The organism is Brucella grignonensis (assembly GCF_002252505.1).
GTDB lineage: Bacteria > Pseudomonadota > Alphaproteobacteria > Rhizobiales > Rhizobiaceae > Brucella > Brucella grignonensis.
In genome coordinates this window covers 1-114416 of record NZ_NNRL01000143.1, presented here as the reverse complement: position 1 = coordinate 114416, position 114416 = coordinate 1, and the positions used below count along the sequence as shown (strand labels likewise).

The window sequence follows — 114416 nt, the reverse complement described above, 5'->3', positions numbered from 1 at the left end:
GGCGTGCGCAACGGCATGTTCACGGTTCCCGGTGACGGTGTCGTCGACTTCGATCCCATCATCCAGTTTGTCAAGGACAGCGGTTACGTCGGATGGCTCGTCGTCGAGGCGGAGCAGGATCCCGCAGTAGCTGCGCCGAAGGAATTCACGGCTAAAGCCTTCGAATTCATCCAGGCAAAATTCCGCGCCTAGATTCAAACTTCCAGGACCGGGGAACTGCAAAAGGAACGCAACATGATTGGAAAATACTGCAAACCCTAATGCTGTCAGTGAATTAAAGCAGTTCATCGTCGTAACGCGGCTTCGGTGTGCCGTTTGTAGACGATTGCTGATCTTCAGCGCGGTATCCACGGATTCGGATCCGGAACCTGTGACTTAAATCGGTCAAGTCTGGCCGAGGGGACGACCGGCGCAATCGTTGCGAGCTTGGAAGCAAATTCGAATGCGACGGGATAGCCCGTCCGGAATGTGGGTACGAAGTCCTACCTCACATCGAACCGCATCGGCGAGCTAGCGCGCGCCGAAATGGGGCATAGTTTTTCATCGCCTTCATCTCAGCCGCCGTTTCCAAGACGTCTGAGATGCGCTTGGCGCATTCACCTTACCGCACCAACCAACACAAGGCTCGATCAGTATCTTGCATCCTTCGGCTTCTTGACGCCTTTCCAGTCGTTTGCCTTGCCGGCAAAGTCTGGCCGGGGCATGTGGGTGAAGAACTCCGCCACGTCAACGGCGTCCTGATCGGACAGGACGCCTCCGGCTCCAAGCGGCGGCTCCAGATGCATGGCAGGCGGCATCGCGTATTTAACGAACTGGGCCGCCTTGTAGGTACGTGCGAGACCCGCGCCGATATTGAACGATTCATCGCCCCATAGCGGCGGGAAAATGTAGTCGCCGGCCTGGTCCTTCATGCCTTGCCCGTTTACACCGTGACAGGACGCGCACTGGGCCGCGTAGATCGTGCTGCCCCGTACAGGGTCAGGTACAAGCGTTTCGTCGATCGGGCCTGCGTTGCGCACGGCAGCTCTGTTGTCCTTGACTACACCTTGGCGCAGCCAGTCCATATAGGCGAGCATGGCATGCATTTCGGTGCTTTCGATACCTAACGGCTTGCCGTTCATCGACCGCTGGAAACAGCCGTTGATGCGCATGCTCAGATCAACCTCCCGATTGGCGCGGGGGTTAAACGAGGGATAGCTATTGGTCGTGTTGATGTACGGATTGGCGTCCGACATCTTGCCTTGCGCCATGTGGCACGAGTTGCAGTTTAGACCGTTTCCGACATTGTCCGGCAGCAGGCGTGCGGTTTCATTGAGAAGCCGCTGGCCGAGCAAGACGGCTTCCGCGTTCGGCTGCTCTGCAATCGTCTTGTCTGCTGGAATGCGATAGTCGCCGATCCGCTTGTTATTGGCATCCAGCACCGCGATCGCGTTCACAGCCGGCGCGTCCAAAACAGGCTCGTGCATCACTGCAAATGCCCCGGCTGTCGCGGCGACGGCCACGATTGCGACGCCGGTCAGGATAAGGGAGCGCTTCTTCATTTTTGTTCTCCCGGCACGTAATGCTTCGGCTTGCGTGCAATCTCGTGGCGCATGCGCGAGATGTCCGCTTCCGTGATCTCACTGCCATGGTTGCCCCAGCCGTTGCGGATGAAATTGAGAACCTCTGCAACCTCCCGGTTGGTCAGGTTTGCAAAAGCCGGCATCGTGAAGGCCATCGTATCGTGCGGCGTCTTGGGCATACGCCCGCCGGCCAGCGTCACCTGAATAAGTGAGCTTGGGTCGTCGGCGAACACCATCGAGTTCCCTGCGAGCGCCGGATAGACGCGTGGTGCGCCCTTGCCGTCCATCCGATGACAGATGGCGCAATGCTCGGCATAGGAGGAGGCCCCGGGTGCGCTTAAATCGCCGGCTTTCAGCGCCGCGGTGGTGAGATCGTCCTTCGGTTGCCAGGTTGGGCTGCGGCCGTCGCGAGGCTTCAGGGATTTCAGGTAAGTCGCAATCGCCGTCAGGTCGTCGTTTGACAGGTGCTGAGTCGAGTGCTCGACGACATCGGCCATTGAGCCGAACGCAGCCGTCTTGTCGTTACGCCCTGTTTTCAGGAAGTCGACGATCTCGGCCGTTGTCCATGTCGACAGACCCGTATCCTCGCCGCGTAGGTTCTTGGCGTACCAGCCTTCAAGGACTGACCCTGAGAGGAATCCACTGTTGTTGCCGTCAGCCATCGCTGTTTCCTGAAACGCGATTCCGCGCGGGGTATGGCAGGCACCGCAATGAGCAAGCCCCTCGACGAGATAGGCGCCACGCTCAAGCTGCGGATCGGTGGTAACTGAAGCGAACTCGCGAGGCTGAGCAAAAGCAAGCTGCCACCAGGCAAGCGGCCAGCGCATGCTGAGGGGCCACGGCATAGTCGTTGGCTGGTTATTCTGGCGCACCGCTTCGACGCTCGACATGAAGTAGGCGTAAAGCGCCTTGATGTCGTCGTCGCGGACGACGGCATAGGACACATAGGGCATCGCGGGGTAGAGATGCGTTCCATCCGGCCGGATGCCCTTACGCACCGCTCGCTCGAAATCTCCGTAGCTGTAGGCGCCAATACCCGTCGTGCTTTCCGGCGTGATGTTGGTTGAATAGATCGTGCCCATCGGTGTCTGCATTCCGAGACCCCCGGCGAAAGGCTTGCCGCCTGGGGCTGTGTGGCAGGCGATACAGTCACCTGCATGCGCAAGATATTCGCCTTTCCCCATGAGGCCCGGGTCTTTTATATCGACCTGCGCCTCTTTCTTGGGTTTGAACCAGTAAGGGGTTGAGAGAGCGGTTGCGTAGGCGAACGCCAAACCGGCAACGCCAACCAATGCGAGTTTAACCAATAGTTTCACGACACATTCCAACAGATTCTTTAACTATGTAATTATCCTAATTGAGCTCTGTGACACATTGATTTCAATCAATGGCCGACCGAAGACCTTGGCACCTTACTCAAGCGAATGGGCGCAGTCGCCTTACGAGGTCGCCTGCTCTAAAGGCTCCGACCGATCTGGTGCCCGAAAATTCTCGCCCACTCGCGGTCTGGATGATAAAAAGCGTTGGAGGGCCATCCGCGCGCAGGTATCGCAGAAGATCGCGGCTCGCCTGGTCCATCTTCGTGACATCGACTTTGATCAGCGCGACAGCTGCCATTGCACGGCGGACATTCGGGTCGGGCAAGATCTGTTGGTCGATCGTCTTGCAGAAGGCGCACCATTCCGCCCCAATGTCGATGAGGGCTGCCTTATACGTCGGTGCGATCTGGGACAGCGCGCTGCGGAAGTCGTCGAGGTTCGTGACGGTCAATTGCGCAGCCTGCGCATGGGCGGGCCAGCCTACGGTGGCTGAAACCGCGAAGCCCGTCATCAGGAACTGTCGCCTTGTCGGCAGTTGAGCCCCGCAGCTGTGAGCAAGGTCGAGAAACTCAGAATCTCGATCGCCATGCGTACCGGCGGGGGACGTCGTGCTGGTAGAAAGTGCCATGCTTTGCTCTCCGTTGCGACGCCGCAACGTGAGGTCCGGCCTTAAGGCAGGCTTAAGGGTCGAAAACTATCGACCCGCGATCGCGTGCAAAGCTAGTGCCTGCGTCAAAGCCCAGGCAAAGCCTGGACGCACCGAGCTGCGATGATCCGTTCCCGCGATGACGGAGGAACGCAGCTGCAAGCCGCTATAGCCATGCGCAGACAGCCGCGACACGAACGCCTGAACGCCTGCAACCATATCGCGCGTGTTGCCTTTCCGGGAAGGATCGTAGCGGGAGATTTCTAATCCGCCTACGTAGAGAATCACGGTCGCATCCAGCTGTTTGTTTCGTTTCGCGTATGCCTCATCGAAACCGTAAATGGCGTGATTGGCAAACCAGAGCGAAGGGCTTCCGATAAGGTAGGTCTGGAATAGACCGGGTTCCGTGAGGAGGATATGTGCGCCGAGCAGTCCACCATAGGAATGGCCCCAGAACACGCGGCGCGCGGGATCAGTCCGGTAGTGACGCCCGACATGGGGAAGGACGACGTTGCGCAGATAGGTTTGGTAAGCTGCCGCGCCGCCATAGACCCTGCTTGTCGGACCATCCGCGACAGGTGTGTAGTCCCGTCGCCGGCTGTCCTCCAAATCCTCGCCGATCGCGTAGGAAAGCCCGACGACGACCGGCTCCTCGCCGATAGCGCCGCTTTTGGCAAGGGCGCGGACATCGCAACTGAGCTTGGGAAAGGCGCGGCCACCATCTGCCAGAATGAGCAGCGGATAGCTTTTGCTCGGATTAGCGGCGTAGCCGTCCGGAAGACTGACGTAGATCTCATATCGACGGCCGGAAGCGGGATCGGGCAGGGGTACCGTGAGGGGATTGACGGTGTTGCACGCGGCATTCGCGCCAATGGTAGAAACAGCGACAAATAGAAGCGCCGCAAAGCTTTTTGACAGCGATCGTAAAACGAAACGACGAGCATGAGCGTCTTCGCTAGAACAGGCGATATCTCGCCAAATGCCTCGTGTACTCAAGCTCAACCCCATTCCTCTCAGTTCTCCGTGATGCGGCGATCGATCCTTTTTGCCTTAAGGTGGGCTTAAGGTTGACCCGGTGTCCTGCGAATATTCAACGGGAAAATACGAGGACATGTTTTGAGTTCGCAGAGTCGGCCCTCCGGCGCCATTGCCCGGCGCACTTTTCTTGCTGGGGCTGGAGCATTCGCCCTGGCTGGCTGTACCACCACAGCGAGACAGCCGCAGCCCGTTGCGCAGGTTGAAACTCCACGCCTGGCAACGCCCCCCATGTACTACGCCATGCCCAACGAGCAGTTTCCCATCCCGGAAGTCGATGTTTCCAAGGTCGATCCTAAGTGGTGGCGCACTGAGGTAGACTATCCGACCGATGAAAAGGTCGGCACCGTGGTTGTCGATACACCCAACCGATATCTTTACCACATCCAGCCCTACGGTCGTGCGACCCGATACGGCGTCGGTGTCGGTAGGGACGGCTTTTCCTGGGCCGGCCGAGGCCGCCACATCGCCTACAAGCGAGCATGGCCGCGATGGAATCCGCCCGACGAGATGGTTGCCCGCCAGCCGGAGCTCGAACCGGTCAGCATCGCGAACGGCGGCATGGCCCCGGGGCTGAACAATCCTCTGGGGGCACGCGCGCTCTACATCCATGAGGGCAACCGGGATACGATCTACCGCATTCATGGCAACCCGGAGTTCTGGACCATCGGCCGGGCTGTGTCGTCCGGATGTATCCGCATGATAAATCAGGATGTGATCCACCTTGCCGAGAATGTGCGCGAAGGAAGCGGGATCGTCGTCATCGCGGATCCGTCCATGAGCCACCTCATGGTGGGGTGATCGTCCATAGCCGATCCGGGGAGAGCTAAACGATATGCCGGATGCGACCACCTTCGTGACTTTTATCTTCGCCGCACTCGTATTAAGCGTCACGCCCGGTCCAGACATGGCCCTGCTGGTCAGCAGGGGCTTGAGCCAAGGTTGGAAGTCGGCATGGTTGACCGCCTTCGGCTTCACCTTGGCCGGCGTCGTTCAGGTGCCGCTTCTTGCCCTCGGCGTTGCCTCGTTGGTTCGCTCATTCCCCTTGGCATTCGACGTTCTGCGCTACGCTGGAGCGGCCTATCTGATCTGGCGGGGCATCAAGCTGATCAGAATGGCAGCGGGATATTCCGCAAGGCACTCCTCTGGCGCGGCGCGCAGCTGCCTGGCTTCGCTTGGCGACGGTTTTGTCGCAAGCCTGACAAACCCAAAGGTAGTCGTATTCCTGCTGGCGTTTCTTCCGCAATTCGTCGATCACCAACGCGGTTCCGTGACGCTGCAACTGATCGTACTTGGCATCACGCTCAAGCTCGTCGCGCTTGCCGTCGAGACGATCATTGCTCTCTCGGCCGCAGCTCTAGGCCAGGCGCTTGAACGATGGCGGCGGTTGACGCTTTGGCAAGAGCGCCTGACTGGCGCGGTCCTGATCGGGCTCGGCCTGCGATTGCTGACGATGGAAATTCGGACAAAATAGATAGCGATCGGGCAGGTCAACGATGGCCGGGCTCAAACTGCCGCCAGAATCCCTATCATTACGGTCTTGTGGGAGACTTGTAGGCGTTAAACGGAGCTGCATTGGTCCCGTCGACAACCAGCTTAAGGTTGCCGTGCTGATCGACGATTTCGCGGGGCCGCAACTTATCTACCCAGAAGGAGTGCATGCCACCATCGCGACCGCTCTTGATGGGAGCTGTCTCTGCACCCTGTGCGACGAGCCGCTCGAACTCCTGATCATCGGAACGCTGCTTTTTCCGCACTTCTTGAGCGATAGCCTGCGGCACTTCATAGGCCGGGCATGAATCAAGCGGATCGAAGTTCATCGGTGTAGTCCCATCTCCAGGTCCGATCGCGTTGAACACATAGCGCTTGTCGCAAACATCGACCTTGGGCTGGCGGCGCGTGACCTCGAAATGGTCGTTGCCTTCCTTCAGCATGCGCCAGAAAGGCAGGTGCGGACTGTTGCGATGCCGGGCCAGGTTCGTAGGCGTCATACGGAATGGATAAGCCTGCACCTGAAACGACCTCTGTCCACCGGAAAACGATTCCCGGCCGAGCGCGAAGATTTCGAGGATTTGCGCGTCGGTCATCGCGTAGCAGCCCTGGGACGAACAATCACCATGCACCATGAGATGCGTGCCGGTGCGCCCATGGGCACGATCAAAGGCATTCGGGAAGCCGAGATTGAAGGAAAGGTAGTATTCCGAGTCCGGGTTCATCTGACCGGGCCTAATGTCGTAGAAGCCCTCAGGTGTCTGCCGGTCGCCTTCGGCGATCTTCGGGCCGAGATCGCCCGACCATTTGCAGATTGGATAAGTTTTCAAAAGAGCGAAACGGCCCTTGCGATCCTGTTTCCAGACCTCCAGCTCTGCTTCGACCTTGAACACGCGCAACAGGATCGGCGAGCCGACGGACATGTTCTTCTTCCGGATGTCGGCAAGCAGCTTCGGGGGAATTGGAGCATTTGCCTTGGTAGTGACATCGGGCAGGAAGCCGGTCTGGCATCCTGACAGCGCCGCGGCTCCTAACAGGGTCACCGAGCCCATCAAAGTCCGAAGTAAGGCGCGACGCTCTATAAGTTTCAAATCCAAATCAGCCAGCCTCCAAACGGCGTCAAGACCGCTCTTTTCCAACCGACTCTCAGGCCGTCGCAGGACCGCGTGGGGTTCGCTGAAATGCACAGAAGTGGTCATCGCTTCAAAGTTTCCCAGTGCTATTCTGGACGCGGCTTAAGGCAGCCTTAAGAATCACCGGCAATGCGCATCCCTGTTGAACATCGTCATCGGGGGTTCCTTGCCTATATTGAAATTCAAGCACGCGACTTCGCTTGCGCTCGCATCGTCCGTCGCACTTGCGGTTTGCTGGCAAGCACCGGGTGCGGCCGTCGCCGCGCCGCTCGAAAACACGCAGTCGGAAGCCGCATCAGCTATCTGGCCTGTGGGAGGTAACCCGACGGAAATGTATGCCGCGAGAAAAGATGGCGGCCATACCATTTCGGCCGTGGATGCGACCCGCATGAAGCTGGAGCATGTACGGCAGGTCGTCCACTATCGGACAGACGAGGCACCCGGAACTATCGTGGTCGATCAGACGGCGCGTTATCTCTATTTCGTGCTGCCCGATGACAAGGCTATCCGCTATGCAGTCGGCGTCGGCCCTGTGGCGCGCGCGTTTCCGGGCGGTGAGGCCGAGGTTGCATGGAAAGCAAAATGGCCGCGCTGGACCCCGACACAGAACATGATCAAGCGCAATCCGAAGCAATACGCGCGTAACGCTGGCGGCGTTGCCGGAGGTCCCCACAATCCGATGGGCGCGCGTGCGCTCTACATGCACCAGAATGGGGTCGACACCTATTACCGTATCCATGGTACTAACGACCCGTCTTCGATCGGTAAGTCCGTCTCCGCCGGCTGTATCCGCCTTCTCAATCAGGACATCATAGACCTTCACGCTCGCGTAAAGCCCGGCGCGAAGATCGTCGTGCGCTGACCTCGGTCAGGCAAGCCGCCCGCTCTGCTGAAGGCGACCGTCTGGGACATGAACCTTCGCGCACGCCACTCGACGAGACCCGACCGTCGCGTGAGGACAATCGCCTTTATGCTTTTCCCAAGCCCGGATCTCAGCGCAATCTGAGGTCAGCCTGAGCGCGTGTCGAGATCGGGCAACTGTGCTACGGCGGAGGTAATTCGGGCGACCGCATCTATCACGGTCGAACGAGGGCAGCCTAGATTGACGCGCATGAAGCCATGCCCCTCGGCGCCGAATTTCTGCCCTTTGTCGAGCCAGACACGCGCCTTCGTCAGCATGAACCTGTTCAGGTCTTCCGGCCCCATGCCGAGCCCTCGGCAATCCATCCAGGCGAGGTAGAGCGACTCCGCCGGTAACACCTTGATGCGGGAATCTGCCTGGATGATGGCTTTGGCAAAACAGGCGTGGTTGGCTCTGAGGTAGACGAGCATCTCTTCGAGCCATTCCTCTCCATGGGTGTAAGCCGCTTCGGCCGCGACCATGCCGAGGACGTTGACCAGGTCGAAGACGTTTCGCTCGTATTGACGACGCAGTTCATCGCGGAGACGAGCGTCAGGAACAATAACGTTTGCACTCTGCAGCCCAGGCAGATTGAACGTCTTGCTCGGCGCGGTGCAGGTGATGCTGTTCGCAGCAAATGCTTTGCCCAGAGAGGCAAATGGAATGTGCCGTTTGCCCGTATTGAGGATCAGGTCCTCGTGAATCTCGTCGGAAATGACCAGCACGCCATTACGCATGCAGATCTCACCCATGGTGCGTAGTTCTTCCTCTGACCAAACATTACCGGTCGGATTGTGTGGATGGCTCAAGATGAACAGCTTGGTGTTCGGTCGGATCGCTGCCTCGAAAATCGCCGGGTCGAAGCGATAGCCGTCACCGATGTATTCGAGCGGTGCATATGCCAGATGACGCCCGTTCAATAGAACGTCATTATGAAAATGTCCGTATACCGGCGGCTGGACGAGCACCGTGTCGCCTGGCGCTGAAAATGCCTGCACCGCAGTCTTGATCGTCGTGATGATGCCGGATGTCTGGATGATCCAGTTCTTGTCGACGTTCCAGCCGAAGCGTTTGCCCTGCCAGCCGATGACCGCTTTCAGATACGATTCCGTCGCGCCACCCGGATAGCCGAATACGCCATGATCGACAGCCTCATGAAGGGCGTCGATGACCGCTTGCGGTGCCTTGAAGTCGGTGTCGGCAACCCACATCGGCAAAGGTTCGGCGGCAGCCTCGTCAGGCGCCAACATCTTTTGCGCGTAGGCCCATTTCATCGAGTTCGAGCTCGTCCGATCGATGATCTCATCGAAGATCGAGGGCTGCGATGCGATATCAGTATTGTCGTTCAGCATAGCCCACGGCCTCCTTCATGGCATTTGGCAAACATCCGGATGCATTAAAGCTGCATCCTTTATCCAGATCAGCACACCGTGCGGCCCTACCTTGGCCGTTAGCGCCATGCCGGCTGGAAGTCGACCCCAACTCTGGGGCTCAAGCGTTTCGTCTCCAATGATCATGCCTCCGGCGACAACGAGAAATTCCAACCCGCGTCGATTATCGACCGTAATAGTCGAACCTGAAGCCCAGTCTTCAAGGAACACTTTCTCGTGGCCATCGTCGAACAATACTGTCTTGGCCAATACGCCTGGCGCGGCATCGGCTCTTTCACCTTCGCCCGGCTGCCGAACGATCTGGGTCTTGTCGCCTTCGCGGAACTGCCAGAGACGAACAAAAATCGTGCAGCCTTCCCGAGAGGCAGGTACATGCGAGGTCCCGGGCGGATTGCGAAAATAGCTGCCGGCGGGATAGTCGCCATGCTCGTCCTGAAACGTGCCTTCGAGCACGACGATCTCTTCGCCGCCGCTATGGGTATGACGAGGGAAGGCGCTGCCTGGCGCATAGCGTACGATCGAGGTGGCCCGAGCGACCTCATCACCGATGCGAAACAGCATGCGCCGGTCGACGCCGGCCGCAGGGCTTGCGATCCAGTTCATTTTCGCAGCATGGACAATGACGGGTTGCGACAGATCGTCATGAATGCGCATAGCGGTTATTCTCCATGGTCAGCACCATCCGGAACTTTACGTCGCCGGACTTCATCTTCGTGTAGGCTTCGAACGCCTTTTCGAGCGGCATGGTCTCGATCATGGGACGGACGTCGGTCAGCACGCTGAAATCCAGCGTTCGTTCGTTCTCATACGGCGAACCGGTGATAGAGCCGATCACCCCGCGCTCGCCTCCAATCAATGGGCCCATCGCAACTGGCAAGGGTTCCTTTCCGACGCCCAGAAGGACAAGGCGTCCCTCCGGTGCAAGGCCAGGCATGAGAGCTGCGACCGGCGCTGCATGGACCGGCGTCGACACGATCGCCTTCGCGCCGCCGAGCGTCTTCAGGGCTTCTGCCGCGTCCTCCTTCTCGGTATCGATATAGCGGTGTGCGCCAAGCTCCATCGCATCAGCCGCGATGTGCTGGCCCCGGCCGATCGCGATGACGCGGAATCCCATCTTGCGTGCATATTGTACGGCCATGTGGCCAAGGCCGCCCAAGCCGAAGATGGCGACGGTATCGCCGGCCTCGGCGCCGGATTTCTTAAGTGCATTGAAGGTGGCGATACCAGCACACAGGATGGGTGCAGCTTCTTCCGAGGTGAGTTCTTCGGGAATGGCGACCAGTCCGGTTGCGCGGGCAATCATCATCTCGGCGTAGCCACCGTCGCAACTCGCGCCAACGATCGGCTGGTTGGGACAAAGATGGAACCGCCCGCTCCGGCATGCCTGGCATTCAAGGCAGTGCCCGCCCTTCCGTCCGACACCGACACGTTGGCCGACGCGCCAGATCGACGGCACGCCGGGACCCAGATTGACAATACGCCCGACGACTTCATGTCCAGGAACCCTGGACGGTTGCAGCGTAGGGTCCGCATTCTCGATGTCGCTCACATCCGCGCCACAGATCCCGCAGGCTTCGACTGCGATCAGCACGTAACCTGAACCGGGCGTCGGCACCTCTCGCTCCGCAAGTTCCAGAGCGCCGGGCGTCTTCACCTGTATGACTCGATAAGTCTCATTCATTGCATCGCCTTCCTTCTCGTCAGTCCAGCCGACCATGGGTTTCGGTCAGGCTGCCAATCAGTTCACCGACCACCCGACCTGCCGCTTCGACGGCCCCCGCCAGATAGCCAGGCTCGGTCGTGCTGGTCTCGCTGCCGGCAAGCAGAACGTGCTTGCTCCAGCGACCATCTACCCATGAGCGCCTGTCAGGAAGCGGGTGCCCGCTTGCGACCCGATCGGCGGTCGTTGCCGTCAGCGGATCCGCCGCCCAGTCCTTCAAAAGCGTGGCGATCGGAGTATCCGCTTCGGCCCCAAACAATGTCGTCAGTTGCCGAACGGATGCTGCGATGATCGCATCACGGCCAGCCGCGATGCGATGCTCAGCCGGTACGCCGATAAATCCGAACAAGGCGGCGGCGCCGTCACCGGTGGTGGCGTCATGGATTTCGACGAGCGGCCCAACCAGGCTTTGCGCCGCGCCGGAAAGACCGGTCTCCCGCCAGAAAGGCCGCTTGTAGAGTGCGAAAAACTTGGCTTGCGGAGCCATCCATGTCGGTGTGCTGCGCCAACGTTCGGTCGTTTGCGCGTCGAGCGCCGGCGTAAAGGCGATCGTCGCCTCGAGCAGACGCGGCGGCAGTGCGAAAATGACGTGGGAGCCGCGCAAGCTCCTTTCGGCCCCTGCTGGGCCAACGATGCGAAGTTCGACGATTTCATCGGCAAGCCTGACATCGGTCACGCGAGATCCGAGATGAAGGCAGCCGGCGGGCAGGCGCGACGCGAGCGCTGTGACCAGCGCGCCTGTTCCCCCGGCGATCCGCATCGATGGCGGTTCCTGGCGCATGCCGGGATAACGCTGCGGCTTTTCATGAACAGTCCGTTGGAAGACGATGTCGCCTTCGCTGTTTTGTGCGAAGATTGAAAGTCCGAGCTCGGCGACGAGCTTCGCCAATTCAGGCTGCATGGCGGGCCAGAACCAGGACGGGCCGAGATCGAATCCATTCGCCGACGGCTCGCCGGTCGCGTCCGCAGAAAGGATGCGTCCGCCGAGGCGATTTCTCGCCTCCAGAAGCTCGAAGTTAATTCCGGCGTGATGGAGAAGCCTCGCTGCAGTCAATCCCGCAAGGCCTCCTCCAATAATAATGATCGAGGGTCGCATCATTTCTTCTTTTCAGGGGGTGAGGCCGACTATTCGGCCCCACCCGATCCGTCAGGCCGACGGAAGGTTATCAATCGCATCAAAGACGCGTGCGGTGTAGGTCAGTGCCGCGCCGGCATTCAGAAGGATCGCGACGCTGTCCGTCGTCGAATGATTTGAGACTATTTGTGTTTTTGAAGATTGGAGTTTCCGGCTCGGTTTGGGGTTTGATTTAAGCGGCTTTGGCCTGGTGGTTCAAGCGGCGTTTTCTGATGGTGTCTCGTTTGATCCTTTCGCGTTCGAGCAGGATGGTCTGTGCGCGTCCGAAGTAGACGTCGGCGGGAGTGAGATTGTCGAGGCTCTCATGGTAACGGCGATGATTGTAATGCTCGACGAAGGCTGCAATCTGGGCTTCGAGGTCCTCCTTGAAGAAGTAGTTTTCAAGCAGGATGCGGTTCTTCAGCGTCTGGTGCCAGCGTTCGATTTTCCCTTGCGTCTGCGGGTGGCCGGGAGCGCCGTGAACCTGGTCGATCTTGTATTTCTCCAGCCATTCGCCGAGATCGGAGGCGACGTAACACGAACCGTTGTCCGACAGCAGACGCGGCCGGTGCTCAACCTTGACCTTGTCACAGCCTGAGGCGGCCAATGCAAGATCGAGTGTATCGGTGACGTCATCCACCTTCATGCTGGTGCACAGCTTCCAGGCGATGATGTAACGGGAATAATCGTCGAGGATGGTCGATAGGTAAAACCATCCCCAGCCGATGACCTTCAGGTAGGTGAAGTCGGTTTGCCACATCTCGTTCGGCCTCGTGGTCTTGTCCTTGAACTCGTCATTGGCCTTGATGACAATATAGGCTGGCGACGTGATCAGGTCGTGAGCCTTGAGTAAGCGATAGACCGAAGCCTCTGATACAAAATAACTTTCCGTATCAGTGAACTTCACCGCCAGTTCACGCGGTGACAGGTCGGCATGATCGAGCGCCAGTGCGATGATGCGATCCCGGATATCGTCAGGGATACGATTCCACACCCGCGAAGCTGCGGACGTCCGCTCTTCCAGTCCTTCGACACCGTGGGCAAGGAACCGACTATACCATCGATAGAAGGTCGGCCTTGGAATGCCCAGCTTGTCGAGAGTTTGCCTGGCTGACAAATGCGACTGCTCCACAAGCCGGATGATCTCAAGCTTTTCGGTGGCGGGATATCTCATTCGTCGTCGCCCCCATCCCCGATCATGCTTTTTTTGAGCAGGCGGTTTTCCAGGGTGACGTCGGCTAATGCCTCCTTCAGGTCACGGCTTTCACGACGCAGCGCTTTTACTTCGTCGCTGGTGGCAGAACGGGCGGTGTCGCCTGCAAGGCGCTTCTTGCCAGCTTCAAGGAATTCCTTCGACCAGCTATAATACAGGCTCTCTGCAATCCCTTCGCGGCGGCAGATCGCAGCAATGCTGTCTTCCCCGCGCAGACCTTCCAGAACAATACGGATTTTATCCTCGGCCGAATAATGTTTACGCGTGGCACGACGGATATCTTTGATCGTCTTCTCCGCAGAAGACGTTTGGGGAACGGGTTTCTGTCTCATCTTTGCGTCCTTTGATAAAGCTATGATGAGCCGAAAACCCTCTCTTCTCAATTAATACAATTTGGTCTCATGGGCGTTGATGTCGGACAGTCCATCATTGCTTTGGCCGCAGCCTGCGCCGTGAAAAACTTGCCCTTGAGGATCGTGTCCAGATACCAGTCGTAGTCTGCTTCGGTGAGTTCCAAGAACGGCTTCGGATTGAAGACGCCGGCATTGTTTACGAGAACATCGAGTTTGCCGAAGCTGGAAATGGCGGTATTGACGAGAACGGCTCCGGTCTCAGGCCTGGCAATATCGCCTGCGGAAACAACAACGTTTTTGCCGCTTGGGTCGATTTCTTTCGCAGCGACTTCAAGCTTCGCCAGATTCCTGCCGTTGATGGCGACTTTCGCACCTTCGGCGATGAACCGCGCTGCAGTTTCTTTACCGATGCCAGACCCGCCGCCAGTGATTGCTACAACCTTACCTTCAAATCTCATGACTTTCTCCTTTTCTCTATCTATCGATAGATAGATGGTGTCTACATAGAGCTTGCTTTCCGGATTTGCAAGCCCTATCTATCGCTAGATAGATGGGAATCTGAAATGAACGATACAGCAGGCGCAATTATGGATGCGGCCGAGGAGAGGATTCGGCAGGCTGGCTACAGCGGATTCAGCTTCCGCGAGGTAGCCGCCGATATTGGCGTGAAGAGCTCCAGCGTCCATTATCACTTCCCCACCAAGGAGAAACTCGCTGCGGCAGTTGCACGGCGTTATACGGACCGCTTCGTGGAAGCGGTGGATCGCCAATTGGATGCCGGTGACGACATTGTCAAAGCGTGGCGGAAGGTCTTCCGTGACGCGTTGTACCGCGATGGACGGATGTGTCTTTGCGGCGCTCTGGGAGCGACGTCTCACGACCTTGCCACAGAAGTCCGAGACGAAGTGAAGCGGTTTTTCCTTCTCGGGATTGAACGGTTGATGCAGGGCGGCTTGACCAAAGATGCTGCGGTACAAGTCCTCGCCACGCTTGAAGGTGCGATGCTTGCTGCAAACGTACTGGAAGATCGCACTATGTTCGAAGCTGGCACGGCGGCGATGGCGTAACAATTCGCGGCCGCAGGCGCTTCAGATTTGTGCCGCTTCATCAAACAGCCAACGACGAAATGCCTCGGACTTGGAAAGCGATGAGCATTCCGGACGATAGACGACGTAATAAGCTAGTGCAGAATTGACGCTGACGTCCGGGAAAAGGCGTAGCAGCCGGCCCGCGGCAACGTCGTCGCGCGCCATGATGCTGCGAGCAAGCGCAATGCCTTGTCCATCGATCGCTGCCTGAAGCACCGCGGCCGAGTTGTTGATCCTCATTCCGCGTTGGGTCGCGACTTCGGATCCAGCGTTTCGCAACCACATATCCCATGTCATGAAGCCCGTGCTTGCCTCGACGGACAGGTCATGGATCAAATTATGATGGGTCAGCTCAGCGGGTGCTGTGAGAGCGAGTTTCGCGTGCAGTGCAGGCGAGCAAACCGGAAAGATCTCTTCATCCATAAGCTTTTCAGCCGTAAGGCCTGGCCAGTTTCCCGTCCCGTAGCGTACGCCGACATCAATGCCATTTGCCACATAGTCGACGAGCTTGAGGCTGGTTTCCAGGCGTAGATCGACATCCGGGCATTCGGCTTGAAAGCGATCGATGCGGGGAAGCAGCCACTTAGCCGCGAACGCCGGACTCACGGTCACCGTCAGCACGCCGCTCGTCGTCGTCTCCTTCAGCCTTTCAAGTCCAAGTGTCAGACGGTCAAGCCCCGCACGGATGTCCGGAAGTGCTCGATCGGCCGCTTCTGTGGGAATGAGCCGCGACTTTCCCGAAAGGCTGCGATGGAAGAGCGGTACGCCGAGCCACTCCTCGAGTCCGCGAACGAGCTGGCCGACAGCTGCGGCGGACACATTCAGCTCGCCGGCCGCTTCCGAGAAGCTGCCGTGCCGGGCGCTCGCTTCAAAAGCCCGCAGCGCATTGAGATGGGTCGGCGCCTTCATTGTCTTTAAGATATTCCTCTTGGCCTTGTACAGGTGGCTTCCTTCTTAACCGCAAGCCGAGCGGCCTTCCACTCGGGATAGCCGCCCTCCAGCCCCGGGCCTTCAATCTTCTTGCGCGAAGCGCCGCCACAGTATCGAACGCGAACACGCTGTAACGGCGTGGCGGGACCGTCGCTAAGCGTTCTCGTCTGCGCGCTGTTGGCTAGCGTCGAGGCGCGGCGTTTTCAGCGCTCCCGTCAAGGCTATCATTGCCATCGCGAGCGGAACGAAGGACAACCAGAGAACCGCGCTCCATCCATATGAAGTGAGGAGACCGCCCGAAAGGAAGGAGCCGAAGGCCATCGTTCCAAAAACGACGAAATCGTTCAGCGACTGCACGCGCGCCTTTTCCTCAGGTCGATGGCATTCCAGCACCATTGCTGATGCGCCGACGAACCCGAAGTTCCAGCCGATGCCAAGCAGGATCAGCGTGAGCCAGAAATGCGCTACATCGACCCCAAGCAGGCCGACCGCTGCGGATGCGCCCGTGAGCGCCAGGCCGACCATCACGACGGAGTTCGCTCCGAACCGCGTGATTAACCGCCCTGTGAAAAAGCTTGGGGCGTACATGGCGATCACGTGCCACTGTAGACCAAGATTGGACGATTCCTGCGACAGGCCGCACATCTGCATTGCCAGCGGCGCGGCTGTCATCAGGAAATTCATAAGCAAATATGAGACGACGCCGCAGATCACGGCGATAATGAAGCGCGGCTGTCGAGCGATGACACCAAGGGGCCGCCCGCCGGCAACCTCCGTTGCAGTCGGTGTCGGAAGGCGCACACCAAGCAAGACGAGGGCCGATAGGGCGGCGACCGCGGCTTGCGCAACGAATGTTGCCGCGAACATGTGAGGCATCCAGATGTACATTGTGTAGGTGACAAGCTGCGGGCCGATCACGCCCGCGAAAACACCACCCGCCATCACAAAAGAAAGCGCTCGGGGACGCTTCTGCGCCGGCACGCAGTCAGCGGCCGCGAAGCGGAATGACAGTACGACGGCGGCATAGGCGCCGCCGAAAAAGGTGGCCACACTGAAAAGCCAGAACGAAGCCAATACGATGGCCAAAGCCGCGATCAATCCTGACAGGATCCCGGATGCCGTCCCGATCAGAAAAGCGGCTCGGCGTCCATATCGTTGCGCGATCATCCCGGACGGCAAAGTGCAAGCCGCCATACCGACGACGAAGATCGAAATAGGCAGTGTCGCTAACGCCGGACTGGGGGCGAGCATGTTCCCAACGATTGCGCCGGTCGCATACAGGACGGTTGAATTTGCCCCAGCAAGCGCCTGTGCGATGGTCAACCGCGCGACGTTTCCGCGAGCATAATCGTATTGCGATGGAGATGATGGCTCGAGCGATGCGCCCGCAGTACTTTGCGACATTGAACTTCAACCATATGCGGAGAGGTTAGGCGCGCGAGCGCGGTTGGTCATAGAAGGAGCCGAACACGGAGACTTGACGATCAGTGACAATCGGTCACGAAACGAGCCGCACCCTAATTCCTGATCGACGCTGGTTCAGACCTGGGCGGCCAAAGTCAGCGCCCATCGATTGATGTCCGCATCGGACAGATTCCTTCATTCCGGAATTTACCTCTTTTTCTTTTGGCTGTATCTCTACAATCAGACAATCAATGTCGAATATCTGCCAAAGGACATTGAGCATGAATTGGACATCGATAGCCACCCCGCAAAACCTCGCGCCGCCAGAGCCGGTTACCGTGCGTGCGCAGACGATCCCGCCGCGTCATTACTTCCCGCGGCACTCCCATCCTTGGAACCAGTTGGTTTACGCGATCTCGGGCGTGCTGACGGTCGTCACCGACGCGGAATCTTTCGCTATCACCCCTGACCACGCCGTGTGGCTGCCCACCGGCCTCGCGCACCACGTCGGATCCGTTCTGGGAGCCGAATTTCGTAGCCTATGGATCGCGGAAGAGGCTGCCGAAATCCTGCCACGAACGTTTTCCGTTTTCAGCGTGTCCCCTCTACTGAAGGCGCTGATCGTTGAAGCCGCCGCGATCGAGGGGAAAGCTGATCAAGATGGCTATGCCGACCGTGTCACCTCTCTGATCCTTGACCAGCTACAGCGGGCTCGCAGCGTAGCCGCGGCGCTGCCCTGGCCTCCGGATCCCGTCCTGATGAAACTATGCGAAGAGCTTTACCTCAACCCATCCGATCGGCGCGGCCCGGAAGAACTAGCGGACACCATCAAGGTGTCACCCAGAACGCTCGCGCGACGCTTTGAAGCGAACCTAGGCATGAGCCTGCGCTCGTGGCGACGGCGTTTACGGCTGTTCCGGTCGATCGAATTGCTTGGCGGAGGCCTTGGCGTGACGCAGGTGGCGATGGAACTTGGCTACAGCTCGACCTCTGCCTTTGTCTATGCGTTTCGAACCCAGATGGGTTGCAGCCCGCAGGCTTACATGCGCAGGCGGAAACCTGAGTAGATGGGGGAATCCCGTCCACTCTAATCCGCGCCGCTTCCCGTCAAAGCTCTGCCTGAGCGACCACGCGCTGCGAATGGTGGCGCGACGTCTTGCTGGGTGCCGATCGCGTGAGCTGCCGGTATCGGCAAGGAATCGTGCATTGCTTTTTCAGCGACCAAATCGATCAGCGCGGACATGCCGGCATGGCCCGCGCCTTCCTCGATCAGACTGTCGTGCTCCTGAAGATAGCGAATTTCCCAATGCGCGAAGGAGCGGATCAGCAGGTCGGCGGTGTAGAGGTGATCGGCGTTCGGCGGACCTCCTGTTCTGTATTGGAGCTGCTCAGTCCGGTATCCCTGCATGATTAGCAGCCCGCCAGGCTTCAGGCAGGTATGAAACCCTGCGAACATCTTCTTCCGCAGCTCCGGCGGGGCGAATTGCACGAAGATCGCGACGACGACGTCGAAGGTTTCGGGTTCCCACTCCCATTCGGCAAGATCGGCATGAACCGTCTCCAAGTTGACGCCGCGGTCATGCGCAAGCGCGCGCGCCTTTGCCAGCCCAACCGTTGAGGAATCGACCGAAACGACGTTAAGTCCGCGTTCGGCCAGCCAGACACCGTTTCGGCCCTCACCGTCGGCGACGGCCAGCGCCTTCATTCCGATCTTTAACCTGAAGGCTTGCGAAGCAAGAAAGGCATTCGGCTCCGTGCCGAATAAATAGTCTTCCCGATCAAACCTGTTGTCCCAGCTATTCTCCATGATGCGGCGTTCCATCGCTTCGGCGGGCCTGCGGGTCATTGCGTTTCAAACCACAATTTAACTTCGCAAGCATGTTTATATGACGACGACTTTCGATCCCGCCGGCACCCGACGATAGAGATCGATGACGTCCTGGTTCATCATCCGGATGCAGCCGGAGGAGACGGCGTGCCCAATGCTCTGTGGCTCGTTGGTGCCGTGGATGCGGAACAATGTGTCCTTGCCGTCCTTAAAAAGATAGAGCGCGCGCGCGCCGAGCGGATTCTGTGGGCCGCCATCCATCCCCTTGGCCCATTTTGCATAATGTTCTGGCTGTCGCTTGATCATGTCGGGGGTAGGGGTCCAGCGAGGCCATTCCTGCTTCCAGGCCACATTCGCCGTGCCAGCAAACTCGAGGCCCTCCCGGCCTACCCCAACACCATATCGGATAGCTTTGCCTCCGCCCTGCACCAGATAGATGAAGCGGTTCTTGGTATCGACAACGATCGTGCCCGCGGGTTGGGACGTGCGATACTCAACCTGTTGTCGCAGGTTTTTCGGATCGACCTTAGAGACATCGACGGCTGCGACGGGGAATTTTTCGTCCGGTTGAGCAACGTAGCTTGCGGTTTCCACAGCGCGGGACTGTTCAAGCGGCTTGGTGACGGCGGTGGTTGCTGTCGTTGTCGCGGTACAGCCGGCAACTGCCATACTGAGCAAGAGAGAAAGGAGTATTGGGCTTCTATTCTTTGTAGGCATTACGTACTCGTTGTTGGCTCAGGCTGGCAGTCCAGCAAATTGATCGAACGTTGATGGAAGGATGACTGGCAAGGTGCCGAGGACCCAAGTCAGGACGGGCCGGCGAGTTTTTCGATATTGGCGGTGAGAGCTTCGCGCGAGATTTCACCCATATGCAGGGATGCGAGCGTTCCATCGGCTCTGAGGAAGAGGGTGATAGGAAGTCCCATCGCGCCGTAATGTCGGGTGATCTGCATCGATTGGTCGAGTAGGACGCGATCAAGTTTCAGACCTTCGGACGTCAGATAGGACCGGATTTTTTCCGTCCCTTCACCCTGATTGACAAACAGGAAGGAGACATCGTCGCGGCTCGCTGCCACTTCAGCCAGCAATGGCATCTCCCTCCGGCACGGTGGGCACCAGGTTGCCCAGAGGTTGACGACGGCGGGTTTGCCGATAACGTCGCTGACGGCGATGGGCGGGCCGTCCATCTGCTGCAGGGCAATCGTCGGTGCGGGCTGCCCCAGGGTCGCCCTCGTCAGCTCTGCGACCCCGATCCAGATGACCACCGCGAGGCCGAGTGCGGCCGATGCGCCCAGACCAGCTCTCAACGATCGGATAAAGAGTGCGCTGACGATCACGACCCCGATCAGACCTGCTACCGGCTGGAAACCGCCTTGCCAGAATGCAATCACCCGCCATGGCTCGTCTAGGAAGCTCTGCCAATGTAGCGCGACATGACCGAGCCTTGCTGCGACCAACCCGCCGATCAACGCCCATGTCGACCATCGACCGATCACAGGGTCGATTCTGCGAGACAGGATCGATGTCACGATGGTGAAGGCGAATATCCCGAGTAGAGCCGCGAACTGGTCCGTGGCAAAAACGAACGGGCCGATGCTGACGGCGTTCATCGCGCGATCCCCGTCTTTTCGACGGAAGCTCGCAGGGTCGTCTTGGTGACGTCGCCGACCAGTCGGGTTCCCGCTGTCTCGCGTCCTTGTTTGTCGACAAAAATCATCGTCGGCGGTCCGACGACCTGCAGGCTCCGCATGATCTGCTGCTGCGCTGGCGTGTTGCCGGAAACGTCGAGCTTGATGAGATTGAAGCGGTTAAGGTCGGCCTGAACTGCCGGGTCGGGGAAGACGCTGCGGTCGATGACAGCGCAGGTGACGCACCAGTCAGCGGTGACGTAGAGAAGGCTTGGCTTGGCGTCGCTGGCCGCGATCTGCGTCTGGAGCTCCGCCGAGGTGCCGGCCGTACGGAAAGACAATTCCTCACCCGCACCGCTGCCTCCCCGTTGCGCAACGAGGTTGCCGAGCGGCCGGAGGGGATCATTGCCGCCACTTGCAGCGCCGAGACCAAGGGCGATGCCGTAGAGTGCTGCCGCCAGCCCGGCGGCTTTTGCGGTCCGGCGCCGGCCGCCGGCGTCGGGACCGAGCGTGTCGAACGCCCCGAGCCAGACGGCCAGCCCTATCGCGAAGAGCGCCCAAAGCGCGAGACCGGCCTCCGCCGGGATGATGCGGGAGACCATCCAGATGGCGGTCGCCACAAAAACGAAACCGAACGCCTGTCGCACCGCCGTCATCCATCCCCCCGCCTTTGGAAGGGCTTTCGGACCGAGCGTACCGAAGGCAATCAGCGGAATGCCCTTGCCGAGGCCGAGTGCGAATAACGACGCTGCGCCAAGAGCGACGTCGCCTGTCTGAGCAATATAGATCAGCGCGCCCGCGAGCGGTGCGGTGACGCAAGGCCCTACGATAAGCGCCGACGTGAAGCCGAGCAGGCCGGCGGACGCGATCGAGCCGCGATTACCGCTGCCAAGGCCACCGATTGCGTTGACCCAGGACGAGGGGAGTTGCAACTCGAAGAGGCCGAACATGGAGAGCGCCAGAATGATGAAGAGCGCCGAGACCGCGCCGATAGCGATGGGCGACTGCAACGCCATCTGAAGGTTCTGGCCGGACCAGGCAGCGACCACGCCTAGCAGGCCGAATGCTGTCGCCATGGCGAGCACATAAGCGACAGAAAGCGTGAAGCCCCGAAGCGGCGTTACTGCCTCGCCCTGTCGAGCGATGGCACCGGCCAGGATCGGATACATGGGAAACACACACGGTGTAAAAGCAAGCAGCACACCGAACAGCATAAAGCTGCCCAATACCATCAGGACACCGCCGTCCTTCAGAAGAGATCCAATCATGCCGCCATTGTCAGCTGCGATCGCGATGCCGCTTGCCGGCGCCGTCGAGACTGGAGCTGTCCAGTCATTGGCGAGGGTGGCAGGATCATGCTGATCGGGATCGGTAATGGCGAGTGTCGTCACGTCGACATGCCGGACCATCGGCGGATAACAGATGCCGTCGTCCTGGCAGCCCTGATAGTGAACTTCGAGGGGGCTCGAGGTAGAGGCGTTCCCAGGAACCACGGCGGCAACGTGATCGTGAAAGACGGTGGACTGGCCAAATGTCGGATCGTCCTTGCTCTGCCCATTGCCCTGAAGATCGCCAACCGCAATGTCGGCGTCGCCCCGCTTCACGCCTATCTTGTCCTCGTAGAGGTAGTAGCCGGGCGCGATCTTCCACTGAAGCTTTACGCTCGCGTCATCCTGGCGGGTGACGGAGAGCTGAAACGCCTGATCGACGGGCAGCGGCATCGCTCCGGTCGACGTCACTTGCGCAGAAGCGGGAGCCGTCGAGATCGCCACCAGGGCAGTCATCACGACAGCGACAAAAAGGGTCCAGACAGTTCTTGCAAGCAACGACACACTCCCGCTTCAGGTGGCTACGCAGGGAGAGGTCCGACTGGCAGCTTAAGGCAGACTTAAGGGGTGTTTGGCTTCACCAAATGGCGAAAAAGCTTATACCCCGGCCGTTAGAGGGGTCCGAAGACCGCTTCAAGCCCAGCCCCGCGGGGCACACCTGATTGCAGGGTAAGTGCGCCGTTGCTACCTTGAGCCACCAGCCCTGGCGTGCCGCTGAAACCCAGTCGCCTCATCAGTTCAACATTGCTGTTGAGCTTGGCGCTCGTCTCGGCGGGAATGGTCTTGAGAGGCGCAATGCCACCTTTATCGTGATCCCGTTCATTTTGAGTGAGAGCAGCCTGTGGGTCGGATGCTTCGAGGATCGCCGCGGCCTTGCCGGGTGAATCCTCTCGGATGACACCCACCATGACGTGACGAATCTGCACCTTTCCGGCCTCTACCCACGGGCGCGCGGAGCGCCATAGCTCATTGCAATAGGGGCAATTCGCGTCTGTGAACGCATAAACAATGCGGCCCGCTTTCGGATCTCCATCCTGCACCCAGGCTGCCGCTTGAAGCGCTGCCCAAGATTCCCGCTCCATCGGTTCGCTCACGACGCGCTTCAATTCCGCGTCGGCAACGGAGACGCCCTGGGCATCGATCAGAGTGCCGATCAATGCGTATTTTGCATCTGGCAGGATGTAAACGGCGAGTGGCTGAGTGCCCGCGCTAGCAGCAAATGCCGCGAGCCCACCCGGCACATTCAGGGGGCCATGAACGGTGACGCCTTGGTTCTTAAGCGATTGCAAGATCGCTTCGTTTCCGGAGGATCCGTTGCTGGATTGCGGGCCAGCATTATCATTGCAACCAGCAAGCGTCACTGCGAAGGCGGCTGCGAGCAAAGCCATTTTCATTTCAGTCACCAATCAGAATATCTTGAACCGTAAACGCTCACGTCACTTGCGGTGCAAGCTTAAGGCAGGATTAAGAGATCTGACGCCGACCGTGATCTGACCGCCTGTGATGACTTTCCGACCGTCGGAATCCCTGGGCCGACCAGTTGCACGCCGCACCAACTCGCAGCGCATCACATACGCCTACCCGGTCGCAGCGACTGTTCCGCCGGCTGCTCTGGCACGAATTGCTTTCGCTTAGCCAGACTTCGACATAGAACTGGGCGCATCCGAATCGCGACGGCCGGGTGAGCTGACGTCGCGTCGGCAGTAATAAGATCGCAGAGCTATTGGCTGGGGCCAAGCTGGTCGAAGGCTTCGAGCGCTTGGGCCGCATACATCACCGACGGGCCGGCGCCCATGTAGATCGCCATGGCGAGCGCTTCGGCGACCTGTTCACGGCTGGCGCCTTTCTTGAGGGCACCTTCGGCATGATAGGCGATGCAGGGCTGGCACCGGGTTGCCACTCCCAGAGCGAGCGCGATCAATTCCTTGGTCATGCCGTCAAGAGCATCACCGCTATGGGCGGCACGAGACAATTCGGAAAACGACTTCATCGTATCCGGTGCGCTTTGGCGAAGCTCCTTTACCCCACCATTCATATTCTCGATCAGTTTTTTCCAGTCTTCGATCATGTTTTCTCTTCCATGGTTCGTGTCGCACTCTCCGAGCGTCAAGCGGCCAAGCCCCCGGCGCTGCGATAAAGGACGTAGGCGGCAACAGCGAAGATAAGCCCCGCAAAAAGCCGGTTGAGTGTGTCTTTGCCGGACGCCAGACGGTTGGCGAGCATCATGCCAATGACGCCGCCAATGATGCCACCGACGATGAATTCGAATGCGATGGGCCAGTCGACAAGCCCCGAGATGGCATAGTTGAGCGCGGTTGCGAGCCCAAAGCTGCCAACGGCAAGAAGCGATGAGCCGATGGCATTGATCATTGGCATCCCGGTGGCAAGCATCAAGCCCGGCACGATAAGGAAGCCGCCGCCGATCCCGAAGAAGCCGGAAGTCATGCCGGCGACAAAGGCGATAGCAGCGGTAGTGAGGCAGGTGCGCAGATCGACAGGCTTTTCAGGAGATGCGATCTTGGGCTTCGGCCGCAGCATAACCGCGCCGACCACGATCATGAGGAGGCCAAATAAAAACAGCAGCCGCTCACCGTCGACCAGTTTGCCAAGTGTCGATCCGGCAAGCGCGCCGACCGTGCCGACCCCGGCAAAGATAACAGCGCAACGCCAGCGGACATTGCCGCTCTTAGCGTGGCCAATCAGATTGGCGAATGCGTTAACTGAAACGGCAAGCGCGCTCGTACCGATTGCGATATGCGGTTGCGTCACGCCAACGACATAGAGGAGAAGCGGCGTCGCGAGGATTGAGCCGCCGCCGCCGACCAGTCCAAGAGAGAACCCGACAAGGCCGCCCGAGGCGAGCGCAGGGCCAAGGTTGGCGAACATTTCTCACCCCTTTCCTGCCATGAAGCGATCATGCACAAGCATTCCGGCGAGCATGGCGACGGCAAAGATCACTGGCGCGATCATTCCAAGCGAAAGCGCGGTGATTGCAGGGCCAGGGCAGAAGCCAGCCAGTCCCCAACCCACACCGAAGATGGCCGAGCCAATGATGAGTGGGCCGTCAATGCGGGTTTTGGTCGGCAGATGGAGTTGATCATCGAACATGGGCTTATTGCGTGCGAAGGCCAGCCTGTAACCGACGAAGGAAACAATAAGGCCGGCACCAAGAACGAAGGCGAGGCTCGGGTCCCACGCACCACTGATGTCGAGAAAGCCCTGGACTTTCGCCGGATTGAGCATGCCGGAGATTGCCAGCCCCAAGCCGAAAAGAAGCCCGGCCGTAAGAGATGACAGCGTGTGCAGCAGCCTGTTCATAGCCAGCCTCCAGCCCGCATCGCCAACACGGTAAGAACACCCGCGACGAGAAACGTTGCTACTGCCGCGAAGGATCTTGGAGACAAACGGGCAAGACCCGAAATGCCGTGGCCCGAGGTGCAGCCCGAACCCATGCGCGTGCCGAAACCGACGAGAAGTCCCGCAACGAGCAGCAGCGGCCATCCGGCAGATATTTGCACTTGTGGAGTAGCGCCGTAGATCGCGAAATAGATCATGGGGGCAAGAAGAAGTCCCGCGACGAACGCTGCGTCGTGAAGGAAGCGGCCATTGCGCTTACCCAGGATACCGGCGACGATGCCGCTGATCCCCGCTATCCGGCCGTTAAGAAGCATGAGGAGGCTGGCAGATAGGCCAATGAGTGCGCCGCCGGCGAGAGGAGAATAATAGGCTTCCATCACCAAGCCGCCCCCTCAAGCGCATCGAGTGGAATCTTGAGATACCTTCGGCCATTGCTTTCCGGCTCTGGAAGTCTTCCCCCGTTCATATTCACCTGAAGTGCATGCAGAATGAGCTTGGGCATTGGCAGCGTGGCATCGCGGGCTTCCCGCAAGGCGATGAAGCTCTCCTCGGTCTGCCCGGCGATATGTGGGTTGGAGTGCTTCTGCACGGCGACTGTGCTCTCCCACAAGGCCTTGCGCCCGCCCGGCTGGTAGTCGTGGCCGGTGAAGATGCGTGTTTCGTCACGCAACGAGAGAATATCCATAATGGATCGCCATAGCCGCTTGGCGCTGCCGCCCGGGAAATCGGCCCGCGCCGTGCCGGAATCCGGCATGAACAGCGTGTCGTGGACGAACGCGGAGTCTCCGATGACATAGGTGATCGAGGCGAGCGTGTGTCCGGGCGAAAACATCACTTTCGCGTCGATCGTGCCGAGCTTGAAAGTCTCCCCTTCCTCGAACAGGCGGTCCCACTGACTGCCGTCATTCGCAAAGTCCGGCCAGTTGTAGATCTTCTTCCACAGCGTTTGCACATCGACGACACGGGCGCCGATCGCTGTCGATGCTCCGGTCTTTTCCTTTAGGTAACGGGCCGCCGAGAAGTGATCGGCATGCGGATGGGTGTCGAGGATCCATTCGACTATAAGGCCATGCTCGGCGACATAAGCGAGAATCTCGTCAGCATGTTCGGTCTTGGTCGCCCCGGACTTCTCGTCATAGTCGAGAACCGGGTCGATGATCGCACATGCATTCGTCGCCGGATCGCTGACGACATATTGGATGCTGCCGGTTTTGGGATCGTAGAATCCCTTCACGTCAGGTTTGCTGATACGACGGTGCGAAGCGAGCCAGGCCCGTGATGCGTCCGGCGCGATGCCCACATCGCTTGCGACGGCGATCAGCTTGTCGTCGCTGAAGCCATCAACTTCAGCGTCACCGGCCAGAATCCACATGTAGAAAGAGCGGGCGCCGGACCGGCAGTGCGCAATCACCGGGCCGTCCGAGGCGACGATTGTCTCGGCAAAACGGCGAACGTCGTTTTCCGGCATGCATGTACTGGTAACGGGAATGAATACGTAGTCGAGCCCAGCAGCCTTGGCTGCCGCTTCTTCCGCATCAGATCCTGGCTGCGTCGTATCTTCGCCATCAGGGCGATTGTTGATGACTGTTTTGAAGCCGAGACGGCGTAGTTCCGCGAAATCGCTCGGCTGAATTTGCCCGACGACGGAAAACTTCTCAGTGACCGGAATAGGTTTCATACGGCAGCTCCTTGACGATCCTCAATATGAATTACATAATTACATATAATAAGATATGAGACTCTGCAAGTGGGAGGATAATCATGGACGTTGCATTGCAGCCGCAGGTCGGCCAGACAGCCACACTCAAGCATCGGATCGTGATCGTCGGCGGAGGCGCCGCAGGCATCACCGTTGCGGCCGAATTCCTGCGTCGCGATGCAAGCCTCGACGTGGCGATCGTTGAACCTTCCGAAACACATTCCTACCAGCCGGGATGGACACTCGTCGGCGCGGGCGTATTCACGCGACGGCAGACGGAGCGCGCCGAACGATCGCTTGTTCCCAAAGGTGTGACTTGGCTGAAGGCTGAAGTCAGCGCTTTCGATCCTGACAACAATATCGTCAGGCTGAGTGACGGCCGCGCGCTCGGATACGACTATCTCGTCGCCTGCCCTGGACTGAAGGTCGACTGGGACGCGATTCAGGGCCTGAAAGATACGCTCGGAAAAAACGGCGTGTGCAGCAACTACCGGGCCGACACGGCAGAATACACGTGGCGCCTCATCCAGGACTTCAAAGGTGGCACCGCGCTCTTTACCCAGCCGCCAATGCCGATCAAATGCGCCGGAGCGCCCCAGAAGATTATGTACATGATGGCGGATCACTTGCGTCGACGCGGGCGGCTGAGCGGCACGAAGCTTAAATTCTGCCTTGCCGGTGATGCGCTGTTCGGTGTTCCTTTTTTCGTTCCGCCATTGCAGCGGGCGGTCGACGGATATGGCATCGAGGTCGCCTATAAGCACAACCTGATCGCCATCAACGGGCCGGCGAAGTCTGCGCTGTTTTCCGTGACCAACAAAGATGGCGAAGCGCGTGACCTTGAGATGCGTTTCGACATGATCCATGTCGTCCCACCACAGATGGGGCTCGATGTCGTGCGCAACAGTCCACTGGCTAACCCGGCTGGCTGGATCGAGGTCGACCCGGCAACCCTTCAGCACGTCCGCTATCCGAACGTTTTCTCGCTGGGGGATGCGGCCTCGACAACGAACGCCAAGACAGCGGCGGCCGTGCGGCTGCAGGCACCCGTCGTCGTTGCAAACCTCCTCGCCGCCATGAAGGGCAGCGCTCCGGCCAAAACCTACGATGGCTATGGGTCGTGCCCATTGACCGTGAGCCTGGGCAAGATCGTTCTCGCTGAATTCGCTTACGGCGGGAAGGTGACGCCAAGCTTCCCGCTCGACCCACGGGTTCCACGCCGAAGCATGTGGTACCTCAAGACAAAATTTCTGCCTTGGCTTTATTGGTCTCACATGCTGAGGGGTGGCACGATCGACATCAAGCATCGCGAGCGAGGCTGGTGAGAGCTTGGGCGCCTCACTGCCCCTCCGCCTGCTTTTTGCGCGCATCCGCCACAACCTGTTTGAAACCCTGATAGTCGAGGGTCGAGGTTTGGAACGGGCCTACGAGGTAGGCCGGAGTACCTTGGAAACCGATCGCATCGGCTTGCGCCATGTTGCGCTTGATGATGGCGTCGATGTCTGCGGCCTTCGACTTCATGTCGGCATCGAGGCGTCGCATGTCGATGCCCGCTGCCTGCAAGCCTTGACGCATTTTGTCCTTGGCGACCCCCGATCCCGGGATACCCATCAGTGCGTGGTGAGCGATATCGTATTTGCCTTGATATTTGGCAGCGAGCGCCATCATAGCTCCGTCGATCGAGGTCGGCCGGATGACGGGCCAGTCCTTATAGACCAGCCTAATTTTGCCGTCTTCCTTAACGATGCGGTCAAGATCGGGCGCAGACTTTTTGCAGAATGGGCAGTTGTAGTCGAGGAAAGCGACGATGGTCACGTCACCCTTTGGGTTGCCGGCCGTCGGCGCGGCAGGGTCGTTGAGGATCATCTCCTTGGACACGTCGGCAGACTGCGCAAGAGCTGTCCGATGCATAAGCGGTACCGCGAGGGCAGCGGCACCGAAGGTCATTATGGCGCCGCGGCGCGTGATAGCTGGCATAGGCGATCTCCTTTTCGTTACGAGACGGACAGGGCATCGCCCCGCCTAGAAACGAGAACCGCGCCCGTCACCTTAAGGCTGGCTTAAGGTCGCGGGTGAATGGCAGATCTTCTGTCGGAGGTAACAAGAGGTGTTATGAGAGTTCTAGTGGTCGAAGACGATGCAGTATTATTGAACGGCTTGCAGGTCGGTCTCGGCCTCGCAGGCTTTACAGTCGACGCTGTTTCGACCTGTGGCGATGCTTCTGCGGCGCTGCATAGCTCAGCTTTCGATGCAGTGGTCCTCGATCTGATGCTTCCCGACGGATCCGGGCTAGACATCCTCGACGAAATGCGGGCGCGCAAGGTAGCAACGCCGGTTTTGCTCCTAACGGCGCGTGACAGCATCCCCGACCGCATTGCCGGTCTTGATGCCGGAGCCGATGACTATCTCGGCAAGCCGTTCGATCTCAACGAAGTGGCCGCACGATTGCGAGCTCTGACACGGCGCGGCAATGGAACTGCCTCAGCTTGCCGTGTTTGGCGCGAGTTGCGGCTCGACCCGGCAATGATGACGGTCTCTAGGTCAGGCGACCCCGTAAAGCTGTCGCGTCGCGAGTTCTCTATCCTGCACGCGCTGATGGACCGGCCCGGACAGATCCTATCCAAGGGCCACCTGGAAGATCGTCTCTATGGCTGGCAAGAGGATGTAGAAAGCAATACGATTGAGGTCCATATCCATAACCTCCGGCAAAAGCTTGGCCCTGCTACCATCGAAACCGTGAGAGGTGTGGGATACAGGCTGGCGGAGGAATCGCCATGACATCGATCCGAAGCCGCTTGTTCCTCATTTTGATGATCACCACAGGCGTCGTGTGGATGTCGGCGATTGCATGGATTTATCTCAGCACGCGAGCGGAGGTCGAACGGGTTCTCGACGCGCGATTGATCGAAGCGGCGCGAATGGTCAGCTCGCTGATCACCAGCCAGGAAATCGACCCATCCCGTGCCGCGCAAATTCCTCCAGTCGTATCTGCTCAACATACGTCCTACGAACGGCAACTTTCCTGCCAGATATGGGCGTTCAACGGAACGCTGGTTGGTCGCTCGGACGCAGCGCCTACGACCCCTCTCACCGAAAGTGGCGATGGATTCTCGGAAACATTGGTCGACGGCGAGATCTGGCGCGTTTATGCGGTTGCGAATGCTGATCTTGGCATGCGTGTGCTCGTCGGTGACAACATGCGCGTTCGCGATCGGTTGGTCGAAGACGTTATCCGGGGGCTTGCGCTCCCCGCGTTGCTGATACTGCCTATCCTGGCCGGCCTGATCTGGTTGAGCGTCAGGCAAGGTCTCGCTCCGATGAGCGCGATGGCCCGGACACTCGAGACGCGTCCGGCATCAGATTTAAGTGCCTTACCCGACATCGATACGCCCAAGGAGATTGTACCCGTCATCCGATCACTGAACGGGCTGTTTGGACGCGTGAGCGCGGCTCGCGAACGAGAACGCGACTTTACCGCCTTCGCGGCGCACGAACTGCGAACGCCGATTGCCGGCCTGAAAACACAGGCGCAGGTAGCGCTAGGAAGTGAAGACCCCGAGATAAGAAGCAACGCTTTGCGGCAAATAGTGATCGGAGTGGATCGGACGTCTCGCCTGGTCAGACAGCTGACCGATCTGACGAATACCGAAAGTGGCGAGATCACAACGACCAAACGCGATGTCAACCTCGGCAGAATCCTCGGGCAATTGGCGGATGACATCGATCAGCATTATTCGGACACCGCCACAATCGAGGTGGATCAGGCGCTTGCGAGTATCTGCCTCTCTGTCGACCCCTCATTGTTCACCCTTGCATCGCGAAACCTCTTGGAGAATGCCGCCCTGCATTCGGGTCGGGACGGAGTGGTGCACTGCTGGGTGCGCAACGGGGCAGACGGATTCGCTATCGTCATTGATGACAGCGGACCGGGCATACCGGAGGAGGAGTTACCGAAGGTTCGCGACAGATTCTTCCGGGGCCGTAATAAGACAGTAATGGGCAGTGGTCTTGGTCTGGCGATCGCCGATCTCGCCATAAAGCGGATTGGAGGAGAGGTTTATCTCGCAAATCGTCGCGAGGGCGGACTAAGAGCGGAGCTGCGCTTTTCCGATACAGTACAAACCGACTGCTTGGAAAAAGCTTCCCCCCGACAGCGTCAAGAAGATCCTCTTAAATCGATCGCCTGACGACACGACAAGAAGGAAGACGAACGCCGTACCAATCTACAATATGTGATCCTTCGTGGCGACTGCGACGTTTAGGGCGCTGATCACTTGGTGTTGGCAAGGTTCGCCTGATGGACCCTTGGTCACAATGATTGATGCATGAACGATGTCTGCGATCGAGACTATTCGCAGAATGAACCAGCACCCCTAATCAAGCTGGAGACATCGACCGTCAATTGACCAGCGAGTTTGTATTCTCTAGCCTGGCCTCTTCCCAACGAATTTTTAGTCCAAAATGCGTCGATTAAACCGCGCTCCTCCAGTGGGGAAAGCGTATCATCGACGGCGCCTCGCGTCATTCCTGTTACATCAATGATATTCGATACTGTAATTGCTTTACCGCTTCGGCAAAGATCCAGCATGATGGTGATCATCGCAAATTGCCGTAACCGGGACCCAGGCGTTTCCTTGTCGAGCGGACGTGTCATGATCTGATGAAGCATCAGATCGTGAACAAGCTGGTAGCCAAGCTTCACCGTCGCTTTGGAAATTCTTTCTGCCATTATCCGGTTTCGAACTCATCGCCTGCGGTTCGCCCCCGCGTCGATGCTCATTGACCCCTGGTGACCGGGGAGTTTGAAACCGTGGTTAGACGGCCCTGTGACCTTCAGCTCAGAGAGCCTGTTGCATACGCCACAGGCTCCCCGATCATAAGGATCAAGGAGTGTGGTGCCGTCACGGCCGACACCAACCGCTAACCAAGGGTTTCAACGCCCTCGAGGCAGTGCGTCGCTGCCTCGAATCCATTCATACCGAATAGCGGGTGATTTGTCGCCGTCTCTTCGCGCGGTCAGCGACATCCATCACCAATCTCGAGTGCGGCTTCAATCCTATGCTCCGTGAAAAGCAGCACCATCATGGCGTCGCATATCGTCTAATCGACCGTCACGAGATCGATCTAGCCTAGCGCTGTCTCGATTTTGAGGTTTTTGCGGCCTGATCTGGGACCGACCGACGTCCGCCTGCGACCTGCAGTAAGCGCAACTTTTACCGAGGGCTCCTGCTTGGACGTGGTCTCGATGCGAAGACCAATCCCCGCACTGCTCGGCTTATTCCCTTGTTCCAGCCCCGGCCTTGTCGATCAACCCGCAAGGGGTCGGACTACGCAAGCGTGCCGTCGCTCACGGTTTCGCCATCGCGATGATCGCGGCTCGTTCTGGACCTGACGGGCGCCTGTCGAGCGGGGAATGGTCCCCTCGAACGGGAGCCAAATCAAATGTCGCACGAACTCAGCTTCGCTCAGAACCACGCCTGGAACCTTGCCCGCACCCTTATGACCCGAGTCATCCTATTCAAGGTCGATGAAGACGAATACGGCGTTCTTCCTGCTGACGACCTCGACGGCGAAGAGGTCGACGCGATATTCGAATATTGCCCCTACACAGGCGGCCGGCCGGTTCATTGAACCGGCTCTTCCCGCCCAGCGGGCCGCAAGCAAGCGGCAGGCCGCAAGGGAAGCTGCGCCGCGGCGATGCCGCGCCCTTGCCCCCTTTGCTTTTTGCGGCAGTCACCAAGGTGTTCCGCGAATTGCGCGGAAGAGATAGACTTGCACAAAGGTCGGCCAAAGAATGGCCGGGAGAAAAGAATGGAAAAAGCGGATATTGAAGAGCTACGAATCCGGGTTGGTTGTGCAGCCGTGCTGGAGACAGGCGGTTTCGCGATCGATTTGAAGGAAAGCACGCGCAAGGCGGTAAAATACCGGCGCGCCGACGACATCATTATCGTCATCCACGAAGGCAAGGGCTGGTTTGATCCGCTCTCGGACGCCAAGGGCGATGTCTATTCGCTCGTTCAGCATCTGGACGGCTGCGATTTTCTCGAAGCCTTTGTGCAGGTCGCATCGCTGGTCGGTTTCGAGCAACGTCAACCGGAATGGCAGCGACAATCGCGTGAGATTGAGCCCGACCAGTCGATACCTGAGCGCTGGACCGCGCGACGCAGGCCGTGGCGGGGATCGGCGACCTGGCGTTATCTGCGGGACGACCGTCACCTTCCCGAATACGTGATCCGTGCTGGAATTGCGCACAATCTCGTGCGTGAAGGGCCGCGGGGCAGCATGTGGGCAGCTCATCAGGATGATGAGGGGGGCGTCACCGGCTGGGAGGAGCGTGGGCCGGAATGGCGCGGCTTTGCCTCCGGCGGAAGCAAGGTCCTGTTTCGGCTCGGACCGAAGTGTGCCGAACGCGTCTGCGTAACCGAGGCCGCTATCGATGCGATGAGTCTCGCCGCGATCGAGCAGATCCGACGCGACACACTCTACGTCAGCACTGGCGGAGGCTGGTCACCTGCCACCGACAACGCCATACGCCTGCTTGGCAAACGGCCCGGTGCTCGACTTGTCGCGGCCACCGACGCAAATACACAGGGCGAGGCATTCGTGTCCCGGTTGCGCGAGCTTGCCAGTGAGCTTCCCTGCGACTTCGAACGTCTAAGGCCGCTGGCCGAGGACTGGAATGCGATGTTGAAGGATGCGGCAACCACCTGAGAGCGCAGTCGAAATTACTGCGGCACCACCTTTGCCGTGATCATCTCGACCCGCAGCGGGGCGCCCAGGCGGGACTCTGCTTCATTTGTGATCGCCTCAACGTCGGATCCTGCCTCCGGCTCGTAGATTTGCAACACAATCTCGCCCGTGCGTTCGTCGGCATAGGTCCCCTGTAGGCCGGGGAACTTGCCGCGAAACCATTCGAGATTGTTGCTGTGGATCTTCTGGAGCTCTTCCCTCGTATGCATCTGGCCTGGGACGAACTCGACGATTAACAGCTCCCCGCAAACCGTCATTCTCTCATTCTGAACTGGCTCGTCACCCGTCAGCCGCAGGACCAGCCTGCTATCCTCTCCTTCCGTCTCCTCCCAGAACAGTCCGGCCAGCCGAGGGGCATAGGTCTGTCGCAACTGGCGCACCATCGCGTCGGCGCCGTACTGCACCCGCAACAGTCTCGCCTTCTCCGGTGTGTCGGCGTCGAGGACTGGCGTTGCGCAATCGAGGACCGGATCCACCCGGTCCGGCGATTCCGCTTCTGCAGCCATCGGGACGCCGGTGGCGACAACAACGAAGGCGAAGACGAGTGCTCGGTTCATCGACGGATATCAGCGCGGCCATGCGGCCGAATTGGGGAGAAAGAAGAAGAGAAGAAAAATGAATGAAACCCAGCTGCCGCATGCCCGCCAGCCGCGTCAAGTGTGAAGCTTCGCCCGGCTTCGCCGGCACTTGACCCGCCCGGACGGAGAGGCGGCCGCGGGAGAGGGGTCAGGAAGGGCTGAAGATGATGGCGATCCCCGAGGATGCGCCGCGCTCCAGTCCGACGAGGCTGAAGGAGCCCGCTAATGAACCCCTCTTCTCCAATCCGTAAGGTCTACCAGGGTATTGCCGGTCGCCGGCAGATGTTCCGCATGTTCGACCGCCATGCACAGCGACCCAATCGCTTCCAGGACGCCGATGGCGGCCTCTATAGCGGTGAGTGGTTCGAACTTGCCGAGAACGAGCATGACTACATGTTCAATATCCTGCCGCCGCTCTTCATGAACGGCGAAATGTTCGCCATGCGCGAATTCCTCGTGGGCCACATCACCAGCGTCTTCTTCACGCTGAAGATCGACGACCGGATGCGATTCTTCCACGCCTATTGCGACCTTGCCGATAAACATTCATCAGCGCATATGCGCGCCGCGATCGTCGATCGGGAGAGCCGGCCGGTCCGCGCAATGACGCGCGAAGAACGGATCGAGCATATCTGGAGTTCAAGCTACGACGAATACCGTGGTTACGCCGATTGGCGTTTTCCGCACGCGCAGCGTGGCCGTCGAACAGTTCTGTTCTTTGGACCCGACCGAGGCCGCGACGTCAAACTGCTAGACGATCTCACCGATTCCGAGATCGCCGCCAAGTTGCCGGTGCATCTGCGCTACCTCCCCGACGCGATCGCGGCATGAGGGGAAGAGGCAATGTTCACCTTCTCCGTGACGGATGTGCGTGTCGTGATGATGCGCGGACGGCTCGACGCCCACCTCAATGGTGGTTTCCGCAATCCCCATTATGGCCTTTACCCTGGGCGCGATGAAAAGCCGGGTGTCTGGCTGGTCGGTGACGAAGGCGTCTACATCCTCTCTAATGGCAAGCTCGCCGAAGGGCAGCGTCCGTTCGTCGTCTATGCCGAAGAGTGCGACCCGAAGACCAACCCCGACTACTGGCACTACAAGCGTCAGCATTTCGGCGGCGATGACGGAATCGAGTTTCTCGATGGCTTCATGCTCGTGAAACTGATCGCGGCAAGCCCTGGCTGTACCCACCTGAAGATCGTTTTCCTGCCGAACTCGATGCAACTCCTGGCGGTCCAGCAGGACTAGCGATCCGGCGATGGGCGCCGTCAGGCGGCCGTCCGGCATCCCAATCCCACAATTCGCGCGTGCCGAGCCTGCTGGAGATCACCACCGGGCCGGCGAAGTGCGCTTTCACGAAGGAGAACAACATGTCTCATGACGACCCTTTCACCATCGATCTTTTCGGCAATACAGCTCTTTCATCCGGTCTCGGCCTCGGCGTGACGGCCTTCGCCGGCAGCTTTGAACCCGAGGACGATCCCGATCCTGATCCATCGTCCCCGGCGCCGGCGATGCCGATCGCAGCCATCGCCCACGCACCTTCCAAGCGCGCCCGTTTGCTTGGTTCGAACTTCCATCTCGCCGATGGCCGGGTTCTCGCGCGGGGCTGGAAGGAACGAGCCCGCGACAATGTCGCTGCGATCCGGCTCGCCGCCGACATCGAGGCGGATGAACGTCCGGCCACCGCAGAGGAACAGGCGCAACTCATCCGCTTCACCGGTTTCGGTGCGTCCGATCTCGCCAACGGCGTCTTCCGCCGCCCGGGCGAGGTTGAATTCCGTAAGGGCTGGGATGAGATAGGCTCTGAGCTGGAGGATGCCGTCGGCGAGAGCGACTATGCCTCGCTCGCGCGCTGCACCCAGTACGCCCATTTCACGCCCGAATTCATCATTGAGGCGATCTGGTCGGGCCTCCGTCGCATGGGATGGCGGGGCGGTCGTGTGCTGGAGCCAGGGATTGGCACGGGGCTGTTTCCCGCACTGATGCCGAAAGGCCTGATCAACGTCTCCCATGTCACCGGCATTGAACTCGATCCCGTAACAGCCCGCATCGCCCGGCTGTTGCAGCCGCAGGCGCGCATCATCACGGGCGACTTCGCTCGAACGGAGCTGCCGGCGGGCTTCGATCTCGCCATTGGCAACCCACCTTTCTCCGATCGCACAGTCCGTTCCGACCGATCCTATCGCGCGCTCGGCTTGCGGCTGCACGATTACTTCATCGCCAGGTCCATCGATCTATTGAAGCCGGGAGCACTGGCGGCCTTTGTCACCAGTTCCGGCACGATGGACAAGGTCGAAGTTTCCGCACGCGAGCATCTCGCGAAAGCTGCCGATCTGATCGCAGCCATCCGCCTGCCGGAAGGTAGCTTCCGCTCCGACGCAGGCACGGACGTCGTCGTCGACATTCTTTTTCTCCGAAAGCGCAAGATCGGGGAGCCGGAGGGCGACCTTGCATGGCTCGACACAGACGAGGTGCGGCCGGCAACCGATGACGAGGGCGCGATCCGCGTCAATCGATGGTTTGCACGGCACCCAGATTTCGTCCTCGGCACGCACGCCCTCACATCAGGCCCGTTCGGCGAAACCTACACGTGCCTGCCACACAAGGGCGAGGTTCTCTCCGACATGTTGTCGGCCGCGGTCAATCTCCTTCCGGAAGACCGCTATGACGGTGAGCCTACGGAGATCGATGTCGATCTTGAGGATGTGGTCGGTGACTCTCCTGTCGATCTTCCGTCCGAGCGCCATGTGCGCGAAGGCAGCTTCTTCTTCGATAATGCCCGAGGCCTCATGCAACTGATCGACGGCGAGCCCATCGCTGTGAAGGTCCGCAAGGGCCGCAGCGCCGATGGCATCCCGGAAAAACATATCCGCATCATTCGCAAGCTTATCCCGGTTCGCGACGCGGTGCGCGAAGTGCTCAAGGCCCAGGAGCTCGATCGACCGTGGAAGGACCTTCAGGTCAAACTCCGCATCGCTTGGTCGAGCTTCATGCGCGACTTCGGTCCAATCAACCACACGACGGTCTCGATCAGCGAGGATCCGGAGACCGGCGAGTCGCGCGAGAGCCATCGACGACCCAACCTCCAGCCGTTCCTCGACGATCCGGATTGCTGGCTGATCGCCTCCATCGAGGACTACGACCTCGAAAATGATACAGCGAGGCCTGGGCCGATTTTCACGGAGCGCGTAATCTCCCCGCCAGCTCCGCCGATCATCACGAGTGCCGCCGACGCGCTCGCCGTTGTCCTGAACGAACGCGGCCGGGTCGATCTCGACCATATTGCCGAGTTGCTGCACCGAGATCCGCAGGATGTTGTCGCCGAGCTTGGTAGCGCGATCTTTTGCGATCCGGCCGATGGCTCCTGGCAGACGGCAGACGGCTATCTGTCGGGTCATGTCCGCGACAAGCTGAAAGTCGCGGAAGCCGCCGCGGCGCTCGATCCGGTTTACGAGCGGAACGTTACGGCATTGCAGGGTGTGCAGCCGATCGACCTTCGCCCCTCCGACATCACCGCCCGCCTCGGCGCACCCTGGATTCCCGCCCTCGATGTGGTCGCCTTCGTCAAGGAGGCGATGGACGTCGACATCAGAATCCACCACATGCCGGAACTCGCATCATGGACCGTCGAGGCCCGCCAACTCGGCTATCTCGCGGTCGGGACCTCCGAATGGGGGACAGGACGTCGTCATGCCGGCGAGCTGCTGGCGGACGCCTTGAACAGCCGCGTCCCTCAGATCTTCGATACGATCAAGGACGGCGACAGCGAGCGACGTGTGCTCAACGTCGTCGATACCGAGGCTGCCAAGGAGAAGCTTCACAAGATCAAGGAGGCGTTCCAGCGCTGGATCTGGTCCGATCCAGACCGCACCGACCGGTTGTCGCGCGTCTACAACGACCGCTTCAACAACATCGCACCCAGAGCCTTCGACGGTTCCCATCTGAAACTTCCAGGCGCCTCGGGCGCCTTTACTCTTTATGGCCACCAGATGCGTGGGATCTGGCGCATCATCTCCGCTGGCACAACCTATCTCGCGCATGCGGTCGGCGCCGGGAAAACAATGACGATGGCGGCGGCGATCATGGAGCAACGCCGTCTCGGCCTTGTCGCCAAGGCCATGCTTACCGTTCCGGGCCATTGCCTTGCGCAGGTCGCGCGCGAGTTCCTCGCGCTTTATCCCAACGCCCGCATCCTCGTCGCCGACGAAACCAATTTCACGAAGGACAAGCGCGCACGCTTCCTGTCGCGAGCGGCGACCGCGACATGGGATGCGATCATCATCACCCATTCGGCGTTCAGGTTCATCGGCGTCCCTTCGGCCTTTGAGCAGCAGATGATCCACGATGAGCTGGAACTCTACGAAAGCCTCCTTACCAAGGTCGAGAGCGATGACCGCGTCTCACGCAAACGTCTCGAGCGGCTGAAGGAGGGCCTGCAGGAACGACTTGAAGCGCTATCCACCCGCAAGGACGATCTCCTAACCATAGCCGAGATCGGCGTCGACCAGATCATCGTCGATGAAGCGCAGGAGTTTCGCAAGCTCAGCTTCGCCACCAACATGTCGACGCTCAAGGGAGTGGATCCGAACGGCTCGCAGCGGGCATGGGACCTCTATGTGAAATCTCGGTTCATCGACACCAGGAATCCCGGCCGGGCACTGGTGCTGGCATCTGGTACGCCAATCACGAATACGCTTGGGGAGATGTTCACGGTTCAACGGCTCATGGATTATGCGGCGCTGATGGAACGCGGCCTGCATGAATTCGATGCCTGGGCGTCAACCTTCGGCGACACGACGACCGAACTGGAGCTTCAGCCGTCCGGCAAATACAAGCCGGTGTCTCGCTTCGCCAGCTTCGTCAACGTCCCCGAATTGATCGCGATGTTCCGGTCCTTTGCGGACGTCGTGATGCCAGAGGATCTGCGGCAATTCGTGAAGGTGCCCTCGATCTCGACCGGCAAGCGCCAGATCATCACCTCCAAGCCGACACAGGCATTCAAACACTACCAGATGGTCCTCGCTGCGCGCATCGCTGAGATTGAGAAGCGGGACCGGCCCCCCGAGCCGGGCGACGACATCCTGCTCTCCGTCATCACCGATGGTCGGCATGCCGCCATCGATCTGCGCCTGGTCGACGCCGACAATGACAATGAGGCGGACAACAAGCTCAACAATCTTATCTCGAACGCCTTTAGTATCTGGAGGACCACGGCGGATAGCGCCTATACCCGACACGACGGCAAGCGGTTCGAGCTTCCGGGCGCCGCGCAGATGATCTTCTCTGATCTCGGCACCATCTCGGTGGAGAAGAGCAGGGGCTTTTCCGCCTATCGCTGGATCAGGGACGAACTGATCCGTATGGGCGTACCGGCGTCGGAAATTGCTTTCATGCAGGACTATAAGAAGTCCGAAGCCAAGCAGAGGCTCTTCGGTGACGTCCGTGCGGGCAAGGTCCGGTTTCTGATCGGATCGTCTGATACGATGGGGACCGGCGTCAATGCCCAGCTAAGACTTAAGGCGCTCCACCATCTCGACGTGCCTTGGCTGCCATCGCAGATCGAGCAACGCGAGGGCCGCATCGTGCGTCAAGGGAACCAACATGACGAGGTCGACATCTTCGCCTACGCTACCGAAGGTTCGCTCGACGCCACGATGTGGCAGAACAACGAGCGCAAGGCTCGCTTTATCGCGGCCGCGCTCTCGGGCGATACCTCAGTCCGCCGCCTCGAGGATCTCGGCGAAGGCCAGGCGAACCAGTTTGCCATGGCCAAGGCCATCGCGTCCGGCGATCAACGCCTCATGCAGAAGGCAGGCCTCGAAGCAGACATTGCGCGGCTGGAGCGCCAGCGCGCCGCCCATATTGACGACCAGCATGCCGTTCGCCGGCAGATTCGCGAAGCCGAGCGCGATATCGAGTATTCCACGCGTCGGATCGCCGAGATCGGCCGGGATATCGAGCGTCTCGTTCCGACGGCCGGGGAGACATTCACCATGACCGTCGCGGGTAAGATCTTCGCCGAACGCAAGGAGGCAGGCCGCGCGCTCATGAAGGAAATCTTGACCTTGGTGCAACTCCAGCATGAAGGCGAGAACGTCATAGCCTCCATCGGAGGCTTTGATCTGGAATATGAGGGCGAGCGCTTCGGCAAGGACGGCTACCGCTATACCACCATGCTGATGCGTACCGGCGCCGACTACGAAATGGAACTTTCCATGACGGTCACGCCGCTTGGCGCAGTTTCCCGCCTCGAACACGCGCTAGACGATTTCGAGGGTGAGCGGGAGCGCGTTTCCCAACGTCTTGCCGATGCCCGGCGCCGACGTGCGTCGTACCAGTCCAGGGACGACGGCGCGGAATTCGCCTTCGCGGGGGACCTGGCCGAGAAGCGTCGGCAACTTCACGAGGTCGAGAAGGCGCTCGCCGAGGATATCGACGGCACACCGGCTCTGACCTCAAAGGCAGCGTAGAGGCAACGACAAGATGCCGTTGGCTAGCCGGGCAAGTGACCCGCCTATCGGGGGGCGCACCCGGCCGACGAGTGTCCCATCGTCGGCGTCGTCGCCCCACCGCGACTATCCCGCAATGGTCTTGACGAGACCAACAATCCTCTTGCGCAAGGCAAGTGAAACGATCTGGGCAAAGCAATGGTCAGGTCGGACCCTTAGACGCTGGCGACGCAACGTTACACGCGTGTGTGAAGGGTAAAGCATGGGAAAGGAGAAGGAAAAATACCGTTCGCAGATCGACCGAACCGATGACGCATGCGCTCAACCGCGCCGCTCGCGATCCCGGCCGCGTCGTCCTTCGCAGGGCTGTTAGCCCCGCTTGTCCTGCCGGGCAGGGATGCTCGGCCGCAGTTGCACCGGCCCGTCCGCTCCGCGGGCCGGGGGAGGTCTTCGGGAAGAAGACGAGAAAGGACGTCGCGATTGGCGGTGTCCGGCAACCCCGTAAGGAGCATTTCCATGGAACTGAAGTTTGTTGATCCGCGCGCGCTAAAGGCAAACCCCGACAAGGCACGGCGTTCAAAGTCCAACCCGCAGGCAGACGCCCTGTTGCTCGCGACCATCCGTGCCGTCGGCATCGTGCAGCCGCCCGTCGTCGCCCCTGACGTCGATGGTGGCAACGGCTTCGTCATCGATGCCGGTCATCGCCGCGTCAAGCAGGCCATCGCGGCCGGGCTTGAGGAGATCGCGGTGCTGGTGATAGAGCGGGCCGAGGACGGCGGCGCGATGCGCTCGCTCGCCGAAACGCTTGCGCATGAGCAGCTCAATCCCGTCGACCAGTGGCGGGCAATCGAGCGTCTGGTTGCGCTTGGCTGGACTGAGGAAGCGATCGCGGTCGCCCTGGCTCTGCCGGTTCGCCAGATCCGCAAGCTGCGTCTGCTCGCCAATGTCCTGCCGGCGATGCTGGATCAGATGGCGAAGGGCGATATGCCCAATGAAAGCCAGCTCCGCACCATCGCTTCGGCCTCGCTCGACGAGCAGAAGGAGGTCTGGAAGAAGCACAAGCCGTCCAAGGCTGACCCGCAGGTCTCCTGGTGGAGCGTGGCGCAGGGCCTGCAGAAGACCCGCATGTACGCCCGCGACGCGAGCTTCGACGACGAACTCGCTCAGGCCTACGGCATCGCCTGGGTCGAAGACCTGTTCGCGCCGGCCGATCAGGACAGCCGCTACACGACCGACGTCGAGGCGTTCCTCGGCGCGCAGCAGGAGTGGATGACGCAGCACCTTCCCAAGAAGGGGGTCATCACCGAGGTTAACAACTGGGGCCAGCCGGAGCTGCCGAAGAAGGCCGAGCGCGTTTATGGCAAGCCCGGCAAGTCCGATCACACCGCCCTCTATCTCGATCGCGAGGGAAAGGTGCAGTCGGTCCACTTCCGCATGCCCGAGGCGAAGAAGCCGAAGAAGGGCGAGCAGCCGCTTGGCGAGGGTAACGATGCCGCGATCGTCGTCAAAACGCGCCCCGATGTCACCCGCAAGGGCATCGAGATGATCGGCGATCTGCGCACCGATGCTCTGCACGAGGCGTTGTCGCGGACGCCGATCGAGGACGACACGCTGATGGCGTTGCTGGTTCTCGCCTTCGCCGGCCAGAACGTGACGGTAGCGTCGGGTGCGCGCGACATCTCGTATTACGGGGCGGCGGGTCTCGGCGAACATGCCGCGCGCCTGTTCGACCAGGAGGGTAAGTTCGACTTCGACATGGACACGCTACGCATCGCGGTTCGGTCCCTGCTGATCGATGTGTTGTCTTGCCGGGAGAACCGGTCTGACAGCGGCATCCTCTCCCGAGTGGCTGGCGACGTGATCGGTGCGGACAACTTCCTGCCCAACATGGGTACGGAAGACTTCCTCTCTTGCCTGTCACGAGCGGCTCTGGAGGCGTCGTGCGCCGATACATCGGTCTTGCCGCGTCAGAAGGTTAAGGCCACCCGCGCGGCCCTGGTGGAACACTTCAAGGACGGTCGCTTCATCCATCCGTCGGCGCTGTTCGGACCCGACCAGGCGAAACTTTCGTCGTGGCTCAAAAAGAACGAGCGCACGGAAAATTCTGAGGACGACGGCACTCCGGAAGACCAGGACGAATTCGACGGCGATGCCGTTGTCGAACCCGCGCATGGCTACGTCGAGGAGTATCCGGCTCCGCAGAACGACGACCTCACCGACGAACAGCGTGAGGCCTACAAGGTCGCCGCTGAATAGGGCGCCTCCGCTTCAACTCTTGTGAACGATCATCCCGCCGCCGGCATATCGCCGCGGCGGTTTTGTTTCCACCATCAACACCATGAAGAAAACCATGTCCGCCGAAATGATCTACGACCTCGTGCCCCTGGGCTCGACCCTGAGATATTCCGATGGCACGCCGCGACCGCCGGAGCGCCACCGCAAGAAGCTCGCCGCCTGGGAAAACCGAAGCTCGGGCGGTCGCCTGGTCCGAAAACAGGCCGAATCCCGCATCGGCAACACGACGATCCCTGCCTACATCACCCTGCACGAGGGCGATTACGGCAGTCAGGGCACGATCGTCCTGCGTGTCCACCGGACATTCTCGGTGAACAGCGAGCTGAAGTTCGCAGTCGTCGGGCGGCCGGCTATCGGCTCGGTTCTCGTACTCGACCGCGCCGGCGACGATGCCGAGCTTGTCCATCTTGCCGCCAATCGCGCGGCCGCTGAGGAATGGCTGACCCGCCACGGCTATCCGAACGCCGTCATGCAGGAGATCTCGGCCGACGCGATCGCGGCGGATGCTGTGGAAGGGAGGGTAGCGGCATGAATGCGCGCAACCCCGAGCATGATCTCATCCAAACTCACGGATTTTTGGGGGTTTCCTTTGGTCGAAGCGCCGATGGCATGCCCGTTGCCCTCGTCGGTGAACATGCGTTCGCCATGGCTCCCGCCCGCGACGGCCGGCATTATCTTGTCACCGGTTGGCGCATTCGCCGGCCCATGGCGGAATGGAAGCGCGACGATTTCTATGGTCATGGCGGCGAACTCGCCGACGAGATTGCCTTCCGGGCAAGGGTTCTGGAGAATGCCGAGCACCAACGCGAGAAGGTCGCTCTTTGCCGGCGCGAGGAACGCTCCCGTGCGAGTACGCCCTGGGGTCAGTCGCAAGGTGCGACCGTTTATGCCGACGGTGTTGTCTTCCACTCGACAGCCGGCCATGGTGGATTTCTCCTTTCGGCCGATCGCAACGGCAAGGTCCATCACTCGATCCGGGCCGTTGGCGCCGCTTATGAAGAGGATGAGGCGTGGGCGATCATCGCGTTCAGCTTCCCGCATTTGTTTACCAGCTTCGAGCGTCGTGCCGCCGAGAAGACCATGAAGGACAGCTTCCCGGACGCTTGGGAAGCGATCACAAACAGCGTGCTTGCACCCGGTGAATCCCGGAAGAAGGATGAGCGTGCTTTCTTCGCGAAGCACCACGATGACTGGATCGTGGTGTCGGCGATCGTCTGCGATCACCAACCCGGCTTCACCGAGGTCGTCGCTGTTCCCGGTGGCAGGCGTGGGCCAGGCGCCGAGGAACGTCGCTTTCTCGTCCCTCTGGATGAATATCGCGTCGGTCGTTTTGGCTTCGTGATCGATCCGGAGCGCCACGCTGCCTATGGCGGGCCGTCAAGCTTTGTCGGTTGGCAGGGGAGACCTGCGTGATGACCGGGCCAGATCGCCGGGCGCAGCTCTTTCGCATGGAAGAAGCTCATCGGCAGACCCAGCGGCAACTGGACATGATCGACCGGCAGATCACACGGCGCATGACAGCGCTGATACCGCGATTGCACCCGCGCCAGAGCACCTATCGGTGCGGAAAGCCGCCTGATCCCGGCACGTTTCTCGAACGGTATCGTGCAACCCTGGCCGCCGTCACCGCCGAGCATCAGCCGGATATCGACGCTCTGTCGCGCAAGCTCGCATGGCAGGAAAGCGCTATCAGGGCGTTGAGGGCCCAGCTTCAATCGCAGGATCTGTGTGCGTGAAGCGTGCTGGCGTCCGCGCGTCAGCCAATCTTCGATCTGTAGCGGTCGTGACGGTCGTTTCCATGGCGACCCGAACAGGTCGGGGAATGTAACTGCGGAGCGGCGGGGACGAACACATTGGATGGGGGCGCGGATTGACCGGGCGCTTATCGCTCTCGCATGCCGGTGGCGATGACTATCCCTCGGCCGGTCTTCCCGGCGGGTTTGCTGCGGTCTGAACCAGCGCCTGGTCCCTTCAAGGCCGCTATCGCGCCGCGGAGCGGCCGGAACCCGCCGATCTCGGCAAGGCCGGCCCGCGTCCCGCGCGGGGCCAGGGAAGGCCTGCCCCCGCTTGTCCGCAAGCCGACCTCGCTCGCCTGGCACGCTCCGGACCCTGAAGCGCCCAGCTTGCGCCGGTTCCTTTTGACCGCACCCGCAGGGAAGACCGGCCGAGGGCCGATCACCTGGAGGGCATCGCTAGAAAGGTAAGCTTCATGTCCAGTTCAACCCGCTCCACCAACTCCAAGGCCCGCGTCGTCGCCCTCCGCAAGGGCACGACCCTCGAAATGGTCCGGCTCTGCTGCCCGGATGGCAGCCAGGCCTCCCTCATCTCCGAAAGCTTCGGCCTCCCTGTCCTCGACAGCGACGGCATCCGCGAGTTCCACCAGCGCAGCCTGATTGAAGGCGCCGACACCCTCTCCGAGGGTCTTTCCGACAAGGCTATGCAAATCCACCTGCAGCGGATCGTCGGCTCCTATGTCGGCTCCGCCTACGGAGCTGGCCAGTTCTACTCGAAGGCCGTAACCGAGGCGAAAGATGCCACGGCTAAGCTCGCCAACGACATCCGCGATGAGGACCTCGACGGTCCGGTCGGCTTCGACAGCAACGCGCAGCGCAAGCGTGAGTTCGCTGCCGACATGGGTCTTCAGTCGCACGCCCTGCGCATGGCGGCCGAGGGTGCCATTGCTGCCTACGAGCACATCGTCGGCGAAAGCTGGAAGCCCTACGAGCGCCAGGTCGAGAACCCCGGCCAGAACGTCAGCCGGCATGCTGCCGATCTCCAGATGGCGGCACTTGGCTGATCGCCAACGGGCGGAGCTTCGGCTCCGCCCGATTTCCTACCCAATCAGGCTGGTGTCCTTGTGGACGCCGGCCTCTTCGCATGTCTTCATGATCCAAACCTAACACCAGGAATAGACATTGTGGCCCGCGCCAGTCGCGGCCGTCACGAATGTTGGTCCTGCTCCGGTCCTCGTCCCGCGAAACGGCTGCGCCGTCCTTCACTGCGTTTCGGCCCATCCTGCGACATCTCTCTTCTTTCCGATTGCTCATCTTCGGGTTCGCGGACCTGCGGTCCTGCGCGTGCGGACCTCGTGACGGCCGCGACTGGCGCGGCCTCGAATGGAGGTTTTGGAAAATGAGCAGGAAAGAAAACAAACCCCGCGTCGATATCTACGCGAAAATCACCGACCGCATCGTCGCGGATCTGGAGAAGGGCGTGCGTCCCTGGGTCAAGCCTTGGAGTGCCGGGAATACGACAGGCCAGATCACCCGCCCGCTCCGGCATAACGGTCTCCCGTATCAGGGGATCAATACGCTGCTTCTCTGGTCGGAGGCTGTGGCGCGGAGTTTTGTCTCGCCAACCTGGATGACCTTCAAGCAGAGCGTCGAGCTGGGTGGACATGTCCGCAAGGGCGAGACAGGCTCGATGGTGGTTTACGCCAGCCGCTTCACGCGCACCGAAACCGATGCGCGCGGGGAGGAGCTCGAGCGCGGCATTCCCTTCCTTAAGGCCTACACCGTGTTCTGCGCCGATCAGATCGAGGACCTGCCGGCGCAGTATTATGGCAATCCCGCGCCTGTGCACGATCCGGTGGAGCGGGTCGAGCACGCAGATGCCTTCTTTGCCAATACCGGAGCGGTGATCCGGCACGGTGGCGACAAGGCCTTCTTCAATCCGGCGCTCGATATCGTGCAAATGCCGCCGTTCGAGAGCTTTCGCGATGCGCCGAGTTACTATGCAACCTTGGGACATGAGCTAACCCATTGGGTCGGCTCGGAAAAGCGGCTTGATCGCAACCTCTCCCGCTATCACAAGGATCGCTCCTTCAGGGCGCACGAGGAGCTCGTGGCTGATTTGGGCGGCTGCTTTTTGGCGGCCGACCTTGGCATCGTTCCCGAATTGGAGCCAAGGCCCGATCATGCGAGCTACCTGGCGAGTTGGCTTGAAATTCTCAAGAACGAGAAGCGGTTCATCTTTGCCGCGGCTGCCCATGCCCAACGCGCCGTCAACTACCTGCACGAACTCCAGCCGGGCGCGGCGCAGGTCGCCGAGGCGGCATGATGTTGCACGCTCCGAACACCATGGGCGAGGGCACCGAGCCTTCCCCGCTCCGCCTGCGCGCGCTTTCGCTTGGCGCCGGCGTGCAATCAACCACCCTCGCCCTCATGGCGGCGCATGGCGAGATCGGGCCAATGCCCGATTGCGCTATTTTTGCAGACACCGGCTGGGAACCGCGGGCCGTCTACGATCATCTCGCATGGCTGATGTCTCCCAATGTTCTCCCGTTCCCGGTCCATATCGTCTCGGCCGGGAATATTCGTGAGCAGCTGATCGCGGCCGGGCAAGGCAACCGCTGGGCCTCGATACCCGCCTTCGCCAAGACCGTGACGCCGGCGGGTGCGGATGTTCCTGTCTTCGACGAGAACGACGAAGGCGAGCTGATCGAAATCGCCACCCGCCGGACGACGAGTGAGACGGTCTCGATCGGCATGATCCGGCGTCAATGCACGACTGACTATAAAATTGTCCCGATCCGTCGGAAAGTGCGTGAGCTCGCGGACTTGACGCGCAAACGCTCTCCTTCCTTTCCAGTGGTGGAATGCTGGATAGGCATCTCGACGGACGAGATTGTTCGCGCGAAGCCGAGCTTCGAAGCGTGGCAGATCAAGCGTTTTCCGCTGATCGAAAAACGCATGAGCCGACGAGACTGCCTCGCCTGGTTGCGCCGCCACGATTATCCCGATCCGCCAAAGAGCGCATGTATCGGCTGCCCGTTTCACAGCAACGCCATGTGGCGATCGATGCGCGAACGCGACGCGGAGGCCTGGGAGGATGCTGTCGAGGTCGATCGGGCACTTCGGATCGGACTGCGGAGTATCCGTGGCGAGGTTTACCTGCATCGATCATGCGTTCCACTCGACGACGTCGATCTTTCGACGGCCACCGACCGCGGCCAGCTCGATCTCTGGCCGAACGAGTGCGAGGGTATGTGCGGTATCTGATCGATCCTCGCGCGCGGAGGTGAAAAAAACCCTGAAGCTTCGGCTCGGCGCAGCAGGTACGAGACGTGCCGACAGCGAGGCGGCACGCGCTTCCCGCCCTGCTGCGCGGCCTGTTCCGCAATGCGCGGACACAGCCCGAACGGAGTTGGCGGCACAACAAGGCGCCGATGGCAGTCTATTGGGCGCTCACATATCAGGACGCGGCGCTGCATCGTTGCGATCTCTACCCGTTCGATGGATGGGTCGTGGTCGGGACGTCTCGGAGCGGGACCGATTCCCGTTCGGCCGGACCGGCCGGGCCAAGGTCATCTGGAGATGGGGCGTCAGAGCGACGTCCGGCCTATGATAACCTCAATCATCATAGCAACACGGCGCGCCGCATTATCGAACGTCCGATACCGCGCTTGGAACTCGCAAGGTGGGTGTGCCATGTAGAACTACCCAGCGCTAACTCAATTGACAGGCACTGTGAATTTACGAAAATAACGCGATGAAGGTTATTCAATGCTCCGTAACTCAAGTGGAAATTCCATGTCACAATCGATGCGTGAGTTCAATGTGCCGGTCGGCATCCATAGTATCCACGCGAGTTACTTCGGGACTCTGAAGCAGACTGCGCTTCTACTGCATGGAGGGGGTACTTCAGCGTCGAAAGATATCTTTCCGCTTCGTGTCGATTTAGCACAACGGGGCATTGGTACGCTAGCGTTAGATCACCTTGGTCACGGCCGGACCGGAGGAGCATTAGAGGACGCATCGCTCCAAACTCGGGTTGATGAAGCCGTTGCCACGCTGAATTTTTTCAAACCGGAGCGTTTGCTCGGCGCCATTTCCATGAGTATGGGGGGCTATGTTGCGGTGCGGCTCCACCAGCACGTCAATTTACCCGCGATGATTTTGATCGCACCAGCTATGTATGATGCTGCTGCCTATACCACAAAGTTCGGTCCGAATTTCACCGATATAATCCGCAAACCTAAAAGTTACGAACGAAGTGACGCATGGAGGATTTTGGAAAAATTTACCGGGAAGCTACTTGTCATTGCTGGCCGTGAGGATGTGGTAATACCTTCTGAGGTGATCCACCGCTGTTATGAATCTGCAATCAGTTCCACTCGAAAACTGGTCCTCTTGGACGGCATTGATCATTTCGTTATGAGTCGATTAAGATCAGAGGAACCTGATCGCCTCGATTCCGTTCTGGACATGATTATGTCCGCTTTATCCAAAGAGTCATAGCGATTACTTAACGCGCGCACTATGTCGTGTTGATCCAAGTAATCGCCATCGCGAGGTCCTGCCCGGGGGTGATAGCCAATACGATGACGGCAGCTATAAATGCTGGCTGGACAGTGAGATCAGGCAGCGGCTTCCTCCCCGAACACAGCCATTTCCAAAAGGCCTAGGTTCGATGTTTGTTTGGCTTGAGCGATCACAACACGCCAACGACTGCGTACTCCAGATACTCGAACCGTTGACCGAGGAAACGCTCGGCCATGCCCATGAATTGATCGCTGGTGAGACTATTATCTATCAGATCCTCGCGATCACCTGCGCGCTCAGCAATCCGTAAAAAGAAATACATAACAGCTAGAAAGAACAGGTGGTGATCCATCTTGTAACTTCGTCGGCGCTCTTGGCTCCATTCGCCAATAATTCTATCCCTGTGCATATTGAGAAGATAAAAATGTGGTAGATAGAGTTGCCAAAGGCGTTGCGAAACACGCTTCGCATCATCTTCATTTAATTGATGGAAATAGCCGCGGAGGGCCGCATAGATTGGATCGGATTTAAGAAGTGCTTTAATTGTGTAGGCACCCAGAGCCGTGGGTCCCGAAAACTTCGCCACTAGGTGATAAATCATCGACGCCGCGTCCCTGAGGATCTGACGAGCCCGAGCGGGCGGCTCCAAGCCGTCGAGGAAAAGGGAAGAATCCAGATCGGTGAACACCACCTCAGCATGCCTAAAATCGAAATCGAAGTTCGGAAACTCGGCTGAGTAGCGATATAAGCCAGCAGCAGAGAATTGCCGCATGGCATTGGCAACTTTGAAGGCGAGGGAGGCAACCGCATTGAGGCGCGTGACTTCCGACGCAGGATCACCATTGATTTCAAGTGCCTTCAGAATCCGAAGATAATATTCGTCTCGCTCGCTGTCGCGTCCTAAAGAGAGCGCGGCACCCGTCTGAACTTCAGATATTCTGTAGGGGGCCGCGTCGGGCGTCAATGATACGACCGCGCCCAGCGGCTGATCCGCAAAAGCATTCAATTCTGTATAGTGGACGACGAGATAAGGCTCAATCGATGAGACCCCCCGTTCTATCAACCTCTGTGCTGTCAGATATTCCCGGGTCGCGCGCTCTACCACGATGCCACCGACAGGGGCGGTAGCACCAAGCGACACCGTTAACTCACCTTTCACATCGAAGCCCAGATGAGGATAAGTTGCGAAACTGGATAACGGTAAGGTGGTCGGCTGCACCGGGTCCTGAGCGAAGGAATCGAGAATTGCGTCTCGCCCACGACCCTCCACCGGTGGATTGTAGGCACCAAGTCCTTTCAGTTTTACACCCGAAAGCAGGCGTCCCTCGGCTGTTAAACTGGCCACGGGTGTTTTCAGGCGGTACCATGCCATTCGACCGCGTCGTGGAAAATATGGCACTATTCGCCAAGCAATGGACTCAGCGATTTTTAGTTCATCCTGCTTTGGGAGAATAATATGATTGTTGCGATACAGCTCCGTGAATGCCAAAGTGCGCATGGATCCTCCCCCTTCACTTATTTGGCGTCTTGGATCTTGTGCCATTGTTCTAATTGCGCCCGGCACTTACTCCTTAGGCTCTTTCGTACTGCGTTCTCCAAAAACGGCAGAACCGATACGTACATGGGTTGCGCCAAGTGATATGGCGGCCTTAAAGTCACCACTCATTCCCATCGACAAGCCATACAAACCGTTCCGGGCGGCAATATCAGCAAGCATTTGGAAATGGGGAATCGGCTCCTGTCCGGATGGTGGGATGCACATCAAACCCAATACCCGAAGGTCTAACCGCTGGCACTCGGCGATGAACTGATCTGCAGCACCGCTAGCGATACCTGCCTTCTGTGGTTCACCACCCGTATTGATCTGAACAAACAACTGCGGACATGTGCCACTTGCCTGAACAGACTTCGCCAAGGCGACAGCCAAAGAAATTCTGTCAATACTGTGAATCGCGTCAAACAATCCCACTGCCGCCTTTGCCTTGTTGGACTGAAGTGGGCCAATCAGGTGGAGCCGAGTGTCCGGATACTTTGCGCGAAGCAAGGGCCACTTTTCCGCGGCCTCCTTTACGTAGTTCTCGCCAAATTCTCGATGACCGGCTGCCAGCGCCGCTTGCACCCTATCAAGTGGCTGAAGCTTGGAAACCGCAACTACAGTAACTGAACCGCTCCGTCGGCCGCAGCTACGTTCGGCGTCAGCGATCTGAGGAAGGATGCTTGAGAGCGTCATTACAATCCCCTCTTCAAGAATGTCGGCGCATCAGCAGAAAATACCCACGCTTCCCAATTCGTCGATAAGCTTTCTTCTAGATCGTAACAGCCCACCTTAAGGTAAACTTAAGGGTTGTACCCAAGCCGGACTTCTGCCCTGTCGCGCTCCGTATGGCGATCATTCGTCTTTCCGGCGATCACTGCTGCCCGTGGTTGCCGCTGGGCCGTCAGGTATCAGGATTCGGTCCTGCACAGCGGCAATCTTCACCCATTCGACGGCTGGGTCACGATTGACATCGCGAAGTGGGACCGATTCCCGATCCGGGCGCCGGGGAAGAAGCAAGATGATATGGGGCTGGACCGGATGGTTCCAGAATGCGACGCAGCAGGTCCATCGACCGCTCGGTCCCGGAGACGCGGCAGCTCCCTTCGAGATCAGGAACCTTGCGAATGTAGACTAGAGCATCTACATTCACGGGAAAAATTATCTACACGGAGGCTCCATGCCGATCAATGTCAACAATCCGGAGGCGGATGCGCTTACCCGCCGGTTCGCTCATATGGCCGGTGTGAGCATCACCGACGCGATCGTCATCGCCATGAAGGAGGCGATCGAGCGCCGCCGTGTTGCCGAAAGCCCGCTTCAGACCGCCGCGCGTCTTCGTGAGAAGCATGGTGTGGCGCTGCGCAAAGCGGCGAAGATGCCGCTTCCGCGCGAGGCTTTTGACGAGATGTGGGAATCGAAATAATGTTCGTCGACGCGTGCGCGATCATTGCCGTGATGTCCGACGAGCCGGAAGCAAAGCGCGTCTCCGATGCGCTCGCTTCCGGGAAGGGTGCATTTACCTCTCCGGTCGCCGTACTGGAGGCGGTCCTTGGTCTTGCGCGCCCCGACAAGTTCGCTCTCGCCGTATCCGAGGTTGAGCCGATCGTGGTCGAGTTTCTTGACGAGCGCGGCATCGAAATCAGGGATCTGCCGCCCGCGTCCGAAACCACAAAGCTGGCGCTCTCCGCCGCACATCGGTATCGCTCCGGGCGCCATGGTCTCAACCTCGGCGATTGCCTGCATTACGCATGCGCGAAATATTTCGCGGTGCCAATTCTTGCCACGGCCGACGAGTTCCGGCAGACCGATCTCACCGCGGTCCCCTGAAGCGAGACGTTTTCCGTTTCGATCCGGGTCACCCGTTCCCGTCCGGTCGATCGTCGTGTCAACGATAGGACACCAAGGCCTGCCGCCGGGTATCCCCGCCTGCACGGACTTCTCTATCGGACCGGTCCCGTGTGAAACGAGAGCCGGATGCGCGGTTGCCGGCCGCCTTCCCGATATAGTGCGCCAGAGGCGCAGCTTGATTTCAGCGCGTGGTCAGCCTGACTGGGCGTGTAGCGAAGTCAGCGTCCGGACCTTCCGCAGGATCCCCGGGTTCATGGCGGTTGAGGGATCGTGGGTGCGAAACCCTGTCCGGGGCTCAGGTCTTTGCATAGCCTGTCTGGAAGCCGGGAGGCTCATTTGCGACCGATCGCCATGCCTCGGGGTTCACGCCGACGACGGAAACGCCGGTCTTCATTCAACTTTCCACAAAGGCCACGTCCATCTGCGTCCTCGATGTGACTGGTCTGACCGAAGGACGCCCCCGTTTGCACGGGTTCTCGATCTTGTCCCGGCAACGGCCTTCGAGACTTTCTTCCCCTGACGGCTGTGCCGCCATTCCTCGCGCACCAACAAAGTCTCTCCCGGCCGCCTTCCACTTCGTTCCAGCCCCGCGGGTGCCGGTCGATCGCCTCCGGTCCTTCGACCGTCATCGAGGTCGCGATGGGCGCGGCCCGAACAAAAAAGGAATGAGACACATGGCTACCATCGGCACCTTCGCTTCCACGGGCAATGGCTTCAGCGGTTCGATCAAGACCCTCAACCTCAACGTCAAGGCCAAGCTGGTCCGCATCGAAAACCCCTCCGACAAGGGACCGCACTTCCGCATCTTCTCCGGCAATGTCGAACTCGGCGCCGCCTGGCAGAAGGTCTCCGGCGAAGGCCGCGACTACCTCTCCGTCAAGCTGGATGACCCGAGCTTCCCCGCCCCGATCTACGCCACCCTGATCGAGGTGGAAGGCGAGGAAGGTCTCCAACTGATCTGGTCCCGCCCCAACCGGGACTGATCGGCCCCGACAGAGGACCCCGCCGCGCAGGCGGGGTTCCTCCTGCGTCTGATCAAGCCGAAACCAGGCATCGAGCCTGGTCCCGACTTCTTGGCGCCACCCGTGTGTGGGGAAGTCTGCTCAGATCGTCCGAGGATGCCATGGCGATCCGAAGGCCCCAAGGTCTTCGTGGTACCCCCAAAATGCTCCGCATTTCGGCTCCCCCACTTGCCGGCTCCGCCGGTCGCGTGCCGCGAACCTTGACCCCTCCGGCTCACCATGACCGCCGGTGACATCTTTCAAAAACGTCAAGGAGACGAAGATGTCGATCGATCAGGTAATCGAGGAATTGCGCGCCGAGCTGCGGAACGCTGTCTATCGCGGCGAGCGTCGCGAGATCGAGGCCGCGCTGGAGCTCGCCCTTGCTGAGCGTGAAACCATTTGGGCCGAGCAAGAAGCGATCATGCTTGCGGAGCCTCCTTTCTAGGAGGCTTTCGCCCTGCAATAGAACCTCATAGGCCGGATCGACCGGCCTATGAGGTTCGCCGAGCCCGGCGACTATGCTGCTGGCCGCACGTTTGCGGGCCGTACCCACGCTCGCGTTTGTTGCGCAGCAGCTCCAGGAAGAGCTGCACCGCGTCGTCTTCTTTACTGAAATGATGTTGCATGGATTGGCCACGCGCGCCTATGCGCCCCCATCTGCGGGTCAGGCAGACGTCCCCAAACAAGGTCGCCTCGATCGACATGGCATAAAACCGGGCCATGTTTTTCGTGGGATCCATCCGTTCGACGTAAAGCTGGTAGGGTTGCACGATCATCGGAAGAGAATCGCGCTGTTCGAATACGGGGTCTAACGACTTCTATGAATCGGTTTCCCACGGCCGATTCATTTTGGTGATGGATCAGACCATCAGATATGCCGTGGTCCATACATCGATGAGGGGGCCGTTCCTCGATCAGCATCTCGCCCCATAACTGCGCGCGCCATACGTCGATATCGGCTTATCTCAAGGAAGCGAGGGAGATCCCTTTCCGATCGAAGGCCTAAAGGTTGCTGGCAGGGAAGATGTTGGGCGAGGCCCTGCGGGCACGGCTCTGCTCGCTGCGCTCATCGAACCCGCTGCGCGGTTTCGCCCCATGCGGGCGACGAACCTCTCGCGATGAGGCGCTGTGCCGATACCTTCGCAGACTCTGAACTGTGCGTGGACGGTGAACCGCCGCTTCCCTTCATCAGGGAAGATCGGGCATTGGGCCGTTAGCGATATCCCAAATCCACGACGGCATTTCGCTCTCCGAGACGAGCAGAGCAAGGCTGTCGTGATACGCGCAGTCTGCATCGTCGGGCACGATGTACATCGCAATGGGCTCCGCCTTATTCACGGTCAGCACGATACTCGCCATCGGCTGTGTCGGCGTCAGATTGTACCGCAGGCCTTTCATGAAGATCGAGCCTCGCTTGATGAGCGCGTCAAGCAGCATGCCTTCGTATTGGCTCTCGAACGGAATCCACTTTTCGCTGACCGTCATCAGCGCGATGGCCTCGACCGCTGCAATACCAGAAAGACCGACGCCGAATGTTGCCGCGGCGATGAGATGTGAGTCCGGGCTTGCGTCCCAAAGCGCAAGCTCTCGTGCGAACACCTTGTTCATACGACGGTTGACGTCCTCGGCCAGCATGAACGGATACCGAGGGGCGTGTTTGACGATCAGTCGTGAACCAGACCGGGCCGGCTGTATCTCCTTCACCTCTCCGATCAGAATCGCGAGTGAACGGCGATTGCCCTGCGACTGCACCGCTCTGCTCAGAAATGCCTGGCGGCGCTGAACGATTGCGTCGGCCCGCTCTGGGTCGAACATTTCCGGGATGTAGACCGTGTCCGAAAGCGGCTTTCCCTTGGCGCTCGAACTCGACGCTGCCTCGATCAGGAACTTGCGGACCACCCCCCAATTGCGCCGGCCGGCCATCGCCGGACGCCAGCGATTAAACTGTGCCCGGTCCCACAGGAAATGCAGCATCGCCTTCAAGGACAATCGGGCACCGTCGGTTCTGACGTCGCCCGGATCAGCGTTGTCACCAATCGAGGGTGCAGTCCGCCCGCCGAGCTTCGAAAGGCTGAACCCGAGCTTCAGGGCCGTCGTGCCGGGTTTCGACATTCTCGATGATTGCCTCGCCCTCAACTGCGCTCAGGCCCGAAAGGTCGGATGGCGGCTCGTAGGACTCGCAGTCGGGCGCGTGCTGCGCCCCGGTGCCCGGCATCCGCTTCAGGATATGGCGGTCTTCAAACCGCGCGATATACATCGGCACGCCTTCTGCCTGGCAGAGGCAAAGAGGATGTTCACGGTGCGAATAGGCATCCGCCAATCGATCGTCGAGCGCGGTATCTCCGACATCAACATCAATCCCGCCCATGCGGATATGCCGGCTCATGGTCTTTCGCTTCCAGCGATAATCATCCGAATAGTCTCCCCTTCAGGCTCAAAGCTATTTTTGCTGGTTTTTTTGTTGTGTCAGTTGAACTCTGTCGATTCTCATTTTTCCAATTTCAGGTACAATGAAGCTCTCCGCGAAAGGACAAGGCATGCGAGATCCTACAAATGCCGACCAAGCCTTCGACGCTGTCCCTGGCGATCGTTCGACCCGTTTGCGCCCGATGCCCTTCCTCATCGCATTGCCGTTCAATATGCTTGAGGCGATCGGGCGCGCTGGCTTCTACGCCACATGGCATCTGCTCTATTTCGTCGCCTGCGCATTTCGTGCCTTCACCGGCTTTCTCGTTCTCGCCGGGTTCGTCATGCTTCCCGTCTCGCTCGGGGTCTTCGTCAATCCGAACGCGGCTCCGATGCCATGGTGGTTCTTCTTGTCCTCGGCTTTCGGCATGTTCGCATTCGCGCTCGGCTATAATCTCTTCCTCGGCTGGTTCGCGCCTCCAGGCGCGGAAGATCCATTCGAACGCTATCGGCAATCGCCAACGGCAGGAAATGGTCGCTAGCCCGCTGACCGCACCCGCAGACTTCAAAGAAAGACCATTCAAGGAGATCGCCGCATGTCGAACATCACCAAGGCGGCAGACGCAACAGACCAGATTCAGGATCAGGTCGGGATAGCGCTTGATCGACTTCAAGGCGGCTTTAACGGCCGGATCGTCAACGGGTACGGCATCTATTCCGACCCATCCATGCGCCGCTTGGATTTGGTTGGGGCGCAGAAGGCCATTGAGGCGGCTCTCTCTCTCATGCACAGCACTCATTGGCCGACGAACGCAGAATATGACACGCTCGACCAGGGCAGCGAAGAGCCGGTCAGCTCGACTTGACGAACCTGTTTGGGTTAGCCTTGGCATCCATGTCCTTTCTCCGGAAGTAGATTGCTCGCCCGCAGCGGATCGGATCGTGTCCCTGCACGATGATGATCTGCTCGTCCTTGCGCATCTGCTGCGTGATCTCATGCGGCATGATCAGCGGCCTACGCTGCAGATTGAGACTTTCCGATTTGCGATTGCCGCTGTTGGAATTGCTCCAACCGACATTGCGGGATTTGCCCTCGACCTCGACGGTCATCTCGCCGCATTGCGCCGAAACGTTGCGCGCCGTTTCCAGGGCCTTGATCGCAGCATAGGAGGCAAAAGCGCAGCCATCGATCCACGACGTCGCGCCGTCCTTGCCAAAATGCCGTTCGAGCTGGCCGACGGACTGGTACATCAGCATCAGCGTGATCCCGTACTTGCGCCCACGGTCGCGCGCCTCCTCGAGCACCCGCATGTAGCCGAGCAAATCCACTTCATCGAGCATGAACAGGGCGCGACGCTTGAACGCGCCGTCGGCCTGCGTCATTGCGTTGATCAGCGAGCCGATAATCACCCGCCCGATCCCTGGATAGGAGCGCAAGATCGCCGCCGGGATATTGAGGAACACGTCCTTTCCCCCGGCAACGATGTCGCTCGATTTGAACGAACGACCGCAGACCAGTGCGGCGTAATCATCAAGCGACAGCCATTGCGTATCCTTCGATGCCGTCGAATAGACCCCGGAGAATGTCTGCTCGGTCATGTTGGTGAAAACGCCCAGCGTCTCGCGGATGAAGGCGGACTGCGATGTCGCCTGTATGTCGCGCAGCATGGCGAGAACCGAAGGCTCCGGCTCCGAGACGATCTGGCGCAAACTGCGCAACGATCGCCGCCCGGCATACTCCGGGGACAGCACGACGTGGGCAAGTAAACCCGTCAAGAGGTTGTGTGCCTGGTTCTGGAAATAACTGCCGGTCGAGGATTCGAAACGCGCGCTTTCCGACAGCAGCATATGCGCCACGGCGACGATATCCTCTTCCTTGTGTTTCGAGGTTTCGATCCAATCGAGGACGTTGAAACCTGTGACGGGGTTTGCGGGATCGAGCACCATGCATTCCCGGCCGAGCTTGCGGGTCCGATGCTCGACGACCATCGGCGCTACCTCCGTCGATGGGTCGAGGCAGATCAACGGCCCGGTGTAACGCAGCGCCGTCGGAACGACATTGCTCGTCGTCTTGAACCCGCCTGATCCAGCAAAGAACAACATATGTGTGGAATCGAAATCCTGCTTGTAGGTGAGTAACGGCACTGTCCCGCCGCTGCCCCACGTTTCCCCGTCGGTTGGGTCGAATGGCACGTCGCGGACCGTCTCCTTGTCGACACGGTAGCGCTCACCGACGACGATCTCGCCGTCTGGCGGAAACAGCTTTCCGGCCGCTGACATGGTGAGCCAATCTGCGTCACCAAAGGTTCCGCGCTTCGCACGCCTCACCGGATCGGACACCACGACCGATACCCGTGCCGAAACTGCAACGATGACGAAACCGCCCGCTGCGGCAATGACGGCGAAGAAGTCGAGATAAGACAGGACTTCGTCCCACGTCACCGCGCCGCTCTCTACGGATGGGGACAGGCGCGCATACTCGCGCAGAGCGTAAAAGCTGGCGACGCCCAGAAAGCAGATCAGGTTCGCAAAAGCCACTGGCCGCCGGCGATGCATCGGCAGGGCGAGGACGGTGATCAGCCCCGCAATCGGACCAAAGAGCAGGTTGGCAACCGGCGCGGAGCGCAGGAACCAATATGCATTACCCGTCGAGAACGCCGCCGCCATCCCTTGCCATCTGTACGATGTGATCACCAGCGTGATCGCGGTGACAGCGACAGGCAGGATTGCCCACAATAGCGCTGGCTTCAGTATGGTCTTAGTTGCCATGTCCGGCGCCTCTCGTTGGCGCTTGGTCGCCCGTGGAGTTTTCAGAATGATCGCCGACAGGCGGTCCGGCTTCCGCCGCGTCCAGCCGATCGCGCTGGAAGGCCATGCCGCCTTTGGCCTTCAGGCGATGGTGCTCGGGTGATCCCACTCGAACGGTCGCAGCCTCCAGAAGCACACCCAGCAAGAAAGCGCGGTCGGCCTGCCGCAGACCGGCCTTCACCACCAGCCCGCCGAGCGTGATCTTTTCGCGGGCGTCCTTTTTTCGGTCTTCGGTCATTGCCTGCCGCCGCCTTCTCTCCATACCCAGAATGCGCCGATCGAGGCGCTTAAGCAGATGCCGCTGAAGGCCCCTTGCCGCTTTTGCGAAATCGCGCGGCGATCTCCTCGAAGATGGCGTCGAGTTCGTTGTCGGATATTTCTAGTTCCGCCAGCCCCGCCTTTGCCGCGGCGCGTGCAAAGCGTTCATTGGCCTTCGCCAGAATTCCACGGCGTTTTTCGCGTAGTTTCTCAATCTGGGCGTCAATCTCTGAAATCGATGATCTAGCACGCATTTGCTCACTTTTCCTTCCGGTCGCACTTCTTTTGCGCGGCCATTATACCGTGTAGAAACGCATAGTAAAAGATGATAGTTTGCGTCGAGCCGTGAGGCTCATTTTTGGTCTGCGCCCGGAAGGGCGCATCCCGAGAAGCGGCATCGGTCCTACGGCCCGATCTGTTCGAGGGCGCAATATACGTCGCTGACGCGACATGCTTGGGAGAGGTCTCGGATCGTATGGCGATCATGTTCGTACGGGCTCAGGTGATCAGTCGGGGAGCGGGGCGCAGCGTCGTCTCGGCCGCCGCCTATCGCCACCGTACGAGGATGGAGGAAGAGCAGACCGGGATGAGCTTCCGCTATGAGGCCGGCAAGGCCGAACTCGTTCATGAGGAGCTGGCGCTGCCCGATCAGACGCCGGCCTGGCTTCGCACAATGATCGATGGGCGGACGATCGCCGGCGCCAGCGAGGTGTTGTGGAATGCCGTCGATACATTCGAGAAAAGGGCGGATGCGCAGCTTGCCCGCGAGATGATATTCGCGTTGCCCGAAGAGTTGTCGCGGGCGGAGAACGTCGCCCTGGTGCGCGAATTCGTGCGCGACCACCTCACGTCAAAGGGCATGGTTGCCGACTGGGTCTATCACGACAAAGGGGGCAATCCGCATATCCATCTGATGACCACCTTGCGACCGCTGACGGATGACGGTTTCGGGCCGAAGAAGGTTGCGGTGCTCGGCAATGACGGCGAGCCGTTGCGTGTCGTCACCCCCGATCGTCCCAAGGGCAAGATCGTCTATCGGCTCTGGGCCGGCGACAAGGACACGATGAAGGCGTGGAAGATCGCCTGGGCGGAAACGGCCAACAGGCATCTGGCACTCGCCGGTCATGACATTCGTCTCGACGGGCGCTCCTATGCCGAACAGGGGCTCGACGGCATTGCGCAAAGTCATCTGGGCCCGGCAAAGGCGGCGCTGACCCGGAAAGGCATGGAGATGTATTTCGCGCCGGCCGCCCTGGCGCGGCGGCAGGAGATGGCCGACCGGCTTGTCGACGAGCCCGGCCTTTTGCTGATGCAGCTGAGCCGCGAGCGCTCAACGTTCGACGAGCGCGAAATCGCCCGGGCTCTACATCGCTATGTCGACGATCCCACCGCCTTCGCCAACATCCGGGCGCAGTTAATGGCATCGTCCGATCTTGTGACGTTGAAGCCCCAGCAGATCGATCCGGAGACCGGAAAGGTCAGCGACGTCGCCGTGTTCACCACGCGGTCCATGCTGCGCACCGAATACGATATGGCAGAGTCGGCACGAGAACTCTTCAGCCGATCCGGCTTTAACGTAGCCTCCGATAAAGTCGATGCCGCCATTCGCATGGTGGAGAGCCGCGATCCGGAAAAGCCGTTCAAGCTCGACATCGAACAGGTCGATGCGGTCTGGCATGTTACCGGGGACAGCGCCATATCCGCCGTGGTCGGATTGGCCGGTGCGGGCAAATCGACCTTGCTCGATGCGGCGCGATTTGCATGGGAAGGCGATGGTCGACGCGTGTTAGGTGCTGCGCTCGCCGGCAAGGCTGCGGAAGGTCTGGAAGATAGTTCCGGTATCAAATCTCGCACACTTGCGTCCTGGGAACTGGCCTGGGCAGACGGGCGAGACAGACTGCAAAAGGGCGATGTGCTGGTTGTCGACGAAGCTGGCATGGTGTCGTCGGAGCAATTGGCGCGGGTGCTCAAAATAGTGGACGAGGCCGGTGCGAAAGCCGTCCTTGTTGGCGACCCGATGCAACTCCAACCCATCCAGGCAGGTGCGGCGTTCCGCGCGATTGTCGAGCGCATCGGCTTTGCCGAACTGACCGGTGTTCGCCGACAACGGGAGGCGTGGGCGCGCGATGCCTCGCGCCTGTTCGCTCGAGGTAAGGTCGAGGCGGCCCTTGATGCCTATGCACAGCACGGCCGCATCCTTCAGCTTGAAACCCGTGAAGCGCTGATCGAGCAGATCGTCGCGGATTGGGGGCAGGCTCGGGAGGAATACCGTGCGCGCGCCGAAAGCGAAAACCGCAAACTCAGCGGTTCCGAGCTGCTCGTCCTAGCGCAGACCAATGACGATGTGCGGAGGCTCAATGAAGCGTTGCGCGCCGTTATGGCAAGACAGGGTTCGCTTGGCGAGGAGCGCGCGTTCCAGACCGAACGCGGCGCGCGCCAGTTCGCAGTCGGTGACCGCCTGATCTTCCTCGAAAATGCCCGGTTCTTCGAGAAGCGAGCCGAGCATCTCGCCGTGCAGCATGTCAAGAACGGGATGCTGGGCACCGTCATCTCGACTACGACCGCGCGCGGCGAAACTCTGTTGACTGTCAAGTTGGACGCGGGCCGCGAGATCACGTTCGGGCAGGACACCTATCGCAATATCGACCATGGTTATGCCGCCACGGTGCACAAGTCACAGGGCGCGACGGTCGACCGCACTTTCGTTCTCGCCACCGGAATGATGGATCAGCATCTCGCCTATGTGGCGATGTCACGCCATCGCGATCGGGCCGATCTCTATATGGCGCATCAGGATTTTGCGCCGCGCGACGAATTGGGCAGGGCGCCGCGTGCCGACCACGCCGCCGGTGTAACCGGCGAACTGATCGAAACCGGCGAAGCCAAATTCCGGCCTGATGACGAGGATGCGAAAAAGAGCCCCTATGCGGATGTTAAGACCGACGATGGAGCGGTGCATCGTGTCTGGGGCGTCAGCCTGCCGAAGGCGCTGGAAAAGGGCGGCGTTTTGGAAGGCGATACCGTTACCCTGCGCAAGGACGGTGTTGAAACCGTCAAGGTAGAGGTTCCTGTCGTCGATCCCGAAACGGGCGCCAAGCGGTTCGAGGAACGCGAGGTGCAGCGCAATGTCTGGACCGCAAACCTAGTTGAGACAGCCGAAGCCCGCCAGCAGCGCATCGAGCAGGAAAGCCATCGGCCGGAACTGTTCAAACAGTTGGTCGAACGTCTGTCGCGTTCGGGCGCCAAGAGCACGACGCTCGATTACGAATCCGAAGCAGGCTACCAGGCACAGGTTGTCGATTTCGCCCGTCGCCGCAACATGGATCACGCCATCGAACTTGCTGCCGGGATGGAAGCGGGGATGGAGCGGCGGCTGTCGTGGATTGGCGCGCAGCGCGATCGCTTGGCGCGGCTCTGGGAGCGCGCGAGCATTGCGCTCGGACTTGCGATCGAGAAGGAGCGCAGCGTCTCCTATGACGATCAGGCGGTCAGGGCGGAGCCGGTGGTTTCGGCATCCAAAGCGGCAGCCCCGGTTCAGCCGGCACAGCAAGCGCCGATTTGCGCCGAAATGCGATATCTCATCGCGCCACAGGAAAGTTTTGTCCGTTCGCTGGATGAAGACGCGCGCATCGAGCACGTGGCGTCGGCCCGGTGGAAGGAGCGTGAGACGATCCTTCTTCCGGTAATGGAGCGCATCTATCGCAATCCGGCCGCCGCACTCGACCAACTGAATCGGCAAGCATCCGCCTTTGATGTCGAGCCACGTCGTTTGGGTGAAGATCTCGGGCGTGCCCCCGCGATGCTCGGCGCTGTGCGCGGAAGCGCCAGCCTGGTCGATGGACAGGCTGCGCGTCAGGAACGGGCAGAGGCTGTCGCCGCTGTCGCAGATCTTGTGCCGCTCGTGCGCGGCCACGCCGAGAGTTTCAAACGCGATCAGACCCTTTTTGCCAACCGCGAACATGCTCGCCGGGCCGCCATGTCCCTTTCGGTTCCGGCGCTGTCTCCACATGCTATGGCGCGGCTCACGGAAATCGAAGCCGTGCGCGAGCAAGGCGGCGAGGGCGCCTACAAGACCGCCTTCGCTTTCGCTGCCGCGGAACGATCCCTCTCGCAGGAAATGAAGGCGGTCGGTGAAGCCCTGACCGCACGGTTCGGCTGGAGCGCGTTTACCGATAAGGCCGATCTGTACGCCGAGAAGCAGATGGTTGATCGCATGGCGGAAGGGGTGTCGGAAGGCAAGCGCGTGGAACTGACGACATTGTTTGCCGCCGTTCGGCGGTTCAACGAACAACTATATCTGGCCGAGAAGCGCGATCCTTCGCGGACAGTCGCGCCGGCGGCCTACGATCCGGCCGCGACCCTGGAAATGTCGAAGCCACCGGCATTGCCGATGCTTGCCGCCGTCACCTTGTTCAAATCCTCCGTCGAGGAGGAGGCTAAAATGCGGGCGATTGAAGTGCCTCGTTACAAGCAGCAACGCGCGGTCCTCGCCGAGGCGGTGCAGCGGGTATGGCGCGATCCAGCGGCCTCGCTTGCAATGATCGAGGATCTTGTTGTCAGGGGTGTCGAGCCGGAGCGGATCGCCCGCGCTCTCACCAATGAACCCGCCGCCTATGGCCCGCTGCGTGGCTCCGAGCGGGTCATGGATCGGCTGCTGGCCTCAGGGAAGGAACGCAAAGCAGCGCTCTCGGCCGTGGAAAGCGTAGCGGCTCAGGTGGTTTCAATGGGGAGGGCTTGGCGTGGTGCGTTTGACGCCGAAAAGACTGCCGTTTTTGCGGATCGGGAGCGGATGAGCGTGCCGGTGCCCGGCCTGTCGCCGCAGGCAGAGGCCGATCTGACCCGCTTGACGGCTGCCGTCGCGAAATCCCCTAAAGACATTACGCGACTTGTCCGCGCTCTCGACGCGAAGGTCAGGGCGGAATTCGCAGTTGTCAGCAAGGCGCTCGACAACCGGTTCGGCCCCAACGCCATCGGCCGCGAACAGGGTGATGTCGTCAGCCGCATTCCCGCCGCGCAGCGCAAGGTTTTCGAGGCGATGCAACCCCGTCTGAAGGTCCTGCAGAACGCCGTTCGCGCCGACAGGGCGCAAGACATTATCGCAGAGCGTCAGATGCGGGCGCTCAATCAGGTCAAGGGCATCACCAGGTAGCAGAAAGGATATTCAAATGGCCGGACAGACAACCGCTCTCGACGCAATCGTGCGGACCGAGCTTGCCATCGAAATCATGAACCAGGCGCGGGGGCTGGTCTCGGAGCGGGTCGCCGCCATTGAGGCGGAGGATCCAGCCGGCGCGGAAGCAATGCGTGCCAAGCGGCGCACGCTTCTCGCCGTCCAGAACAGCGTTCGCGTCGACGATCTCGATCACGTCGAGGCGGTGATCGCCGAATGGGGACCGAGGATCAAAAACCCGGCGCAATTCTGGCGGGAGCTTTGAGTTATGGCGGAGGAGGCTGCCAATGGTCGCTTGTCGGAGACCGAGAACGAACGCGTCTTCCGGACGGAAATCCTGCCAGACTATCTTCCCGATCAGATTCGCGCCGCCGACTGCCCGACCCTGATTGTTCTGGGCGGCCAGCCGGGCTCTGGCAAGACGGCACTTTTGATCGCCAGCCAGACCGAGCTGGAGCGGACCGGTGGTGCCATAAGGATCGTCGGTGACGATTTGCGGTCCTACCATCCCGGCTTTGTCGCCCATCAGAGTATCGATCCTGTAACGGCATCGCGCTTTACGCAAGGCGATGCCGGGATCTGGACCGAGAAGCTGCTTGCTGCCGCCACCTCTCGTCGTGTCCACGTTGTATTCGAAACGACGATGCGGACGCCGGACAATGTCGAGAAAATCATGAAGGTTGGACGATCCGCCGGTTATCGCGTCGAGGCGCGCGCTCTGGCCGTCAGCCCACGTGTCAGCTGGCAGGGATGCCATTACCGGTTTGAAGAACTGCACCAGGCCGGAGCGGCTGCGCGGATCCCGCCACGTGCCGTTCATGATGGTGCTGTCACTGGTCTGGCCGAAAGCCTCAAGCGTATTGAGCGCCGCAAGCTCGCCGACCGAGTCGTGATCCAGTCGGCCGACGGAGAGGCCGTCTATGACAACCAGCTTGCCAACGGGCGATGGCGCTCAGCCACGATCGCAGCTCAGGTGCTCGACGAAACGCGCAATCGTCCCTTAACCCGTGAGGAGGTTGACCGGTTCGCGCATATCTGGACGCGGTTGATTCAACGCATGGAGGACAGGCGCGCTCCATCTATCCTGATTGACGAGGTGAAAAGTCAGTCACGCGACGACCTCGCCTGGTTCCAGTTGGAGCGTCGGCGGTCGGAAGCCGGTGACGCGGTCAAAAGTTCACATGACGTAAAACAGCGCGTCGGTATGGTGCCGGCCCCCGCGATGGCAGAGGCACCCGAACGAATCCCGACCCTCGCGGACCCGGATCGAGATAGGGAGAAGCCTGATCGCCAGGTCCGCCCCGGAGATGTCCTCATTCCCGGACGCGAGCTGGCGGATCTGAGTGAGGCCGAGATCGTCGTCAAGCTGAGGGATTCATCGCGGTTGGCGGAGAAGCGGGCAGAAATCGATCGACTGTCGATGCTGGTCTATGGCAACTCGGCCGCCGTCTCGGCGACGGTCGAGCGCATCGATGGCCCGATGGCTGGGGCTATTGCAGGCGAGGATGCCCGCAGTGGCAAACTCGGGCCTCTCGCCGGCGAAGGCAAAGGTTTCTTCCGCGCGGAAAGCCCCGAACGGCAGGCGGCGAAAGCACATCTGCCGCAACTGGCCGCAGCTCTTGAGGACTACGGGCGAACGGTCGATTTCGAGCGGTATCAGATGGAGACAAAACATCGTGATGAACAATATCGTCAGCGGCAGGAAATCCGTGCGCCGTCAGAAGGTCTCGAGAAAGTCCTGGCGGCCCCGGAACATGAGCGGGCAATGCGGCTCAACGCGACGCCAGAGCTACGGAGGGAATTGGAACGGATCAGCGCTTCAATATCACGACGCCTCGACGTTACAGACCGCACTGCGTTGAGGCGAGACAATCTTAAGCAGATCGCGCAATCGCTCAATGTGTCTGCCGGCCAGGCCGCAAGTCTGTCGCGGATACATAAACAGACGGAGGGTCTCGGACGGCACGTTCAAACTCATAGCCAGACTCAACATGGAAATGTGACCCCGACGCTCAAACGTTGACCGCAAGATGTATCGGAACCCAGATATTAGTAAACGAAAAGGGTATTTTTTTGATCCATAGCAATCAGCGTGAGCGAGTCGGCATCTATCTCTCCGGAAATCGCGGCTAATGATCATAGTTGCGGAATGACCGAGATGCCGTCCCAATGTGGCAGGTAGTGAGTCCGATTTGTTACTCCGGTGTTACCGATGAACCACCGGCGGCTCTCGAACCTTCCTGTCCTTCAAATGATGTTATCGCAGCGAATGGATCATCGGTCGCTTCGATCCAGAGCCAATTTTCTGGCACATCTTTGCTATGGATAGCGATCTCAGATTGAATGAGAATTTTCGCACCAACAGCAATGATAAATTCTTCCGCTTCGATGCGAATCCATAAAATGTGTGAGTCAGCGCGCACAACAGCCTTTGCGGAGCAAAAATCAAACGCGTAGTCGTGTCCCGACCGCGTCTGGGCACAGCAATGCGGCTGAAGGCTTCCAAACGCTTTTCGGATTGCCGTCTCGGCATTCTCCAGCTTTATGCATGTTTCGCACGTAAAGTTCATCGAGTCCTCCACTTGCTCGACGATATCCCTCCCCAGGAATGGCAAGCCTGATTGCAATGGACCTGTTGCGAACAAGGAGGCCCACACCGTGCGTGAGGTGGATTACCGCGCCTTCAATCAGAGCGAGCGGAGCGATGCAAGCTTAAGGCAGGCTTAAGCCGCGCATATCGAATGCCGTTCCCAACACCGCATGGCAGCGACAGAAGATGCGATCAATTGTTTCGATCAGGTTCGACACCGCAAAGGTGGTCATCGAGTGCCCCGGGGATTGAGTCTACCCGCCTTCCGACCGCCAGTGATCAGAATAGTAAAGTTCCGTCACCCGAAACCGACCACCAACCCGTTTGCATTGCACGATTATATCAATTGAGATTCTTAGAAGATTCCGAATATCCGCGCGATCGAGATCGTGCCCGCCTTCGGACTCTTTTACCAAAAGAGTTAGCTGTTCAAAGGCAAGCTCCGGTGACTCCGCATGCACAGTAGTTATTGAGCCGGGATGTCCGGAGTTGATGTTTCGAATATAATAGAAGGCCGTCCCATCGCGTAGCTCCTGCAGCAGCACTCGGTCAGGGCGCATGCGCAGACACGATTCTAGTAGGTCTTTCACACCTAACTTGGCTAACCCCTGCCCGCCTTTGGAGTAAAACAGCCGGACATGGTTAGGCTGTGGAATCGTAAGTTCGGGCGTGTCCTCTATGCTGATAAGGCGTTCGTCGTGTGGAATGTGCTGGATCAGGGCCTTGGAGAGAGTAGTCTTGCCAGACCCTGTGGCGCCGGAGATGATAATGTTCTTGCGCGCCAGCACCGCCCCCTCGAGAAAAGCTCGATACTGGCCGCTGCGGTAAGTCGTCAGCAGCGGATCTTCGCCTGCTTTTTGATTGGCACTGGCCACCACTCGCTCGAAAAGCCCTCCCTCCTCCATGTCCGCCATCGAAAGCGATACTAGTGACGGCTTTCGAATTGTGATCGAAACTGTATCTCGTGTTGTCGCCGGCGGGATGACAATTTGGATACGTTCGTCATCCGGGAGGGTGGCAGACAACAGCGGGCGGGTCTCATCAATGCCCTGGTTAGAAAAGCTGGCTACAGCCCGCGCCAACCGCATCAACTTGTCAAAAGAAAGGTCCGGCAGCTCGTGGCGCTGCCAGCCTGCCGTCCCTTCTGTCAGCACCTCTCCTGGTCGATTGATAACGACCTCGTAGAGGCTCGCATCTTTCAAAAAGCGATCAAGCGGCAAAAGCAGTTGGCGGACGACGCCGGAATCGGAGGTTTCCGCCATCCCCGGTCCTATTTCGTCACCAGGTCAGACTTCGGATAGAAATCGCCCATTACCGCGCGATCGTAGATCGTATTGCGGGGTTCAGTTACACGAAGACCATAAATCGTCGAAAAATCTAGATCTCGGGCCACAAATATTGAAACCAGAGAGCCTTGATGTTTCGTGAGCGTCGGCGGAATGTTGATTGACTGCTCAACGGCGATCGCCGCCGCGTCCTTGCCGGCGCTCGTCGTTCCTTGCGCCTGTACATCGCTTCTCTGCAACTCCTGACCGGCGTATGTCGCCACGTCCCCGACCACAGATAAGAGCAGCGCGCTCCCGAAGCGCTCCCACCAATGGGTATCGACATAACCATCAAAGCCTGCGCGGCCGATCGCGTCGGTCGCCGGCGAGGCGAGAGTGATGATGACACCGGTTGGGGTCTTGGCCCGATTCCACAAGACGAACAGCCGGCTCTGGCCACGGCGTAGGCCCCCTCGATACTCGCCAACAACTTGCGTGCCTTTTTCCATCAACACCACACGTCCGTTGTCGGAGAGAACATCGCGGGTGATCACGCAACTTGTAAAGCCTGGCTGATCCGAAGAGAGCGCGGTTTCGAGCGCACAAGGGATAGAGGTACCCATGGCAACGATGAAGTTGCGATTGCCGAGATGTCCCGCTTTGGAGCCCTCGAGAACCGTCGGCTTCAGCATGCGGTTGAACCGCTGATCCTCGTTCTCGCCCTGTCCCCCTGCCCCAAGCAGGCCGTCGACCGGAAGAAAATTGGGGTCGGGATTCGTGCCGGAATTTTCAGATGGCCGCGCATTGTTGCCTGTCTGGCCGCCGCCGTACGCCATCACCGGCGCTCGCCTGGCAGCCTCGAGGAGTTCGTCTACAGCGGGCTTTTCGTTTGTTTCCACGGAAGGGGTTGGCAGCTTGATCTCAGGTACGGGGAGCGCCACTGGTTCGGGTTCTGCCCGCGCCGGCTCGAACTCCGTATTCTGTCGGATTACGCCGGATCCCGGCTGTTCGACGTCCTCTTTCGGAGCCTGTCGCATCGACCACATGGCAAAACCCATGAACGCGACAACAGCCAGGACAACGGCCCCACGCTTGAGCAAGGGATTGTTGTCGACCTTGCGGGCGGCTGCGGTTTGGCCGCGCTCGCCGGGGATATTTGTTTCGGTGTTTTCTGCCATTTGGCCCTCCCCTACTGGCCAGCGGCCGGCACCCTCACCACACGCTCGACCGACGGTGATGTCGTGTTGGTGCCCGGATCCACACCGACCGGCGAATAAGCTTCATTGTAAATGCAAAGCGTGTCGGAGCCGCGTCGCAAAATGAATTTGCGGCTGATCGCGTGAACGAGCACGAGATCGCCCTGCACCGTTTTCGGAACAAGACTCTCGGTTCCGTCTGAATTCTCAATATAGATCGCCGGCATTTCCTGATTGCCGCTAAATGAGAACGTTGTAACCTTGCCGTTATCATAAACGGCTTGCGGTTCGATCGCCGCTCCGCCCTGGGCGGAATAACGCCAGTTTCGCGGCCCATACTGCTCGTGGATACCGAGGACCTGATCGGCATAACCTGCCTCGGCCGCACGCTTGCGGGCCTCTTCCTCCAGGCGCCGACGCTCAGCTTCATCGGCCGGATAGCGGTATTTCACATAGAAATAAGTGTTCTGCCCGGCGTCCACCGAGCCGTCGCGCACAACTAGTTCCATCTGATAGCTGCGCTTGGAGCCGTCTCGCCGCGTCGTAACTACGGAAATGTTCGTCGCCGGTTGGTTCTCGCGTGGCTTCAGAAACAGGATATGACCAGCCGGAGCGACTTCCCAAGCAACGGTGTTGCCGAGCGCGACGTGAGCGATCTCTTCGTCGGGAGCAAATTCGACCTGCACAGAGGAGCGGATTGTGCCGACAATCCGTGTAATGTTGTAGGGTTGGTAGTTTACGAAGCGCACGCGGTTGTCCTGCTGTGCGCTTGCAGGAATTTCGAGGGCTTGTACGGGCGTTAGCGTCAAGACGGTGACTACGATCGCCATGATGAGAGAGCGTACTGTCAATTCAAAGCCTCCGGATCGGCCCGGTACTCGCTAACCACGAACCCAAGAGGGTTCACCAACCGGTCGGTGGAGGAAATCGGGGAATTGGCGTAGGTGTAGGTAATCGTTGCCACCCAATGCGTGGTGCGGATATCTTCACCACGCGTGATCGTCCGGGTGTAACGAACGGAAACGACATTGCTGTTAATGAGCGAGATCGACTTGATGCCGATGCGGGATGACGCCGATCGACCGTAAATGTTCTGCGGCGATTCAGGATTGCTACCGCGATAGGTGGCCGCGAAGCGTTGCTGCTCCGCCGCATTCGACATCAGAGATGCAGTGCGGAAATTCTCCTCCGCCTCCGACCATACGTAACCCTCGCGGGCGCGCACGTAGCGCGCGGCGAAGTATTTGGTGACTTCCTCATCATAGCTGCCAGCCGCCAACGACATGGCCGACACAACGTCTACAATGCCCGTCGAGTTATCCACCCGAATGACGAAGGGCTCGACGGTCTTCAGTGGTGTGAGCGCAACGACGGCAGTGACAGACACGCAAGCGAGCACGCTGGCGACGGCGGCAACAAACCAAGCCAGACGTTTCGAGCGCTCGGCAGAGACCATTCGATCCTGATCGAAGCGACGTGCCTTATCAAAATAATCCTTTAGGCTGTCCGTTGTAACCATACCCCTTACCCCCCCTGGCAAGCGGTATGGGACGCCGCTTCATCGAACCCGGCAAAAGCTGCGGTATGGACGGTTGGCTCGACCGTCTGATCGGCGAATGCGAGTACGATCTTGCTTCCATCGTTGAGCGAAGACTGCTGCTTGTCCGCCTCCGTCTTGCTTGCATCCCAATCCCACATTGAGCGATTGAGCGGCCGTTTGGAATAACCGTCGCATTTGGGCAGTGGATAGCTGAGCGTGGCGCAGCCGGAGACGACAAGTAGCAGGCCAAGCAGAGTGGTGATGCGTGCTGTATTCAATCTTTAACTCCCCATTTGGCCATGGCGTCAGGCCTTCTTCCCGGTCAGCTTCCCCCAGCCCCAGCCGATGGTGCGGACCACGGTGTTGTTGTGCCCGTCGCGCGCCGCGGTGTAGCCATACGTCAGTGAGGCACCCCCGGATGCGAGCCCAGAGGCAATGCTTGGCAGCTGGTAAAAGACATAGAGGGAAGCCAGACCGATGGCTCCAACGGCGATCGGCCGCATCAGCACGTCGCTATATGCCTCGACCGTCGTGAACATGGTGGCGAAACTGGTGACCAGCAGGGAGCCAACCGCGACGACGAGCACTTGCAATATTACAAAATTTGCGAGTTGCCCGATCCATGACTCGGTGAAGCGGCGCGTTGACTGGAACATCGCCAGCGCGATGAAAATCGGTCCGATCGCGAGCATGATCGCGAGCGCGACGCGCGCATAGAGCGACACCACGTATCCGATCGAGGCGACGATAAACGTCACCACGATGACTACGAGACCAGCAAAGCCGGTCAGCGGATCGACCGGCCACGCACCTTGTGCCCAGATATCGTTCGCAGATTTCTGACCTTTATCGAGCAGACTATCGAAAGTCGAGGCGCTCGGAGCGCCTCCTGTATTTAGCGCCTCCGAAATCTCCTTCGGCAGCGTCTCGAAGAAAATGTTCGTCACATAGGTTTGGTATTCGCTCGCGTTCCTGACCAGCATCAGGATGATGGCGAGCTTTATTGCCCGGAAAGCGAACTCCATGATCGGTTCCTGCACAGATCCACGCAGGATCAGAAATCCGTATAGGATCACGTATAGCGTCAACGCCGCCGTCAGCGGGCCTGCCACCCACGCGCTAATCCCGCTCGTCCCGGAACTGATGAAATTCTGCAGCGGTGTCGTGAATTGTCGATCGAGGAAGTCGAAGACGGTATACATGGCGCTATCCTCCCAGCGCCCTGTTCATGCGCTCGAGCCGCGCCTTTCCCTCTGCTTCTTCGGCGTTCCGGCAGATAGGCGTCTGACCCAGCGCGCCCGGGTTCTCGCGGCATCTCCCCACGTGATCGGCGCGTAGGCTCTCGTCTGCGAGAAACTCGCTGACGGTGATGACGGTAGACGGCGGCGGTTCGGAACACGCCGCCAGAAATGCCATCAGGAGGAGAGCCGCTACGCGCTTCATTTCGACAGCGCCGTGTTCATCGTGTCGATGCGCTTGCGCCAGTCTTCTGCCTTACGCTGATCCTCGACCTGAGCTTGCGCTTGCTGAACCATTTGTAGACCCTGCATGCGCAGGAGATCGGTTTGTAGGAACGCACTTTCGGCCTGAATGCGGGCCTGGAGATCGGCGATATCCTTGGCATCGCTCGCCGAGGATATCTGCTGACGCAACTGATCGATCCCGTCGATACGCTTCGTGGCAGCATCGTAAATTTGTTGGCCGAGGCTCATCTGACCGGCGTTGCGATTCTGGACGCGCGCCAGCTCCTGGGCGTAGAAATCGTTGGCAGAGGTCTTATATGTCGAGTTGTCTCCAAGGAATTTTGAGGCGGCATCGCCAAACGCACCCGTGCCGTTGCCCTTAAGCAGGCTTTCGATGGCCGCAAAGTCCTGCGGCAATGCCTTGCGAATTTCTGGCTGGTTCAGAAGTGAGGCGACATCAGCCATCTTCGTGAACTTGTTCAGCGACCCGAACAATTGCTCGGCTTGCGTGATTTGCTGATTAAGTGCATCTAGCTGCGACTTCAGCTGGGCGATGCTCTCAATATGTTTCAGGATCGCGGCCTGGTCGTTTACGGGTATCCCCTGGGCACCGGCTGCGCTGGCCGATAAGGCAAGGATGGTGGCGACCATCAAAGAATTTCGTATACGCATCAGCCTGCACTCCGTTGTTGGTGGAAGAGAGGAAGCCAGACCTCCGGATCCTCGCCAGCCTGCGCCCTGATTGCGTCAGCGAGTTCGACATTGGCGGTGCGGCCGGAGAGGACGGCGAGCTCATCGTCGAAGCCGCCGAGATTTAGTTCGGCAACGATGCTGTTATGGCCCTGCTTGACGATGAAGCGGCGACTTTCATTGGAGAGATCGCGCGCAATCAATTCATATTCGCGCTCGGTGAGTTTGAAGCCGTCGACATAGTCATTACGGCTGCCGCGTGAGTTCGGCATGAATACCTGCGTTGGGCACTGCTCAATGATGGTGTGCGCGATCGGAGAATTGATCGCGTCCCGCGGGCTCTGCGTCGCAAATAGCATGAGGCCATTCTGCTTTCGGATGGTCTTGAGCTTGTTTTGGGCAAGGTCACGAAAACCTTCGTCTGCAAGCGCCTTCCAAAACTCATCGATGACGATGATGATCCTCCGACCGTCGATCAACTGCTCGACGCGGTGGAAGAGATAGGCCATCAGCGGCGTACGGATCTCCTCATTGTCGAGGAAGTCGGTCATGTCATAGCCGACGAACCTATGGTCTACGCCGAGTTCGCCAAGACCAACATCCTCAATGACGTTGTCGAACACCCATCCAAGTGGCCCGCCACGCTCCCAGCGACGCAGTCGCGCGGCGATGCCCTCGGGGTCGGTGTTGTTAAGAAACGTCCTTAGCGCCCCGATGGTGCGCCGTTCGACGGGCAGGTCTGCCAATCCGTCGATGGCGTTGGCGATGTCGCGCACTTCCGATACGGAAAGATCGCGTGTTTTTGAGTTCACCAGCTTCGCTACCCATTGTGCCAGGAACACCTTGTTCTCCGGCGTTAGCTCCATTCCCTTCAAAGGCGCGCAACCTGTCGGGCGACCATTCTTCAGCGGCAGATAGGTTCCACCGGCGGCGCGCACGAAGAGGTCGGCGCCACGATCCTTGTCGAAGAAAACAATTTGCGCGTCGAACTTCTCACCCTGCGACAGAAGGAAGTTGAGTAGGACGGTCTTGCCCGATCCGGACGGCCCGCCGATGAAAGTGTTGCCGAGGTCGCCATAATGCAGATTGAAATAGAGCGGCGACCCCGATGCCGTTTTAAGCATGGCAACCGCTGGGCCCCATTCGTTGCCGTCTCTCTGGCCGGTCGGATAGGAATGGTATGGAGAAAAGGCAGCGAAGTTCTTCGATGTGATCGCGCCGGATCTGACGCGATAGCGGAAATTGCCCGGCAATTGCGCCCACCAGGCCGCCTCAAGCCCGAGATCCTCGCGAGCGACGACCGCGCCGCCATTGGTAAGATGCGTCCGGCTCTTCGCGAGATTGTCCGTTAGTTCCTTCACTGATCCAGCGAAGACAGTCAGGGTGAGATGATGATCGCCCAGCACGAAGCGGTTCGATTCCAGATCGTCCAACGCGTCATCGAGTTCTTCCAGCTGCGACCCAGCTTTGTCGCCGGCACTCACCATCTGGTTTTGTTTGCGTCCCATCACCGTTTTAGCGTCGGATTTCGACAGGAAAGAAAAGCTTTGAGTGAGGATCAACTCGTATGGAACGGTCAGCAGCCCATCGAACATGCCCGGCCGCGTCCGGGCTGGATATTCCTTAAAGCCAAACATAGCCGCAAAGCGGCTGGATCCCTCATGCCTGATTTCGACTGTCTCACGTCCGACAATGATGCGATCCGAATAGATGGCAGACGAGATGCGGCCCTCCGTTAATGGAACGGACTCGCGGCGCCCACCCACAAGCTGATGCAGCACTTCGCTAGGTTCAGAAAAAATAATACCTTCGCGTTCCTGCAGGGTGAGGACGCGCGGGCCGAACCGCTTGAGGCCGGCCGTGACGTCGATGATCGCATCGTCAAGATGCTTGATCGCATCCTCATCGAGTTCGATTTCTCGCCGGCGGGCCCTCCTGAGCTTTGACAGGAACGCCATCACGCGCTCGGTCGCATCGCGCCCAGGGTGCCAGACAAGGCTGAGATAAAGGTCGTTGCGAAACAGATCCTCGTCGATCATGCGGTCGCGATACTTTGCGTTCAGCGTCCGCGAAAAGGCGTTGGCAAATTCGCCGCCGGGATATTCGTTATCGCGACGCCGGATCACATGCGTCCACAGCGCCAGCCGTTCGTCGGCGACATTGCGGTAGAGCGTGTTGAGGTCGCGATGGAGTGCATTTAGGTCAAGAGTGTCGGCTGTTTCGAAAGATACGCCCTCAAGAGCGATGATCACCATCATTGCACGCGAATCGAGCGCGATGATCCTTTCATCGACGTGGCGAGTGTAAGGAATGAAGGTCTCCGGTTCGAGCTCCCGGCTCTTGACGATCGCGATGCTAGGCAAAGCCGATATCCCTTTCGTCATAGCGCCGGACGAGCTTCATCGGAGTAAGGCTAGCTCCACCCCAAACCCCGGTATTGCGCGCCCTCCCCCGGGTCTCCATCCAACCAAGCAGCACGCGGAACATGTTGTGATCGTGCTTGACGACCGCCTTGAAGATAAAATGAAATACGACGCCCACGAGGGCATAGGCGACTGAACCGGCGACGATGAAGAGGATCGTCGTAAAAATCATGTTGATCCCCATCGCCTCCATCGTAACGCCCCCGATCATTGCCGGCCTCGTGCAGGCCAGGAACAACGTATCTTCCTCGAGGGCATTCTTCTCGCTCATGAACCTCCTCCTGAGATCATGTTGACGATCTCGGTCGCGCCAAAGATGATTCCGATGCCGAGAACGACAAACGCCGCCTTGCGCAGGTCGAGGTAGCCGAACATCCACGCGATGCCGACGATGATCACAGCAATAATTGCTAGCAGGCGCGCTACGTTGCCGGTCAGCATATTGACGATATTCTGCAGGACGCTTTCGATGCCACCTGCCTGGGCGAAACTCGGCTCGATCAAGGCTAGCGAAAACACCGTTGCCATTGTCACGATTGCCGCGGCCGACCTGATACGCGCCGTTAGGGTCATGTGCTCATCACTCCTTTTGCTCGTTGGAAAAAACGAGGACGGAGGATTGCCGCCCCGCATTGAAGACATCCCACCTCGGCGCAGGGATCTGAGACCCTGGCTGAACCTTCTCTGGCGAGCTGCCGCCAGTTGTTGAAGCTGACGAGCCCCCTGCCCCTTCGCGCGTGGGCAACGCTTGCACCTGTCCCTCGACAATCTCGATGGTCGCGAGTTGACTGGACAGCCGCTTTCGCTCCGCCAATACTCTTTTGTCGTAACCCACCATTTCGCCGGCAGAGGGGTCGCCACTGCCAAAATAACTTCGCAGCATGACGGCTTCAGCCTGTGTCTTTGTTGCGCCATCCTGGAAAGCGACTTGGTAGTAGCCGTCAAGCAGCGCTGCGCTGGCCTTGATGTTGAGGCAGAAGTCGAAGGCGTCGCTGACGGACAGACCCAGCCTACCCAGATTTCCAGAATTGATCCCGCCGAGTCCCAAGTCGATATCGTGACCCTCGGCGATCAAGGCAGTCGCTGTCTCTATCGCCTCAGCTCTGGTTTTAGGCTGCTCGGCGAGCGGACGGTCTGTGTTGATACGAATGGCGAAGGGGTGGAAGCCGCTCTCGACGCTTATGACCGCGGCTATTGTTTCCGTGGCGATTTGCGGAGCGCATTGCTGGGCGAGATCAAGGAAGGCTACCGGCATGGGCTAGAACCAGACTCGTTGCTGGCCTGCGCCGTCGATCGTCAGGTCGATGTAGCGGGGTTGTTCGCGGACATGCGGGCGCGCCGTCACATAAGCTTTGCAAACGCGCTTGCCGTCCGAAAAATCCCATCGACCGGCCCCAACAGCGCCGGAATGGCGACCGCTGCCATTGTTGCTGCACTGATCGGCACTAACTGTCTGTAGCTCGGTGGAAACGCATCCCATTTGGCCAACGCCGCGATCATCTTGGCGCGTGACGAGACGGAAGCCGGCATCGCAATAGTACGGCTCATACCGTGGTTTCGTTGCCGTGAAACCGACGCCGCTGCAGATAGGGAAAGACCGTCCTTTCGCTAAGTGCGACCACAGCCGTTCGATCGGGGGGCGGCACTCGGCGTACTGTGTTGCGCCGCCTGGATTAGAAAGACAAAGGAGAACTTGGCAACCCCAGTCATCCGCTCGCGCAATGGGGGACGAAAACGTGTACAATGAAACACCAATCGCAACAGCGGAAAGTGCCCGAATGACTGCATTCTTCATGCTCAGACCCTCGTTTGCCTTCCGACCGGCTATTCGCCTGCGAGGCTTTACCACCTTGTCATACTGCACGATAACGAATAGATAAGAAGATGCCAAGCCCTTTGAACCAACGCTGGCACAACACGGTTTTTGCGACCCTGGCTACGCACGAGATCATGTCAAAGCCCTTGCCGGACGAGACGCCTAATTCGCGTCTTCGCCAGCTCGGGATGATGAATCTTTTGTACACGCTGCAAAAAGCGGATACCGCGCTGACTATCACCAATGTCACCGAAGTGACTGGAATGACAAGGAAAGCGGCCCAGGAAGCGATTGATCCACTAGTCGTCCGAGGCCTCTTAAAGGAATCCTGGGGGAGGACGTCCATAGGTCGTGGCAAGGCGCGGCAGTATGAGATCGCGCCGGAAATCTTCGAAAAACTGCAGGGCGTGTACGGCGCCTGACCGATCCAATCAGGTAGATCGATCGTACGAAAACTCTTTCATTACATGGTAAAAACGCACAGTATTGCTCACGCTTCATGGCGCAAGCATACTTCGCACGGCGACTCAGTGACCTTTGGCGGGCTTACTGATTCGTTTTGCGTAGATAAACCTGTGTGATGGAGAGGCTATACGGCCCCTGAACATTAAAGGGGCACAGATATACGGTAGGCGGATCAGACCGAGAACGGCAGGGGTCGGAAGCCGGAATCGTCGAGCGCTGGCTTGTCCTCCCAGATGTAATCCCCGGTAAGATTCACGTGCTCCCAAGAGAGGGGCGACAGACTCGACAGCAGGTGATCGGGCACATGCTGCCCGGCGTCGTGCAAGGCCCCGACGACACGGCCGGTATAGATCGTGTTCCAGTGGATGATAGCGGTGACGACCAGATTGAGGGCGGATGCCCGGATCGAGAGGTTTTCCTGGCTGCGATCGCGGAAGCGGCCGAGACGGTGTAGGTTGACGGCACGTACGAGGCTGTTTCGGCTCTCGCCCTTGTTCAGTTCTGCCGTTGTCGTCTTTCTCAGATCCTCGTCATTGATCCAGTCCAGCGTGAACAGGGTCCGCTCTATGCGGCCCATTTGCCGCAGGGCTTGGGCAAGACCGCTCTGCCTTGTGGTGGCCGACAGCCTTTTAAGCATAAGCGAGGCGCTAACGGTGCGCGTGCGCAGCGAGGTCATCAGACGCAGAATGTCGTCCCAATGGGTCCGGATCAGATCGGCGTCGATGCGATCGCCCATGACATTCTGGAGAATGCCGTACTGCTTGCCAGGACCGAAGCCATAGAGGCATCGGCCGTCGAGATCTGGAATACGCGGGACGAAGGCAAAGCCGAGCGCATGGCAAAAGGCGAAGACGAGATCGCTGACGCCACCGCCATCGACATGATGGCGAACGATGTCGAGGCCCGCGTCTGTTTCGAGCAGCGCGTCAAGAACATGGACAGCCTCGCTCGCCGTAGCAGCGATGATTTTTGTATGGAAGGGCGCATAACGTCCGGAGATCGCCGTGTAGAGCTTGATGATCGGGTTAGTGCCGTAGCGGCCGTTGACGCCGCCGGCGATTTCGCCGCCGTCGCCGAGATGGATATGTTGCCCATCTGAGGATGATATGGTGTGCGAACCGAAGACGCTGGCAAATGGCGCGTAGTGCTGGGCCTCGACCAACCGGGCGAGCGCCAACGTGAAGGTTTCCTCTCTGAAGTGCCAGATCGCCATCTGCTGTAGCTGACGACGTGTGATGCCAGGGCAAGCCAGCGCCATCTTCGAGAAGCCGAGATTGGTGGCTTCAGCGATGAGCGCTGCGTAGAAAACACGCATGTCGCCCGGCGTCCGCCCTGTTTGAAGATGCTCGAAGAGGGAGCTGAAGCCGGTCATCCGATCCACGTCAGCGACAAGATCCGTCAGTCGGATCGGTGGCATGCTGCTCGCCACTCTCCGTGCGAAGGCCAGCGCGGCTTCGGTCTCGACGGTTTTGACCGCAGGCACCCGCAAGCCTTTTGCGCCAATGCGGGTGTCGCCGCGCCCGGTCTCCAGCCGGTTTGCCGCCTCACGGAGTTTCTGATCGAGCGCTTCGGCCTTTTGGGCGAGATAGATCTCGACATCGACCGGAATGGCAACGGGAATGCGAGCCTCAGCCTTGATGATGGCGTAGGTCTGATGCGAGATCATACTCTCATCGAGGGCACGGTATGTGCGAGAGCCTTTGATCCAGATCTCGTTGGCAGCGATCCGGTTCTTCAACTCGACGATCATGAAGAGTTCGAGCACTCTGTGATCGACAGAGCCGTCTGATGCCCGGATTTCCTTACTCCAGCGCTTGTCGACCAGATCGAGTGCGCCTCGCACCCAAGCTTGCTCTGAAGAGCGACGACGGCTTTTCCCGGCGTCCTTCATTTGCATCGCCACGCTGATGAAATCGCAGCTTTGACGATTACCCTCGAAGATGAAAGCGCCTATGAACGGAACAGCAAAACGTCGGATGCGCACATATTGAGCCGGAAGGTAGGCGATCAGATCGTCGTCCTTGCGGGTCCGCGATGCGGCTTTTGCTGCCGCAGTCGCCTGCATCAGTTGTTCCCAACTGGCGACCGCATTGACGGCCTCATCGAGAGAAAGCCCGGTTTCCCGTTTGGACGCGATCGCCTCGCCGAAGCCCACGAAGAAATCCAGCGCCGATGTTGCCGATGTGGCGTTCTCAAGCAGTTGCTTGTCGCGGAGAGCCTCGGCCTGCCGGAATGCCTTGCCGATCAGGACTTCGAACATAGCGATCGCTGAATCCGTGAGGGCTATTTCCGTCTCCAGAAGGAAGGCTGCCAAGGTGGCATATCGGCGTCCTGGCCGCATTTGCTCGAAGTTCTGAGCGGTCAGGCGGCGACCTTCCTGGGCCATGCGGCTGACACGATGCGTCGGGACGGCCTGAAGCACATCACTGGAAAGGCCGACATGACGCACGGCTTTAAGCCGATCGATCAATCCTCGCATGGCTGCGTCGCCAGCTTTTCCGGGCGGTTCACGTAACCACGAAACGCCGCTCTGGCGGACGCGTGGTCCGATACCGAGCAGCGCCTCCATCCTGACAATGATGTCCGTCGTCAGTCTTCCGGTAACATCGGCGAACAAAGCTTCCTCAGCCTCAGTGCATGCCCGACCAGCCAACCGTTCGATCACGGTGATGCCGGGAATGACGATACGCCGCCGGCGCATCTCATCTGCCAGAGCGGCGACGACGAATTTGTCCTTGGTCGAGGCGATCGCCACGCCCTTCGCAAAGGCCAGAAGGTCGGCGCGTGCCGGGTGGCTCAGTTCACTGAAGCCGTAATGTCGGCGAAGGACGGCCAGTTGTTCGTAGCGGGTAGGTGCTCTTTGTGCGAAGGTGGCAAGCGCCTCGGGGTCGATCTTGAGTTGCTCGGCAAGGAAGGTGAGCGCGGTTTCCGGAATGACCTCTCCGCGCTGGATGAGACGGCCGGGATAGCGAAGAGCGCAGAGCTGAAGGGCCAGGCCAAGGCGGGTATCGTCGCGCCGGCGCGTTTCGAGAAGACGATGGTCATCGTCATCAAGGCTCCAATGCCGGATCAGGGTGTCGTCGTCGGTGGGCAGGGCAAGGAAATTCTGTCGTTCGGCATCCGTCAAAATCTTGCGGCGAGGCATTGGGACTCCATATGTCATAAAAAGACTGAAGATAACCGTTTATGGAGCTTACTTTGCAAGACGGGTTATGTGACAATCTACAGACTTTGGCGCGACCAAATGAAGAATGTCACACAAACGGACGTATAAATGACAATACTTATTGGATATGCGCGGGTGTCCAAAACCGATGGCAGCCAGGCGCACGACCTTCAGCGTGATGCGCTTGTTGATGCTGGTGTTGATGGCGACAATATTTACGAAGACTTTGCCTCTGGTAAACTGGAAGGCCGCCCTGGCCTTAGTGCTTGCCTCAAAGCGCTAAGGAGTGGTGATACGCTTGTTGTCTGGAAACTGGACCGGTTGGGGCGCGATCTACGTCATCTCGTTAATCTGGTCGATGAATTGACCAGGCGAAGCATTGGTCTCAAGGTATTGGCGGGCGAAGGTGCTTCGATCGACACTTCCACTGCAAATGGACGATTGGTGTTTGGCATTTTCGCAGCACTGGCAGAATTCGAGCGAGCACTGATCATCGAACGAACCAAAGCCGGACTGGAGGCCGCTCGCGCCCGTGGACGAAACGGAGGCGCACCTTTCAAGATGACACCAGCAAAACTACGCCTGGCGCAAGCAGCAATGGGAGATCCTGAAACGAAAGTAGCCGATCTTTGCCTCGAACTCGGAATCTCACGCCAAACACTTTATCGGTTCGTAAGCCCAACAGGTGAATTACGTCTGGATGGGCAGCGCCTGCTGGGACGGCGGGCGCGAGCTTTAACCTGAAAGGCATTGCATTTCCCTCAAAGCGCAATGCCTGTTTTTATCAAGTAGTCATCATGCAAAACACATTTCATAGAATTATGATTATCGGTGGATCGGGCTCTGGCAAAACGAGCCTCGCCCGTGAGATAGCAAAGATAACCAAGCTTCCAAGCGTTCACATTGATTGGTTCTATTACGATCCCGGCTGGCAGCTACGCAAACATGACCTGGTTCAAAAGGACGTTATTCAGGCTGCCAATGAGCCAGAATGGATTATGGAAGGCAATCACACCAGTACCATGAAGTATCGGGCTTCACTCGCTGACATGATTATTTTTCTCGATATCGCAACCCCTATAAGGCTCGTTCGCACTCTTCGCCGTAGCCTTCAATACAGAGGTCGAAACCGTCCTGATATGGCAGATGGTTGCAAAGAACGTTTTGACTTAAGATTTTTCCGACATGTGTTGCGCTATCGGTCCCAGGGGCGCGTGAGAACTCTGGCGTTTTTACAAAGCTTGCCGGCCGCCAAACTTAAATATCACCTCAAATCGCGCCGAGAAGTGCAGGCCTTTATCCAGAGTTTGACGAACAGCCATCAGTCCTAACGTATATCTGTGCCCCTTTAATGTTCAGGGGCCTATACGGCAAAAACGGAACGGCCCCGGAAGTTGGCGCTTCCGAGGCTGGTTCAACGAAGTTCGGATTTCGTGATCGGGCTCTTTGGCGAGAACCCCAACTGGTACATGTTGGATAATCGCAAACCCGAAAATTTCTGTCAAGGCGATACGCCACTTTGGCGAACGATCCTGCATGCCGTTTCGGGAGAAGACCGGGATGAGCAGTACAGATGAAGTAAAGCCAAACACCGTCGTGAAGTTGGTGGCTGGTGCGCGTCGGATTACGCTGGAGGGCTTGGCCGCGCAGCGAGCGGCCCGACGTTATGCCATTGATCGCACCTTGGCTGTAAAACGGGTCGAAGCTTTACAATTGGCTAAACGCGCGGCCGCAGCCATGGGTCTGAAAGCCGCGAAGATCGCGATGATAGACAAGCTGTTCGGATACTCGCCGGCATCTGATTGGAACAGCACGGGTTCCAACCCAATTGTCTGGCCCTCGAATGATACCCTCGCCCGGCAGCTCGGCCTATCCATATCGACAGCGCGCCATCACCTCCGCGGGCTCGCGGCCGCGGGTTTGATTGCTCACGTCTCGCATCCAACCTTCCAGCGGCGCGGGGTTCGTGACGCCAACGGCAATATCGTCGAGGCATTCGGGATCGATTTGTCGCCGATCATCGTCCGCTACGACGAGTTGCTCGAAATAGCTCTTGCTTACGAACAGCAAGGACGTGAGCGACGAATGCTGTGCTATCAACGCACTCAGATCCGCAGAGAGATCCAGGCTGTGCTAGTGGCCGCCCAACGGGACAGGCTTGTGGGCAACTGGCAACACTTTCACGCGCGGCTGGATAGGCTGCGGGAGAACGTAACGAGTGACCTCGAGCAATTTCATACGGTAATCGAAGAGTTGACCACTCTTCGCGAGGACGTTGAAGAGGCATACAAAAGCGCATCGCGATGCTCAAATATAGACACCGCGGTGGCGAGTTTTCGTCGGGTACAAGCTACAGCGGATCTTCCATCTGATGAAAACTGTAGAGAAGGGCTGCAACCTACCCAGAGCGTCAGTCACTCTCCCAGCGCACTGCAGTCCTCCTCCCGCCCCACTTCCGGAAGAAAGGTGGGAGAGGCACAAACGGGATCACGAGTTGATAGGAGGCCGAGCCAGATACCGGCCGAGGAGATCGGCAGTGTATCACTCGACCTCGTGCGAACCGCCTGCCCTGCCCTTCAGCAGCACGTTCCCGAGGTATTTGACAGCTGGACAGCGCTGCGGTCGTCAGGACACCGACTCTGCGTCGCGGCCGCAATCAACACGCAGGTATGGAACGAGGCAGAAAGCTATCTTGGGCCAGACGCCGCGATCGCGGCACTTGCCGTCACCATGCAGCGAACGGACGATGGGCAAATTGCCAACCCCGGCGCGTACCTCCGAACACTTGTGCAGCGAGGCAGAAGCGGGCAGTTGCGTATAAGTAGGTCCTTGTTCGCGCTTGCTGGCGCAAAGTACACCAACGTCCCGAAGCAAGCGCTGCAACCTACGCCGCCCTATCGAGGCTTTCCTTTGGGGCGGATCACCTGGTCGAGTTGGGCGGACTTAGTGCGAGATCATGCACCCGAACCGACCCCCGACGTCGAGACCGTTGCGGAAGCCTTCAGGTCGTGGTGCCGCAAAGGGAATATCGATTTAGCCCAACCGAGCATTGAGAAGGCGTTTATCGGATTCTGCAAGAAATGGCGACAGCGCTGATATGGAAACGTGCATCGAATCTAAGACGCCGCGCGGTCTTCAGCTTTACCGTGTGATCTATGCCCTTAGCCTTACGGTCGGCTTGTTCTCCTGTGGCGGCGGAGTCGCTTCGGAGAGCCTCCCGGAAGCGATTGCTGGCAAGGCACAGGTGTACGACGGCGTCACCTTTGATTTAGTTCAGGACGGCGGGCGGTATCGTACCGCGGCCCGAATCCGTTTGGAGGCGGTCGATTCCTGCGAGCTGCGGCAGAAGGCGCGGCTCGGAACGGTGGACTGGCCATGTGGCGCAGTGGCAACTGCGTGGCTCACTTCTCGCACATTGGTCAGGAAGGTCGAGTGCCGGCCGACGCGTGTTCTTCAAGGAGGTGGGTATCGTGCTCAGTGCTACGTTGATGGGACGGACATAGCAGCAGCTGGGCTGGAGGAGGGGATGTTTGTCCTGGCAGTGCCGGCGCAGGAGCATCCTCCGCCCGGCTATCGTGAGATTGAGGCCAGGGCAAAGGCTGCAGGCGCCGGCATTTGGTCGAGTGTTTTCAAGATGCCGTCCGAATGGCGGCGTACACACGGCACATATAATCCTCTTGCACCTCAGCGATGATGATCGATGCCTTGACGCAAGGACCGAGCGAAACACGAGATGTCAGCGAGTTGCTAATACAGCGCATTGCGGCGTCCGAGAAAGCCGGTTAGCCGCGGCTAACTGCAATCCTAGACGCCGCCAGGAGGGCATTAAGAACTCGTTAACCCTTATTTTGTTGCAGAACGGAAAGAATCGGGCATAGTCCTCCCACCTGCGGATTTTTTCGCAATCTCGTAAATATTCCGCAACTGCCGCAAGAATGGAAGAACCTTATGGAGACCACTGCTGAAGCGCCAAAATCAACTGACGTGACCGATGAACTCAAGACGCTCATTCAGCGTCATTCTGCAGCGCTGTCCTCCGAACTTCGGGCGCACCACGCAAGCACTTTTCCGCCACACGCTGAAAAAGGAATTCGCAATTTTTCGCCGGCCGAGACCGCAAAGCTTATCGGTATCACAGAGGGGTATCTCCGGCAGGTAGCGAGCGAAATGCCGGACGTTGGTAACGTCTCTGCGGGGGGGCGCCGTACATACTCAGTCGATGCGATCAATGAGATTCGAAAAACACTGGATAGTGGGACGCGGGGAAATAAGCGGTACTTGCCATGGCGCTCCGGCTCTGAGCAACTCCAAGTTATCACCGTGATGAACTTCAAGGGGGGGTCCGGAAAGACAACGACGACAGCCCACCTCGCTCAGTACCTTGCTCTTCGTGGCTACCGCGTCCTCGCTATCGACCTCGACCCGCAAGCCAGCCTTTCTGCGCTGTTTGGACATCAACCCGAACTCGATGTTGGCCCAAACGAAACGCTTTACGGAGCGATCCGGTACGACGGTGAAAAGCGCCCGATCGCTGAGATCGTGAGAGCAACCTACATTCCAGATCTCCATCTGGTGCCGGGCAACCTCGAGCTGATGGAATTTGAGCACGATACGCCAAAGGCCCTAATGACTCGCGCCCCAGGGGACACTCTGTTCTTTGCACGCATCGGGCAGGCGCTTTCACAAGTCCAAAAGCTTTACGATGTCGTGGTGATCGATTGCCCACCGCAGCTGGGATTTTTGACGATGTCAGCGCTGACTGCTGCGACGTCGGTTCTGATAACCATTCATCCCCAGATGCTGGACGTGATGTCAATGGGACAGTTCCTGGCTATGACAGGCGATCTCCTTGAAGAAATCAGCAGGGCAGGAGCATCGTCGCAATATCTATGGATGAAGTACTTGGTGACTCGCTTTGAACCGAGCGATGGTCCGCAAAACCAGATGGTTGCCTTTTTGCGTTCGATTTTTGGCGACCACGTCCTCAATCATCCGATGCTCAAAAGCACGGCGATTTCGGACGCAGGTCTTACCAACCAAACTATTTTCGAGGTTGAGAGAAGTCAGTTCACACGGTCAACCTACGACAGAGCGTTGGAGTCGGTAGAGAGTGTAAATGCTGAGATTGAGACCCTGATCAAGAAAGCATGGGGTAGAGCGGCATGAGTCGGAAGCAGATCTTTGGTAACCTGTCGCATAAGCCGGCGGATCAAAGTCGCGAGACAGAGACTGCCGCTTCGCCAGAAGAGCAAGGGCAGCGCCGGCCGTCACGGCTGCGTCCCCTTCTTGGTTCACCTGATCTGACCGATCCCATCGATTCCACGCCGGTTGGTGCCCTAGGTCAGTCCCTCGGTGAACTCAGCGAGCGTTCGAAGCGAGCGGATGAAATTGAAAAGAAGCTCCTCTCGGGGCAGATAATCGTCGAACTCGATACGGCCGATGTAGAACCTTCGTTTATCCCAGACCGAATGGTGTCCGACGATGAAGCCTTTCGTGGCTTTGTGGACTCAATCCGAAGCGAGGGACAACAAGTTCCGATTTTAGTTCGGCCCCATCCCGACGACAGTGCGAAATATCAAGTTGCATTTGGTCATCGCCGACTGCGCGCTGCGGTGGCGCTGGCGCGGCCGGTTAAGGCTGTCGTCAGGTCGATGTCCGACCAGGAACTGGTGATTGCGCAGGGGCAGGAGAACAACGAGCGACAAGACCTCTCCTACATCGAGAAAGTTCGCTTCGCCCAGCGGCTTGAAAAGCAGTTTCCGCGTGATGTGATTATGTCGGCCTTGGCAATCTATAAGAGTGATCTTTCCAATATGCTGGCTGTGGCGGCGAAGATACCCGGGGAGTTGGTCGATGCCATCGGCCCTGCGCATGGTGTCGGTCGCCGTAACTGGATCGCATTGGCAGACACGCTGGCATCAGACAAACAGCAAGTGAAGCACGCGTTGAGCGTCGCCAATCGTCCCGAATTCGAGCTCCTCAAGTCGAAAGAGCGCTTCGAGACCGTCGCTAAAGCTCTCAAGGACGGCACGCTTTCTTCGAAGGATGAGGTGCCTGTCACTCACCAAGGCAACGAAGTTGGTAAAATTTCTCAAACAAGGCAGAAGGTGACGCTCAGCGTCGATCGCAAGGTCTCGCCAGAGTTTGCCGAATTCGTCTTGAACGAGGTCCCCCGGCTCTACGCGGAGCACCGCAAGAGCATCGGATAGGCACGAACTAAAGAAGAAGCAGGAGATCGAAACGAAGCAAAAGAAAAAGGCCCCCAAACCGGCGTTCGGAAGCCCTTCTCCAAGTTAGCACCCAGAGAATCGCACTTCCACGAATCGCAGTCAAGAGTCCGCGACGGAAAACGTCGTTCCGGTGAGCTAATTTCTTTTGCCTAGCGATAGGTGAAAGACAATGCAGACGCATATCTCAACGACGCCCTTCGGGCGGCGAACGCTAACGCTCGGCCAGATTGCGAGCCAAGCGACCGCAAAGGCCATGCCTAAGGAGGCAACCGCTAACAAGTGGCAGGTCTTCCAGCACATTCGTGAAGCGCGGGAGCTGCTTGGAGCGACGGATCGCTCACTGGCGATCCTCAACGCGTTGTTGTCGTTCCACCGCGAGACTGAGCTGTCGGCCCAAGGGGAACTTATCGTTTGGCCGTCGAACGAACAGCTGATGGCGCGCGCCAATGGAATTTCACCGGCGACGCTTCGGCGCCATCTGGCCGTCTTAGTCGAATGCGGCTTGATCATTCGACGCGACAGTCCGAATGGCAAACGTTTTGCACGCAGAAGCAGGGCAGGGGATGTTGAACAGGCCTATGGCTTCGACCTTTCACCGATCATCGCGCGCGCCGACGAGCTCCGTGAACTCGCAGAGACCGTGCAAGCAGAGAAGAAGGCGTTCCGCATCGCCAGAGAGCGTCTGACGCTGCTGAGGCGCGATATCGTTAAAATGATTGATATGGGGATTGAAGAGGGCGTGCCAGGCAACTGGGGCAGAGTGCTTCAAACCTACAGGACAATCATCTCGGATCTGCCTCGCAGCGCGCCGAGACAAGCCATCGAGGGCATCTGCGAGCAACTGGCGGAACTTCATGCCGAGATACGTGGGGCATTGGAATCTTTCACAAAAACACAAAATACGAACGCCAATGAGTCTCATTCTGAGCGCCACATACAGAATTCAAATCCCGAATCCATATTTGAATTTGAACCAAGCATTCGAGAAAAGAATGAAGCGGATGGCGGCGCTGCGGAAACCGACAACGTCCGAAGTCTGCCGAAACGAGATTTGCCGTTGAGTATCGTGCTTGATGCATGCCCCAACCTGCTGGGACTTGTTCAGTCGGGCGAAGTTCGTCACTGGCGGGACTTTCTAGCAGCCGCTGAACTCGGCCGGACGATGCTCGGCATCAGCCCAAGTGCTTGGCGGGATGCCCAAACGGTCATGGGTGAGATTCAGGCGGCAATCGCGGTGGCAGCGATCTATGAACGTACGGATCAGATCACTAGCGCAGGGGGATATCTACGCAGCCTGACAGACAAGGCACGGGAAGGGAAATTCTCTACCTGGCCGATGGTGATGGCACTGCTGCGAGCCAAACTGGACGCAAGCAAACGAGCGCCAGTTGCCGAAGCAACAACTTCTGCATCATCTCCACGCCTTGAGGTGTCGGAGTCGCTCCTGAAGAGCTTGCACAAGCGAAATCCGACAACATGACCGATAGCCAAAAATCTTGGTTGGCGCATTGGGCAACTGTGGGCCTAGTAACGTCCCATGAGATAAGTGCTGCCGTGCGGTCAAAACCAAACGGTTCGAAACGCCGCAGGTTCAGCGCGGATACTGTCAACTATTTAATTCTGCGGCCCTTGCGGTCAGCACTGCGGTCATGCCGAGACTACGGGCTGCAGGGCGGGTTTTGCATAGTGCGGTTATTTGTGAGCGGTACGGAAAGCGAGAGTCTTCGCAGGTCTGTATGGCATAATACTGTGGGTTTTCACGCGAGCGGATGGGCGAACTAGAGGCCGGAAGCCTTAGTCAGGTTTACGCGGAAGCGGTCGCGTCGTCGCTGATATCTGCGAGTCATCTCCGCGCTAGTATGACCGAGCTGCTTCTGCACGTATCGCTCATCGACTTCTGCCGAAGAGGCGAGACCAGCTCGCAGTGAATGACCAGAGAATTTGAGGGTACGCTCCATTTCGCCAAGATCACCGCGAACGCCCGCAGCCATTGCAGCCCGCTTCACTAGCCGGGCAACCTCTTTGTCATTCAGCCGCTCAGATCCAACAGCCTTGCCCTGCCCCTTCACGCGGCGAAAGAGTGGGCCATGTGCCAGCTTGGCGAACTTGATCCAGGTCTCGATTGCCACGACTGGGCAGGTCGCATCGGCCGAGCCGCGTCCGACCTCGACCTCTCGCCATCCGGTTTTCCCGCGCAGGGTAATAAGCATCCCTTTTTCGAGGATCTCGATCCAACCGCGCCCGTCCTCAGTTTGGTCGGCCTTCAGATCGAGGCCAACGATCTCGGAGCGACGAAGACCTCCGGCAAAGCCAATGAGCAACATTGCACGATCTCGCAGGCCGCGAAGAGAGCCGCGATTGAGCGTCTCGACCATGGCAATGATGTCTTCAGCCATGACAGCTTCCTTCTGGACGGGTGGCTTGGCGTGGCTGTTCCGGATTCCGGCCATTACTGTGGCGATATGCCGGTCCTTGCGATCGAGCGAAAGGCCACGCTGGGCATAGTTCCAGGAGAGCGAGGAGAGGCGTCGTTCGATGGTTGAGACGGAGTTCGCTTTTGCGCCTCGTTCAGCCGTACCGGAAGCGCAGGCAGTGATGTAAAGTCCGACGGTTCGCGGATGCGGGGGCAGGGGGGCCAGATTGGAGCGCCTGCACCACGCCGAAAAATGCTTCCAGTCGGCCGCGTAGGCCTTGCGCGTGTTGGCGGAACTGGCCGCCTGGACATAGCCGCGAGCGCGATCGGCGAGGCTGGCGAGATGAGCCGGTGTCTCGTCGCCGCCGGCGAGAGAGGAGAGGGGGCTTGCGCCTGACACCTCCAGCGCGGAAACATCACGCCCAGCCGCCGTGCTGAGAGACGGCGCTGAGGTCTCCTCGACGTGATTTTCGGTGTTTTGCTCGACGATTTGGGCCATTTCTCTATAATGACAAAAACGCCCGATAATGCAACATTATCGGACGTTATTAATTGGCGACGAGCCGTGCGGTTTCAAACGATTCTGATGGTGTAAAGCGCGCACATGAGTTACGCTCCGTCGCATGGATTCTTTCTTGCTCACCACAGATACGACTGCCTCCTGGTCAGCCCGACTGCCGGGCTGGACGCGGCCACGAACTCACGACAGCCGCGAGTCCGACGCGGCATTCGCGGCCGGTATCGCTCTGAAATCGCTTGATGATTTGATGCGCGCCGATCCGCCATGGCTCGGCTGCTGGCGTGATCGCCTTGCCCTTAAATCGGCCGCGATAGCGGCTAGGATGCTCGGCCGCAACGAGGACGAACACACGTTGCGTGACGCCATCCTGCTCACGACACCAGGCGATGATCCGGGTCCAGCCGGCAAGCTGTTTCTTGCCACACGAATGCTGACGCGCCGATCCGGGACACTTACCACTCCCCTCGTTAGGGAAGTCGCCGCGCTGTTGGGAGTGAACTGGGACGACAGCCTTGCATCGTGCGCCGACATGGTCGATTCTGCAAATCAGTCCGGGCGAGCAGCACCCTTCGCGGTGGCGGACCTGATAACGGCGATCTCTGCCGTTCGCCCGGACGCCGAAGTGCTGGCCCTTGGGTTGGCCGAGCTCGTGCTGGCGCACAAGCTGAACTGGCCGAAACCTGTGCCACTGCTGTTGCCAGAGCGCTTCGGGCCCGCCTTCCGCACCATTGGTGGTCGCGGTCGCGTCCGACCGGGAGAGCCTGCCTATCCAAAAGCAATCTGCCTGGCGATGGTGGAAGGCGTTGACACCGCGCTCCGGTCCGCCGTCGAGATTGACCGCCGCGCTGCGCGGCTGTTGGCGGTCGCGCCGAAAGTGCGAACCAAGGGCGCCCATCCGGTGATCCGCAAGCTGCTGACCGATGATGCGATCGCAGCGTCGGCGCCGGGCAGCGCCCTGTCGCGATGGGCAGCGAACCGGCTGTTCGATCGGCTCGAGAGTCTCGATGCTGTGCGCGAATTGTCCGGCCGCTCCTCCTTCCGCATTTTCGGGTTGTGACGATGGCGGGAGCGAGCGTGGCCAAGGCCAACCGGCGTCAAGCGAAGGAGCGACAGCAAGAGGTCTTGTACGATCGGGAGCTCGAGGATCTGCCGCCGGAGCTACGCTGGAGGGAATGGATGATGCGGGTGGAGGCGGTGATCTTTGCCTCGGCCGAACCGGTTAGCCGCGAGACACTGGCGCGCGTGGTCGGTAAGGATTGCAGCATCGACCTGCTGATCGACGACCTCGTCGAGGAGCTTCGAGACCGGCCCTACGAACTGGTCTCGGTCGCCGGCGGCTGGCAGCATCGAACCCGGCCGCGGTTCGCCGAGACGATCCGCGCCTCGTCGGCGCCCACGCGGGGAGGGGCGGCGTCGTTGTCCGAGTTCGAGGCGATGGTGCTAATGGCGGTGGGATATTTCCAGCCAGTCACCCGCGGCGAGCTGTCGAAGATTTTTGGCAAGGAGGTTAGCCGTGACGTGATTGGTAATCTGCGCGGCGCTGGATTCATCGGCTCCGGGCCGCGCAGCCCGACGCCGGGTGCACCCTACACCTATGTGACGACGCCACACTTTCTCTCGGCGTTCGGTATGGACACGCTGCGCGACCTTCCGGAGATGGAAGCGCTGGAGGATGCGGGGCTTCTTTCTAGAGGTGAACCAGGTTCAGCCGAGCTACCAGATGTCATACCGGATGATCTGCGCGAAGATATCTGGACCGACGATGTTGGTGCAGGCGAGCCATGAAATTGACCAAGCCTGGTCGATCGGCTGACTGTGATGGGAGGGATTAGCTTATCGATACCTCCCCGAAACGCATTTCCGCGCCGAGGTGTCGGGCGTGCCCAGGCAGGAACCTCGACAGCAAAATTGAAGCCATTGAATGTCAGAAAAAACTAGGCTATTTTCTGACACATGAAACCCGTATCAATATCCGTTCCTGATCGTATCATGAAGCGCGCGCGTGCAGCCGGACGCGGCGGTGTTTTCACGCCAAGTGACTTCCTTGACGTGGCTGCGCGGGCGACGATCGATCAAGCCCTCTCCCGTCTGGCGAAGAATGGAAAGCTTCGCCGCCTGGCGCGCGGTCTATACGACTTCCCCAAGATGCATCCGCAACTTGGCCCGCTTTCGCCGGCCCCTGACGATGTCGCGCAGGCGTTGGCGCGGGAAACCGGATCTCAGGTGCAGATCGCCGGCGCGCGCGCCGCGAATGCCCTTGGTCTGTCAACACAGGTTCCGGCGAAGAGCAGCTATTTGACGGACGGCCCTTCACGTCGGGTTGTACTGGGTAAGCGCGTGGTCGATCTGCGTCATGCCTCGCCGAAGCATCTGATTGCTCCGGGGAGTGCGGCTGGCACCGTGGTTCAGGCACTTCGTCATGTTGGCGCCGTACGTGCAGCGGATGTTGCCCGCATCGCGTCGCGTCGATTGTCGGCTAGCGACAAGAAGACGCTCGCATCCAATGCGGTCCAGGCCCCGGCGTGGATGAGGCCCACGCTGTTCTCCATCGCCACCGCAACTTCCGGTGAGATCGATGGATAAAGTCGCTCTTCTCCCAGCCGATGATCGGGCAGCTCTTTTTGGCGAGACCGGCGCCGGCCGAGGTGTCGCCAATACCATCATCGAGAAAGACTTCTGGGTTTGTTGGACTTTGAAACGGCTTTTCGGCCTTAAGCAAAGTGATGCTGCCACCTTGGTTTTCAAAGGTGGCACCTCGCTCTCAAAGGCCTTCGGTGCTATCCGCCGTTTCTCTGAAGATATCGACTTGTCTTTCGATCGGGCTGACCTGGGCTACACAGGTGACAGTGATCCCGAGAACGATGCCATCAGCAAAAAGAAAGCCGCTCAGCTCATCGAAGCCCTTGTGAGCGATGTCGAACGGCATATTGCCGACAAGCTCCTCCCTGCTCTTAGAATTGCAATCATCGAGCAGCTTGGTGAACCGACAAACGGCGAATGGACGCTGGAGATCGATCCCCACGACGCGCAGACGTTGAATTTCCACTATCCAACTGTGTTGCCGCCCTCGGAATATGAACGCATGGGCTACATCACTCCGCGAGTGAAGCTCGAGCTTGGCGCACGGGGAGACCCCTGGCCCACGGAAGATAAGGTCATTCGCCCTTATGCAGCAGAAGACTATCCGGCCTTTTTCGAAAACCCTGACAGCTCTGTGACCGTTCTCTCGGCGCGACGGACGTTCTGGGAAAAGGCCACGGCGCTACATGCCGAGGCACATCGGCCCGCGGAATCCGCTACACCGCAATATTTTTCGCGGCACTATTATGATCTGGCCATGCTTCTCGACACTGAAGAGGGGAAAGCCGCAGCTGCGGATTTCGACCTATTGGCAGTCGTTGCGAAGCATAAGGCAATCTTCTTCCGGTCAGGTTGGGCCAGCTATGGCACCGCGCGGCAGGGCACGTTGAGACTTATGCCAAGCGAGACCCGGCTCAAGGACCTGCGCGCCGACTATCGCGCCATGGCGCCGATGATGTTTGACGAGAAGCCGCCGACTTTCGAAGACATACTTGCCAAAATTGAAGAATTACAAGACATGATAAATAAGTAGTCTGATTTTTGATCGCTGGAGGGAATTTTTATAAGCTCGATACGGTCCACTGATCTGCGTCTTGTTGAGGAGCTCGTCGATTTCGTACGAGGTCCTGGCTTTGTCCTGGACTTTTCGGACACCAGTTTCTCTCAGTTTTTTGCATCTGAGCTGAAGGTCGACATCGACGATGCAAAATATTGTGCGAACGGAGGCTCGAAGGGCAAGCGTCTGCGATACTTCCTGCAGAGTTGCAACGACGCCACAGCACTTCGCACGCTTGCCGCTCTTTGGGAGCATCGCTCCGAATATCTTGCCCGTACAGGCGGCAAAGATCCCGTCGCCAGCGCCCAAACTCGGTATCAAGCACTCATCAACCGGTTGTCCGGCGGAGCCGGTCCTCAACCGGTAACGCAAGGGGCAGTTGTCTCGGCGGTAGACCGGGAAAAGATTTCAAAAATCAAATCGGACCTTTTACAGATCACTTCGCTTGCGCCGCACGCGCGTGGATTTGCATTTGAGGGTTTTCTCGCCAGCCTGTTCAACGCTTTTGGCCTTGAAGCTCAGGAGCCTTTCCGGAATCGCGGCGAGCAGATCGATGGCAGCTTTCTCTTTGGAGGCGATACTTACTTGCTCGAAGCCAAATGGCACGGTCAGCCCATCGGGGTCGCCGAACTACATACCTTTCACGGCAAGATCGAGCAGAAGGCAGCCTGGGCCAGAGGCCTATTCGTCAGCAACAGCGGATTCACCGAGCAGGGTCTCGCCGCCTTCGGTCGAGGCAAGCGCATCATTTGTATGGACGGTCTCGACCTTTACGAGATGCTGGAACGGAAACTTCTCCTCACACACGTTCTCGAACGCAAGGTCCGTCGCGCGGCCGAAACCGGCTCAGCATTTGTTCGCGTTCGCGATATTTTTCCGCGGTAATCGGGAGATCGCGCTATGACGCAATTCAATGATTGGTGCCTCTCGGTTGATGAGAACGTCGGAACGCACTTTCGCAGGGTGATGACCGGACAGACGGCCCATCTGCCAACCGGGATCCAGGCAACGGCTGCCATCGTCCCCGGACACTATGCGTCAGAAGAGTCAGTTGCGCGGGCGCTCAACCGCCTTGGTAAGCCTGCGGCCGCTGCGCTCATTGAGGGAAAGCTTCCAACGACTAAAAACATCCGCTCGGGCGATCTCGGCGAAATCTACGCGACCGAGTGGATCGATGCACATAGCGGTGGATACCGCGCACCGATCAAGCGTTTGCGCTGGCGGGATCACCGCAACATGGCGATGCGCGGTGATGACGTCATCGGCATTCTCCAAGATGCCGCGACGAACCGCTTGCACTTTCTTAAGACAGAGGCAAAGAGCCGCGTGGCACTGACCGGCCAAGTTCTAATGGACGCGCGGGCTGGCCTGGACAAGGACGGCGGGCTGCCATCGGCCCACGCGCTGTCTTTCATCTCGGCACGTCTACTGGAGCTGGACAATCTGCCGCTCGTCGACGCGATCGATGATGCGCTTCTCAAGCACGGCGTTCCCTTGCAGAGCGTCAAGCACCTGCTCTTCACATTCTCCGGCAATGCACCGGACGCCCTGTTAACCGCTTCGCTGCAGACGTACCCCGGACCTATCAATCAATGGGGTGTAGGTCTTCGTGTAGAAGGACACGCCGCCTTCATCGGCGCTGTTTATGATCGAGTGATCGCAGATGCCAATAACACCTGAAGCGATAGGGGCCGACATCACAGAAGCAGCGACCGCCGGCTTCCGCGGCAGTCTCATCGCACGTGGACAGGCCAGAGCGATCATCTGGCGGGACGGGACACTTCCGCCAGATGCGCCAGCCTTTGCACCGCAACTCAGCTACGACTTGCATTCGTACGGCTACGGTCTCCTCGGGCTTGGTCTTCGGCTTCGTGAAGTTGGTGGCGACGCTGCACAAGCGCGCACCGCCTTCGAACAGGCTGCCACTGCGCTTGAGGCGGTGATCGCAAAGGGAGACCGTCTTGAAGCCGATCGTGATTTCCACTTCGTCATGGCGGCGGCGAGCTATCATCTCGCCCATCTCTCCGCCCGCGCCTTCTCGCTGCTAGCAATCGTCGAAGGCGACGACAATTTCGCCCCGATTGAACGGGCGCTTGCCCTGCTTATGCAGCGAAACTTCAGCGCGCTTCGTATCAGCGTGCTCGATTATCGGGCCTCCGGTGAAGGCAGCGACGCTCGGATCACAGCCGGCATTCAAGCCTCCCTCGACCAGGTAGAGGGGATGGCCAATCCTGCAGACCGCAACAATGACTTTCTTTTCGAGAGCGTCGACATCGCGCTGACCGACGCTTTCATGGCGGCGATGTCGCTGTTCCTCCTCGCCTTGGAACGGGGTGAGCGACCTTTGCTGGATCAGGCGCTGGAGCGCCTGCGAACAGGCCTTTCCATTTGCAGCGAGATGAACATGTTGCCGCAATGGTGGGCACACCGCATCGCGCTTCACCTCCTTTCTGATCTCTGGTCGAGTACCTTTCACGAGAAGGTTCCCCTCCAACCGGCTGGCGGAAATGCAGAAGACTGGTCTCGCCTGCGGGAGCTGTTCATAGCCCTCTTGCAACGACGGCCAAGAGCTGAGGTCGATCTGTGGCCATCGCAGATGACGGCGGCGACGCGGGCGGTTGACCAGTCCGACGATCTCGTGGTTTCGTTGCCCACGAGCGCGGGCAAGACCCGCATCGCGGAGCTCTGCATCCTGCGTTGCCTGGCCGGCGGTAAGCGCGTGGTCTTCATCACGCCACTTCGAGCACTGTCAGCGCAAACAGAAACGACGCTTCAGAGAACCTTTGGGCCGTTCGGCAAAACCATCTCGGCCCTTTATGGCAGCATCGGGTCGAGTGGTTTTGACGAGGATGCGATCCGCGAACGGGATATTGTGGTGGCGACGCCCGAGAAGCTTGATTTCGCACTGCGCAATGATCCGTCTCTTCTCGACGATGTCGGTCTTCTTGTCTTCGACGAAGGCCATATGATCGGACTCAACGAGCGCGAGGTGCGCTACGAAGTACAAATTCAGCGACTTCTGCGGCGCGCGGATGCGCACACACGTCGCATTGTGTGTCTGTCAGCCATACTTCCAGACGGAGATCAGCTCGACGACTTCGCCGGTTGGCTACGACGAGATCATCCGGGCGGCGTGATCAAGCACGACTGGCGACCAACCCGTTTACGCTTCGGTGAGGTCGTGTGGACCTCACCCAACGCCAGATTGAACCTTCGCGTCGGCGAAGAGCGTCCTTGGGTCCAACGCTTCCTTACCGGCATGGCGCCACCGAAATGGGTGCCGCCAAAGCGTCAGCGAACGAAACTTTTCCCGAACGATCAGCGCGAGCTGTGCCTTGCGACGGCTTGGCGGCTGGTCGACGACGGACAAACGGTTCTGATCTTCTGCCCCCTACGCAAAAGCGTCGAGCCATTCGCCGATGTGATTGTGGATCTTCATGAGCGTGGAGCGTTACGGACGTTGCTCGAAGCCGAGCCCGCGGTCCTCAGCACTGCCATCGCGCTTGGCGAGGAGTGGCTCGGAGCGAACAGCGCAATTCTTAAATGCCTGCGCCTGGGTGTCGCCTTGCACCACGGTGCCCTTCCAACGGCCTACCGCAAAGAGGTCGAGCGCCTGTTGCGTGATGGTATTCTCAAGGTGACGATCTCGTCGCCTACCCTTGCGCAGGGCCTCAATCTCTCGGCCACGGCGGTAATCATGCATTCACTTCACCGCAATGGAGAGAGGATCGACATATCTGAGTTCAAGAATGTCATTGGCCGCGCCGGCCGCGCTTATGTCGACGTCGAAGGAATGGTGCTTTTTCCGATGTTTGACGATATCGCGAAGAAGCGGCGTAACTGGGAAGCTCTCATCGGCGATCTTGGCGCAAGAAACATGGAAAGCGGGCTGGCGCTGCTCGTTTGGACGCTTCTGTCGCGTATGCACACGCGTCTCGGCGGCGATCTCAATCAACTCGTTGAGTATGTCGCCAACAATGCCGCTGCGTGGACTTTTCCTGAGATCGAAAACGAAAAGCCTGAAGACCGAGAGCGCGCACGCGCCGATTGGGAGCGGCATGTCGCAACGCTCGACACGGCAATTCTTAGCCTCATCGGCGAGAATGACATTCCTGATGAGGATATTGAGGCCGCATTGGACGACATCCTGCAATCATCGCTATGGCACCGCCGCCTGCTGCGACAAGACGAGCCGGTGCGGCAGGTTCTGAAGGTTGGTCTCGTCTCCCGTAGCCGCCTGATCTGGAGCCAGTCGACGGCGGCGCGTCGAAGAGGCTACTTCCTGGCGGGTGTGGGATTGACGACCGGGCATGCGTTGGACGCCATAGCAGAGGACGCGAACCTCCTCCTCGTCCAAGCCAATGCGGCAATACTTGATGGCGACGGTGACGCGGCAATTGCGGCGATTACAGGTTTGGCCGAACGGGTCTTCGAGTTTTATCCATTCTCACCCGATCCGTGGCCGGCAAACTGGCGCGATATTCTGCGCGCCTGGCTTCTCGGGCAACCTCTCGCCGCCATTGCCGCAGGTCAAGAATCCGAAACCCTCCAGTTCATCGAGGGCAGCCTGGTGTATCGTCTTCCTTGGGCTATGGAAGCCCTGCGCGTGCGAGCGGCCGCGAATGGTGATTTGGTTGGCGTTTTTAGCCTCGCCCTCGAAGACCATGAGATTGGTCTTGCTGTTCCTGCTGTGGAGACAGGGACTTTGAATCGCTCTGCTTCGATCCTCATCCAGGCAGGCTTTAACTCCCGGCTCGCGGCGATCAAGGCTGTTACCGACACTGGCGCCGCGTTTCATACGGGCTCGGAACTTCGCCAGTGGCTTACCTCCGAAGCTGTCACCGCAATGAGCGAGCAGCCCGACTGGCCGACCGCCGAGACGAAAGCGATGTGGACGGAATTTAAGCAGAGCTTCGTCCCACCCGAAAACCGCACTTGGTCCGAAAGGCGATACTGGGCCAATGTATCATGGCTTGGCGTTCCGCCACCTCCGGGAACGCCTGTCCAGCTTCACCATTGGGCTGACTATCCTCGGGTGCTATCGGCCGATGGTACTCCGCTCGGTACCGTACAGGCCGCGCTCAATCCAGCGAGAGCGGGCTTGGTGCGTGCTCAGGTGAGCCAAGATGTCTCCAGGATCGACATCAGTTACCTGGGGCCGGCCGACCTGTCCGCAGCATGACACCCTTCAGCTGCGCAGAATAAGGTGTCCCATATGTTATCGCCGCGATTTTACTGATCGTGCGTGTGGACACCGGAAGGCAAACTGCCCAACGTATCTTCATGAGACCCGATGGGCAGTTAATCATCATCTATGTGAACCGTCGATAGTAGTATCAGGTCGGCTTTTTCTTGGCCTTGTCGTCCATCAGCTCATACCACATGGCGTTGAGAACGGCGAAGGCTGCCGCGAGCGGCAGGCCGAGGATCCATGCAAAGTACCACATCATTTTTTCCTTCAGTAGGCATGGCTGTTTTTGTCGGTAACGCTCTTCTCATCGACTTTGCCCCACAGAACCTTGTAGACCCAGCTCGTGTAAGCGACGATCATCGGCAAGAAGATAATCGTTGCAACGAGCATGATGAAGAGCGTCTGATGGCTGGAAGACGCGTCCCAGACGGTCAAGCTGGATCGGGGATCGGCCGACGATGGAAGGATGAAGGGAAACATCGAAACGCCGACCGTCGAGATGATCCCGAATATTGATAATTTGCTGAACAGCAAGGTTGTGATCTCGAGCCTTTTCCGCAAACCGATCAATGCTAGAAACGCGCCGATGAAACCAAGACCAGGCGCGATCAGCAGCCACGGACGAGCGCTATAGTTGATAAGCCACGAGCCTTCATGTTCAACTGCCTTCAGCAGAGGATTCGACGGGCCGATGGTACTGATTTCGCTGGTAATGCGATATCCGTCGATGCCCAAGGCAAGGAACACCCCCCCGAACGCAAATAGCACGATGACGGCAAGCGCTGCGACGCTGCCAAAGCCACGCGCGCGTTCGGCGACAGCGCCCGACGCCTTCAGCATCAACCAGCAGGCACCGTGCATGACCAGCATGGCGACGGAAAGCAGGCCGCAGAGAAGCGCAAAAGGGTTCAACAGGCCGAAGAATGTCCCGTCATAGAAGATGCGCATGTCTTCGGTGAAGCGGAAGGGCACGCCCTGCAGAACGTTGCCGACGGCAACGCCAAAGATCAGCGAGGGAATGAAGCCGCCGATGAACAACGCCCAGTCCCAGCCATTGCGCCAGCGCGGGCTTTCTCGCTTGGAGCGGTACTTGAAGCCAACCGGGCGTAGGATAAGCGCGAAGAGGATCGCGAACATGGCCAGGTAGAAGCCCGAGAACGAGACGGCATAAAGCGCCGGCCAGGCGGCGAAGATCGCGCCGCCTCCGAGGATCAACCAAACCTGATTACCCTCCCATACCGGGCCGATGGTGTTGATGGCGACGCGTCGCTCAACATCCGTTTTTGCGACGAAGGGCAGGAGTGTGCCGACACCGAGATCGAAACCGTCCATGACAGCGAAACCGATTAGCAGTACTCCAAGCAAAATCCACCAGATGACACGCAGCGTCTGGTAGTCAATGAGTTCATACAGGACCATGACCGATCACTCCGCAGCAGGAACAAGGGTTTTGGAAATAAGCTCGGCTTCAGGTTCGTCGTCGGGCTCGGGACCATGCTTAATGGCCTTGATCATCAGCGTCATCTCGATGACGATCAGCACGGTATAGAGTGCCGCAAATCCGACGATCGTCAGAAGCACGGCCCAAGCACCATGGTTCGACACGGCGAGCGCGGTGGGCAAGACACCCTCGATGACCCAGGGCTGGCGGCCGATCTCGGCAACCACCCACCCGGCCTCGATGGCAATCCACGGAAGTGGGATTGCCAAGACCGCGATCCAGAGCAACGATCGGTGTTTGTCGAGACGCCGGCGAGCCGACAGCCAAAAGAAGGTTGCCGTCAGTAGGATGAAGAAGACGCCAAGCCCGACCATGATGCGGAACGACCAGAAGAGTGTCGGAACGTGCGGGATGGTGTCACGCGCAGCCTGCGCGATCTGCGCGTCGGTTGCCTGACGCGGATCGTCGATATAGCGCTTCAACAGAAGCGCGTAGCCCAAGTCGTGTCCGAGATCCTCGAAAGATGTGCGGACTTCCTGGGCGACCTGCTTGTCCGGCGTTTCGGCGCGGATCTGCGCCAACGCATCATAGGCCTTGATACCGTCGCGGATGCGCTGTTCAGCCTGTTTCTCCAGCTTGTCGATGCCGGGGATTTCGGTGGTCAACGATCGCGTACCAATCAGGCCCATCGCCCAAGGGATATGGATCGCGAAATGCGTCTCGCGGGCTTCCTGATCGGGGAAACCAAAAGCGGTGAAGGCGGCCGGGGCCGGTTCAGTCTTCCACATCGCCTCGATGGCGGCGAGCTTCATCTTCTGGTTTTCGGTTGCAAGATAACCGCTTTCGTCACCAAGCACGACGACCGACAGCGCAGAGGCGAGCCCGAACGAGGCCGCCACCGTCATCGAGCGCTTAGCAAGCTCGATGTGCCGGCCCTTCAAGAGGTACCAGGCCGAGACGCCGAGCACGAAAATCGAGGCACAGACGTAGCCGGCCGAGACCGTGTGGACGAACTTTGCCTGGGCCACGGGGTTGAAGACCACGTCGAAGAAGCTGGTGATCTCCATGCGCATCGTCTGCGGATTGAGCGCCGAGCCGACCGGGTTCTGCATCCAGCCATTGGCGATCAGGATCCAGAGCGCCGAAAAGTTCGAGCCGAGCGCCACTGCCCATGTTGCGGCCAGATGCCCGACCTTGGAAAGCTTGTCCCACCCGAAGAAGAACAGACCGACAAAGGTCGCCTCCAGGAAGAAGGCCATCAATCCTTCAATCGCGAGCGGCGCCCCGAAGATGTCGCCGACATAATAGCTGTAATAGCTCCAGTTCATGCCGAACTGGAACTCCATAACGATGCCAGTCGCGACTCCGATTGCGAAATTGATGCCGAACAGAGTGCCCCAGAACTTGGTCATCTGCCGCCAGATGGGGCGTCCGGTCATTACATAGGTCGTTTCCATGATGGCGAGCAGCACGGAAAGCCCAAGTGTCAAAGGCACAAACAGGAAGTGGTAAAGCGCAGTCAGTGCGAACTGGAAACGCGATAGCGATACGATGTCGAATTCCATGGTCCTTCTCTCAATTCTGAGTGGCGGGTTCCATGCGCGCCAATCAGCGCGCATGGCTTTTGGAGCTCAGTCTGGTCGAAGCCGATCCAGAGCGCTCTCAAACGCCGCCTCCCCACGGCGCAAGACATTGATTACTCGCCCGCCATCGATCTCCACGATGAGGTCGGCAATAGCTGCTTCCCGGCGGATATGGCTGGCGATGACCACCGAGCGACGTTCCGACTTCTCGATCAGCCTGCGCATCACGTCGCGGGCGGTGTCTCCGTCCAGGCCCTCGGTAGGCTCGTCGAGCAACCAAAGGGAGGCGTTTCTAACAAAGAGGCGGGCAAGTGCGAGACGACGCGACTGGCCGCCTGAAAGACCAAAACCGCCTTCTCCAAGTCTGGTGTCGAGCCCGCGCGGTAAAGCAAGAATGGTCGAGAGCAAGCCAGCCGCCTCAAGTGCATCGTGCAACTGATCCTCGCTCGCCGCGGGGTCGGCGATGATCAAATTGTCACGGACAGAGTCGGCAAACAGCTCGGTACGTTGCGTGAGCAAGGTCGTATCGGTTACGCAGACCGCTCCACATCGCGGTTTCAGTTCGCCGGACAGAAGTGCAAGCAAGCTGGACTTACCCGCACCGCTGGCACCGACGAGGGCAAGTTTTTCGCCATTCTTCAGTTGGAGGGTGATGTCATGCAGCACAGGCCGTGCATTGGTGTCGTAAGCGGCAGTTGCAGCGGAAAGGCTTAGTGCCAGATGGCCTTCCGGCGCGACGAATTTAATCCCATCGTCTTTCGATGTCAGTCTTCTGCCGACTCTTCGTGCCGCGATCAGGGTGCGAGCAAATTCGACCGCGCCGCGCCGCAATGCGCCAAACGGTTCGATAGCAGCGAACGCCACCAGCACGCCGAAAGCGGCTATAGGGGCGCCTATCTCACCAGCACCCGCGAGGGCTGCCACCGCCAGCAAAGAGCCAGCAAGAAGCAGCGTGGATGTGAACGTCAAACTGAAACTGACACCGGCTTCGATGCTGTTCAGCCGATCATCTGCGAGCGCTGCGTACTTGTCTGCCGCCGCGACGGCGGCGCATTGCGCATCAAGACGACCGGCGAGCAACAGATCCGTCTGCCCGGCAACGAGATCGATCACGCGGGCGCGGAGAGCTTCAACCCCATGCATACGGCGACGTGCTGCCTTGTCAGCCGCGCGCGCCGCAATGTAGGGGACGCCAAGTCCGGCAATGAGCAGCGTCAGCCCGACCGCCGCGCCCAACAGCGGATCGATCAGTCCAAGTGCGAGACTCGCCGCAAATGCGGCGCACAGCGCGACCGCCGCAGGCACGAGAACGCGGAGATAAAGGGAATCGAGCGCGTCGATATCTGCGGTCAGACGAAATAGCAGCTTTGCCGGACGGGCCACGAGATCGCGCGCAGAGCTGCCCTTTGCCCAGCTACGAAACAGCCTTTCACGAAGAGCTGCAAGAACTGAAAGGGTCGCGTCATGCGTCGTCAACCGCTCGCCGTAGCGTGAGACCGTTCGGCCGATTGCCAGCAGCCGGATACCGGCCGATGGAGCAAAGACATCAAAGGTAACGGCCGTGGCAACGGATAGCCCGGCTAAAGAGGCGGCAGTAATGAACCAGCCGGAGAGGCCGAGAAGCGCTATTCCGGCGAAAACTGTGAGCGCCGCCATCAGCGCGCCTAGCAGTAATCCGCGGCGCCGTTCGGCGAAAAACACGGCGATGACGGGCTTAAGGTCACTAAGACGTGCGCTCATTCCGCAGCCTCCCGGAGGGTTTCCTCGCCGATGGTAATTACCCGCTGCATGCGTGCGGCTAGCCGGGGATCATGGGTGGCTATGACGAGGGTCTTGCCCTTCGCGAGCGCGATCAGGTTTTCGGTGATCTCGGCGGCGGTGGCAGCGTCCAGATGGCCCGTCGGCTCGTCGGCCAGGATGATGCGAATATCGGGGCTGCAGGCAGCACGAGCGATTGCGAGCCGCAACGCTTCGCCGCCCGACAAACCAACGCCGCCTTCGCCCAACGCACGTTTGCCGTAAGCGGCAGCAACGGCATTCAGATTAGCTGCTTCGAGCGCCTCGAGCGGTTTCGTACCCGGGCGGCCAAGTGTGATGTTGCCGGCGATTGTGCCTGCAAAGATATGCGGCTTCTGACCGATCCACGCAATCTGCTTGCGCCAGTCACAGCTCTCTCCGAGAGGCAATCCGCCGATGCAAACTGTGCCTTGCGAAACCGGAGCCAATCCGGCGATCAGCGCAAGCAGGGTCGACTTGCCCGAACCGCTTGCGCCCAAAAGTGCGACATGCTCACCCTCGATGATACGACAGTTGAATGTGTCAATGGACAGTTCGCGATCAACTCCATAACGGAAGCCGACGCCGTCCAACTCGATTTCGAAATGCGGCGACCGAGGCTGCTGGCAGGTCGCGACGACCGGCAGAGTTTCCGATGCCAGCTGGTCGAGCGCCAAGAGCGCAGCCTCGCCGCTCGCCCTGTCGTGCCAGACCGACGAGAGGTCGCGGAGCGGTTCGAAAAAGGCCGGAGCAAGCAAGAGTAGGAAGAGGCCGGTCGTCAGGTCGAGACTGCCGGTCCACGCACCGAATGTGATTTCGCCAAGCAGGCTGAAGCCGACATAGACGGCGACCAATGCCACACCGAGCGCGGCAAACAATTCGAGCACGGCGGAGGAAAGAAAGGCGATCCGCAGCACCGCCATTGTCCGGGTCTTCAGGTTATCGGCATCGACACGTAGGCGAGTTGCCGTCTGATCGACAGCGTCGAGCGCGCGGATTGTCGTCAGACCGCGCAGCCTGTCGAGGAGGAAGCCGTTAAGGCCGCCGGTTGCGGCAAGCTGCTTTTCGCTAGCAGCCTGGGCGCGCCAGCCGATCAGCGCCATGAAAAGCGGGATCAGCGGCATGGCGATCAGCAGGATGAGGGCTGCAATCCAGGAAATGGGAAAGATGCAGACAAGCATCACTAACGGCACTGCCGTCGCCTTGAAGCGCGCCGGCTGAAACCGGGCGATATAGGGCACGATCAGTTCGGCTTGTTCGCCGATGATGCTGGCAGCTTCTCCAGACGCTGGCCGTGAACGATCGAGCGGCGACCGTCGGGCAAGGGCCGTGACTGCAGCGGCGCGACGCCTGCCTAGCTCAGCGCGGGCCGCTTTGAACGCGAGGCGGCCGCCGGCTGCATCGAGACAGCTCCTGGCGAAACCGAGAACAACGATGGAGAGGGCCGGCCACAAGACATCGGGTATCCCACCACCATTCGCGATCCGACCGACGGACAGGGCAACTATGGCCGCTTGGGGGATGAAGATTAGGGCCGCCACCACTTGCAGGAGCGCTGCCAGCCGGGGCGATACGGAATTTCGCGCGCGTCGGGCCACGGGATCGCGCGAACCGTTCAGAACTGCCTCATCGGGTGTCGGCAAGGCATGCGACATAGTTGCCTCTTTGGCGGTGGATCAGGCACCATGCGCCGCCAAACCAGACCGTCAGGTTTTTAATTTACTGATATGTCTAACTATGTAATTATGTAATCGAGTTGCGTCAAGCCGTGTGACATGCAACATGGTTTCAAAATCACGTTTTCGAGATCGCTATTTGATGAACGACGCCCCGACCCGCTTGCCTTCCCCCACGTTGCGAATGGGCGACGCCGCCCCAGATTTTGAAGCACGCTCCACGAAAGGGGCGGTGCGGCTTTCCGACTATAAGGGCCGTTGGCTGCTCTTCTTTTCGCACCCAGCTGACTTCACGCCTGTCTGCACGACGGAATTCGTCGCACTGGCCAAGGCGCACGATCGGTTCGCCGCACTTGACTGTGCGCTTTTGGGACTATCGGTCGACAGTCTCTACGCCCATCTCGCCTGGAGCCGAGCTATCCGTGAGCTGTTTTCTGTCGACATACCATTCGCGGTCATCGAGGACCCGTCGATGTTGGTCGGGCGCGCCTACGGCATGATCGATGAGACGTCTGAAAACAGCGCCGGGGTGCGGGCGACCTACTTTATCGATCCGAAGGGCGTCATTCGTGCGATAACACATTACCCTTTGACGATCGGCCGCTCTGTTGATGAAATGGTACGCATGGTTGCGGCCCTGCAGGCAACCTATTCTGAAGAGAAGCTTGCACCCGTTGACTGGCAGCCTGGCGACCCCCTTCTCCAACCTGCCGATGAAAAGGCTCAGCATGAAGCTGACTGGTTCTGCCGGAGGGAGGCATGAAAACGCTTTGGCAGTCGCGCGCGCAAGCGGATTTCGCCGCTGAGAAGCTGCGCAAATTCGCGCAGCCACAACGTTTGATGATCCTTTCCCATCTGCTCGAAGGGGAAAAATCGGTCACTGAAATCGACATGGCGACCGGCATCGGTCAGCCCGCACTCAGCCAGCAACTTGCTGAGCTGCGAAAGGCCGAACTGGTGTCCACGCGCCGACAGGCGAAACAGGTCTATTATAGTCTCGCCGATGACACCGTCGTTCTATGCGTACGCAGCATCGAGGCGGTGTTCGGCGCCGGGGATCCGGAGCGCGCACTCATGAGCGTTGTTTGGCCGGACGTGCCCTCGGAGCGGAACGGGATCGTGCGTGGCGCGGCCAATTTTGCTCGAATTCGCTGAGTGAAAGGCATTTGTTAAGCCGCTCTTAAGCTTGTGGGGGAGGCGATTTACTCAGGCACGGAATGCCGGAGGAGAACGCCAGAATGGCCGAAACAACACGCCGCAAAATTACGCTTCTTCAGGTCAACGACACGCATGGTTATCTGGAGCCACACCCTGAGCTGGTGTGGCACGGTGCCAATCCGCAGTTTCCAATTCTTGGAGGTTATGCCCGAATCGCCGGTTACCTGAACGGCGTTCGATCGGAATCCCCGCATGCGGTTCTCGCCCTCGACAACGGCGATACGTTTCACGGCACATATGCCGCCGTCTCATCAAGGGGCGAGGCACTGGTCCCGCTGACCAACGCGCTCGCCTTTGACGCGATGACGGCGCATTGGGAGTTTGCCTGGGGACCGGCCCACTTCAAGGCGCTCGCAAAGCGGCTTGATTATCCAGTCCTGGCGATCAATTGCTTCGACAAGAAGAGTGGCCGGCGTCCGTTCGCAGCCTCGCGCGTCATCGAGCGCTGCGGCGTGAAAATCGGTGTGATCGGTGTCGCTGCGACCATCATTGACAAGACCATGCCGCCGCATTTCAGCGAGGGCCTTCGCTTCACCAATGGTGACAAGGAATTGCCACGCGAAATCCGCCGACTCCGCCAGAAGGAGCAGGTCGATCTGATCGTCGTTCTCTCGCATCTCGGCCTGCCACAAGACATCAAGCTTGCAGATTTGGTTGAGGGGATCGATGTCATCCTGAGCGGCCATACACATGACCGGCTGGAACGGCCGGTGGTCACCAATGGTGCGATCATCATTCAGTCCGGCTGCCACGGTGCCTTCATCGGCCGGCTGGATCTGAGCGTCGGCGATGATGGCGTTCATCTCGAGCGTCACGAGCTGATTGCCATGGATGACTCGATCAAGCCCGATCCGGCGATGGAAGTGCTTGTGGAAAGCGTGATGGCGCCGTTGCGCGAGCGACTCTCAATTTCCGTCGGCAGCATCGACACGGCGCTCCATCGCAATACGACCCTCGACTGCACCATGGACGATTTGCTGTTGGCCGCCTTGTGCGATGCATCCGGACGCGCCATCGCCTTTTCGAACGGCTGGCGCTACGGCGCACCGATACCGGCAGGCGAGGTCACGATGAATGACCTCTGGAACATCATCCCGGTCAATCCTCCCGTATCGACGGTCACGATGACCGGGGAGGAGATCCGCGCAATGATCGAGCAAAATTTGGACCGGACATTCTGCGCGGATCCGTTCGGTCAGATGGGCGGATACGTCAAACGTTTTTGCGGACTGACGATTTTCGCCAAGATCGAGAACCCGTTCGGCAGCCGCGTCGTCGATATCTTTGTCGGTGAGGAGAAGCTTCATGCGCAGGCAGCCTACCACGTGGCTTTCGTCACCGCTCAGGGCGTACCCGGCCGGTTCGGCCGCGACCGAGGGCAGATGCCGGTGTCCGCAATTGAAGCGCTGCAAGCCTACCTTGCGAAGAGCTCCCCGCCCGTAACGACGCCGGGGAGGCTCATTCCGATCTGAGCTTCGACCCGCAGGGTTTGCTGGCTGTTAAATGATCGCTTCCTGGCCCGCCGGCTCTTCGCCGGGGACATCGATCCGTCCTCCGCAGCCTTCGATCGATGGCGTTGCCGCTAATCGCGAGAGCCGCAGGCTATTGAGCGCCACCGACACGGAGCTGGCAAGCATGGCCAGCGCAGCCATCGACGGTGTGAGAATACCTGTGATCGCTACCGGTACGGCGACGACGTTGTAGACGATGGCAAGACCCACATTCTGCCGGGCGATCACCGTCATCCGGCGCGACAGCGCGATCGCTGTCAGAAGCTGGGTGATTCCACCTCTGACGACGACCACATCGGCCGTCTGCGCGGCGGCTCCATGGGCTCCGGCGACCGAGACGCCGCAATCAGCAGCGGCAAGTGCTGGCGCGTCATTGACGCCATCCCCCACAAACACAACCGGACCTGTCGCGGCTTTGAGTAACTCGACCTTGTCGGCGGGCGTGCAGCCATAACGCACATGGCGCGGAGCAACGCCAAGCGTTGTAGAGACGCTAAGTGTTGGCCCTGCGGCGTCACCCGAGGCGATCCAGACGTCGATGTTGCTCCGGCTCAAGCGATTTACAGTCGCGCGCGCTTCGTCGGTCGGAGCATCTGCAAGGCTTAACTTGCCGATCAGCTGGTCGTCGAGGTTCACGGCGAGCGATGTCATCCCGTCCTCTGCGCTCAATCCGGATACGGAGATACGGCGGCCATCCTGATCGACACCCTCGGCGCTACGCTCCCGGCGCCTCCCTCCCGTTCCCTCCTCACGACCATGGCGTGCGACGATCGCGCGCGCAAGGGGATGATCGATACCAGTTTCGGCGCGTGCCGCCAGACGCAATACGTCGCCTTCGGCCCAGCCTTCAGCGGGTTTGACCTCGACGACCGTCGGGCGTCCAGCTGTCAACGTGCCGGTCTTATCGAAGATCGCCGTTGCGGCATGCGCGAGTGCCTCGAATGCGACAGGGTCGCGCAGACGAAGGCCGAACGTCGCCGCGATGCCTGCCGCGCGAGCTTGCGCTAGGGGCCCTGCGATGGACAGTGCGCATGGGCAGGCCGCGGCCAGCACTGTAAGCCCCCTGATAACGGCATCAGTGGCGGGTATGCCCGAAAACGGCAGGACTGTCATTGTAACGAGAGCAAGGCTCGGAATTCCCCAACTGAGCGCAGCCGCTATCCGATCGGCGCGTGACGCCGTCGCTCCCCGCTGTGCAAGCTCCAACGCGACCGCTCCGCCCATGCGATCGATGTCGCGATCGCCATAAGTACGATCGACCGTCACCACAATTCGACGTTCGAGATTGATGCAGCCCGCCTCGACACGCTGACCGACGCCGGCATGAATTGCGCGACTTTCACCGGTCAGAACAGCGCGATTGATCAGGCTGTCCCCTTCGTCGATCACACCGTCCATCCCAATAGTCGAACCTGCATCGACGACTATTTTGTCGCCAATTCCGATCTCCGTGGCTGGAATGGACCCATCGCCGGTAGGCGATCGCCTCACCACTGTTTCAAGGGAAGTGTCCTCAAGCGCCTTCAGCGCATCGATAGCGCTACGTCGCGTCATCAGGTCGAGGAGGCGGCCGATCAGTAGCAGCGTGATGAGCATCGTCGCCGTGTCGAAATAGACATGAGACGATCCAGCCGCGAGCGCTAGGCTGGAGAGAATGAAGGCGCCGCCGGCGCCGAGTGCGATCAGCAGGTCCATGCCCGGAGCGCGCAGCCGGATCGACCGAAACGCCATCCAGAAGATTCCGGCTCCGGCCCACACGACGACAGGCAAGGCGAGAACCCCCGATCCGAACGCGATCCACCACGCTATGCGTGGATCGAGAACAGACACATAAAGCACGATGGCGAGCGCCATCGACCACATCCCCGACACGACCGCGACCGCCAGGCGCAGCGAGAGGCGGCTTATATCTGCGGACAGAATCGCCGAGAGCTCTTCCGGCCGGTGGCGATCGATCAATGTGTATCCGGCCTGCGAGACAGCAGCGGCAATGTCGGCGATGGAGAGACGCTGCCCATCCCAGTCGATCAGCATCGAGGCGGTCAGATGATGCACGCCGACGGCGCTGACGCCTTCGAGCCGGCCAACGTGACGCTCAAGCCCGCGCGCACAGCCTCCGCAGGCCATACCACTGACGCCGAACAGGCGGCGCAAAGCGCTTAGTCCACGGCGCCGACCGGGCGATCCGGATCCGGCGTGCCGACACCGAGCAGCACGCCGTCGACAGTCTGACCGTAATAGATCTGGTCGCCGTCGTGATACAGCTTGCGCGTTTCCTCGATCGTTTTTCCCTTCTGGCGCGGATCTTTCGGCCGCTCCAGGCTGTCGATGTAGGCAGCGACGTCCCAAGCCTCCTGGTCCGTCAGACGCCCGGGCTGCGAGAGGGGCATGTTGTTCTTGATGAAGGCTGCCGCAGTGTCGATGCGGGCCATGCCGGCGCCCCAGTTGAATGAATTGGCGCCCCAGAGGGGCGGAAAGACGTAGCGTCCATTGATGTCCTTCTGGCCCTGGCCATCGCCACCGTGACAAACGGCGCAGTTCGCCGCAAAGACCTGTTGTCCGCGCTCGGGCGAATATCCAAGCTCGGTCTTGGCAACCTTGCCGAACCCGCCGCCCTCAAGGGCCTCATTGGTCGGTGCATTGGTGGCGAGCCAATAGAAGTAGCTTTGCAGATCCCGATAGATATCATCGCCCGCCGGCGGCGGCCCGCCTTTCACGGAATGTTGGGCATTCATCGAGTAGGTGAAACATCCTTTGACCCGATCCTCCATCGTGTTGATCTGTTTGTTCTTGGATCGATATTTCGGGTACTGCACCCAGGCGGCCCACATAGGGGCCGAGAATGGCTGCCGCCCAGCTCCCATATGGCAATTGGAGCAGGACAGACCGTTGCCAACATATTGCGAGGCGTTGGTCGATGTGTTCGTAAAGATCGCCTGGCCGCGCCGCACAGCTGCCCCGAACTGATCGTTCGGAATCTCGTCGTCGGTCGGCGGCTGGAAGAAGCCGGCAGTGGCATGGCCCGCCTTGTCCTGCGCAGTCTGTCGACCGGGAATGAAACCACTCTCGTAGGCCAGCGCTCCGAGCGCAACTACGATCAGACCCGCTCCGCCCGCGTGGATCCACGTTCGCGCGACGCGCCCTTTTCGGGGATCGGCAGGTTTGGCTGATTCGCTTTTTTCTGGCTGGGTCATGGCCGTTCTCCAATCCTGGTGATCTTGGCGTTTTCTCCTGCCGGCACGGGAGGAAGCGAGGCGAGATAATCTGCGACGGCTCTGCGATCGTTGTCCGAAAGCTCCCGGGAAATTCGGCCCATCAGGTCGAGCGCGGAATTGTGTCGTTGTCCGCCTACCCAAGCCGCCAGTTGGCTTGCCGTATAAGCGGCGTGCTGGGCGGCCAGTGCCGGGAATTCCGGCGAGACGCCAAAGCCCGACGGCCCGTGACAGGAGAAGCAGGCTGGAACGTTGCGGCTCCAATCGCCGTGAAGCGCGAGTGCCTCGCCTCGAGCGAGATCACCGCCGAGCTCCGGTTTGGCGTTGGATGGCACACGTAGGCCGGCGTAGTATTCGCCGAGCTGGCGCTTTTCTTCATCCGACAGCGACGCCACAACGATACGCATCGATTCGTTCAGACGGCGCCCCTGCGCGAAGTCGTTCATCTGCTTGACGATGTAGTCGGCCGGAAGACCAGCAAGGCGCGGGACGTTCGCCTTGCCCTGGCCGAGGTCGCCGTGACAACTGGCGCAGGCCCATTGTTCGCCGCGCCCGGTAAAGATTGCCGCCGAGGCCTCGGGAGACATCGAAACGGTCGTCTGCGCCACAAATGGCGGCTGACTACCAAGGTCGAGCCGGAAGGATGATGCGATCTCCGCTCCCCCCTTGAAGCTGCCCTTGTCCGCCACCTCGCCGCGCAACCTGGCGACCGCCGCCGCTTCGATTTTCTCGGTGGACTGGCCAAACCTGTGCGCGACATAAGTTGCGAGCTCACCAAGCTCGACATCACTGAGAACGCTGGCGAAACTCGGCATATGGCCGTCGAAAGTGTGATCGCCGACGCGGATCGATCCGTCGATGCCACGGAGCAGAATGGTCGAAACCAACTCTGGCCCATGCGCGACGAAGGCGGAGCCGGCGAGCGGCGGGATCGCACCGCGAACGCCCAAGCCGTCAGACTGATGGCATGTCGAACATCGCGCGGCAAACAGCGCGGCGCCTGGCTCCGTGCTGGCGCCTGTCGCCTCGCGGCTTTCTGCGACACGCTCATTGCGTGCCTCAGCAATATCCTCTCGCGTATCCAGCAGCGTCGCAGCGCCCCAAATGCCAAGGCCTACCGCAATCGCGATAAGCGGCCATGGCATCTTGCCGTGCAACTCATAGGGTTCGAAGTTCTCGTCTCGATGTTCGGTGGAGCCCTTGCCGGCAGACTTGTCCGTTGTCATCGCGCACCCTCCTGTCCATTGTACCCGTCGTCGCGCAGTGCATCGGCGGGTGCTGGATAGGTGCGATCAAGCGATTGCAGGTAAGCCGTCAGGTCAAGAGCATCCTGCTTTGCGATCACCACGCCGGATTTCGGAGCGAATTCTGACGGAAGTGCAACGACGACATCCCCGGGTGCAGCCGTGCCCTTTTCCTCGAACAGGAAGGGATAGGCCGGCATGATGCTCCAGCTGAAGATGGCGCGGGGCTGGTAAAGATGAGTCAGGTGCCAGTCGCGCGATGGAAGGCGCGCGCCGACATTGAGGAGGTCAGGCCCTGTACGCATCGTGCCGAGCTGGTGCGGGCTGTCATAGGTGTAGTCGGCGGCAACCGCCGGCCGACCCCAGCCCCGCACTCCGTCTGGAGCCTGGTCGGGTGAGCGTGGTTGCTGGCTATGGCAGTAGACGCAGCCAAGCGAAACGTAGACTTCACGGCCGCGCGCCTGTTGATCGGTATAGGGCTTGAGCTCCGGCGGGATGTCGTGACGGGCGATCTGAATGCCGGGCGCGATGACCAGCATCAGCGTTGCGAAGGCGAGAATACCGAGAGCGATGATGGAGAGGGGGAGATAGCGGTTCATTCTGCGGGCGCCACCTTCGCGGCTGCCGATGCCGGCCTTGGAAACAGGATCATGACCACGTTTACGGCGAACAGGACATGGCCGAGCGTCATGAGGCTGCCGCCAACGCTGCGCGCCTCGAGATAGGGTATGGTCACAGTGACGCTGTCGGCAAAGGGTCGGGTCGCATCGAGCATCGCGAGGCCCTGCAGCACGCCGCCGATCGACAGCCCGAAGAAGTAGATCGCGAAGCCGACGACAACCAGCCAGAAATGCGCGTTGATCAAGGCTGGCCACTGGAAGGTACGGCCGGTCATGCGCGGAAGCATGTGATAGGCGGCGCCGAACATGACGATGGTCACAAAGGCGTAGGCGCCAAGATGTGCATGTCCAACTGTATAGTGCGTGAAATGCGTGACGGTGTTGACCGAGCGCAATGCTTCGATCGAACCCTGGAACGAGGCCAACGTGTACATGACCGCGCCAAACGAGATGAAGCGTAGCGGTAGCGATTCCTTCAGTGCCCAGAGATTACGCGCCACCGTGACGTGCTGATTGATGGCAACTGCGATCACCGGGATGAACATCATCACAGAGTGGACGATCGAGAGGGTCACAACCCAGGTGGGCACCGGTCCGCCAATCAGATGATGGATGCCCACCTGGCTGTAGAAGAGCGCGAGGCCCCAGAACCCCAGCAATGAGACCGAATATGAGTAAATCGGTTTCCCGATGATCTTCGGGATAAAGTAATAGGCTGTACCTACGCCGAGCGGTGTCAGCCAAAGCCCTAGCACGTTATGGGCAAACCACCAGTTGACGGTGGCCTCTTCAACGCCCGAATGGATGTAGGGAATGTTGGCGATGACGAATAGGCAGGGAAACCAGAGAATGCCGGCGAGGAAATACCACCCGGACACATAGATATGGTGGACCTGCCGGGCGATGGCCGTTTTGACCAGAGGGATGACAAAGAACACGCCGGCCAGCGCAAGCACCATGTCGAGCTGCCAGGGGATTTCAAGCCATTCTTCGCCATCGGTCCACCCGCTTGCGATCGCAAGCG

General features: G+C 59.4%; 109 protein-coding genes and 1 pseudogene (1 of these 110 running past the window's edge). 49 read left to right on the top strand and 61 right to left on the bottom strand.

Annotated features, from left to right (window positions below; translation table 11 throughout):
- Positions 1–192, top strand: partial view of a myo-inosose-2 dehydratase gene (gene iolE / locus CEV33_RS02180; protein WP_094538829.1) — the 3' end only. The gene continues 720 nt to the left of window position 1, outside the view; 192 of the gene's 912 nt are visible here — the last part of the coding sequence; the start codon falls outside the window, past its left edge; it ends in the stop codon at positions 190–192.
- Between the two features lie 117 nt (positions 193–309).
- On the opposite strand, the pseudogene CEV33_RS24380 reads toward iolE, so the two are convergent.
- The 5 genes and pseudogenes from CEV33_RS24380 to CEV33_RS02155 form a co-directional block, all read right to left on the bottom strand.
- Positions 310–482, bottom strand: a pseudogene (locus CEV33_RS24380) (aspartate aminotransferase family protein); the annotation flags it as partial.
- 147 nt (positions 483–629) lie between these two features.
- On the bottom strand, positions 630–1541 hold the full coding sequence (locus CEV33_RS02170) for a c-type cytochrome (RefSeq protein WP_094538828.1): 912 nt from the start codon (positions 1539–1541) through the stop codon (positions 630–632).
- On the bottom strand, positions 1538–2878 hold the full coding sequence (locus CEV33_RS02165) for a cytochrome c (RefSeq protein ID WP_094538827.1): 1341 nt from the start codon (positions 2876–2878) through the stop codon (positions 1538–1540). Before CEV33_RS02165 ends, CEV33_RS02170 begins: the two co-directional genes overlap by 4 nt.
- Before the next feature lie 100 nt (positions 2879–2978).
- Complete coding sequence (locus CEV33_RS02160; protein WP_094538826.1) at positions 2979–3509, bottom strand: thioredoxin family protein; 531 nt, start codon at positions 3507–3509, stop codon at positions 2979–2981.
- A gap of 66 nt (positions 3510–3575) precedes the next feature.
- Positions 3576–4529: an alpha/beta hydrolase gene (locus CEV33_RS02155; protein WP_167388098.1), complete on the bottom strand. Its 954-nt coding sequence runs from the start codon at positions 4527–4529 to the stop codon at positions 3576–3578.
- A 264-nt stretch (positions 4530–4793) separates the two neighbouring features.
- On the opposite strand from CEV33_RS02155, the gene CEV33_RS02150 reads away from it, so the two are divergent.
- Positions 4794–5363: a L,D-transpeptidase gene (locus tag CEV33_RS02150; RefSeq protein ID WP_445433022.1), complete on the top strand. Its 570-nt coding sequence runs from the start codon at positions 4794–4796 to the stop codon at positions 5361–5363.
- Positions 5364–5397: 34 nt separating this feature from the next.
- Positions 5398–6036, top strand: coding sequence for a LysE family translocator (locus CEV33_RS02145; protein WP_094538823.1), 639 nt, complete (start codon positions 5398–5400; stop codon positions 6034–6036).
- 58 nt (positions 6037–6094) lie between these two features.
- Here CEV33_RS02145 and CEV33_RS02140 read toward each other — a convergent pair whose 3' ends face one another.
- Positions 6095–7252, bottom strand: coding sequence for a L,D-transpeptidase family protein (locus CEV33_RS02140; protein ID WP_208620142.1), 1158 nt, complete (start codon positions 7250–7252; stop codon positions 6095–6097).
- 100 nt (positions 7253–7352) lie between these two features.
- On the opposite strand from CEV33_RS02140, the gene CEV33_RS02135 reads away from it, so the two are divergent.
- Positions 7353–8048: a L,D-transpeptidase gene (locus CEV33_RS02135; protein WP_235818344.1), complete on the top strand. Its 696-nt coding sequence runs from the start codon at positions 7353–7355 to the stop codon at positions 8046–8048.
- Between the two features lie 146 nt (positions 8049–8194).
- Here CEV33_RS02135 and CEV33_RS02130 read toward each other — a convergent pair whose 3' ends face one another.
- The 6 genes from CEV33_RS02130 to CEV33_RS02105 form a co-directional block, all read right to left on the bottom strand.
- Entirely contained in the window at positions 8195–9439 is a 1245-nt protein-coding gene (locus CEV33_RS02130; RefSeq protein ID WP_094538821.1) for a MalY/PatB family protein, read from the bottom strand.
- A gap of 15 nt (positions 9440–9454) precedes the next feature.
- Complete coding sequence (locus CEV33_RS02125) at positions 9455–10132, bottom strand: cupin domain-containing protein (protein WP_094538820.1); 678 nt, start codon at positions 10130–10132, stop codon at positions 9455–9457.
- Entirely contained in the window at positions 10119–11159 is a 1041-nt protein-coding gene (locus CEV33_RS02120; protein WP_094538847.1) for an alcohol dehydrogenase, read from the bottom strand. The genes CEV33_RS02125 and CEV33_RS02120 overlap by 14 nt, the downstream gene beginning before the upstream one ends.
- Before the next feature lie 19 nt (positions 11160–11178).
- Positions 11179–12297 carry a flavin monoamine oxidase family protein gene (locus CEV33_RS02115; protein ID WP_094538819.1) on the bottom strand — a complete coding sequence of 373 codons (1119 nt, stop codon included), beginning with the start codon at positions 12295–12297 and terminating at the stop codon, positions 11179–11181.
- A gap of 208 nt (positions 12298–12505) precedes the next feature.
- A protein-coding gene (locus CEV33_RS02110) for an IS3 family transposase (protein ID WP_094538818.1) occupies positions 12506–13857 on the bottom strand; the annotation gives its coding sequence in 2 pieces (ribosomal slippage) (positions 12506–13521 and positions 13521–13857; 1353 coding nt in all).
- 47 nt (positions 13858–13904) lie between these two features.
- A complete protein-coding gene (locus tag CEV33_RS02105; RefSeq protein ID WP_235818343.1) occupies positions 13905–14336 on the bottom strand; it encodes an SDR family NAD(P)-dependent oxidoreductase in 432 nt (143 codons plus the stop codon).
- A gap of 105 nt (positions 14337–14441) precedes the next feature.
- On the opposite strand from CEV33_RS02105, the gene CEV33_RS02100 reads away from it, so the two are divergent.
- On the top strand, positions 14442–14945 hold the full coding sequence (locus CEV33_RS02100) for a TetR/AcrR family transcriptional regulator (RefSeq protein ID WP_094538817.1): 504 nt from the start codon (positions 14442–14444) through the stop codon (positions 14943–14945).
- A gap of 21 nt (positions 14946–14966) precedes the next feature.
- On the opposite strand, the gene gcvA is transcribed toward CEV33_RS02100, so the two are convergent.
- Both gcvA and CEV33_RS02090 read right to left on the bottom strand, forming a co-directional pair.
- On the bottom strand, positions 14967–15875 hold the full coding sequence (gene gcvA / locus CEV33_RS02095; protein ID WP_094538816.1) for a transcriptional regulator GcvA: 909 nt from the start codon (positions 15873–15875) through the stop codon (positions 14967–14969).
- A gap of 174 nt (positions 15876–16049) precedes the next feature.
- Entirely contained in the window at positions 16050–17300 is a 1251-nt protein-coding gene (locus CEV33_RS02090; RefSeq protein WP_094538815.1) for an MFS transporter, read from the bottom strand.
- Positions 17301–17581: 281 nt separating this feature from the next.
- On the opposite strand from CEV33_RS02090, the gene CEV33_RS02085 reads away from it, so the two are divergent.
- Complete coding sequence (locus CEV33_RS02085; protein ID WP_094538846.1) at positions 17582–18367, top strand: AraC family transcriptional regulator; 786 nt, start codon at positions 17582–17584, stop codon at positions 18365–18367.
- A gap of 20 nt (positions 18368–18387) precedes the next feature.
- On the opposite strand, the gene CEV33_RS02080 is transcribed toward CEV33_RS02085, so the two are convergent.
- From CEV33_RS02080 to blh, 10 genes are all read right to left on the bottom strand, one after another.
- Complete coding sequence (locus CEV33_RS02080; protein ID WP_235818342.1) at positions 18388–19146, bottom strand: SAM-dependent methyltransferase; 759 nt, start codon at positions 19144–19146, stop codon at positions 18388–18390.
- A gap of 36 nt (positions 19147–19182) precedes the next feature.
- Positions 19183–19845: a L,D-transpeptidase gene (locus CEV33_RS02075; protein WP_094538814.1), complete on the bottom strand. Its 663-nt coding sequence runs from the start codon at positions 19843–19845 to the stop codon at positions 19183–19185.
- 89 nt (positions 19846–19934) lie between these two features.
- Positions 19935–20738 (bottom strand): TlpA disulfide reductase family protein, encoded by an 804-nt coding sequence (locus CEV33_RS02070; protein WP_094538813.1) that lies wholly within the window; start codon positions 20736–20738, stop codon positions 19935–19937.
- Complete coding sequence (gene dsbD, locus CEV33_RS02065; protein WP_407923792.1) at positions 20735–22588, bottom strand: protein-disulfide reductase DsbD; 1854 nt, start codon at positions 22586–22588, stop codon at positions 20735–20737. Before dsbD ends, CEV33_RS02070 begins: the two co-directional genes overlap by 4 nt.
- 107 nt (positions 22589–22695) lie before the next feature.
- Positions 22696–23478: a thiol:disulfide interchange protein DsbG gene (gene dsbG, locus CEV33_RS02060; RefSeq protein ID WP_094538811.1), complete on the bottom strand. Its 783-nt coding sequence runs from the start codon at positions 23476–23478 to the stop codon at positions 22696–22698.
- Positions 23479–23804: 326 nt separating this feature from the next.
- Complete coding sequence (locus CEV33_RS02055; protein ID WP_094538810.1) at positions 23805–24152, bottom strand: carboxymuconolactone decarboxylase family protein; 348 nt, start codon at positions 24150–24152, stop codon at positions 23805–23807.
- A gap of 38 nt (positions 24153–24190) precedes the next feature.
- Positions 24191–24970 carry a sulfite exporter TauE/SafE family protein gene (locus CEV33_RS02050; protein ID WP_094538809.1) on the bottom strand — a complete coding sequence of 260 codons (780 nt, stop codon included), beginning with the start codon at positions 24968–24970 and terminating at the stop codon, positions 24191–24193.
- Between the two features lie 3 nt (positions 24971–24973).
- Complete coding sequence (locus tag CEV33_RS02045) at positions 24974–25402, bottom strand: YeeE/YedE family protein (protein ID WP_094538808.1); 429 nt, start codon at positions 25400–25402, stop codon at positions 24974–24976.
- A complete protein-coding gene (locus CEV33_RS02040) occupies positions 25399–25818 on the bottom strand; it encodes a YeeE/YedE family protein (RefSeq protein ID WP_094538807.1) in 420 nt (139 codons plus the stop codon). The genes CEV33_RS02045 and CEV33_RS02040 overlap by 4 nt, the downstream gene beginning before the upstream one ends.
- Positions 25818–27110, bottom strand: a complete 1293-nt coding sequence (gene blh / locus CEV33_RS02035) for a bifunctional sulfur transferase/dioxygenase Blh (RefSeq protein WP_374818320.1) — start codon at positions 27108–27110, stop codon at positions 25818–25820. The genes CEV33_RS02040 and blh overlap by 1 nt, the downstream gene beginning before the upstream one ends.
- Before the next feature lie 92 nt (positions 27111–27202).
- Here blh and CEV33_RS02030 point away from each other — a divergent pair, with 92 nt between their 5' ends.
- Entirely contained in the window at positions 27203–28465 is a 1263-nt protein-coding gene (locus CEV33_RS02030; protein ID WP_094538805.1) for an NAD(P)/FAD-dependent oxidoreductase, read from the top strand.
- Positions 28466–28478: 13 nt separating this feature from the next.
- On the opposite strand, the gene CEV33_RS02025 is transcribed toward CEV33_RS02030, so the two are convergent.
- A complete protein-coding gene (locus tag CEV33_RS02025) occupies positions 28479–29108 on the bottom strand; it encodes a DsbA family protein (RefSeq protein ID WP_374818323.1) in 630 nt (209 codons plus the stop codon).
- A gap of 144 nt (positions 29109–29252) precedes the next feature.
- Between CEV33_RS02025 and CEV33_RS02020 the strand changes: the two genes are divergently transcribed.
- Positions 29253–29918: a response regulator gene (locus tag CEV33_RS02020; RefSeq protein ID WP_094538803.1), complete on the top strand. Its 666-nt coding sequence runs from the start codon at positions 29253–29255 to the stop codon at positions 29916–29918.
- A complete protein-coding gene (locus tag CEV33_RS02015) occupies positions 29915–31327 on the top strand; it encodes an ATP-binding protein (protein ID WP_094538802.1) in 1413 nt (470 codons plus the stop codon). Before CEV33_RS02020 ends, CEV33_RS02015 begins: the two co-directional genes overlap by 4 nt.
- Positions 31328–31488: 161 nt before the next feature.
- On the opposite strand, the gene CEV33_RS24375 is transcribed toward CEV33_RS02015, so the two are convergent.
- Positions 31489–31869 (bottom strand): MarR family transcriptional regulator, encoded by a 381-nt coding sequence (locus CEV33_RS24375; protein ID WP_235818341.1) that lies wholly within the window; start codon positions 31867–31869, stop codon positions 31489–31491.
- Between the two features lie 713 nt (positions 31870–32582).
- On the opposite strand from CEV33_RS24375, the gene CEV33_RS02005 reads away from it, so the two are divergent.
- Together CEV33_RS02005 and CEV33_RS02000 are read left to right on the top strand one after the other, a co-directional pair.
- The gene (locus tag CEV33_RS02005; protein WP_094538801.1) at positions 32583–32771 is read left to right on the top strand and encodes a hypothetical protein; all 189 of its coding nucleotides are present in this window, start codon (positions 32583–32585) and stop codon (positions 32769–32771) included.
- A gap of 180 nt (positions 32772–32951) precedes the next feature.
- Positions 32952–33851 carry a DUF3991 and toprim domain-containing protein gene (locus CEV33_RS02000; RefSeq protein WP_094538800.1) on the top strand — a complete coding sequence of 300 codons (900 nt, stop codon included), beginning with the start codon at positions 32952–32954 and terminating at the stop codon, positions 33849–33851.
- A gap of 14 nt (positions 33852–33865) precedes the next feature.
- On the opposite strand, the gene CEV33_RS01995 is transcribed toward CEV33_RS02000, so the two are convergent.
- Positions 33866–34447: a hypothetical protein gene (locus tag CEV33_RS01995; RefSeq protein WP_094538799.1), complete on the bottom strand. Its 582-nt coding sequence runs from the start codon at positions 34445–34447 to the stop codon at positions 33866–33868.
- A 246-nt stretch (positions 34448–34693) separates the two neighbouring features.
- Here CEV33_RS01995 and CEV33_RS01990 point away from each other — a divergent pair, with 246 nt between their 5' ends.
- The 11 genes from CEV33_RS01990 to CEV33_RS01935 all read left to right on the top strand — a co-directional run bounded on the left by CEV33_RS01990 (position 34694) and on the right by CEV33_RS01935 (position 49451).
- On the top strand, positions 34694–35299 hold the full coding sequence (locus CEV33_RS01990) for a DUF1419 domain-containing protein (protein ID WP_094538798.1): 606 nt from the start codon (positions 34694–34696) through the stop codon (positions 35297–35299).
- 12 nt (positions 35300–35311) lie between these two features.
- Positions 35312–35713, top strand: a complete 402-nt coding sequence (locus CEV33_RS01985; RefSeq protein WP_094538797.1) for a DUF3085 domain-containing protein — start codon at positions 35312–35314, stop codon at positions 35711–35713.
- Between the two features lie 122 nt (positions 35714–35835).
- Positions 35836–40938 (top strand): helicase-related protein, encoded by a 5103-nt coding sequence (locus tag CEV33_RS01980; RefSeq protein WP_094538796.1) that lies wholly within the window; start codon positions 35836–35838, stop codon positions 40936–40938.
- A gap of 495 nt (positions 40939–41433) precedes the next feature.
- Positions 41434–43173: a ParB N-terminal domain-containing protein gene (locus CEV33_RS01975; protein WP_094538795.1), complete on the top strand. Its 1740-nt coding sequence runs from the start codon at positions 41434–41436 to the stop codon at positions 43171–43173.
- Positions 43174–43267: 94 nt separating this feature from the next.
- A complete protein-coding gene (locus CEV33_RS01970; RefSeq protein ID WP_094538794.1) occupies positions 43268–43744 on the top strand; it encodes a hypothetical protein in 477 nt (158 codons plus the stop codon).
- Complete coding sequence (locus CEV33_RS01965; RefSeq protein WP_094538793.1) at positions 43741–44625, top strand: DUF7007 domain-containing protein; 885 nt, start codon at positions 43741–43743, stop codon at positions 44623–44625. Before CEV33_RS01970 ends, CEV33_RS01965 begins: the two co-directional genes overlap by 4 nt.
- Entirely contained in the window at positions 44625–44948 is a 324-nt protein-coding gene (locus CEV33_RS01960; protein WP_094538792.1) for a hypothetical protein, read from the top strand. Before CEV33_RS01965 ends, CEV33_RS01960 begins: the two co-directional genes overlap by 1 nt.
- 473 nt (positions 44949–45421) lie before the next feature.
- Positions 45422–46009 carry a hypothetical protein gene (locus tag CEV33_RS01950; protein ID WP_094538790.1) on the top strand — a complete coding sequence of 196 codons (588 nt, stop codon included), beginning with the start codon at positions 45422–45424 and terminating at the stop codon, positions 46007–46009.
- A gap of 335 nt (positions 46010–46344) precedes the next feature.
- On the top strand, positions 46345–47271 hold the full coding sequence (locus CEV33_RS01945; RefSeq protein WP_094538789.1) for an ArdC family protein: 927 nt from the start codon (positions 46345–46347) through the stop codon (positions 47269–47271).
- Positions 47271–48212, top strand: coding sequence for a hypothetical protein (locus CEV33_RS01940; protein ID WP_167388100.1), 942 nt, complete (start codon positions 47271–47273; stop codon positions 48210–48212). The genes CEV33_RS01945 and CEV33_RS01940 overlap by 1 nt, the downstream gene beginning before the upstream one ends.
- A 531-nt stretch (positions 48213–48743) precedes the next feature.
- A complete protein-coding gene (locus tag CEV33_RS01935; protein WP_167388096.1) occupies positions 48744–49451 on the top strand; it encodes an alpha/beta hydrolase in 708 nt (235 codons plus the stop codon).
- A gap of 193 nt (positions 49452–49644) precedes the next feature.
- Here the strand turns inward: CEV33_RS01935 and CEV33_RS01930 are convergent, their stop codons facing one another.
- Together CEV33_RS01930 and CEV33_RS01925 are read right to left on the bottom strand one after the other, a co-directional pair.
- Positions 49645–50973 (bottom strand): hypothetical protein, encoded by a 1329-nt coding sequence (locus CEV33_RS01930; protein WP_094538787.1) that lies wholly within the window; start codon positions 50971–50973, stop codon positions 49645–49647.
- Positions 50974–51039: 66 nt separating this feature from the next.
- On the bottom strand, positions 51040–51705 hold the full coding sequence (locus CEV33_RS01925) for a YggS family pyridoxal phosphate-dependent enzyme (protein ID WP_094538786.1): 666 nt from the start codon (positions 51703–51705) through the stop codon (positions 51040–51042).
- 484 nt (positions 51706–52189) lie between these two features.
- Between CEV33_RS01925 and CEV33_RS01920 the strand changes: the two genes are divergently transcribed.
- The 4 genes from CEV33_RS01920 (at position 52190) to CEV33_RS23940 (ending at position 54309) form a co-directional block, all read left to right on the top strand.
- Positions 52190–52435 carry a type II toxin-antitoxin system VapB family antitoxin gene (locus tag CEV33_RS01920; RefSeq protein WP_094538785.1) on the top strand — a complete coding sequence of 82 codons (246 nt, stop codon included), beginning with the start codon at positions 52190–52192 and terminating at the stop codon, positions 52433–52435.
- Positions 52435–52839, top strand: coding sequence for a type II toxin-antitoxin system VapC family toxin (locus CEV33_RS01915; protein ID WP_094538784.1), 405 nt, complete (start codon positions 52435–52437; stop codon positions 52837–52839). Before CEV33_RS01920 ends, CEV33_RS01915 begins: the two co-directional genes overlap by 1 nt.
- Positions 52840–53534: 695 nt before the next feature.
- Positions 53535–53843, top strand: coding sequence for a DUF736 domain-containing protein (locus CEV33_RS01910; protein ID WP_094538783.1), 309 nt, complete (start codon positions 53535–53537; stop codon positions 53841–53843).
- A gap of 301 nt (positions 53844–54144) precedes the next feature.
- A complete protein-coding gene (locus CEV33_RS23940) occupies positions 54145–54309 on the top strand; it encodes a hypothetical protein (RefSeq protein WP_167388095.1) in 165 nt (54 codons plus the stop codon).
- Positions 54310–54355: 46 nt separating this feature from the next.
- On the opposite strand, the gene CEV33_RS01905 is transcribed toward CEV33_RS23940, so the two are convergent.
- From CEV33_RS01905 to CEV33_RS24585, 3 genes are all read right to left on the bottom strand, one after another.
- Positions 54356–54640, bottom strand: a complete 285-nt coding sequence (locus CEV33_RS01905) for a WGR domain-containing protein (protein WP_094538782.1) — start codon at positions 54638–54640, stop codon at positions 54356–54358.
- A 412-nt stretch (positions 54641–55052) separates the two neighbouring features.
- Entirely contained in the window at positions 55053–55976 is a 924-nt protein-coding gene (locus tag CEV33_RS01900) for a DUF1173 family protein (protein WP_268875789.1), read from the bottom strand.
- On the bottom strand, positions 55894–56250 hold the full coding sequence (locus CEV33_RS24585; protein ID WP_268875788.1) for a DUF1173 family protein: 357 nt from the start codon (positions 56248–56250) through the stop codon (positions 55894–55896). Before CEV33_RS24585 ends, CEV33_RS01900 begins: the two co-directional genes overlap by 83 nt.
- Before the next feature lie 151 nt (positions 56251–56401).
- Between CEV33_RS24585 and CEV33_RS01895 the strand changes: the two genes are divergently transcribed.
- Positions 56402–56812, top strand: coding sequence for a hypothetical protein (locus CEV33_RS01895; protein WP_094538843.1), 411 nt, complete (start codon positions 56402–56404; stop codon positions 56810–56812).
- 54 nt (positions 56813–56866) lie between these two features.
- Positions 56867–57136 (top strand): hypothetical protein, encoded by a 270-nt coding sequence (locus CEV33_RS01890; protein WP_094538781.1) that lies wholly within the window; start codon positions 56867–56869, stop codon positions 57134–57136.
- On the opposite strand, the gene traG is transcribed toward CEV33_RS01890, so the two are convergent.
- The 3 genes from traG to CEV33_RS01875 are packed head-to-tail and all read right to left on the bottom strand — an operon-like array spanning position 57123 to position 59590.
- On the bottom strand, positions 57123–59039 hold the full coding sequence (traG, locus tag CEV33_RS01885) for a Ti-type conjugative transfer system protein TraG (protein ID WP_094538780.1): 1917 nt from the start codon (positions 59037–59039) through the stop codon (positions 57123–57125). The two genes, CEV33_RS01890 and traG, sit on opposite strands and share 14 nt — an antisense overlap.
- Positions 59029–59316 (bottom strand): conjugal transfer protein TraD, encoded by a 288-nt coding sequence (locus CEV33_RS01880; protein ID WP_094538779.1) that lies wholly within the window; start codon positions 59314–59316, stop codon positions 59029–59031. The genes traG and CEV33_RS01880 overlap by 11 nt, the downstream gene beginning before the upstream one ends.
- A 49-nt stretch (positions 59317–59365) precedes the next feature.
- Entirely contained in the window at positions 59366–59590 is a 225-nt protein-coding gene (locus CEV33_RS01875) for a TraC family protein (RefSeq protein ID WP_094538778.1), read from the bottom strand.
- 221 nt (positions 59591–59811) lie between these two features.
- Here CEV33_RS01875 and traA point away from each other — a divergent pair, with 221 nt between their 5' ends.
- From traA to CEV33_RS01860, 3 genes are read left to right on the top strand one after another with little or no spacing between them, the layout of a single operon-like run.
- A complete protein-coding gene (traA, locus tag CEV33_RS01870) occupies positions 59812–64485 on the top strand; it encodes a Ti-type conjugative transfer relaxase TraA (protein WP_094538777.1) in 4674 nt (1557 codons plus the stop codon).
- Positions 64486–64501: 16 nt separating this feature from the next.
- Positions 64502–64771: a hypothetical protein gene (locus CEV33_RS01865; protein ID WP_094538776.1), complete on the top strand. Its 270-nt coding sequence runs from the start codon at positions 64502–64504 to the stop codon at positions 64769–64771.
- 3 nt (positions 64772–64774) lie between these two features.
- The gene (locus CEV33_RS01860; protein ID WP_094538775.1) at positions 64775–66529 is read left to right on the top strand and encodes a zeta toxin family protein; all 1755 of its coding nucleotides are present in this window, start codon (positions 64775–64777) and stop codon (positions 66527–66529) included.
- A gap of 172 nt (positions 66530–66701) precedes the next feature.
- On the opposite strand, the gene CEV33_RS01855 is transcribed toward CEV33_RS01860, so the two are convergent.
- From CEV33_RS01855 to CEV33_RS24370, 14 genes are all read right to left on the bottom strand, one after another.
- Positions 66702–67151, bottom strand: a complete 450-nt coding sequence (locus CEV33_RS01855) for a hypothetical protein (RefSeq protein ID WP_141211548.1) — start codon at positions 67149–67151, stop codon at positions 66702–66704.
- Between the two features lie 199 nt (positions 67152–67350).
- Positions 67351–68358 carry a P-type DNA transfer ATPase VirB11 gene (gene virB11 / locus CEV33_RS01850; protein ID WP_094538773.1) on the bottom strand — a complete coding sequence of 336 codons (1008 nt, stop codon included), beginning with the start codon at positions 68356–68358 and terminating at the stop codon, positions 67351–67353.
- A gap of 8 nt (positions 68359–68366) precedes the next feature.
- Complete coding sequence (virB10, locus tag CEV33_RS01845) at positions 68367–69539, bottom strand: type IV secretion system protein VirB10 (protein ID WP_094538772.1); 1173 nt, start codon at positions 69537–69539, stop codon at positions 68367–68369.
- Between the two features lie 11 nt (positions 69540–69550).
- A complete protein-coding gene (gene virB9, locus CEV33_RS01840; RefSeq protein WP_094538771.1) occupies positions 69551–70387 on the bottom strand; it encodes a P-type conjugative transfer protein VirB9 in 837 nt (278 codons plus the stop codon).
- 17 nt (positions 70388–70404) lie between these two features.
- Positions 70405–71076 carry a virB8 family protein gene (locus tag CEV33_RS01835; protein ID WP_094538770.1) on the bottom strand — a complete coding sequence of 224 codons (672 nt, stop codon included), beginning with the start codon at positions 71074–71076 and terminating at the stop codon, positions 70405–70407.
- A gap of 5 nt (positions 71077–71081) precedes the next feature.
- Positions 71082–71375, bottom strand: coding sequence for a type IV secretion system protein VirB7 (locus CEV33_RS01830; protein WP_235818340.1), 294 nt, complete (start codon positions 71373–71375; stop codon positions 71082–71084).
- Positions 71376–71402: 27 nt separating this feature from the next.
- Entirely contained in the window at positions 71403–72299 is an 897-nt protein-coding gene (locus tag CEV33_RS01825) for a type IV secretion system protein (protein WP_094538769.1), read from the bottom strand.
- Positions 72300–72303: 4 nt separating this feature from the next.
- A complete protein-coding gene (locus tag CEV33_RS01820) occupies positions 72304–72540 on the bottom strand; it encodes an EexN family lipoprotein (protein WP_094538768.1) in 237 nt (78 codons plus the stop codon).
- The gene (gene virB5, locus CEV33_RS01815; protein WP_094538767.1) at positions 72537–73232 is read right to left on the bottom strand and encodes a P-type DNA transfer protein VirB5; all 696 of its coding nucleotides are present in this window, start codon (positions 73230–73232) and stop codon (positions 72537–72539) included. The genes CEV33_RS01820 and virB5 overlap by 4 nt, the downstream gene beginning before the upstream one ends.
- The gene (locus tag CEV33_RS01810; protein WP_374818309.1) at positions 73232–75634 is read right to left on the bottom strand and encodes a VirB4 family type IV secretion/conjugal transfer ATPase; all 2403 of its coding nucleotides are present in this window, start codon (positions 75632–75634) and stop codon (positions 73232–73234) included. The genes virB5 and CEV33_RS01810 overlap by 1 nt, the downstream gene beginning before the upstream one ends.
- Positions 75606–75944: a type IV secretion system protein VirB3 gene (locus CEV33_RS01805; protein WP_094538765.1), complete on the bottom strand. Its 339-nt coding sequence runs from the start codon at positions 75942–75944 to the stop codon at positions 75606–75608. The genes CEV33_RS01810 and CEV33_RS01805 overlap by 29 nt, the downstream gene beginning before the upstream one ends.
- Entirely contained in the window at positions 75941–76246 is a 306-nt protein-coding gene (locus tag CEV33_RS01800) for a TrbC/VirB2 family protein (RefSeq protein ID WP_094538764.1), read from the bottom strand. Before CEV33_RS01800 ends, CEV33_RS01805 begins: the two co-directional genes overlap by 4 nt.
- A 7-nt stretch (positions 76247–76253) precedes the next feature.
- Entirely contained in the window at positions 76254–76928 is a 675-nt protein-coding gene (locus tag CEV33_RS01795; RefSeq protein ID WP_094538763.1) for a lytic transglycosylase domain-containing protein, read from the bottom strand.
- 3 nt (positions 76929–76931) lie between these two features.
- A complete protein-coding gene (locus CEV33_RS24370; RefSeq protein ID WP_094538762.1) occupies positions 76932–77468 on the bottom strand; it encodes a hypothetical protein in 537 nt (178 codons plus the stop codon).
- Positions 77469–77557: 89 nt separating this feature from the next.
- On the opposite strand from CEV33_RS24370, the gene CEV33_RS01785 reads away from it, so the two are divergent.
- Positions 77558–77911, top strand: coding sequence for a MarR family transcriptional regulator (locus CEV33_RS01785; RefSeq protein ID WP_094538761.1), 354 nt, complete (start codon positions 77558–77560; stop codon positions 77909–77911).
- Positions 77912–78126: 215 nt separating this feature from the next.
- On the opposite strand, the gene CEV33_RS01780 is transcribed toward CEV33_RS01785, so the two are convergent.
- Positions 78127–81099 (bottom strand): Tn3 family transposase, encoded by a 2973-nt coding sequence (locus CEV33_RS01780; RefSeq protein ID WP_094538760.1) that lies wholly within the window; start codon positions 81097–81099, stop codon positions 78127–78129.
- 135 nt (positions 81100–81234) lie between these two features.
- Here CEV33_RS01780 and CEV33_RS01775 point away from each other — a divergent pair, with 135 nt between their 5' ends.
- The 7 genes from CEV33_RS01775 (at position 81235) to repC (CEV33_RS01745) (ending at position 88830) form a co-directional block, all read left to right on the top strand.
- Positions 81235–81864, top strand: a complete 630-nt coding sequence (locus CEV33_RS01775) for a recombinase family protein (RefSeq protein ID WP_167388099.1) — start codon at positions 81235–81237, stop codon at positions 81862–81864.
- Between the two features lie 53 nt (positions 81865–81917).
- Positions 81918–82451, top strand: coding sequence for a P-loop NTPase family protein (locus tag CEV33_RS01770; RefSeq protein ID WP_094538758.1), 534 nt, complete (start codon positions 81918–81920; stop codon positions 82449–82451).
- Between the two features lie 229 nt (positions 82452–82680).
- A complete protein-coding gene (gene repC / locus CEV33_RS01765; protein ID WP_094538757.1) occupies positions 82681–84216 on the top strand; it encodes a plasmid replication protein RepC in 1536 nt (511 codons plus the stop codon).
- 1 nt (position 84217) lies between these two features.
- Entirely contained in the window at positions 84218–84814 is a 597-nt protein-coding gene (locus CEV33_RS01760) for a thermonuclease family protein (RefSeq protein ID WP_094538756.1), read from the top strand.
- A 254-nt stretch (positions 84815–85068) separates the two neighbouring features.
- Positions 85069–86286, top strand: a complete 1218-nt coding sequence (gene repA / locus CEV33_RS01755) for a plasmid partitioning protein RepA (RefSeq protein WP_094538755.1) — start codon at positions 85069–85071, stop codon at positions 86284–86286.
- Complete coding sequence (repB, locus tag CEV33_RS01750; RefSeq protein ID WP_094538754.1) at positions 86283–87329, top strand: plasmid partitioning protein RepB; 1047 nt, start codon at positions 86283–86285, stop codon at positions 87327–87329. The genes repA and repB overlap by 4 nt, the downstream gene beginning before the upstream one ends.
- Before the next feature lie 190 nt (positions 87330–87519).
- Entirely contained in the window at positions 87520–88830 is a 1311-nt protein-coding gene (repC, locus tag CEV33_RS01745; RefSeq protein ID WP_094538753.1) for a plasmid replication protein RepC, read from the top strand.
- A gap of 298 nt (positions 88831–89128) precedes the next feature.
- On the opposite strand, the gene CEV33_RS01740 is transcribed toward repC (CEV33_RS01745), so the two are convergent.
- Complete coding sequence (locus CEV33_RS01740; RefSeq protein ID WP_094538752.1) at positions 89129–90262, bottom strand: site-specific integrase; 1134 nt, start codon at positions 90260–90262, stop codon at positions 89129–89131.
- Positions 90263–90386: 124 nt separating this feature from the next.
- On the opposite strand from CEV33_RS01740, the gene CEV33_RS01735 reads away from it, so the two are divergent.
- The 7 genes from CEV33_RS01735 to CEV33_RS01705 all read left to right on the top strand — a co-directional run bounded on the left by CEV33_RS01735 (position 90387) and on the right by CEV33_RS01705 (position 99102).
- Positions 90387–91340: a DUF1403 family protein gene (locus CEV33_RS01735; protein WP_094538751.1), complete on the top strand. Its 954-nt coding sequence runs from the start codon at positions 90387–90389 to the stop codon at positions 91338–91340.
- 2 nt (positions 91341–91342) lie between these two features.
- Entirely contained in the window at positions 91343–92068 is a 726-nt protein-coding gene (gene scpB, locus CEV33_RS01730) for an SMC-Scp complex subunit ScpB (RefSeq protein ID WP_235818338.1), read from the top strand.
- Positions 92069–92236: 168 nt separating this feature from the next.
- Positions 92237–92866 (top strand): DUF6088 family protein, encoded by a 630-nt coding sequence (locus CEV33_RS01725; RefSeq protein ID WP_374818237.1) that lies wholly within the window; start codon positions 92237–92239, stop codon positions 92864–92866.
- The gene (locus tag CEV33_RS01720; protein WP_094538749.1) at positions 92859–93896 is read left to right on the top strand and encodes a nucleotidyl transferase AbiEii/AbiGii toxin family protein; all 1038 of its coding nucleotides are present in this window, start codon (positions 92859–92861) and stop codon (positions 93894–93896) included. The genes CEV33_RS01725 and CEV33_RS01720 overlap by 8 nt, the downstream gene beginning before the upstream one ends.
- A gap of 360 nt (positions 93897–94256) precedes the next feature.
- Positions 94257–94805, top strand: a complete 549-nt coding sequence (locus tag CEV33_RS24365; protein WP_235818337.1) for a restriction endonuclease — start codon at positions 94257–94259, stop codon at positions 94803–94805.
- A 15-nt stretch (positions 94806–94820) separates the two neighbouring features.
- Positions 94821–95600, top strand: a complete 780-nt coding sequence (locus tag CEV33_RS01710) for a Hachiman antiphage defense system protein HamA (protein ID WP_094538747.1) — start codon at positions 94821–94823, stop codon at positions 95598–95600.
- Complete coding sequence (locus CEV33_RS01705; RefSeq protein WP_094538746.1) at positions 95584–99102, top strand: DEAD/DEAH box helicase; 3519 nt, start codon at positions 95584–95586, stop codon at positions 99100–99102. Before CEV33_RS01710 ends, CEV33_RS01705 begins: the two co-directional genes overlap by 17 nt.
- A 154-nt stretch (positions 99103–99256) precedes the next feature.
- On the opposite strand, the gene cydX is transcribed toward CEV33_RS01705, so the two are convergent.
- From cydX to cydD, 5 genes are all read right to left on the bottom strand, one after another.
- The gene (gene cydX / locus CEV33_RS01700) at positions 99257–99367 is read right to left on the bottom strand and encodes a cytochrome bd-I oxidase subunit CydX (protein ID WP_094538745.1); all 111 of its coding nucleotides are present in this window, start codon (positions 99365–99367) and stop codon (positions 99257–99259) included.
- Between the two features lie 11 nt (positions 99368–99378).
- Positions 99379–100530 (bottom strand): cytochrome d ubiquinol oxidase subunit II, encoded by a 1152-nt coding sequence (gene cydB / locus CEV33_RS01695; RefSeq protein ID WP_094538744.1) that lies wholly within the window; start codon positions 100528–100530, stop codon positions 99379–99381.
- 6 nt (positions 100531–100536) lie between these two features.
- Complete coding sequence (locus CEV33_RS01690) at positions 100537–102117, bottom strand: cytochrome ubiquinol oxidase subunit I (protein ID WP_094538743.1); 1581 nt, start codon at positions 102115–102117, stop codon at positions 100537–100539.
- A 66-nt stretch (positions 102118–102183) separates the two neighbouring features.
- Positions 102184–103875 (bottom strand): thiol reductant ABC exporter subunit CydC, encoded by a 1692-nt coding sequence (gene cydC, locus CEV33_RS01685; RefSeq protein WP_094538742.1) that lies wholly within the window; start codon positions 103873–103875, stop codon positions 102184–102186.
- Entirely contained in the window at positions 103872–105566 is a 1695-nt protein-coding gene (gene cydD, locus CEV33_RS01680; RefSeq protein ID WP_094538741.1) for a thiol reductant ABC exporter subunit CydD, read from the bottom strand. Before cydD ends, cydC begins: the two co-directional genes overlap by 4 nt.
- A gap of 163 nt (positions 105567–105729) precedes the next feature.
- Here cydD and CEV33_RS01675 point away from each other — a divergent pair, with 163 nt between their 5' ends.
- The 3 genes from CEV33_RS01675 (at position 105730) to CEV33_RS01665 (ending at position 108277) form a co-directional block, all read left to right on the top strand.
- Positions 105730–106350, top strand: coding sequence for a peroxiredoxin (locus CEV33_RS01675; RefSeq protein ID WP_094538740.1), 621 nt, complete (start codon positions 105730–105732; stop codon positions 106348–106350).
- Complete coding sequence (locus CEV33_RS01670) at positions 106347–106742, top strand: ArsR/SmtB family transcription factor (protein ID WP_094538739.1); 396 nt, start codon at positions 106347–106349, stop codon at positions 106740–106742. The genes CEV33_RS01675 and CEV33_RS01670 overlap by 4 nt, the downstream gene beginning before the upstream one ends.
- 83 nt (positions 106743–106825) lie before the next feature.
- Positions 106826–108277 carry a bifunctional metallophosphatase/5'-nucleotidase gene (locus CEV33_RS01665; RefSeq protein WP_094538738.1) on the top strand — a complete coding sequence of 484 codons (1452 nt, stop codon included), beginning with the start codon at positions 106826–106828 and terminating at the stop codon, positions 108275–108277.
- 27 nt (positions 108278–108304) lie between these two features.
- Here CEV33_RS01665 and CEV33_RS01660 read toward each other — a convergent pair whose 3' ends face one another.
- The 5 genes from CEV33_RS01660 to CEV33_RS01640 all read right to left on the bottom strand — a co-directional run.
- Positions 108305–110443: a heavy metal translocating P-type ATPase gene (locus tag CEV33_RS01660; protein ID WP_141211547.1), complete on the bottom strand. Its 2139-nt coding sequence runs from the start codon at positions 110441–110443 to the stop codon at positions 108305–108307.
- A gap of 32 nt (positions 110444–110475) precedes the next feature.
- Positions 110476–111510, bottom strand: coding sequence for a c-type cytochrome (locus CEV33_RS01655; RefSeq protein WP_094538736.1), 1035 nt, complete (start codon positions 111508–111510; stop codon positions 110476–110478).
- Positions 111507–112754, bottom strand: a complete 1248-nt coding sequence (locus CEV33_RS01650) for a c-type cytochrome (RefSeq protein WP_094538735.1) — start codon at positions 112752–112754, stop codon at positions 111507–111509. Before CEV33_RS01650 ends, CEV33_RS01655 begins: the two co-directional genes overlap by 4 nt.
- The gene (locus tag CEV33_RS01645) at positions 112751–113371 is read right to left on the bottom strand and encodes a cbb3-type cytochrome c oxidase subunit II (RefSeq protein ID WP_094538734.1); all 621 of its coding nucleotides are present in this window, start codon (positions 113369–113371) and stop codon (positions 112751–112753) included. The genes CEV33_RS01650 and CEV33_RS01645 overlap by 4 nt, the downstream gene beginning before the upstream one ends.
- Positions 113368–114416, bottom strand: a 1049-nt coding sequence (locus CEV33_RS01640) for a cbb3-type cytochrome c oxidase subunit I (RefSeq protein WP_141211546.1), incomplete at its 5' end; no start/stop codon positions are given. The genes CEV33_RS01645 and CEV33_RS01640, both read right to left, overlap by 4 nt.

Bases quoted from the DNA above. Each gene is read 5' to 3' on its own strand.
- CEV33_RS02170 (WP_094538828.1), bottom strand. From the start codon at position 1,541: ATGAAGAAGCGCTCCCTTATCCTGACCGGCGTCGCAATCGTGGCCGTC.
- CEV33_RS02160 (WP_094538826.1), bottom strand. From the start codon at position 3,509: ATGGCACTTTCTACCAGCACGACGTCCCCCGCCGGTACGCATGGCGAT.
- CEV33_RS02150 (WP_445433022.1), top strand. From the start codon at position 4,794: ATGTACTACGCCATGCCCAACGAGCAGTTTCCCATCCCGGAAGTCGAT.
- CEV33_RS02145 (WP_094538823.1), top strand. From the start codon at position 5,398: ATGCCGGATGCGACCACCTTCGTGACTTTTATCTTCGCCGCACTCGTA.
- CEV33_RS02140 (WP_208620142.1), bottom strand. From the start codon at position 7,252: ATGACCACTTCTGTGCATTTCAGCGAACCCCACGCGGTCCTGCGACGG.
- CEV33_RS02130 (WP_094538821.1), bottom strand. From the start codon at position 9,439: ATGCTGAACGACAATACTGATATCGCATCGCAGCCCTCGATCTTCGAT.
- CEV33_RS02125 (WP_094538820.1), bottom strand. From the start codon at position 10,132: ATGCGCATTCATGACGATCTGTCGCAACCCGTCATTGTCCATGCTGCG.
- CEV33_RS02120 (WP_094538847.1), bottom strand. From the start codon at position 11,159: ATGAATGAGACTTATCGAGTCATACAGGTGAAGACGCCCGGCGCTCTG.
- CEV33_RS02115 (WP_094538819.1), bottom strand. From the start codon at position 12,297: ATGATGCGACCCTCGATCATTATTATTGGAGGAGGCCTTGCGGGATTG.
- CEV33_RS02105 (WP_235818343.1), bottom strand. From the start codon at position 14,336: ATGAGATTTGAAGGTAAGGTTGTAGCAATCACTGGCGGCGGGTCTGGC.
- CEV33_RS02100 (WP_094538817.1), top strand. From the start codon at position 14,442: ATGAACGATACAGCAGGCGCAATTATGGATGCGGCCGAGGAGAGGATT.
- gcvA (WP_094538816.1), bottom strand. From the start codon at position 15,875: ATGAAGGCGCCGACCCATCTCAATGCGCTGCGGGCTTTTGAAGCGAGC.
- CEV33_RS02090 (WP_094538815.1), bottom strand. From the start codon at position 17,300: ATGTCGCAAAGTACTGCGGGCGCATCGCTCGAGCCATCATCTCCATCG.
- CEV33_RS02085 (WP_094538846.1), top strand. From the start codon at position 17,582: ATGAATTGGACATCGATAGCCACCCCGCAAAACCTCGCGCCGCCAGAG.
- CEV33_RS02080 (WP_235818342.1), bottom strand. From the start codon at position 19,146: ATGACCCGCAGGCCCGCCGAAGCGATGGAACGCCGCATCATGGAGAAT.
- CEV33_RS02075 (WP_094538814.1), bottom strand. From the start codon at position 19,845: ATGCCTACAAAGAATAGAAGCCCAATACTCCTTTCTCTCTTGCTCAGT.
- CEV33_RS02070 (WP_094538813.1), bottom strand. From the start codon at position 20,738: ATGAACGCCGTCAGCATCGGCCCGTTCGTTTTTGCCACGGACCAGTTC.
- dsbG (WP_094538811.1), bottom strand. From the start codon at position 23,478: ATGAAAATGGCTTTGCTCGCAGCCGCCTTCGCAGTGACGCTTGCTGGT.
- CEV33_RS02055 (WP_094538810.1), bottom strand. From the start codon at position 24,152: ATGATCGAAGACTGGAAAAAACTGATCGAGAATATGAATGGTGGGGTA.
- CEV33_RS02050 (WP_094538809.1), bottom strand. From the start codon at position 24,970: ATGTTCGCCAACCTTGGCCCTGCGCTCGCCTCGGGCGGCCTTGTCGGG.
- CEV33_RS02045 (WP_094538808.1), bottom strand. From the start codon at position 25,402: ATGAACAGGCTGCTGCACACGCTGTCATCTCTTACGGCCGGGCTTCTT.
- CEV33_RS02040 (WP_094538807.1), bottom strand. From the start codon at position 25,818: ATGGAAGCCTATTATTCTCCTCTCGCCGGCGGCGCACTCATTGGCCTA.
- CEV33_RS02030 (WP_094538805.1), top strand. From the start codon at position 27,203: ATGGACGTTGCATTGCAGCCGCAGGTCGGCCAGACAGCCACACTCAAG.
- CEV33_RS02020 (WP_094538803.1), top strand. From the start codon at position 29,253: ATGAGAGTTCTAGTGGTCGAAGACGATGCAGTATTATTGAACGGCTTG.
- CEV33_RS02015 (WP_094538802.1), top strand. From the start codon at position 29,915: ATGACATCGATCCGAAGCCGCTTGTTCCTCATTTTGATGATCACCACA.
- CEV33_RS24375 (WP_235818341.1), bottom strand. From the start codon at position 31,869: ATGGCAGAAAGAATTTCCAAAGCGACGGTGAAGCTTGGCTACCAGCTT.
- CEV33_RS02005 (WP_094538801.1), top strand. From the start codon at position 32,583: ATGTCGCACGAACTCAGCTTCGCTCAGAACCACGCCTGGAACCTTGCC.
- CEV33_RS02000 (WP_094538800.1), top strand. From the start codon at position 32,952: ATGGAAAAAGCGGATATTGAAGAGCTACGAATCCGGGTTGGTTGTGCA.
- CEV33_RS01995 (WP_094538799.1), bottom strand. From the start codon at position 34,447: ATGAACCGAGCACTCGTCTTCGCCTTCGTTGTTGTCGCCACCGGCGTC.
- CEV33_RS01990 (WP_094538798.1), top strand. From the start codon at position 34,694: ATGAACCCCTCTTCTCCAATCCGTAAGGTCTACCAGGGTATTGCCGGT.
- CEV33_RS01985 (WP_094538797.1), top strand. From the start codon at position 35,312: ATGTTCACCTTCTCCGTGACGGATGTGCGTGTCGTGATGATGCGCGGA.
- CEV33_RS01980 (WP_094538796.1), top strand. From the start codon at position 35,836: ATGTCTCATGACGACCCTTTCACCATCGATCTTTTCGGCAATACAGCT.
- CEV33_RS01975 (WP_094538795.1), top strand. From the start codon at position 41,434: ATGGAACTGAAGTTTGTTGATCCGCGCGCGCTAAAGGCAAACCCCGAC.
- CEV33_RS01970 (WP_094538794.1), top strand. From the start codon at position 43,268: ATGTCCGCCGAAATGATCTACGACCTCGTGCCCCTGGGCTCGACCCTG.
- CEV33_RS01965 (WP_094538793.1), top strand. From the start codon at position 43,741: ATGAATGCGCGCAACCCCGAGCATGATCTCATCCAAACTCACGGATTT.
- CEV33_RS01960 (WP_094538792.1), top strand. From the start codon at position 44,625: ATGACCGGGCCAGATCGCCGGGCGCAGCTCTTTCGCATGGAAGAAGCT.
- CEV33_RS01950 (WP_094538790.1), top strand. From the start codon at position 45,422: ATGTCCAGTTCAACCCGCTCCACCAACTCCAAGGCCCGCGTCGTCGCC.
- CEV33_RS01945 (WP_094538789.1), top strand. From the start codon at position 46,345: ATGAGCAGGAAAGAAAACAAACCCCGCGTCGATATCTACGCGAAAATC.
- CEV33_RS01940 (WP_167388100.1), top strand. From the start codon at position 47,271: ATGTTGCACGCTCCGAACACCATGGGCGAGGGCACCGAGCCTTCCCCG.
- CEV33_RS01935 (WP_167388096.1), top strand. From the start codon at position 48,744: ATGTCACAATCGATGCGTGAGTTCAATGTGCCGGTCGGCATCCATAGT.
- CEV33_RS01930 (WP_094538787.1), bottom strand. From the start codon at position 50,973: ATGCGCACTTTGGCATTCACGGAGCTGTATCGCAACAATCATATTATT.
- CEV33_RS01925 (WP_094538786.1), bottom strand. From the start codon at position 51,705: ATGACGCTCTCAAGCATCCTTCCTCAGATCGCTGACGCCGAACGTAGC.
- CEV33_RS01920 (WP_094538785.1), top strand. From the start codon at position 52,190: ATGCCGATCAATGTCAACAATCCGGAGGCGGATGCGCTTACCCGCCGG.
- CEV33_RS01915 (WP_094538784.1), top strand. From the start codon at position 52,435: ATGTTCGTCGACGCGTGCGCGATCATTGCCGTGATGTCCGACGAGCCG.
- CEV33_RS01910 (WP_094538783.1), top strand. From the start codon at position 53,535: ATGGCTACCATCGGCACCTTCGCTTCCACGGGCAATGGCTTCAGCGGT.
- CEV33_RS23940 (WP_167388095.1), top strand. From the start codon at position 54,145: ATGTCGATCGATCAGGTAATCGAGGAATTGCGCGCCGAGCTGCGGAAC.
- CEV33_RS01905 (WP_094538782.1), bottom strand. From the start codon at position 54,640: ATGATCGTGCAACCCTACCAGCTTTACGTCGAACGGATGGATCCCACG.
- CEV33_RS01900 (WP_268875789.1), bottom strand. From the start codon at position 55,976: ATGTCGAAACCCGGCACGACGGCCCTGAAGCTCGGGTTCAGCCTTTCG.
- CEV33_RS24585 (WP_268875788.1), bottom strand. From the start codon at position 56,250: ATGAGCCGGCATATCCGCATGGGCGGGATTGATGTTGATGTCGGAGAT.
- CEV33_RS01895 (WP_094538843.1), top strand. From the start codon at position 56,402: ATGCGAGATCCTACAAATGCCGACCAAGCCTTCGACGCTGTCCCTGGC.
- CEV33_RS01890 (WP_094538781.1), top strand. From the start codon at position 56,867: ATGTCGAACATCACCAAGGCGGCAGACGCAACAGACCAGATTCAGGAT.
- traG (WP_094538780.1), bottom strand. From the start codon at position 59,039: ATGGCAACTAAGACCATACTGAAGCCAGCGCTATTGTGGGCAATCCTG.
- CEV33_RS01880 (WP_094538779.1), bottom strand. From the start codon at position 59,316: ATGACCGAAGACCGAAAAAAGGACGCCCGCGAAAAGATCACGCTCGGC.
- CEV33_RS01875 (WP_094538778.1), bottom strand. From the start codon at position 59,590: ATGCGTGCTAGATCATCGATTTCAGAGATTGACGCCCAGATTGAGAAA.
- traA (WP_094538777.1), top strand. From the start codon at position 59,812: ATGGCGATCATGTTCGTACGGGCTCAGGTGATCAGTCGGGGAGCGGGG.
- CEV33_RS01865 (WP_094538776.1), top strand. From the start codon at position 64,502: ATGGCCGGACAGACAACCGCTCTCGACGCAATCGTGCGGACCGAGCTT.
- CEV33_RS01860 (WP_094538775.1), top strand. From the start codon at position 64,775: ATGGCGGAGGAGGCTGCCAATGGTCGCTTGTCGGAGACCGAGAACGAA.
- virB11 (WP_094538773.1), bottom strand. From the start codon at position 68,358: ATGGCGGAAACCTCCGATTCCGGCGTCGTCCGCCAACTGCTTTTGCCG.
- virB10 (WP_094538772.1), bottom strand. From the start codon at position 69,539: ATGGCAGAAAACACCGAAACAAATATCCCCGGCGAGCGCGGCCAAACC.
- virB9 (WP_094538771.1), bottom strand. From the start codon at position 70,387: ATGGCGATCGTAGTCACCGTCTTGACGCTAACGCCCGTACAAGCCCTC.
- CEV33_RS01835 (WP_094538770.1), bottom strand. From the start codon at position 71,076: ATGGTTACAACGGACAGCCTAAAGGATTATTTTGATAAGGCACGTCGC.
- CEV33_RS01825 (WP_094538769.1), bottom strand. From the start codon at position 72,299: ATGTATACCGTCTTCGACTTCCTCGATCGACAATTCACGACACCGCTG.
- CEV33_RS01820 (WP_094538768.1), bottom strand. From the start codon at position 72,540: ATGAAGCGCGTAGCGGCTCTCCTCCTGATGGCATTTCTGGCGGCGTGT.
- virB5 (WP_094538767.1), bottom strand. From the start codon at position 73,232: ATGCGTATACGAAATTCTTTGATGGTCGCCACCATCCTTGCCTTATCG.
- CEV33_RS01810 (WP_374818309.1), bottom strand. From the start codon at position 75,634: ATGACGAAAGGGATATCGGCTTTGCCTAGCATCGCGATCGTCAAGAGC.
- CEV33_RS01805 (WP_094538765.1), bottom strand. From the start codon at position 75,944: ATGAGCGAGAAGAATGCCCTCGAGGAAGATACGTTGTTCCTGGCCTGC.
- CEV33_RS01800 (WP_094538764.1), bottom strand. From the start codon at position 76,246: ATGACCCTAACGGCGCGTATCAGGTCGGCCGCGGCAATCGTGACAATG.
- CEV33_RS01795 (WP_094538763.1), bottom strand. From the start codon at position 76,928: ATGCCGGTAGCCTTCCTTGATCTCGCCCAGCAATGCGCTCCGCAAATC.
- CEV33_RS24370 (WP_094538762.1), bottom strand. From the start codon at position 77,468: ATGAAGAATGCAGTCATTCGGGCACTTTCCGCTGTTGCGATTGGTGTT.
- CEV33_RS01785 (WP_094538761.1), top strand. From the start codon at position 77,558: ATGCCAAGCCCTTTGAACCAACGCTGGCACAACACGGTTTTTGCGACC.
- CEV33_RS01780 (WP_094538760.1), bottom strand. From the start codon at position 81,099: ATGCCTCGCCGCAAGATTTTGACGGATGCCGAACGACAGAATTTCCTT.
- CEV33_RS01770 (WP_094538758.1), top strand. From the start codon at position 81,918: ATGCAAAACACATTTCATAGAATTATGATTATCGGTGGATCGGGCTCT.
- repC (WP_094538757.1), top strand. From the start codon at position 82,681: ATGAGCAGTACAGATGAAGTAAAGCCAAACACCGTCGTGAAGTTGGTG.
- CEV33_RS01760 (WP_094538756.1), top strand. From the start codon at position 84,218: ATGGAAACGTGCATCGAATCTAAGACGCCGCGCGGTCTTCAGCTTTAC.
- repA (WP_094538755.1), top strand. From the start codon at position 85,069: ATGGAGACCACTGCTGAAGCGCCAAAATCAACTGACGTGACCGATGAA.
- repB (WP_094538754.1), top strand. From the start codon at position 86,283: ATGAGTCGGAAGCAGATCTTTGGTAACCTGTCGCATAAGCCGGCGGAT.
- repC (WP_094538753.1), top strand. From the start codon at position 87,520: ATGCAGACGCATATCTCAACGACGCCCTTCGGGCGGCGAACGCTAACG.
- CEV33_RS01740 (WP_094538752.1), bottom strand. From the start codon at position 90,262: ATGGCCCAAATCGTCGAGCAAAACACCGAAAATCACGTCGAGGAGACC.
- CEV33_RS01735 (WP_094538751.1), top strand. From the start codon at position 90,387: ATGGATTCTTTCTTGCTCACCACAGATACGACTGCCTCCTGGTCAGCC.
- scpB (WP_235818338.1), top strand. From the start codon at position 91,343: ATGGCGGGAGCGAGCGTGGCCAAGGCCAACCGGCGTCAAGCGAAGGAG.
- CEV33_RS01725 (WP_374818237.1), top strand. From the start codon at position 92,237: ATGAAACCCGTATCAATATCCGTTCCTGATCGTATCATGAAGCGCGCG.
- CEV33_RS01720 (WP_094538749.1), top strand. From the start codon at position 92,859: ATGGATAAAGTCGCTCTTCTCCCAGCCGATGATCGGGCAGCTCTTTTT.
- CEV33_RS01710 (WP_094538747.1), top strand. From the start codon at position 94,821: ATGACGCAATTCAATGATTGGTGCCTCTCGGTTGATGAGAACGTCGGA.
- CEV33_RS01705 (WP_094538746.1), top strand. From the start codon at position 95,584: ATGCCAATAACACCTGAAGCGATAGGGGCCGACATCACAGAAGCAGCG.
- cydX (WP_094538745.1), bottom strand. From the start codon at position 99,367: ATGTGGTACTTTGCATGGATCCTCGGCCTGCCGCTCGCGGCAGCCTTC.
- cydB (WP_094538744.1), bottom strand. From the start codon at position 100,530: ATGGTCCTGTATGAACTCATTGACTACCAGACGCTGCGTGTCATCTGG.
- CEV33_RS01690 (WP_094538743.1), bottom strand. From the start codon at position 102,117: ATGGAATTCGACATCGTATCGCTATCGCGTTTCCAGTTCGCACTGACT.
- cydC (WP_094538742.1), bottom strand. From the start codon at position 103,875: ATGAGCGCACGTCTTAGTGACCTTAAGCCCGTCATCGCCGTGTTTTTC.
- cydD (WP_094538741.1), bottom strand. From the start codon at position 105,566: ATGTCGCATGCCTTGCCGACACCCGATGAGGCAGTTCTGAACGGTTCG.
- CEV33_RS01675 (WP_094538740.1), top strand. From the start codon at position 105,730: ATGAACGACGCCCCGACCCGCTTGCCTTCCCCCACGTTGCGAATGGGC.
- CEV33_RS01670 (WP_094538739.1), top strand. From the start codon at position 106,347: ATGAAAACGCTTTGGCAGTCGCGCGCGCAAGCGGATTTCGCCGCTGAG.
- CEV33_RS01665 (WP_094538738.1), top strand. From the start codon at position 106,826: ATGGCCGAAACAACACGCCGCAAAATTACGCTTCTTCAGGTCAACGAC.
- CEV33_RS01660 (WP_141211547.1), bottom strand. From the start codon at position 110,443: ATGGCCTGCGGAGGCTGTGCGCGCGGGCTTGAGCGTCACGTTGGCCGG.
- CEV33_RS01655 (WP_094538736.1), bottom strand. From the start codon at position 111,510: ATGACCCAGCCAGAAAAAAGCGAATCAGCCAAACCTGCCGATCCCCGA.
- CEV33_RS01650 (WP_094538735.1), bottom strand. From the start codon at position 112,754: ATGACAACGGACAAGTCTGCCGGCAAGGGCTCCACCGAACATCGAGAC.
- CEV33_RS01645 (WP_094538734.1), bottom strand. From the start codon at position 113,371: ATGAACCGCTATCTCCCCCTCTCCATCATCGCTCTCGGTATTCTCGCC.